Genomic DNA, 82671 nt, shown 5'->3' with positions numbered 1-82671 from the left:
TAGGTTTATTTCATCCTTATGTTTTAGTTTGGTTAGCTTTAGGGATTTCCAGCAATTCAAGTAGTATTGGATAGGTTCTATCCTAGCTCTACATATAAGTTTCCCTATATGCTGACTATTTTAGCTACTAACTCATGACTAAAGTCACAAGTGTGCGTAGCTATTTTTCAATCAATAAATTACTATTCTATTAAATTAACTTAATAACCTTTAAATTAAATTATAAAAACTGTTGTAGGTTAGCAACAACAGTTTAAAAAGATTTGTTTTATAATATAGAGATATATTAATTCGTAATGCTAGAGCTAGCCCATTCCTTACACTGAACGATTCTTTTTCCATCATCACCTTGTTCTTTATCATATGCAAATTGATTAAGCATTTCACATGGAAATGTATCACATAGACCACAATGTGTAAGATTTTTATTTTCACAACATGATTTTACAGGGCATTCTTCACCCCAAAAAGGTTTATCAATATATGTACATCCTTTGCAATTGACCTTTCCTTTGTACTCACATTCATAACATAAAATTCCACATCTTGATTCTATCATTGTTACTCACTCCTTAAATATAAATTTTATATGATTGTACATCAAAACTTATACTTTTCATTGTAAAAATCGGACAAATTTTTTATATAGGTTGTTGGATTAACCCCACAGATAGATTTAAAATCATTTATAAAATGGGATTGGTCATAATATCCAATATCTTGAGCTAAAGTTGTAAATGGCATATTATTATTTTGTACTTCTTGTAATACAAGATTTATACGAAGTAATCTAAGATAGGATTTGATACTCATGCCAAGAGAATTATTAAAAATCCTATTTATATGACGTTCACTATAACAACTGATTTGAGAAATATTTTTAACTGACATAATGGAATTCTGTTTTCTTGTATTTTCAAGGATTGGGATAGTCATATCTATTATATTTGATTTGAACAAGTATGATAAAAATAACATATCTAATTCTTCTATTAATTCTTTTAGAGTGCTCGTTTTTTCAAAAATAGAATTAATCTCTGAGCTAAATAATGTATTAAAATCTTCAAGTTTAATTTTTAAGTCAGTGGATTCTCTTTGAGAAAAACCTGTTAAATAATATACTCCACCTGGACGAAACTCAACAAATACTCGAAATAGTACACTTTCTATGTCGTTTTTTACAATTATAGTTTTCGTTGTAGCTCCCCAAAATTCACTATCCATACTCTTTTTATCAAATTCAAATATCATACATCCACTAGCATCAGGTATTAATGTAAGATTTTCTTTAGTATTTATATCGGGAATAGCTATTGTATAGTGTGCTATATATGGTCTTAACAATTTATGTGGCAAAATATATGTATACTGTTTGCAAGTATTTAAAATATTATTGATTATTTTATTCATAAGTAAATCCTCCTAATATATTAAGAACAAATATGCCAATTTATTTTAATATATAATAAACAAAATTTGATTCAACTGAAATATTTTAATAATATGTTCTTGTTAAATTCAGATACAATAATTGTAAGGTAAAATTTCAAAATATACAATTATTATAAATTATAGATGCCACTAAGTGTATATTAAATAAGAGTAAATATAAATCAAGATTAGAAAAGAATAGTATTACTTTCATAATAAACACATATAAAGATATTTTTAAGAATAAAATTTATTATTAAATAAAAAATAAAGGAGAGTGGTTTAATAGCATGGCATCAAAACAAACACCAAGAAACAATTTAGAAAAATTTTTAAGAATAAGAGTTTTATCACATACAGGCGATAAAATACATATAAAATTACCTGTAAATTTTGCAAAGAGAATGATTGAGAATAATGCTTTGGATTTATTTAATGGAAAAGATGATGTAGTTGATGGTAAAAAGGTTACTGAGATATTAGTCAAAGCATTTGACTATGACCTAACTGGAGAGGTAGTTCACTTGGAAAGAAAAAATGGAGATATTATTAAGGTCTCAATCGTGCAATAGACCTAATTTATATGAATTTTATTTTGAAAAAATATAACTAATTAAGAATTAGTAGGAAAGTTCAGCTTATTGTTAGTATATAATACACATTTATAATTTATAGATGTGTATTTTTTATATGTAAAGTTTAAATGTATATATTATTAAAATATTACCATTTTGGAAATAGATGTAAATGTATGTTGTATAGTATAATATAAATAGTATATTATTTTGTAAAGTTAGCAAATAAATCCAAGTTAAAAAATAAGTTAAAGAATACAGTGTTATTAAGTAGAATATTGGGAGTATTTTTTATAGCCAAAGGGTAAAAACTAGAAAAGGTGGAGGAGGAAAACATGTTTACAGATGGAAGAAGCAAGAAAGTAGTTTTTATAGCACATTGTTTATTAAATCAAAATGCTATTTCAGATGGGACTGCCATATATCCTGCAACATTTAAGGATGTAATTGAATTATTTGTTAATGAAGAAGTAGGTATTGTTCAATTACCATGTCCAGAACTTAGTTGTTTGGGAATTGATAGGGGAAATGAAAATGGTGCTAATCGTTCTCCAAATTGTGGAGTTGATACTACTTCAGACAATGATGAAGAAATCAATGGTAAGGGTTTGTTTATGTCAGAACTTTATGAAAAACTTGAAAAAGAGAATTTATCAATTCCAATGATAGGATTAAAGAGTACAGATGACTACATAATGAAGATAACAACATTAATTCAAAAAAATGAGTTATTACATTGATTTGGTACTTATTTTTGGAATAAGATTTATTATTATAAAGGCAGAATAATAAAAAAATGGGACGTGGCAGCCAAGTGCTGGCAAAGACGCCCTGTTTTTTTATATAACTTAGAAATATGTACTTTTTTAAATTTATTATATTCTTTTAAATTGAATTTTTTCATCTGAACACAAAGTTTCAAACCTGTATGTATCTGTCATCTCATAAAAACCAAAAAATATAAAACCATCACGAGAAGTAAATTCATATTGAATATTTTCACTTTTCAGTGTCTTTTCTACTTCACTTATTTTTTCACTATATACAATGTCCACCATATAATTTATCATTGTAGAACCCCTCCTATTAATATGACAATATTCAAATATATAATAACATATTTAGATGATACAATTGTATTAAAAATGAAATAAATCTATTATATTAAGGTATTAAATTTTTATTAAAATGCTTATGAATAATCTAAATAATAATAGTTTGATACTAAATAAGATAAGAATTTGAATCTTGAATAAAAAATAAGAAGCTATAAATAATATAAGTATCATTTATGGCTTCTTATTTTTTATTTATTAGGATTACATATAAAAGCAATCACTATATTTTTTGTTTAAGTTTTAATACTTGTTTTACGATATTTGTTGAATGGTCAGAAATTCTTTCTAAATTAGTAAGTAAGTCAAGATAAAGCACACCAGCATCTATTGTACAACTTCCATTATTTAATCTAATCATGTGTGAATTTCTAAAAGTTTTTTCTAAGTAATTTACTTCATTTTCAACTTCTAAAACCTTGTTTGCTAACTCAAAATCTTTAACATCTAAAACTATTAAAGCATCCTTGAAGTTAGTCATAGTTTTATTGTATATTTGGTATATTTCTTTTATTGCACTGTCAGAGAAGCTAATATTCATTTCTTTAACACTCATAGCTAATTCAGCTATATTTTCTGCATGGTCAGATACTCTTTCGATATCATTTACAGTGTTAAAAAGTAAATCTGTTCTAAAACGTTCATCGTCTCTAAGAGGTTCTTTAGAAAGTTTTAATAGATAGTTCAGTATATCTTTTTGTAATTTATTGACAACTTTTTCTGATTCAAAAGTTTTATTAATATCATCACTACTCTTATTTAAGAATCCTGCAATTGCATGTTCTAAAGAATTTGTAGCTTTGTGTCCCATTCTTACAACTTCTTGTACAGTATTACCAAGTGCTATAGATGGAGTACTAAACATTCTTTCATCTAAGTACTTAGTATTATTTACTACTTCTGATTCAGTTTCTTTAATAGGTATAAGTTTACTTGCTAATTTAACTATGTATTTAGAAAATGGTAATAATATTATAACATTTGTAAGGTTAAATAAAGTATGTGCATTTGCTATTTGTCTAGCCGTATCAGTTGGGTCAAAATGAGTAACTATAGCTGATATAGGCTTATTTAAAATAAGCATAAATATGATTGTACCAATTACATTAAAACTTAGATGCATTACAGCTGCACGTCTAGCATTCCTGCTTGCACCCACACTTGATAAAAGTGAAGTAACACAAGTACCAATATTATCTCCATAAAGGATAGGTAAAGCAGCTGATAGAGGTAGTATTCCTTGAGAAGCCAAGGCTATTAACATACCCATAGATGCACTTGAACTTTGTATAATACCTGTTATAGCAAATCCTGCTAATATACCTAATAGAGGATTTTTACTAAAATATAAGAGTACATCAGTAAATGCTTTATATTCAGCAAGTGGTGCCACTGCATCCTTCATAAATTCCATTCCTGTAAACAATATACCAAAGCCAATAAGTATTTCAGATAAATGTTTTGTTTTTTGATTTGATGTAAATAAATAGAATACAATACCTACACCTAGAGCAATTGGTGCTATTCCTTCAAGATTAAATGAAACTAATTGGGCAGTAACTGTAGTACCTATATTTGCCCCCATTATTACACCAATAGCTTGACTTAGATTCATTATTCCTGCATTTACAAATCCTACAACCATAACCGTAGTAGCACTTGAACTTTGTATAATACCTGTAACAACTGTACCTACCAGTACACCCATAACAACATTACTTGTTAAGAGTTCAATAATTTTTTTTAATTTGTCTCCTGCCGATTTTTGTAAACCTTCTCCCATTAAACTCATTCCATAAAGAAAAAGTCCAAGTCCACCGATAAGACTAATTGCTATATTCACGATATTTCCTCCTTTAAGAAATTAATAAATTTTTTATCTGAATTATAAACTTTATTAACTAAAATTTATCGTTTCCTTAATATAGAATAACAAATTTTGTCAATAAAAATATTAATGTTTTGTTAAGTATACGTTAAGAGAATGTTAAATCTTTAAGTTGTTGTTAATTTGAGAAAATTCACTATATATAGTAATTTAAAGACTTTAACTAAGATTTGGCTTATTTTATGTATAATTGATTTAACAAAGAATTAACCATGTTTGTAAAAATTGTGTAAAAGATATCATCTTTTTTAAAAAAGATGTAAATGTAACTTTTACATAATATACATCAATAGATGAGATAGAAAATGCTTCTAAATCAAGTTTAAATATAGTGCTTAGAAAGAAGGTATAAAAGCAGCTATTTTTATGAAGAAAGCAAAAACTGTGCTGTATTTGGAGATTATGATACTGTTTTATGTGTCAGAGACTTGTTAGAGGAATTCTTTATATAATAGAAAAAATACTAAATATATAGCATCAAGGGCACAGATAATATGTAAAAGGGCTTATTATGAATAGATTTAATATAAATTAATGTATATTTATTAAAATAATTATTAGTTATGTTAGAAATCCTAAGATATTGGATATAATATAATAAACAGGTAAATTTTGTAATTAAAAAAGTGCCTAGTTTATCTTAATTATAGGGGAAGTGGGGATATTTTATGGAAAGATTAATGGAACTTATAGAGAGAAAATTTTTAAAAGATGTAGAGCTTTTAGAATTGGAAGACATAGAAAATGTAATAGAATGTAAAATGACACAACCATATAATGCTCATTATAATGAATATTTGGTAAAAGTAAAAAATAGAGATATTATAGAAGAATATTTTGTGTATTTAAAACATAGATAAGCATAAAAGAGGTCTGTATTTATTTGTATTGTTGCAAAATAAAGACAAGCCTCTTTTATGTTAAATATAAACTATAAAATTGCTATTTATTTGATTTTTTCAACAACATTAGTTAATATTGAATCTAAATCATCGCTAATTTCTGTAACGCCATTATGAGTAATATCTATGATTTCTTTAGTCATAGGAAGTTCTCCTAAAAGTTCTAAATCTAAATCATTTAAAAATGTCTCAGTAGATTCTCCATCAAATAACTTGATTTTTTTAGAACAATCAGGACATTGGATATAACTCATGTTTTCAATAACTCCAAGAACATTTATGTCCATTTTTTTAGCCATATTAACTGCTTTTGATACAATCATAGATACTAAATCTTGAGGTACAGAAACCATAACTATTCCACTTATAGGGATAGATTGCATAACTGTTAATGCAACATCTCCAGTACCAGGAGGCATATCTATTAATAAATAGTCCAATTCCTCCCAAAGAACATCAGTATAAAATTGTTTTACAACTCCTCCAAGTAAAGGTCCTCTCCAAACAACAGGTTCATTTTCATCATCTATCATAAGGTTTATAGACATTACTTTTATGTTGTTTGCATTTTCTACAGGATAAATATAAGAGCCATCAGAATAAGCTTTTACATTTTTTACACCCATAAGTCTAGGGATACTTGGTCCAGTTATATCTGAATCTAATATACCAACCTTATATCCCATTTTATTTAGCTTATTAGCAAGTAAAGCAGTTACAGTTGATTTTCCAACCCCACCTTTTCCACTCATAACACCAATTATTTTTCCAAATTTATTGTTAGGGTTATTTTCAATAGAACAATTTGATTGACTATTACAATTTCCCTTTGATGGACATGAATTACAATCTGCCATATCTATTACCTCCAAACTTTAATATTTATTAGATTATTTGTAACCTACATATACTATTTTAGTACAATTGAATCATAAAGTCATTATTTAAAAGTAACTTAGAATATTTTCTGTTGGTTTGTTTGTAATTTATAATAAAAAAAGAAGGTAATAAAAAATTATAACCTTCTAAAAAAGTGATTATTTCAACTGACCTATAGATATTAATCATATAAATATATGGAAAATATTTCAATATATTATGCATAACTGGTCATTTTATAAGTGTAACTGGGAATTAGATGTATATTTTATAAAAATTTGATAAAAAAACAATTAAAAATAGCAAAGAAAAAAGATATAATTAGAAATGTAGTAGTAAATGTTTTATTATAGATAATAGTGTTTAAGTATTTTAAATAATATTTGGAGGAATATAGATGGAATTAAGACCAAGAAGTGCAAAATTAGAAGAATTCGATAAGGTAATAGAATTAATAAACTATGTATTTAGAATATCAAGAAATCATAAACCAACTATGATGGAGGAGTTCCCTCTCTTATTAAATAAAAATAATATAGAAAATATGATTATAATATCAGAAGATGATAAAATAGTTTCAGATGTAAATTATTTAATTCAAGATGTATATATTCAAGGAAATAGGCTGAAAGTTGCAGCTATAGGCGGGGTGTGTACTCATCCAGATTATGAAAAAAAAGGCTATTCATCTAAGGTATTGGATAAAGTAGAAGAAAAAATGTTTTATGATGGTGTAGATATTGTAATCATTTCAGGAACAAGAACTTTGTACAGTAGAAGAAATTGTAGTTTGGTAAAAAGCTTCTACAAATATACAATAAAACCTGAGAATGTGAAAATACCATATGAAATAGTTGAATTTGATGAAACTAATTTTGAAAAAGATGATGATTTAGACAAAATGATTGAACTATATAATCAAAATAGTACTAGATTTATAAGAAGTAAAGATGAGTTCAAAAAATTATTACATGCAGCAACTATTGCTTGGGGACCAATTGATTATAAGAAGGTATTTATAAAAGAAAATAATAATATTATAGGATATTTAATAATAAGAACAATAAAAAAAGAAAATTCTATTGTAGGAGAAGTGGCTGAGATAGGGTTAAACTCTGTAAATGCTGAAAATGTATTGAAATATGTAACAAATAAATTTGGTTTAGAATATTTAGATTATAAAGTACATGTAAGAAATCTTAAAGACCAATTACAAGGCAATGAAATAAAAACTTTGGATTATCAACAAGGAACTATGAAAATAATAAATTTTGTAAAATTGTGTGATAACCTAAGAAGTTATTTTAATCAATATATAGATTCTGAATTATTAAAATATATGGAGTTTAAACAAGTTGAAAATGAATATATTATTAAATATAAAGAAGAAAAACTTGTAATAGAAAGTTTGGATAAACTTAATAAACTGTTTTTTGAAAAAAACGAAGAGCAATACAATGAATTTAAACATTTAAAAAATATACATGAATTTGCAACAAAGGTGTTTCCTTTAGATTTTCCATGGACTGCAAATTTAAATTATCAATAATTGTGTGCTTTTCGACTGTATTCAATAAAAATGGATTATGTTTAAAGAGAGCTCTTATTAAATAACGTAAATTAGTTTATGTTAAAAAAGAAATTTTGTAAGATACTAGAAGGGATGAAATATTATATGGACATACTTGATGATATAGCAGAATGCATATTAAATATGGGTGTAGACAATATAGAAAATTTAGTGAAAATTGCTATAGATAAAAATATTGATGTAGAAGATATTTATGAATATGGTTTAAACAAAGGTATGATAGGAGCTTTAGATAAATTTGAGAATAAAGAATACTATCTTTCAGAAGTTATAGTATGTACAGACGCATTAAATAAAGGAATTAATCTTTTGAAAGGAACTGGAAAAATAAAGGAGAAATCAAAGGGAGTAATTCTGATGTCTGTAGTAGAAGGAGATACCCATGAGATAGGAAAAAACATTGTAAAAGTAATGGTAGAAGCTACTGGATATAAAGTTATTGATTTAGGTGTAAATAGAAAAAGTAAAGATATAATAGAAGAGGCTATAAAAAACAATGTTGATATAATAGGCTTATCTTCAATGATGACAACGACTATGGAGAACATGAAGTCAGTTATAAATGAACTTAATAGGATTAAGGTAGATAAAAAACCAAAAGTAATAATTGGTGGAGGTCCTGTAAGTATGGAGTTTGCAGAAGAAATAGGAGCAGATGGATATAGCTCAAATGCTCCAAAAGCAGTCAAATTAATAAACAAACTTATAGGAGGTGAAGTTTAAGATGTTTTCAGATATGACTTTACTTCAATATATAAATAGTGAGGATAGAGGCTTCTTTCTGCCTGATATGGGTACAAATGGATTATTTTTAATAAATAAAAAGGCATATGAAGTATATGATAGTGTAGATACTCAGTTAGAATTAGCAAAGACTATGGACAAGTATTTTGAATCAGATTTTATATATTCATTCTGTGATGGGATTACGTTTTGTGAGACTTTAGGTCTAAAGACACTAAGACCGGATTATGATTTTCCAAGTGTATTAACACATACTATAACTGATAGGGAGAAATTAAGAAAACTAGAAGTTCCAGACCCTTATACAAGTGGACGTATGCCACTTAATATAGAAAGTTTGTCACTTATATCAAAAAGTATAAAAAAACCATTGTATGAAGCTATACAAGGTCCATTTACACTTGCAGGCCAATTAGCTGGAGCTACACAACTTTTGAGATGTATAATAACTGATAAAAAATTTGTAGAAGAGTTATTGGAATTTACAACTGAGTTGGTAAGAAGATATGCTGTGGCTGCAAATAAAGCAGGAGCTAAGTATATTTCAATAGCAGAACCAACATCAGTGACTTTAAGCAAAGATAGATTTGATGAGTATATAGTAAAAAATTTAAATAAAATATACGATGAGCTTGATTGTTGGAAAGGGATGCATATATGTGGAGATACTAGGGAATTATTAGACAATATGTTAAGTTGTAATATAGATGCAGTAAGCTTAGACCAAATTTTGGACTATGAAGAAATTGCTCCAATGATTCCTAGAGATATAGTATTGATTGGTAACTTGGACCCAATAAAGCTTCTTGGTCGCTCTAACCCAGATAAGATTAGGAGAGAGACACTAAAGTTGTTAAAGAAGATGAGAGGATATGACAATTTCTTATGTAACTTTGGATGTAACTGTTTAAATACTACTCCAGTAGAAAACTTACAAGCAGCTATAAAGGCAGGAAGAATTAGTTATAAAGAATTAGATAGGATTGATATTAATGAATTATAATAGTAATAAAGATAAATCTTTTTTAGAATCTCTAAATCTAGAAGATATTTTTATAGATAAGAACATTGTGCTAAAGTTTTTGGGGTATGGAAATAGGAAGGCTCCAGATACGATTAATGAAATCGTTGAAAAAGAAATAAAAAATATAAATGATAGCTTAGATATTAAGATATATATGAGTGAGATTGATATTGATAAAATGCCTAAAAAGTGTAAAAAAGCATTTGCTATACTATACACAATAGGAGATAAGATTGATATCAAGATGAACGACTATATGGAAAATTGTAATATGATGGCAGGGTTAGCACTGGATAAAATAGGAGTAGTGTGTTTAGATTGTATTAATGAAAAAATAAAGAGGTACTTAAAAGAAGAATATAATAATCTCAATATATCATACGAAATATATCCAGGAGATAAAGATTTTGAGATTGAGAAACAGAGAGAGATTTATAACTATATAAAAAATAAATATAATAATGTAGAAATAGAAATCAATGATTATCACCAACTATCACCTATAAAGAGTGTGGCAATGCTTATTTTAATGGGAGATGAGGAAAATCTCGAATCAAGATGTAGTAAATGTCCTCAAAAATGCTTTTAGCTATTTTTAAGATTGAAACTTGTTTTATGTATAAATTGCAATAATTTTTTTAGTTGCTATATTTATAAACTAAAAAAATTATTGCAAAATAATAATATTCCACTTGATATGTTGGTAATTCACAAACTAAATAATTTTCTTCAACTCAATCAGACTACTTATTTCATAAGTTGGTGAATAGTTAGTATTATTTATACTGTTATTGAAATTTAGCCAACAAGTATCTATTCCTGAATTTATTCCTCCTAAAATATCTGATGTCAAACTATCACCAATCATTAATACAGAAGATTTATCATAACAATCAAATTTTTTAAGTGCATATTTAAATATTTCAGGATTTGGTTTTGATACTTTTAATTCCTCAGAGACAATTATTCCATCGATATACTCTTTTATTTCTGAATTTTTAAGCCTTTTGTTTTGAACTTCAGATATTCCATTTGTTATTATAATTATTGTGTATTTTTTCTTGAGATATGATAATATATTAACTGCTCCTGGAATTAAAAATGTACATTCACTTAAAAAATTTAAGTACATTTTGCTAAGAGTTTTAGGGTCAACATCTAATTTCATTTCATCTGCAAAAAGTTTAAATCTAAGCAATTTAAGTTCGTCTAAAGTTACGATATTTTTTTCAAGGTCAAGCCAAAGTTTATCACTTATATTTCTATATATTTCTATACATTTCTCATAATCAAGTCTCAAACCAAATTCAGATAGGAGTCTTTTAAAAGCATGTGATTCACTCTTCTTAAAATCAAATAAAGTATCATCTGCATCAAAAAATATAAATTTATATGTTTTCATAAGTTTTATTCCTCTATAAAATAACTGCAAAAATTACTTTACTTTCGCTATTTGAATTGTTTTGCCATTTGTGTTTTGTTCCTAGAGGAACTTTAACACTATCTCCTTTGAATAGAGTGAATTCATCATCATCCATAAAAAGTTTGACTTCTCCATCCAAAACATATGCAATCTCGTCTCCATTGTGAGTAATCCTATCTACACAAGAAGAGGTATTTGGAGCTAAATCCATAATTGCAAATTCTAAATTGCTACTAGAGTCTGGAATTAAAACTTCATATACAACGTCATTGCTTCCAGGCAAAATAACTTTTTTTCTACTATCATGTCTTACTATTAAGCTTTTTTTATCTACCTCAGATACAAAAAATGTAAATAGAGGAACATTTAGAGAAGATGCTATAGACTTTAATGAATTTACAGATGGATTAGCAAGGCCTCTTTCTATTTGGCTTAATAATGATGGTGTAACATCAGCTAGTTTTGCTAAATCTCTAATACTTAAATTTTGTTTTTTTCGAACTTCAGCTATTTTTTCTCCTAAATTTAAATCATTCATATGAATATCCCTTCTTTTTCATTTTAAAAAATATTATCCTAAAATAATCAAATAAAAAGATTATACAGTATGAAATTATTATAACATACAGAATGTATTTTTGAAAAAATAATGTTCAATCTAATTGAATAAATTAAAATATAATTGACAAGTGAATACAGAATACTTAAAATATATTTAAATAAAATTAAATTAAGTAAAAAATAATTAACCTATGATAGGAGGGAGTATTATGCAAATAACAACTTTTGGAGCTATATTTGGCTTATTAGTAGCAATTATTTTAATTATAAAAAAATTTCAAGCTGTTTATAGTTTAATGTTAGGAGCATTTATTGGAGGAATAGTTGGAGGAGCAAATATAACACAAACTGTAGATTTTATGGCAACTGGGGCTATGAACATTTCACCATCAATTCTTAGAGCTTTAGCATCAGGAGTATTAGCAGGAAGTTTAATAAAAACAGGGGCAGTAGATAAAATATCAGAACAGATTGTAAAAATATTAGGAGAAAGGAGAGCTTTGCTTTCAATTGCCGCTTCAACTATGGTACTTGCTGGAGTAGGAGTAAATCTGGATGTATCTATAATAACAGTGGCGCCTATAGGATTATACATAGGTAGAAAATTAAATTATTCCAAACTATCAATACTTTTAGCAATGTTAGGAGGAGGGAAAGCAGGTAATATCATATCGCCAAATCCGAATACTATAGCAGTGGCAGGTAACTTTTCTGTTAACCTATCTAGTGTTATGATTGCTAATATAATTCCAGCAATTGTTGGAATTGTGATTACAATTATTTTAGCAAGTATGCTAACAAACAAGGGGAATAAAGTAGAATCATATGAAATCTTAGAGCAAAGAGAAAATTTACCAAGCTTATTTAAATCATTATGTGGCCCAGTTGTAGCAATATTCTTATTGTTCCTGGGGAATATATCTCCAATAGTCATAGACCCTATGATAGCTCTTCCAATAGGGGGAATAGTAACCTTAATTGCCACAGGAAATATGAACAATTCAAGAGAGTATTTAGCCTTTGGATTATCTAAAATGCAAGGTGTTTGTATATTATTACTTGGAACAGGAACTATTGCAGGAATTATACAGGTTTCTGAATTGCAACAGAGTACAATAAGTATCCTGCAATTTTTAAATATGCCACAATTTTTATTAGCACCAATTTCAGGTATACTTATGTCATTAGCAACAGCATCATCAACAGCTGGAGCTACTATAGCATCATCAACTTTTTCTGATGCTATAATAAATGGAGGTCTGTCACCAATTTCAGGAGCATCAATTGTAAATGCAGGCTCTAGTGTGTTTGAGCAATTACCACATGGCTCATTATTCCATACTAGTGCAGGCAGTATAAATATGGATATAGGAGAAAGGTTTAAATTAATTCCATATGAAGCATTAATAGGAATAGTGATGACTATAGTTTCAACATCTATCCAATTAATTTTATAATAAATACAAATATTTAATGAAAAAGTAGGATTTTGTTATTAAATATTGAATTTAATAATAAAAAGAAGATTGGAGTTTTAAAGTGAATAAAAAAAAGATAGTTATTATGGGCATTATTTATTCTTTTTTAGTGGTATTTTCACTTACAAATATGTATGTAAATACAGAATATAATCTCAATATATTTGAATATATTAAAAAATCACTACCATTTACAAAAGAAGAAAAAGAATGGTTGGAGGAACATGATAATTTGGTGTATAGTTCTGACCAAAGTTCTCCTCCTTTGAGGTATGAAGGTAAAGAAGATGGGCAGTATAAAGGAATCATTGTCGACTTAATGAATTCTTTGTCAATTCAAATTGGTAAAGACTTTTATTTTAAACCAAATACTTGGTGGAAAGAATCTTTCATAAATTCGGTAGATAATAGTATAAAATTCTTCGATTTAATTCCATCAGAAGAAAGAGCAAAAAAATTTATATTTACAGACCCAATATATACTTTAAGTGCAAATATACTAAAAAATGAGAAATCTCAAGACATAAGTAGTTATATGGATTTAAAGGGAAAGACAATTGCGATACCAGAAGGTGACTATTCTATAAACTTTTTAAAACAAAAAGTTGAAAACATAAATATAGTATTAACTCCAGATATAAAGACTGGGGTTAATCATTTAATATCAGGGAGAGTAGATGCAGTTGTAGGTGATGAACCAGTATTACGATATTATATAAGTAATTATGGACTTTCAGATAAATATGATATTTTAACCAACCCTATTTATACTAAAAAAGCTGTTCTTGCTGTACCTAAACAATATGAAGAATTGGTCAGTATTCTAAATAAAGGGATTTTTAAACTTCAAAAAAATGGAGTATATAAAGACTTAAAGAAAAAGTGGTATTTTGCATATAATGATGTTGATGATATATTGTATGAAAGGGGAATTGTGCCAAGTATTTATCTTTTTATAGGTATAATTTTAATATCAATTTATATTTTTTATAGCTATACATATTTGTTAAAGATAGAAATAAAAAGAAAAACAAAAGAAGTATTAGAAAATAAAAAGACTTTAGAAGCTACATTTAATAGTATTACAGATATAATAATGCTTATAGATGAAAATTACAAAATAGTAGAATCGAACAAAGTTCTATCTGATTTTGTGAATGAAATAAGTTACAAAAGAGAAGATTTAATTAACCTTATGAAGGGAATTATTGAAAAAACATTTTCTGAAAGCACCCATAAAACGAATGAAATTGAATTACATAATAAGATTTTAAAGATAAGTACTTTTCCTGTAGAATATAAAAAAAATAATATTGAGTATATAGTGGTTCTAATTAAGGATATAACGAAGGATAAGATAGTAGAGGCAAAGTTACTTAGGGAGAACAAGATGATATCTATAGGTCAGCTAGCTTCTGGTGTAGCACATGAGATAAGAAATCCTCTAGGGATAATAAGAAACAATTGTTATCTTTTAAAAGATGATGTTACAATGGAAGAAGTAAATGACTGTGTAAAATCTATAGAAAGTAATGTAGATAGAGCAAGCAACATAATAACAAACCTGTTAAATTTCGCAAGAATATCGGATGATAATTTAGAAAATATAAATATAAGAAATTTTATTGAAAACATAGTGAAGCTTCAATATAAAATCTTGCAGTTAAAGAATGTTGAAATAAAAATAGAGTGTAATAAGAATTTAGTATGTTATATAAATGGAGAATCACTAAAACATGTATTTATAAATTTAATTTCTAATTCGGTAGATGCAATACATGAAGGTGGGCAAATTGTTATAGACTGTTATGTAGAAAACAATTATTTGTTTATAGATTTTAAAGATAATGGTGAAGGAATAAAAGAAAATGCTTTGAAGGATATATTTAATCCTTTCTATACTACAAAACCAATAGGTGAAGGGACTGGTTTAGGCTTATACATTACTTATAATGAAATTAAAAAGAATAATGGAGATATAAGTGTAAAAAGTAAATTAGGTATTGGAACTTGTTTTCATATAAAGATTCCACTAAATAAAGAGGTGACTATATAATGAAAATACTAGTAGTTGATGATGAGCTAGAGTATGGAACGGTAATGAAAAAAATTCTACAAAAGAATGGTTATATTGTAGATATAGCACTAAATGGGGAAGAAGCTATAAATATCATTAAAAAAGATAAGAATTATGACTTGGTTTTATCTGATGTTATGATGAAAAATATGGATGGGGTACAGCTATTAGACAGAATTAAATCTATTAATAAGAGTATAGAAGTTATATTAGTTACAGGATATGGAAGTATTGAAAATGCAGTTGATGCTATGAAAAGAGGTGCGCTATCTTATTTTATAAAGAGCAATCCTATTGAAAATTTATTAGAAGAAATTGAAAAGGTAAAAGCAGTGAAAGCATCAATTTCTACACAAAAGAATAATTTAGAGTTTACTTTAGAATCTAAAAATAGGAATTTCAATGATGTCATAAAAATTGCAGAAAAAGCTGCTTGTAAAGATGTTAATATATTAATTTTGGGAGAATCTGGTGTGGGGAAGGATATACTAGCCAGGTACATACATAGTATAAGTCCAAGAAGGAACGAGATATTTGTACCTGTAAATTGTTGTGCTTTTTCAGAAAATTTATTGGAGTCTGAGTTGTTTGGTCATGAAAAAGGTTCTTTTACAGGAGCCGTGGATAGTAGAAAAGGTAGGTTTGAGCTTTCAAATAAAGGAACTTTATTTTTAGATGAAATAGGAGATATACCTTTAAATGTTCAAGTAAAATTACTGAGAACACTTGAAGATAAATCTATAGAGAGAATAGGAAGTAATAAATCAATTAAAGTTGATTTTAGGTTAATTTGCGCAATGAATAAGGAACCAAAAGTAGAAATATCAAACGGAAATATAAGAGAAGATTTTTTTTATAGAATAAGTACAATCACAATAACTATACCACCATTAAGAAGTAGAAGAGAAGATTTAAATACACTTATAGAATTTTTCTTAAATAAGTATCAAAATGAACATGATAAAAAGGTATATTCAATTGATAAGGAAGTAATGGATTTTTTATTAAATTACAATTATCCTGGAAATATAAGAGAATTAAAAAATATAATAAATAGGCTTGTAGTCTTAAGTGAAGAAGGTAATTTATCAAAAGATAATTTAAATTTAATATCAAATAATGTGTATATAGATGAAAAAATAAGTATTAGACCTCTAAGAGAAATAAGAAAAGAATTTGAATGTGAGTATATTGAAAAGGTTTTATCTTTATGTGGAAATAATGTGTCAAACACAGCTAAAAAATTAGAAATTAGTAGAAGGCAATTAACTAATAAAATATCAGAATATAATATTAAGTGAGAAAAAAACTTCTCATTAAATGAGAAAAAAACTTCTCAAACTCTATTAAAAGATAAGTAGAAAAAACATACTTATCTTTTTTTATTATAATTTTAAAATTTAAGATTTACAATAATTATTGTTAAATTCAATACTTATAAAACTTAGAAATGAAAATCTCTATAACATTAATAAATATAATACACATCTTAAATAATTGGCATAGAAAATGCTTTATATATGAATAAACGTAATAATAAATACTTTTAATTGCGATTAAATATATTAAGGGGGATTTTCATATGAAGCTAGAGCTAGGGAATATATTTATAAAAAATGTTGAATTTGGAGAAAAGACGGAAGTAAAAAATGGAGTATTATATGTGAATAGTAAAGAAATAGAAAAAATAGCCTTGGAAGATGAAAGAATTGTAAATGTAAATGTTGAACTTGCAAGACCTGGTGAGTCAGTAAGAATAGCTCCAGTTAAAGATGTAATAGAACCTAGAGTTAAAATTGGAGATGACAGTAAAATATTTCCTGGAATTATAAACAAAGTAAAGACTGTAGGAAGTGGAAGAACACATGTACTTTTAGGAGCTTGTGTTGTAACTTGTGGAAATATAGTTGGATTTCAAGAAGGTGTAATTGATATGAGTGGCCCTACTGCTAAATATACACCTTTTTCAAAAACAAATAATATATGTATTGTTATAAAAGCAAAAGATGGTATAGGTACTCATGACTATGAGGAAGCAGCTAGAATTGTTGGATTGAAAATAGGTGCATATATAGGTGAAGCAGGAAGAGAAGTTGAGCCAGATGAAATAATTGTATATGAGACAAAACCATTATTAAAACAAGTAAAAGAATATCCAGACCTACCAACAGTAGCATATGTTCATATGTTACAATCACAAGGACTTTTACATGATACTTATTATTATGGAGTAGATGCTAAACAAATAGTTCCTACTTTTATGTATCCAACTGAAATAATGGATGGAGCTATAATCTCTGGAAACTGTGTAGCACCATGTGATAAGGTCACTACATTCCATCATTTAAATAATCCAGTTATACATGACTTATATAAAAGACATGGAAAAGATTTAAACTTTGTAGGTGTTATTTTGACCAATGAAAACGTATTCTTAGTTGATAAAGAGAGAAGTTCTGATATGGTGGCAAAATTAATAGAGTTTTTGGGTGTTGATGGAGTACTAGTTACAGAAGAAGGTTATGGAAATCCAGATACTGACTTAATGATGAATTGTAAAAAGTGTAGTGAAGTTGGAGCAAGTGTAGTTTTGATAACAGATGAATTTCCTGGGAAGGATGGAAAGAGTCAATCTATAGCAGATGCTACTAAAGAAGCAGATGCAGTTGTTTCTTGTGGTCAAGGGAACTTAGTGGTTCATTTTCCAGCAATGGAGAAAATTATAGGAACTTTGGAATATGTTGAAATGATGATTGGTGGGTATAAAGGGTGTTTAAATGATGATGGAAGCATGGATGCAGAACTACAAATAATAATAGCTTCAACTATAGCAAATGGTTATAATCATCTGACAGCAAGATATTATTAAATAAATGGTTGAATATAGAGTTTTGTTAGAGTAATCATTGTTCTAATTAATGTATAACTATAAAGTGTTTTGGAGGGTTAAGATATGAGTAAAATCAGAGTGGTTCATTATATAAATAATTTCTTTGCTGGTATAGGAGGAGAAGAAAAAGCAGACATTCCACCAGAGAAAAGAGAGGGAGCAGTAGGACCTGGAATGGCATTTCAAAGTCAATTTAATGATGATGCAGAAATAATTTCAACTGTAATTTGTGGAGATACGTATTTTGGAGAGAATATTGAAAGTGCAACTCAAGAACTTTTAAAAATGATAAAAGACGAAAAACCTGATTTATTTATTGCAGGGCCTGCGTTTAATGCAGGTAGATATGGAGTAGCTTGTGGAGCTATTTGTAAAGCAGTTGAAGATGAGCTAAATATTCCTGCAATTACAGGAATGTATAAAGAAAACCCTGGAGTAGACATGTTTAAGTTAGATTTACACATAATATCTACTGGAAATTCAGCAGCTAGTCTTAGAAAAGTAGTTCCAATAATGACAAAGCTAGGTCTTAAACTGGTTAGAGGAGAAGAAATAGGTTCTCCTGAAGAAGAAGGATATATAATGAGAGGAATAAGAAAAAATTTCTTCCATGAACTTAGAGGTTCTGAAAGAGCAATTGATATGTTGGTTAAAAAGATGCAGGGAGAAAACTTTGAAACTGAGTATCCAATGCCTGAGTTTGATAGGGTTACACCTATGAAGCCTATTAAGGATTTATCTAAAATAAAACTTGCACTAGTAACTTCTGGAGGGATAGTTCCGATTGATAATCCAGATAAAATTGAGTCTTCAAGTGCTACTAAGTATGGAATTTATGATTTAACAGATATGGATTCTATGTCAAATAAAGATTTTACAACTATACATGGAGGTTATGATAGAGCATATGTACTTGAAAATCCAAATTTAGTTGTTCCACTAGATGTAGTTAGGGAACTTGAAAAAGAAGGTATAATTGGAGAATTGGCAAATTATTTTGTTACTACTACAGGAACAGGAACAAGTGTTGGAAATTCCAAAAGGTTTGGGGAAGAGTTTTCAAAGAAACTTTTAGAAGATAATGTGGATGCTGTAATTTTAACATCTACATGAGGTACTTGTACTCGTTGTGGAGCAACGATGGTAAAGGAGATAGAAAGAGCTGGTATAGCAGTTGTTCATATTTGTACTGTAGTACCAATATCACTTACAATAGGGGCTAATAGGATTGTTCCAGCAGTGGGAATACCATACCCACTTGGAAATCCTAATCTAGGAGAAGAAGAAAGTAAAAAGATTAGAAAGAAGATAGTTTTAAAAGCTTTAAATGCCTTAAAAGAGGATATAGAAACTCAAACCGTATTTGAATAATAAAAATAATATAACACTTTAATTAAAATTGATATCATAAAATAGTTTTTTTAAATTATTTTATGATATCTTTTTTTATTATGCAAATTTAAATATAGTAAGAATTATTTATATATGTATAAATTAGGCTTATAAAATGATAAATTAATTTGACTTAATCTTGATACATAAATTTAAATTAGATATACTATGAAAAGTGAGGTTATTACATTTTGGAACATATATTCAACATGTTAGAACAGTTTAATTGAATAGAAAAAATTAACTTTATATAATAATTAGAATAATAACAAGAAAGAAGGTGTATATATTGATTTCAATTGCCATTTGTGATGATGAATCATACATGTTAAATCATATAAAAGAAAATGTACAATTATATATGAAGCAAAATAATCTACTGTGTAATATAGAACTTTTTGATAAAGCAGAAGATTTACTATGCAATCACGAAAAGTTTAGCATTATATTTTTAGATATACAAATGAAAGAGATTAATGGAATGCAGACAGCTAGAAAATTAAGAGCATATGGTAATGATTGCTTTATAGTTTTTGTTACAGTTTTAAATGAATTTGTATATGATGCTTTTGAAGTAGATGCTATAAATTATCTGATAAAACCATTATCTAATGAGAAACTATATAAAACCTTGGATAGGATAGTTATAAAACTTGAGAATAATGAAAATAATTATATCACAATACAAAGAGGTTATTCATATTGGCGATTGAAAATTGTAGATATTTTATATTGTGAAGTCATAAAAAGAAAGATTTACGTTCACTTAAAAAAAGAGACTATAGATTATTATGGAACCATTGATAATTTAGAGAGAAGTTTGCCAACAAACTTTTTTAGATGTCACCGTAGCTATATAATCAATTTGCAATCTGTATATGGGTATGAAAATGGTAATGCAGTTATGGAAAATGGAGACAAGATACCAGTTTCTAGACTACGCCAACAAATATTTTCAGAAGCTATGCTTGAATTTATGAAAAATAGGAGGAGATAGTATGATTAATTTATTTTCTTCTGATTTATTTTTAAAGTATAGTTTTTTATTTTCTTTTATCATATATAGACTTTTGATGGTAATATTGCAATACTATTTTCTAATTAGTTTTACAAATACTAATTCAAAACATTGGAGTTTTATTTTGTATTCGCTAGTTTCATTTCTGTTAATCATCATAGGTACATATTTTAATTTAAATAATTTATTTTCTTCACAGATTCTATTTCTTCTTATGACTTTTTTATTTGTGAATCACATCATAAAAAAATCTACAGTTTTATCTATAGTATCATCTCTATTAGTATATATAATTGAACAGTTAGTATATGGATTTACAGCTCCATTAAATTATATTATATTTCTTAGTAATGCAAATACAAATATTTATAAATTTTATATAAATGTTGGGATATCATCTTCAATTACTATTATAATAGCTGGATTTATATATTGCTATAGTGCTAAAAAATTTAATATTGAAGTTGTCAAATTTGATAAGTATTTAGCAATTTTAATAACTCCATTGTTATTTATAATATTATTTATGAGAGCATTTAAAAGTAGTTCATATATAAATATAGATACAAAACTTCAGACTGCAAAATTGTTGTTAAATACATCTTTGACTGAAGCAATACAAGCTTTTCTTTTTTCTATAATTGGAACTATATGTGTATTTTTTTCTCTATTCACCTTTAAGAAACTTATGCAATCTTTAGAAGTAGATAAAGAGAAGGAAATTATGAATCAACTAATTTATGCTCAAAAAAGCTATATTGAAGAAGCTAAGTCACGGTTATCACAAACTATATCATTTAGACATGATTTTAAGAATCATTTAGCTATTGTCAATGGATTATTGAAAAAAGGACAAATTTCAAAAGCACAAGATTATTTAAATAAACTTGAAAAAGTGACAAGTGACCTGTCTTTTTCTTGCAATACACAAAATGTTGTCATTGATGCTCTTTTTAATAATAAATTGAGTGTAGCAAAGCAATTAGGAATACAGGTGGATTGTGAAGTAATCATACCACAAGACACTAATATGAAGGATTTTGATCTATGTATAGTATTTGCAAATGCTATTGATAATGCAATTAAAGCCTGTAGGCTTGTAGATAAACAAAATAGGTATTTAAAGCTTTCTAGCAAGCTAGAAGGTGGATTTTTTTTGATAGAAATAAAGAATAGTTATAACCCAATAAATAATTATACAAGTGGCTCAGGTATAGGAATTTCAAATATAAAAGAAATTGCAAAGAAATATCAAGGAGCTATAAGTATAGATAACACATCAGATTATTTTCAAATAAGTATAATGTTAGTTATTTCATTACAACATATTGGTATTTGAGAACAATTCAGTTGAAAATAAACTTTGTAAGCAATACTATGTATTTAAATAAAAAAGTTTAACATATAGAGAAAATAGGAGGTTGCTAAAATGAAAATAGGAAATATAAGTGGTCAAGCACCAATTACAAATAGTTCAGATAATTGTCAGACTGAGATACAAAGTTTAGAACAAAAGAAAAAAGTATTGCAAGATGAAATAGAGAAAGTAAAAAGTAATAAGAGTATTGACAGTGAAATAGCCAAGTTAAAAATAGAAAGTTTAAAAAAAGAAATAGAAGAGATTGAAAATAAAATTCAAGAGCTAAAAGGAAATAAAGCACAAGAAGCAAATGGAGAACAAAATAATATTTCAGAAGTAAACAAGGACCTATTAGAGAAAGGAAAAGAACCTTTTACTAATGAAAATATAAAAACATTGTATGATGTTTTTGAGAGAAGTGATGAAGGAGAGCAATGGGATAATACATATAGTCTTGTTCAAGATGATAAAGATTCAAAAGTAAAATTTAATAGACCAATATAGTTTATTTATAAAAATATTTTTTATTTTGTACTATTAAGGAATAGTATCCATAGATATATTTATTTGCAATTAACATACCTATGGATATTTATATGTGGTTTTATAAGAGTATTATTTATGAGTCTGTATTAATAATTTTTATACTGATGTAGTATCAATTTAAGGTTATCTATACACATAAAAAAAGAGATTTTAAAATCTCTTTTTTATTCTTATATATTAATTATTTTTTAAATTTATATTCTTTGCATCGGATTTTCTAATAGCCAAATCAAATCCTCTAAATCTAATCACTATAGGGTCATTAAGAGGAGCTATCTTTTTAACTTCAACCTCAGTGCCATCTATTAATCCTAAAGCTAGAAGTCTTTTCATAAGTTTTTCATTCCCAGCTATATTGTCTATAACTCCCTTTTGTCCAAGTTTTAAATTGTAAACAGTCATTATTAACACCTCCTAATGAAAATCATTATCAAATTCTATATTTATAATATATAACAAAAATAGCAAATTGTCAATATATAACAAAAAAATAAACATACTAACTTAGTATGTTTATGAAAAATAATATACAAGGGATACTGATAACATCTAGCAAAAATCCACTTACTAGTGGAACTACCAAAAATGCTTTTGGAGAATCACCATATTTTTGTGTCAAAGAGCTCATATTTGCTAAAGCATTTGGAGTAGCCCCTATTCCATGTCCAATTAAACCACTTATTATGATGGCAGAATCAAAGTCTTTTCCAAGAATTCTAAAGCAGATAAATACTGAAAATAGGATTATAAAAATCACTTGGAAAGTTACTATTAGAAGAATAGGAGGTAATAATGTAGATAATTCAAATAAATCTATATTCATAAGTGATAAAGTCAAAAAAATTCCTAATGAAAGTTCTTTTAGAAAATTAATAAGTTTAAAATTTAATTTCAGTATATTTATTTTATCATTTAAATTTCTAAAAATAACGGCTGAGAACATACAAGTTACGACAGAAGGTAAAAGAATATTAAACATTATATAAAATATTCTACTTATGATTTCTCCTGTATTTATGCAAATAAATATGATAAGTACCTGTTCTAAAAATATAGTTGGTGTTATTGTTTGAGAGAAGTCATTATTTCTTATTTTATTTGTCTTTCTATTGTAATTAGAATTTAATAAATCTATATCTGTTGAGGGTTTTAGTTTATATTTGTTTATTAAAAATCTAGCTACAGGACAGCCTAATATACCACCTATAATAAGTCCTATTGTTGCAGCAGATAGGCCAACTCCAACCGCTCCATTTACACCAAGATTTTCTATTGTAAGTCCAAATGCAGCAGAATAACCATGACCACCTTCCATAGATACATTACCACACATAAGTCCTAAAAGAGGTTCAAGTTTTATAATCTTTGATATTGTAATAGCTAGTATATTTTGACAAAATGCAAGTACTCCACACAAAATCCAATATCTAAATAATACACTACCACCTTTTTTTATAAGATTTATGCTTATTTCAAGTCCTATTGTTGTAAAAAAGAAGGTTATAAAATTTGGCATTAAATTTCCACTTACAGATATATCTGCTAAATTAAAGTATTTAAGAAATAAGTTTAAAAAACAAAATAACAGACCTCCTATTACTGGAGCAGGTATACAGAAATTATTTAAAAAGTTAATTCTATTCTTTAATAAATTACCAATTAAAAAAAATAACATAGATAGTGTTAAGGTTTGTACCATATCAAAAGTTAAGGTAATCAAAATAAGTCCTCCTTTGTAATTTAAAATATTAATTGTATAATTTAAATTCTCATGTACTAGAATTTTATTATCAAATGTATATTAATAAATGTATATTAATAAAAATCAGTAGATATAATTAGATAATCATAAATTAAAATATTTTAAAGAGATATAATTTTTTTAGAATGAAAAACCTTAGTATATTGATATAATAGAAATAAGACTTAAAAATATGTTTAGAATGTTATTAGTAGGAGGATAAAATGTTTAAAAATTTACCTAAGATAGATTTACATTGCCATTTAGATGGAAGTGTTAGAGTAGAAACTATGTTTGACATAGCTATTAAAGAGAAAATAGATTTACCTTCAGATAATATTGATGAAATAAAAAAATTAGCAAAAGTTTCTTTTAATTGTACTTCACTTGATGAATATCTAGAAAAATTTGATTTGCCTTTAAAAGTAATGCAATCTAGGGAAAATTTAAAAAGAATTGCTTTTGAACTTTTGGAAGATGCAAGTAAAGAAAATGTAAAATACATTGAAATTAGATTTGCACCATTACTTCACACCCAAAAAGGTATGAGTATTAAAAGCATAATTGAAAGTATAATAGAAGGTATTAGAGAAGCTGAAAGTATTTATGATATAAAAGGAAATTTGATATTAGGTTGTATGAGAACTATGACTTCAAAAGAGGCATTATTAGTAATTGAAGAAGGAAAATCATTTGTAAATAAAGGTGTTGTTGCAGTAGATTTATGTGGGCCAGAGAAAGAAGGTTTTTGTAAGGAATATGAGGGGGCTTTTAAATTAGCAAGAGAATATGGATATAAAGTTACAGTACATGCAGGAGAAGCAGCAAGTGGAGAAAATGTTGTAGATGCGATAAATATTTTAAAAGCGGATAGAATTGGTCATGGTGTAAAAATTAACAAACATAAAAAGGCCTATAATTTAGTTAAAGATAAAAAAGTATTACTTGAATTATGTCCAACTAGCAATGTACAAACTAAAACAGTAGATTCTTATGAGACACATCCATTTTATAATTTTTATAAAGATAATTTACATGTAAGCATAAATACAGATAACAGGACTGTATCGGATATAAGCTTAAATTCAGAACTAAATGTTATATTTAGTACATTTAAATTAGGATTAAAAGATTATAAATTAATGTACAGAAATACAGTAGAAGCTAGTTTTGCAGATGAAAAAACTAAAAAGTATCTAAATAGCTTAATTTAACAGATTAAGCTATTTAAACTTTAAATCCATTTAATGAATCAACAAAAATATATTAGATTAGGAGAAAAAACGTGAAAAGTTATGAAGACATCTCTTATATTAAACTAGCTAAAAAAGAACTTGAAGAATGGAAGAAAAATATATTAAAGAAACCTTCCATATTTGATAAGGCATCAAAAGGTATACAAAATAAAGTTAATGGAGTATTGCCAGATAAATACCATGAAGTAATAACTTCTTCGATAAAGGGTATGACAAAGACTGTGTTGTTTGGGTACAAATACGCTACAAAACCACCAATAAGAAATATGACATTAGAAGAAAGAGAAAAATTAGTTTTAGAAAAAGCTAAAAATTACAAAACTACTGCAATGATTGAAGGAGCAGGAACAGGGGCTGGAGGAATTCTATTAGGACTTTCTGATTTTCCCCTACTTCTAGGGATTAAAATAAAATTTTTATATGATGTTGCTTCAATATATGGTTATGATGTTAAGGATTATAGAGAAAGAATTTATATATTAAGTATATTACAATTGGCTTTCTCTAGCCAACAGCATATAAATGAAACTTTTAAATTGATGAATAACTGGGATGAATATGTGAAGAGTTTACCAGAAGATATTAACGATTTTGATTGGAAGACATTTCAACAAGAATACAGAGATTATTTAGATTTAGCTAAATTTCTGCAACTAATGCCTGGAATAGGAGCATTTGTAGGATTTTATGTAAATGGAAAATTAATTGATAAACTGCATGAAACTGCTGTGTATGCTTATAGATTGAGAATTAGAGAACTTAATTTATAAGTATAACAAGAGATAAAATTGATTATACAATATATCTATATATACTTGGATTTGCATTGATAAAAACGATTATGGATAAAAGGTAAAGCATGATAGAATTTAATGTAAAGGCTTGTATTTTAATGGAAAAATTTAGTTCTTACTGTTAAAATACAAGCTAAACTATGAAGAAAAGTAATTGGGAGGAATATTTTCATGACAAATTTGCCAAAACAATTTGATAGCTTTAATGAAGCTAGACAAAAAGGATTTATAAATGCAAAGGAACTTAAAGAAAGTGGGAAAAAGATGGTTGGAGTTTTCTGTACCTTCACTCCAGTTGAAATTCCAATGGCAGCTGGTGCAACTGTAGTAGGTGTATGTGGAGTTAGTGAAGAGCCAATACCAGATGCAGAAAGAGTACTTCCAAGAAATCTTTGTCCTTTAATAAAATCAAGTTATGGGCATGCAATAACAGATACCTGTCCATATTTCTATTTTTCTGATTTATTAATAGGAGAAACTACTTGTGATGGTAAGAAAAAGATGTATGAAGAACTTGCAAAGGTTAAACCAACTTATGTAATGCATCTTCCAAATACATCAAAAGGTGAATTTGCCTATAAGCTTTGGAAGGATGAAATGATAAGATTAAAAGATGAGGTTGAGAAATCCTTAGGTGTGACTATAACAGAAGATGATATAAGAGCTGCTATAAAAGATAAAAATGAAGAAAGAGAACTTTTAAAAGAGTTTTATGCGCTTGGTAAATTGCAACCATCTGCACTTACAGGGCTTGAGCTACATAATGTTTTATATCAAGCAGGCTTCAAATTTGACCGTACGGAACTTAAGCAATCTTTAAGAAAAGTCATAGATGATATGAAAGAAAGATATGAAAAAGGAGAATGTCCAGTTAAAAAAGATAAGCCAAGAATATTAATAACAGGTTCTCCTATTGGTGGAATAAGCGAAAAAATAGTTAAGACTTTAGAAGATGCAGGAGCTTCAGTTGTGGCATATGAACTTTGTGGAGCTATTAGATCAAATGATTTGTTAGTTGATGAAGAAATAGAAGATGTTTATGATGCTTTAACACAAAAGTATATAAACATAGGATGTTCTTGTATGATGAATAATGATAATCGTATTGAATTATTAGATAGAATAATAGATGAATATAATGTTGATGCTGTAATAGATGTAGTTTTACAAGCATGTCATACATTTAATATAGAAAGTTATAGAATAAGAGAATTTGTTACAAAAGAAAAAAACAAGCCATTTATGTCTCTTGAGACTGATTATTCAAAATCAGATACTGAACAATTGAGAACTAGATTTGAAGCGTTTGTAGAGATGTTGTAGGAATACATAAAAGTAGGAGGAATTATGTTTAGTATAGGAGTAGACTCAGGGTCAGTGGCAACAAAAGGTGTATTATTCGATGGTGAAAAAATTATTAAGAAAATAATTATACCAACTGGATGGAGCCCTAAAAGTACATCTAAACAGGTCTATGAGTTGTTAAGTAGTGAAATTGATAAAAAAGATATAAAAAAAGTAGTAGGGACAGGTTATGGAAGAGGAGTAATGGATTTTGCTGATAAGAAAGTGACAGAAATAACTTGTCATACTAGAGGAGTTTATTTTTTAAATAGGAATATAAGGACTATTTTAGATGTAGGTGGTCAAGACAGTAAAGTTATAAACTTAGATAGAGATGGAAATGTATTTAATTTTATAATGAATGATAAGTGTGCTGCAGGAACTGGTAGATTCTTAGAAATTACTTCTAATCTTTTGGGGCGTGATATAGAAAGTATTGATACATTAGCTCAAGGACATAATCCAGTTAATATATCTAGTATGTGTACAGTTTTTGCTGAATCTGAAATTGTAAGTCTTTTAGCTCAAAATATTTCTACTGGAGAGGTAGCAGCAGGGATACTTAAATCTATTGCAAATAAATCTACTTCAATGCTGGCAAGAGGTGAGATAATAGATGAAGTTGCATTTACTGGAGGACTTGCAAAGAGTAAAGAATTAGTAAAAATGATAGAAGAAATACTGGACAGAAAAATTTTTATTGCAGAAGATACTCAAATAATGGGAGCTTTAGGGGCTGCTGTAATAGGGTTTAGATAAAATATATTAAAAATAAAACAAGAAAACTGGATTTATTTGGGATAAATCCAGTTTTTTATTTTATTTTGTTTATTTATAAAGGGAAACTTTGGTATAATTGATTTAAATGATTATATATTTGTAAATAATTTATATTTAATCATATATAACATTAAAGTTTTTAAAATTAGCTCGAAGTGAGGGGGAGAACGCGTGAAGAAATTTGCTTCAAAACAAGTAGCAAGATTTGTTGCACTATTTTTAATATCTATTTTAGTAATGTCAACAATTCCTGTATCAGCTGACAGTAGTAGTACATTGAATCAGATAAAAAAAGCAGAATACAGTGAAACTTATAAACAATATCTAAAAGATGCTAAAAATGGACGTACAGAAAAATATAATGGTATTATACCAAATCCATATCAACTGGAAGGTACTCAAATTCAGAGTAAAGGAAGAACCGCACCAGCATCTTATGACCCTAGAAAATTAGGTCTTATGACATCAGTAAAAAATCAAGAAAATCTAGGAATATGCTGGGATTTCGCTGCAATGGCAACTTTAGAGAGTTTCTTGAAATTAAATAACTATGGAGATTATGATTTATCAGAAGAACATCTAAGATGGTGGGCTTCAGAGGGTGAATATGGATGGACTGTAAATGACATGGATGGTGCTTTAAATTATGAAGCTATGGGCTATTTAACATCTTGGTCAGGTCCTAAATTGGAAAAAGACATTCCATACAATGGTAAAGTATCTAAAGCACAAGGAGCTACAAAGCCAACTAATATGAATACAGCTCCAACTGTTTTTAATGTAACAGATGCTGTATGTGTAAGTAATGATATAAATTCTACAAAAAATGCTATATTGCAGTATGGAGCAGTAACATCTGGTTATTATGAAGATATTAAATATCAAAGTGAAAATCAAAATGCATACTATTGTCCAACAAAAAGTTTTAATACTAATCATGCTATTTCAATTGTGGGCTGGGATGATAACTATTCTAAAGACAATTTTAATGCAAACATTAAACCATCAAAAAATGGTGCTTGGCTAATAAAAAATAGCTGGGGAGATTATAATTCTGAGAATGGATATTTCTGGATATCTTATGAAGATAAAACACTTATGTCTGATATAGATAACTTTTCAATCAAAGGTGGTCAAAAGCCAAATGATGACGAAAAAATGTATCAACATGACTATGCAAGTATTGTTCCTTTAATTTCAAACAAAATAACAGCTGCAAATGTATTTGATTTTAATAGAGGTGATGAGACTCTAAAATCTGTAATGTTCTTAACTGAGAGTATAGGGGCTAAATATGAAGTATATTATGCTCCAGTAGTAAATGGTATACCTCAAGAGAATAATATGAAAAAGTTAAAAGAAGGTACTGCACAATATTCAGGATACATAACAGTTCCAATTGATTCTTTTGATATACCAGCAGGAAAAGGAGCAATTGTAGTCAGTATAGAGGCAAAAAATGGAGAATCAACTATAGGCTCTGAATCAAATGTACCAGGATACGATACATTTAAAGCAAAAGCTAATTTAGGTGAAAGTTACGTTATAGATAGTACTGGAAAATTCTTTGATATAAATAGAGATAGCAACTTCTATCCATGTAATTTCACTATAAAAGCTGTTACAGAAAAGTCTTCTGGAGAGAGTATACCAAATGAGTCTTTAATTGGTAGTGATAGATATGAAACTGCTATCAAAGTTAGTCAAAATGGTTTTAATTCTTCAGAAAATGTAGTTTTAGTAAATGGAGGTTCAATAGTGGACGCATTAGCAGCAACTCCTTTTACGTCTGCTATCAATTCGCCAATACTATTAACACAAAAAGAAACTTTGAATTCAAAGACTAAGGCTGAGATACAAAGATTAGGTGTTAAGAAAGTATACTTAATAGGTGGAGAGAATTCTATAAGTAAAGAAATTGAACAACAATTAAAAAACTTAAACATATCAATAGAGAGAATATCAGGAAGTGATAGATATAAGACAAGTTTACTATTAGCTCAAAAACTAAATAGTATAAAAAGTGTTTCTCAAATAGCAGTTGTTAATGGAGTAAAGGGATTAGCTGATGCCATTAGTGTAGGAGCAGCTGCAGCAGAAAATAATATACCAATTATACTTGCAAATGAAAAAAGCGAATTGCAAGGAGCTGATGACTTTTTAAATTCACTAAATATAGATAAATCTTATATTATTGGAGGAACAGTATCTTTATCAAGTAATTTAGAGAGTAAATTGAAAAATCCAATTAGATTATCTGGTAGTAGTAGAGATGAAACTAATTCAAAGATAATAGATAATTTTTATAAAAAAGATACTTTAAAAAATGCATTTGTAGTTAAAAATGGAATTAAGAGTCAAAATGATTTGATAGATGGCTTGGCAGTTGGTACTCTAGGGGCTAAAACTGGTTCACCAGTAATTTTAGTTGGAGACAAATTAGCTGATAGCCAAAAAGAAGTTCTTAAAAACAAGACTTTAGAAAAAGTAACTCAAGTTGGTGGTGGAGCAAATCAAAATGCATTTAAAGAGTTAGTAAAATTAAAGAGTGCTAAATAAGATACTTAAATATTAATATGTATTAGTAATTTTTATTAATAAGAGCTGAAAATAATTATTTTAAATTATTGATAAATAAAATAATCAATAATTATAAAATTTTATTTTCAGCTTTTAATTTGCACATTATACATTTAAAAACACAAATAAAAAGGGTTATTTTATACAGAAAATTTTGCATTTTATATATAAATAACCCATATATAATTAACTTTTTATAGTGTTCTAATAGATATTATTGAGCTTAATGGTAAATATAATGTGTAAGTTTCGTTTAAAGTTGGATTAGAGTCATCTATATATCTTGAGCAAAGTGTAATTGATAAGCTGTCTGCTTCTATAATTTCACCATATAGAGGACAACTGCTAAAATAAGAATGCACTTCAACATATTTATTTAAGTTTTCTTGTACATAATCTTGAAAACGGTTCTTTGTAGTAGTAGTCATGAAATCAACTCCTTTATTTTTTATTAAAAATGAAATTTTTAAAAAGATGAATATGATTACTTCTATTAGAAACTAAGTTAAAAAATAAGCAAATAGATATGAAAATTAGAATAATATATTATTTATACTTATATTATAACACTATAGAATAAAAAATGCTATAAAAAATTCAGAATTTTCGAAGATTTTTAAGTATATTAATAAAGCTATTGACAGTTAATAAAAAAAGTATTATATTGACTGTATAAAATATTTTAGTCAAAATGGAGGAGAAAAAATGCCTAAATCATATTCTGATAAAGAAAGAGAGTATATAATAAAAAGGCTCAAGGAAGAAGCAAGTTTATGTATGGAGCAATATGGTATCAGAAAGACTACTGTTGATGAGCTTGTAAGAAGGGTAAAAATACCAAAAGGAACTTTTTATTTATTTTTTCAATCAAAAGAAGTACTCTTTTTTGAGGTACTTAGAGATATACATGATTCTATACAGAAACAGATTCTGTACGAAATAGGAAGGATAGATGAAAATATTACATGTGAGCAATTGACAGAGATATTTATGAAATTTTATAAACTAGTTGATAGTACTTCGATTTTAAATATTATGGTAAGTGGAGAACTTGAAATCTTAATGCGAAAGTTACCAGATTCGATAATGGAAGAACATTTCAAACATGATGATTTTGAAATTGGAGAGATTATATCTTATATACCAAATGCAAAAAATAAGGATATAGAAAGCTTTAGTGGCGCTTTTAGAGCAGTTTTTCTTACTATGTTATATAAACGAGAAGTTGGAAGTGATTGCTTTGAAGATGCTTTAAGGTTAATGATACATGGATTAGTTATACAACTTATAAAGTAGAGTTTAACTTTTGTTTGCTAATTGTTTTTATAGAGAATAGTTAACAAACAAAAAAAATTGTCTTTTATTGACTATATAATTAAAATGGTCAAAAAGTAGAAAGGATGGTATAAAATGATTAAGGTTGATAATTTATCATTTAGTTACACAGATAGAGATTTTTTACAAAATATTAATTTTAAAGTAGGGAAGGGGGAAATACTAGGATTCTTAGGTCCATCTGGGGCAGGAAAATCAACACTACAAAAGATTCTAATTGGCATGATAACCAATTACAAAGGAAGTGTAGTTGTTAATGGAATAGAAAGTAAAAAATGTTCAAATAAATTTTATGAAAATATAGGTGTTGATTTTGAATTTCCAAGTTTGTATGAAAAATTGACTGCAATAGAAAATCTAAAATATTTTGGTTCTTTATATTCCAAAAAATTGCTACCTATTGATGAACTATTAAAATCAGTAGGTTTAGAAAATGAAGGAAATAAAAAGATATCTGAATATTCAAAAGGGATGAAATCTAGACTAAATTTTATAAAAGCTTTATTACATAATCCAGATATTTTATTTTTGGATGAACCAACAAGTGGTCTTGACCCATCAAACAGCAAAGTTATGAAAGACATAATTTTATCAGAAAAATCTAAAGGTAAAACTATTATCTTAACAACTCATAATATGCTGGATGCAACAGAACTTTGTGATAAGGTAGCGTTTATTGTAAATGGAAAGATATCTGCATTAGATACACCACATAACCTTATCATGTCAAAAGGAGCTATAAAAATCAGATATACTTATTTTGATAATGGAGAAAAAACTTCTGAATGTTTTTTGAACAATACTAGTAATGACAAAAATTTGAATATGCTTATTAAAAAAAATAAACTTTTATCAATACATAGTAGCGAACCAACATTAAATGATATTTTCATTGAGATAACAGGGAGGAACTTACAATGAGACTAAAAAACCTTATAGTAGGAGATATAAAGTTTCAATTTAAATATGGTTTTTATTTTTTATATATTATTTTAAGTATTATATATATTTGTGTTATCAATGTATTTCCGACTTTTATGAGAGAAAAGATAGCCATAATTATGATTTATTCTGACCCAGCAGCGATGGGATTGTTTTTTATGGGGGCTATTGTGCTTCTTGAGAAAAGTCAACGAGTTTTAAATTCTTTAACTGTATCTCCAGTAAAAGTGTCAGAATACATTTTATCAAAGGTAATTTCACTAGGAATAATATCTAGTATTGTTGCTATATTTATTGCCAGTGCAGTAAATTTAGATAACATTGTAATAGTAATTATAGGAACTTTTTTTTCTTCTGTTATATTTTCCTTACTTGGATTGATGATTGCAAGTAGAGTATCTAGCTTAAATAAGTTTATTGTTTCAACTATTCCTATTGAGATTATATGTTTTATTCCACCAATACTCAATGTATTTATTGATACAAAATCATATATAGATTTTTATCCTTTTAATGTATGTATTTCTCTTATTAGTGGGGATAAAAGTTTTATAGTAATTAATATTTTAATTTTAATATTAATGATAATAATAACTTATTTTATAACCTATTATTTTATTTGTAGTAGTTGGAAAAAGGTAGGTGGAGTAAAATTATGATAAAGATTATAAATGCTTTTAAACAAGAGTTTGGACAAGTTAAAAGAGATGCAATCCTTTTTGCAGTATGTGTTTCTCCAATACTGTGTGGAGTATTTATAAAATTTGGAATACCATTAATACAAGATATATTGTCTGATAAGCTTTACTATCAGTTAAATTTAAAGTCATATTTCTTGATGTTTGATTTGCTTATGGCTTTTATTACACCTTTTATGTTCTCCTTTGCTTCTACAATGGTCATATTAGGAGAGATTGATGACAATATTTCAAGGTATTTAATAGTAACCCCACTTGGTAAAACTGGTTATCTTATTTCAAGACTTGGAATACCAACTATTTTAGCATTTGCTATTACAGTAGTTTTATTAATGATTTTTTCTTTAACTAAAATCACTTTCTTGTCAAACATATTAATTTCTTTAATAGCTTTGTTACAAGCAACCATTACATCAATGTTGGTGATTTCTTTATCCTCAAATAAATTGGAAGGAATGGCTATTACTAAATTATCAGGTGTTTTTATAATGGGTATTTTAGCACCATTTTTTATTTTTAATAGAGTACAATATATTCTCTTTTTCTTGCCAACATTTTGGTTGTCAAAGGCGTTTAAGGAAAGTAATTATATATATGTATTTATTTCATTTTTTATATCATTAGTATGGATTTTTTTACTATTTAAAAAATTTAGTAAAAAAATAATCAAGTAAGACAATTTATAGAATGAATGTAAGGTTAACTTGACATTGAGGTTGAAAAATGTTACATTTGAAATGTAAGGTTAACATTACATGAATGGAGTATGTATGAAAAATAAAATAAAGATATTAAGAGAAAAATTAGGTTTAACACAAGAACAACTTGGCATATTAGTTGGAACGTCTAGACAGGCGATAAATGCTATAGAAACTGGTAAAAATGAACCTTCAATATGGTTGGCATATGATATTTCAAGTGTTTTTAATGAGCCAATTGAGAGTGTATTTTTATTTGAAGAAAGTGAAAGAAAATCAAGAGCACAGATAAGTAGGGGGGAACATTATGGCTCTAAGAGAGATTAGAACTTTTGATGATGAAATTTTAAGAAAAAAGAGTAAGTATGTAGAAAATGTAGATAATAAGATAAGAGAGATATTAAATGATATGGCAGAGACTATGTATAATACACCAAATGGTGGAGGACTGGCTGGATGCCAAGTAGGAGTATTAAAACGATTAGTTGTTATAGATTTAGGAGAAGGTCTTATTAAGCTTGTTAATCCTGAAATTGTTAAAGAAGAAGGAGAACAAATTGTTGTTGAAGGTTGTCTAAGTTTTCCTGAAACATGGGGAAAATTAAAAAGACCGAAAAAAGTTACAGTACAAGCTTTAAATGAGTATGGTGAAAAAATAGAAATTAAGGGTTCAGGTTTTATGGCAAAATGTCTTTGTCATGAGATAGACCATTTAAATGGTATAGTTTTTACAGATAAAATTATTGAACATGTAAAGTTATAAGATATACTTAGGATTAAATTTAGAAAATATTTTATAGTGAGGAGTTAAATTATGAGATTATGGCATAAGGATTTAATTGATGTATTACCTAAAAATCAATTAGTGAGTCAATGGAGAGAACTACTTGCTATAAAAGGTTCTATAGATAAAAAAGGTACACCAAATCATCTATTAGTTAATAAGGTCTTGGATTATAGTATAGATGAGTTTAAGTTTTATACAAGAATTATACATGATGAAATGTTAAAGAGAAATTATAAGCCTAATGAACTCAAATATATAAGTATATTAAAGTGGGAAAATAACAATTTCTCAAATGATATATCTAAGGTGCATAGTTTAAGTTTAGAGAATCTATATAATTCTTGGCACAATAAAATATATTTGAGGCAGTGCTTATATAATTTAGAAGAAAAAGCGACCTGTGGAGGAATACCCATGGATGAATGGAATATATTACTTTATAAATATGGTGAAGATTATAAATTATGGTCTGGAAATTACCTACTCTAATTAATTATTATGATTTAATATTGTGATATTATTATGTATAAAGAGGTGATTATTTGTATACTAAGGTAAAATATATTCCAATAGATTGTGAAATAGCTTGTAATAAATTAAAAAAAAGTATGCCCTATAAATGGGATTTAAATATTTATCGTGGATGCGAGCATGGATGTAAATACTGCTATGCTATTTATTCTCATAAATATATTAATTCTAATAATTATTTTGAAGAGATTTATGTGAAAACGAATATAGTAGAAAAACTTGAGAAACAACTTAGAAGCAGTAAGTGGAACAGAGAAGTAATTAATATAGGTGGTGTTACAGATAGCTATCAACCAATAGAGGAAGATTATAAAATTATGCCAGAAATATTAAATCTATTAATAAAGTATAAGACACCGGCTATTATTTCCACAAAATCGGATTTAATCTTGAGAGATTATGATTTGATTGACAAATTATCTAGGATTACATACATAAACATAGCATCTACAATCACAACAGTAAATAAAGATATACAAAAACTTATTGAACCAAATGGTGTAGATTCAATGAGAAGGTTTAATATGTTAAAAGAGTTCAGAAAAACTAACGCATCAGTTGGATTGCATATTATGCCAATTATACCGTATATCACAGATGATTTTGAGAATATAAATTCTTTATTTACATATGCAAGAGAATGTAATGTACATTACGTTTTGCCTGGGATATTGTACTTACGAGGGCTAACTAGAGGTGTCTTTTTTGACTTTGTTAAAAAAGAGTTTCCTGAATTATTTAATAAATTATCAATACTATATAGTACAGGCTCATCTAATAGAGAGTATAAAAATCAATTGTATAAAATGGTCAATGAACTTAGAAACAAACATTATTTATCAAGTAGTTACTCTAAGGTAATGAATGAAAAATTAAAAAAAACACAAGATGTACAGTTATCTTTTTTTGATTAATTTCAGATATAAAAAATATTTTTAGAGAAATGATTGTGAAATGTTTAAATTAAATCTTATTGACAAATATAAACACTAAATATATAATTAATTCATAAAATAAAAATATGAAAGGATGATGTTGTTCGGTGATACTTGATATCATAAAATCGTTGATATAAGTATTTCTGGAAAAGAGTGAATAAAATCAAATTTAATAAGCAAACAAAGTTAAACTACAGTTTTATTGTTGTGCTTAAAAATATTTGGTTCTATTTTACTCTTATTTAAACTCATCTTTTTGAAGTTAAACCACAGAGTAAACTCTGTGGTTTTTTTATTTTAAAAATAAAAATTTTAAGGAGTGGTATGTTTTGTTAAACAAATTATGTATGTATTTAGAAAGACCAGAGCTTTACAAAAGAAGTGAAATTAATTTTTGGAATGACGAGTACATTTCAAAACAATTATTAAAAGCTCATTTAGATGTTGACTTTGAAGGAGCAAGTAGAAATTTTAACTTTATTGAGGATTCTGTAAATTGGATAGCTACAGTTGCAAGTCCAAAAGATTATCCTAAATTAATTGATTTAGGATGTGGCCCAGGATTATATGCAGAGAGATTTGCGCAAAAAGGATATAAGGTAACCGGAATTGATTTCTCAAAACGTTCTATTAAATATGCACAAAATAGAAATAAAGAAACGAATTTAAATATAAACTATTTATTTCAAAGTTATTTAAGTATGAATTACAATGAAGAATTTGATTTAGCTACTTTAATTTATTGTGATTATGGAGCTTTATCAACTGAAGACAGAAGATTGTTAATGGAAAAAATTTATAAAAGTTTAAAACCTGGAGGAAAATTGATATTAGATGTATTTACAATAAATAAATACAATGATTTTGAAGAGATTAAGAGCTGGGAAATAAATGAAGATGGAGGATTTTGGAGTAGCGAAAGATATATGTGTATACAAGATAATTGTAAATACAGTGATTATAATACACTTGAGCAAACCCTTGTGATGACAGAAAAACATGAAAATGTATTTTATATTTGGAATCACTATTTTTCAAAAGAAAGTTTCTTATTAGAAATTCAAGATATTGGATTTAAATCTGTTGAGTTTTTTAGTAATGTTAAAGGTGAGGCATATTCTGATGATAGTATGACTATGGGATTAGTTTTACAGAAATAATAAATATTTCTAAATGGATAAATAAAAACTTGAAACCGATAATAATAAAATAATATAAGAAAAACACATATATTGAAAAATGGGAATTTTTATGTTACTTTTAATACATTATAAATTTACTTATACAAAAGTAAGAGTTAATATTTAGATTGTTATTTCTATATAAAATTTATTTAGATATCTTTTAAAACAATTAATGCTATTAAAAGTAACATATATCTCAAAAGAGCTAAAAAGGATGTGATATTGATGTTAGAGGTTCAAGGAAAGTGTAATAAAGCAAAAATATTTACAGATAATGTAGATAGTACAACTATAAGTCAGATAATAGAATTATGTAATCAGGAGTTTACAGCTAAGTCTAAGATAAGAATAATGCCAGATTGCCACGCAGGTGCTGGTTGTGTAATAGGTACTGTCATGACAATACAAGATAAAATTGTTCCAAATCTTGTTGGAGTTGACATAGGTTGTGGTGTTTTATGTGCAAATCTAGGTAAAATAGATTTGGATTTTAAAAAAATAGATGATTTCATAAGAGAGAAAATACCGCATGGATTTAATATAAATAAATATAGTAAGGCAAATTACAAAAAAGAAATAGAATCATTATACTGTTTAAAAGATATAGGAAAAGCAACTGAGGAATATAACAGGGCAATTGGGAGTCTTGGAGGAGGAAATCATTTCATTGAGTTAGATGAAGATAATGAAAAAAATAAGTATTTAATAATACACTCAGGTAGTAGGAATCTTGGAAATAGAGTAGCAAAATGCTATCAAAAAAAAGCTTATGATTATTATATCAGAGCCAACAATGAATTTGAAGACGATAGTAAAAGACTTATAGAGAAGTATAAAAAGGAAAATAGAGAAGATGAGATTCAAGATGCATTGATTAGGCTTAAAAAAGAGCATAACTTTACTCCTAAAATACCAAAAGATTTATGTTATTTAGAAGGAAGACTAATGGATGATTATCTTCATGATATGGATATTATACAGAGATATGCTGAATTAAACAGAGATACAATGGCCAAAAGAATAATTGAAGAATGCATAGGTCTTAAATTTAATGATTTAGAACATTTTCAAACTATACATAATTATATAGAAATTGAAAACAAGATATTAAGAAAAGGAGCTATAGCAGCATATGAAGGTAGAAAATTACTAATTCCTATAAACATGAGAGATGGTGTTATATTGGGAGTAGGCAAAGGCAATTTAGATTGGGTTAATTCTGCCCCTCATGGTGCAGGACGCATACTTTCAAGAGGAGAAGCTAAAAGAAATATAAATATGAAAGATTATGAAGAATCTATGAAAAATATATTTACAACAAGTGTAAATATTAAGACTATTGACGAAGCACCTCAAGCATACAAACCAATTGATGAGATTGTAGAAAATATAAGAGATACGGTTGACATAATTAATATATTGAAACCTATTTATAATTTTAAATCAAATTAATAATTGTAGGAGTAAATCAATGTTAGGAATATATTTTAGTGGAACAGGTAATTCAAAATACTGTGTAGAAAAATTTTTACAAGAATACGATACAACAGCAAATTCTTATTCTATTGAAGATAGTGAACTTTTAAAATACATCCACAATCATGAGGACATTGTTTTGGGTTATCCTGTACAATATAGTAATGTACCTAAAATATTAAAAGATTTTATAATCAATAATTCATCCTTGTGGGATGGGAAACGTATTTTTATTATTGCCACTATGGCTCTGTTTAGTGGAGATGGTTCTGGTGTTTTATCTAGAATATTTAAAAAATATGGAGCTACTACTGTTGGTGGGCTACACATAAAGATGCCAGATAGTATAGGGGATGAAAAGGTATTAAAACATTCTTTGGATTACAATAGAAATTTAGTAATAAAAGCAGAAAATAAAATAAAGAAAGCTAGTAAAGATTTGAAGTATGGGATACCACCAAAAGATGGATTAGGTTTTTTGTGTCATATTGTAAGACTATTTGGACAAAGACTATATTTTATTAATAAAATGAATCGATATACAGATAAACTAAAAATAAATGATGATAAATGTATCATATGTGGTAAATGTATTGATTTATGTCCAATGAATAATTTAGTAATTAAAAATGAGATGGTTGTTTCCAATAGTCAGTGTACAATGTGTTATCGGTGTGTAAATAATTGTCCTAAGCAAGCAATCACATTATTAGGTAAAATGGTTGTTGAACAGAGTAATATTGAGAAATACATATAAGAAAATTGAAATTAGGAAGTGAGTATAAGGAATGGAATACTACATAGTTGATGCATTTACAAGTAAATTATTTAAAGGAAATCCTGCTGGAGTTTGTGTACTTGATAAGAGGTTGCCTTTGGAATTAATGCAGAAAATAGCAGAAGAAAACAATCTTCCAGAAACTGCATTTATAGTCAAAGATAAGGAAAATTATGAATTACGATGGTTTACTCCTAAAGCAGAAATTGATTTATGTGGGCATGCAACTTTGGCAGCAGCTTATATAATATCAAATTTTATTGATAGTAATATTCAAAAAATAGAGTTTGTTACTCAAAGTGGAAATCTTAAAGTTACACGAAATAGGAATCTATATGAGTTGACATTTCCAAAACTAATGCCTACTGAAATAGAATTATCACCACAACAAATTGATTTGATAGGTTGTATACCAAGTGCTATTTACTCTTCAAGGGATTTAATTTTATTACTAAATAGTGAACAAGAAGTTATAAATTATGTACCTAATTATGCAAATTTGCGTAAATTGACAGATTGGTTAGGTATAATAATTACAGCACAAGGGAGTAATACAGATTTTGTTTCAAGATATTTTTGTCCAGAATTAGATTCAGAGGACCCTGTAACTGGTTCATCTCATTGTAATTTAATTCCATATTGGGCTGAAAGATTAGGAAAAAATAAAATGGTAGCAACACAACTGTCTAATCGAGGTGGTATAATTCAGTGTGAATTATTAGAAGATAATACTGTGAGAATTTCTGGTGAAGCAGTTTTATTTATGCAGGGAACAATAAAAATCGATACTTAGAAATTAATTGATATCAACATTGACAATGATTATCAAAAAAGATAATATTTAATTTATAAAGATAAAAACACAGTCTGGTTGGTAGTCCAGACGCAGCAATTGCTGTCAGTAACCTGCCTCCTTGGTTGTCCGTTCTTTAGAAAGTAACTAAATAGGAGGAACTAGCAATGGACAAAGTTAGTGGAAAATTGACAGTTTTATTTGAAGAGCCATTTTGGATAGGTGTATTTGAAAGACAAGATGGTAAGAAATATGAAGCATGTAGAGTAGTTTTTGGAGCAGAACCTAAAGAGGTAGAAGTATATGAATTTATACTTGAAAGATTTTTCTCATTAGATTTTGGTAGTATTAAGTTAGAAAAGAATATAACAAAAGACAAAGTTGGATACAAAAGAATGCAGAGAAAAGTAAAAAAGGAACAAGAAAAAGAAACTATAGGAACTAAGGCTCAAAATGCCCTTAAGCATCAATATGAAGAAAGAAAGCAGGATAAAAAAATTCTAGCTAAAGATAGGAAAGAAGAAGAAAAAGAAAGACTTTTCAATTTGAAACAAGAAAAGAGAAAAGCCAAACATAAAGGTCATTAATTTTAATTAGATGTCTTTTTATGAATTGCTAGAAAAAGGTGTATGAAATCAAAAGTTTCATACACCTTAATTTATTGGAAAAATAAAGTTTTGTATTTCAATTACTTTAAAATATAAAAATATATTAATAATAATTGTAGGAATATTATAAATGGTATCCCAAACGTAAATTTAATATGCTTAGTTTTATGTCTAAAAGAATACATACCAGTTATAGAACCTATACTGCCTCCAATTACAGCCATAGAAATAAGAGTGGCTTCTTTTATTCTCCATTCATTTTTAATTGCTCTTTTTTTATCTATATACATTGAAAAGAAAGCAATAAAATTAATAACTATAAAATATATCAAAATAAAATTTTTCATAATCTAACCTCCATAAAAATATATTATACATTATAAAGTAAGAGTTCTGTTTTTGAAAGTTAAATTTGCAATTAGTACATATAAGATATTTGGAAAGATTAAATATAACATTAATTGGAAAATTTAAAAAACTTAAACAATTGATAAATAGGGGGTATATTTATAAGACATAAAGTGATAAAATTTACTTAGAAAATAATGTAAATAACAGGAGGATAAGACAAAATGAAATTTATAGTAGAAAAAGAAGTCTTTGATAAATTAGAAAATGTATGTTTTGGGGTAGTAGTAGCAAAAGGGATAGATAATACTAAAGAAATTGAAAGAATAAGTAATCTTTTAGATATAAGTATAGATAGAGTAGAAGATTACTTTAAAGATAAAAAAGTGAAAGAATCAGAAGAAATCATACCATATAGAGAAGCCTTTAGAAGCTTGGGAATGAACCCAAACAAATTTATGAGTTCAATAGAAGCAATGACAACAAGAGTTGCTAAGAATAAGAAACTTCCTCATATAAATCCTATTGTAGATTTAGGAAATTCTATTTCTTTAAAATATTTACTTCCAATGGGTGCGCATGATATGGATTTTAGAAATGATGATGTATATGTTAGATTTTCAAAAGAAGGGGATAAATTTGTTCCATTTGGAGAAACTGATGTTGAGTTAATGGAAGAGGGAGAATTAATCTATTCTGTTGGAGATATGGTAAAAACTAGAAGATGGATATGGAGACAAGGAGAGGAAGGAAAAATAACTAATAGTTCAAAAAATATATTTTTCCCTATAGATGGTTTCACTGATGCTAATTTGGATAAAGTAATGAGTGCAAGAGAAGAATTAGCGAAGTTATTAAAAGAAATCTTTGATTGTGAGATTAAAGTAGGTTTTGTAGATAAAGATAATCCAGAAATGGAAATATAATAAGGTAAATATTTATTAAGGCATCATATTTATATTTGCTTGATGGTATTAAAAAAGAAAGGTCGTAGTAAATTTGAAAAAAACTATAATAAATAATGTAAATCCATTGATTGAAAATAAGTTTATAGGACTTTTTGAAATTGAGTATAAGAATAAATTGAATGAAGATAAGGTTTGGATGGTAGCGTCAAGAAAAAGTCATGAAGAACTAAAACACATTTATTTGAAAAATGAAGAAGATAGTGCAGATGCAGTTGTAATAGTGGGACTTCATAAAAGTAGTGGAAAACTGATTTTGATAAAACAATTTAGAGTACCTATCAATGACTATATATATGAATTACCAGCAGGGCTTGTTGATGAAGGTGAATCTATAGAGACTTCTGTTGAAAGAGAACTTAGAGAAGAAACAGGACTTACTCTTTTAGAAATCAAAAAAGATAAAAGTAAAGATAAAGTATACTTATCTCCTGGAATGAGTGATGAATCTGTTGCATTTATCTATTGTATATGTGACGGAGAGATAACAGATGAATTTTTAGAACCTGATGAAGACATTGAAGCTTTTTTAATCTCGCAAGAAGAAGCCAAAGAGATTCTAGCAAGTAATCATAAAATAGATACAAAAGCATTTTTAATTTTACAGATGTTTGTAAGTTTAGGAACAAAATTATTTGAATAGTTATAGAAAAGAGATTATAGATATGATTAAAGTTTATTTTAGTTATAGAAATTATAATCTCTTTTTTGTGTATTAAAGTTTAAAAGTTGATATATTTTTGGGCTAAATAATAATTTATCTGTTTTTTATTATTTTAAATTAAAAAAGAGTATCTAATATAGTATATTTTATGAATAAGTATAGTTTAAAAATTCAAAAAAAAGATGGCGAAATATGTCCCAAGGGACATTGAGTAAAATAAATGACTTCAGACCTCGCATGATAAAAAGTATATACTAAATGAGGGTCAAAACAGATAAAAATGATACACTAATTCTCTTTTGATAATAAAAAAACATAGAATTTAATTATTTAATCAAGAAAAAGTATTGAACAAATGATTTGTTTAGTGTACAATAATCATGTAAAAACATAGTAATGGAGGGAGACATTTCATAATGAAAATTAAGGTAGGAATGAACGGATTTGGAAGAATAGGAAGAGCTGTATTAAGAATAGCTCAAGAAGAATTAGGAGATAATATAGAAATTGTAGCCATAAATGCAAGAGCAACAACAGAATCTTTGGCACATTTATTTACATATGATTCATGCTATGGAACTTTTAGAGGTGAAGTAGAAGCAAAAGATGAAGATACTTTAGTAGTAAATTCTAAGGAAATAAAAATATTAAGATATAATGACCCAGAAGAATTACCATGGAAGGAACTTGGAGTTGATATAGTAATAGAATCAACAGGATTGTTTACACAAAGAGAAAAGGCAGAAAAGCATATTAAAGCAGGAGCAAAAAAAGTAATCATAACAGCTCCAGGAAAAAATGAAGATATAACTATAGTTATTGGAGTTAATGAAGAACAATATGATAATGAAAAGCACAATATAATTTCAAATGCATCTTGTACTACAAATTGCCTAGCACCATTTGCTAAAGTATTGGACGAAAAATTTGGTATAGTAAAAGGCTTAATGACTACAGTACATTCATATACTAACGATCAAAGAATATTAGATAAGAGCCATAAAGACTTGAGAAGAGCAAGAGCAGCGGCTGAATCTATAATACCTACCACTACAGGAGCAGCAAAAGCTGTGTCAAGAGTATTACCACAATTAGAAGGAAAATTAAATGGTTTTTCACTTAGAGTGCCAACACCAACAGTTTCACTTGTTGATTTAGTGTGTGAACTTAAAGAAAACGTTACAGTTGAAGAAGTAAACTCTGCATTAAAAGATGCTGCTGAAGGAGAATTAAAAGGAGTTCTAGGATATTGTGACAAACCACTTGTTTCTATAGACTTTAGAGGAGATTCTAGATCATCTATTATAGATGCTCTATCCACAATGGCTATAGAAGACAATATGGTTAAAGTAGTGTCATGGTACGATAATGAATGGGGATATTCATCAAGAACAGTTGATTTAGTAAAATATATAGCTGAAAAATTACAATAATACATAACTTTTTTAAAAAAAATTTAAAAAAAATTCCATAAAATTATCAAAAAAGATTATGAAAAATATTGAAGGAAAAATTTTTTCATAATCTTTTTTGTTTACTATAAAAGATACAAGTTACAACTTATAGGTGGATATTAGGTCGTTAGAGTAACCTGTGTATAATTAGTAAGGAATCATACTTTTTCTAAAATGAAGGATAAGATGTCGAAAGCTTGCATAAATCTGAAAAATTTTTATTATTAAAATACTGATTTTCATTTTAATTATGATAAAAAAATGACAAATAAAGTTGCAAACAGTAATATTTATAAGTATAATTAAAAAAGAGAAAAGGTTTTGTTAAACTTTACAACAAAAGAAAAAGAAGGGATGATTCAAAATGGAGAAGTTAACAGACAGGAGACAGGTTAAGGCAGTAAGCATGGAAACTTTTGTTTTCTTAATATTACTAGTAGTTGGTTTTGGATATGTTGGTAGTATTATGGGAGCTGGAATGATGTTCAAAGTAATAATGAGTACAGCACATGCTTTACTATTAGAGACAGTTTTCTTAATTATGGCTATGGCAGTTCTTGCAGGCGCATTAAGCGCACTACTTTCAGAGTTTGGAGTAATAGCATTAATTAATAAAATTTTCGCTATATTTATGAAGCCTTTGTATGGATTGCCTGGTGCTAGTATAGCAGGAGCTATAACAACTTATTTATCAGATAATCCAGCTATTATACCTTTTGCTAAAGATAAAACATTCACACAGTACTTTAAAAAATATCAAGTTCCAGCATTATGTAACTTAGGAACAGCTTTTGGTATGGGACTTATCTTAACAACATTTATGATTTCACAAGGTACAGAATATGTACTTCCAGCATTAATTGGTAATTTAGGTGCTGTTATAGGTAGTATAGTAAGTGTTAGAATAATGTTGACATTTACTAAGAAATTTTATAAATACAATCCAGAGGAAGATAAAGCAACAGGGTCACTAGAGAAAAAATCTGAATTTAGAGAAGTCAGAGAAGGAAATGTGTTCCAAAGAGCTTTAGATGCAATTCTTGAGGGTGGTAAAATGGGAGTAGATATGGGAATGGCTATAATCCCAGGTGTCCTAGTAGTATGTACATTAGTCATGCTATTAACTTTTGGACCATCTACAGACCCTGTTACAGGCCAAGAGGTTTATACAGGAGCTGCATATGAAGGAATAAGATTACTTCCAGTTATTGGAGATAAACTTGGATTTATATTAGAACCATTGTTTGGATTTACATCACCAGAAGCAATAGCTTTCCCTATAACTTCACTGGGAGCTGTTGGAGCAGCAATGTCTTTAGTTCCAGAGTTTATAAAATCAGGAGCTATAACTCCTAATGATATAGCAGTGTTTACAGCTATGGGGATGTGTTGGAGTGGATATTTAAGTACACATATTGGTATGATGGATGCATTAAATGCTAGACAATTAGCAGGTAAAGCTATTCTTTCTCATACAATAGGTGGTTTATGTGCAGGAGCAGCAGCCCACTTCATATTTATGCTCGTAGGATAAGTATAGCTAATAAAATATAGTATATAAGAAATGGTTGTTAGTGTACAAGAAGAATTTGTACGCTAGCAACCATTTTTTGATGAGTGAAGATAATATATAAATATTAAGTAGATATTAGAGTTACGTTATATTTATGTAAAAAGTAACAAAAATCTGTAGAAATTTATGACAAAATTTAGTACACTAACTATATGTTCTTATTTAAAATTTAAGGTTAGGATTGGGAATTACCTAGTAGAGTAAGCTTGATTAATAAAATAATCATAAAATAAAAATATTAGTCATAAAGATTATAGAATAACTTACTTAAAATAAAGCCATAGAACTTACAAAAATTAAAAAAAGCATATAAGTATGGAGGGATACAATGGATGAATTATTTCATATAGGAATTGATGTAGGTTCTACAACGGTGAAGGTTGTGGTACTTAATAATAGTAATAATATAGTTCATAAAGAATATAGAAGACATTATTCTGATGTGAAAAAATCAGTTAAAGAAGTACTAAATGGTATATATGAAAAATTGGGAAATATAAATACTAAGATTGTAATAACTGGTTCAGGTGGAATTGGAATATCTAAAAAACTAGAAGTAAAATTTGTTCAGGAAGTTATATCTAGTACAAAAGCAATAGAATATTTCCATCCTGAAACTGATGTTGTCATAGAACTTGGAGGTGAAGATGCAAAAATAACATATCTGAGTGGAGGAATAGACCAAAGAATGAATGGGATATGTGCAGGTGGTACAGGAGCATTTATAGACCAGATGGCGTCACTTTTAAAGACAGATGCTAGTGGATTAAACGAGCTAGCAAAAGAGTACAATGTTATATATCCAATAGCTTCAAGATGTGGTGTTTTTGCTAAAACAGATATTCAACCTCTCATAAATGATGGAGCTAAGCAAACTGATATCGCCATGAGTATCTTTAATGCTGTTGTCGTACAAACTGTAAGTGTTCTTTCTTGTGGAAGAAAAATAGAAGGGAATGTAGCATTTTTAGGCGGTCCATTGTACTTTTTATCTGAGCTTAGAGAAGCATTTAAAAGAGTATTAGATTTAAAAGATGAAAATATAATTTTTCCAGAAGATGCACAACTTTATATCGCTATTGGAGCGGGATTATTATCAGTAGATGAAGATAGTATAAATTTAGAGTTTCTAATAGAAAAGCTAGATAGTATAGAGAATATCGAAGATGGAGAAGTAAATTTATTAGAACCATTATTTAGAGATAAAAACGAATATGAAGAGTTTTCAAGAAGACATGAAAAAGAAAAAATAAACTATGTAGATATAAATTCAATCAAAGGTAATTGTTATTTAGGAATTGATGCAGGTTCCACTACTACTAAAGCAGCTCTTATTGATGAAGAAGGAAGACTTGTATATTCTTATTATAATAGTAATGAAGGAAATCCATTAAAAACTACTATTAAAGTTATAAATGAAATATATGATATATTGCCAAAGGACATTAATATACTGAGCTCAACTGTAACTGGATATGGAGAAGGTCTTATTAAAAAAGCATTAAAAATTGATAATGGAGAAATAGAAACTATAGCACATTATAAAGCTGCTAAATTTTTCAATAAAGATGTAGATTTTATACTTGATATTGGTGGCCAAGACATGAAGTGCCTAAAAATAAAAGATGGAGTAATTGACAATATAATATTAAATGAAGCTTGTTCTTCAGGTTGTGGCTCATTTTTAGAAACATTTGCAACTTCTCTATCTATGACAATAGAAGAATTTGCACATGAAGGGATTTATTCTCAAAATCCTGTAGACTTAGGTTCAAGATGTACTGTGTTTATGAATTCTAGAGTAAAACAGTCTCAAAAAGAAGGAGCAAGTATTGGGGATATATCAGCAGGGTTATCTTATTCTGTAATAAAAAATGCTTTGTTTAAAGTAATAAAAATTAGAGATTTAAATGAAATTGGTAGCAATATTGTTGTACAAGGTGGAACATTTTATAATGATTTGGTGCTTAGAAGCTTTGAAAAATTAATTGAAAAAAATGTAATTAGACCTAATATTTCAGGCATTATGGGAGCTTTTGGTTCAGCACTTATAGCAAAAGAAAAGTATGAAAGTGGCTATCAAACATCTTTATTATCTAAGGAAGAATTGAATAATATAAAGCTAGAATCGAGTGTAACTAGATGTAAAGGATGCTCAAATCATTGTCTTCTTACTATAAATAAATTTTCTGATAATGAAATTTTTATTTCAGGAAATAGATGTGAGAAAGGCGAAGCTATCTATGGCGATAAAAAAATAGGACTAGAAAAGAAAAAACCAATAAATTTATTTAAGTACAAATATGATAGGATTTTTAGATATAAACCACTGGAAAAAGAAGAAGCAAAAAATGGAGAGATTGGGATACCAAGAGTATTAAATATGTATGAAGATTATCCATTTTGGTTTACTTTTTTCAATAATATGGGATTTAGAGTTGTACTTTCAGATAGGTCATCAAAACGATTATATGAAACTGGTATAACTAGTATTGCTTCTGAAACAGTTTGCTATCCAGGAAAATTAGTTCATGGACATATAGAAAACTTAATTGCAAAGGGCATAAAAAATATATTTTATCCAAGCGTAACCAATGAAAATAAAGAGGATTCAAGCGCTGATAATTATTATAATTGTCCTGTTGTAATATCATATTCTGAAGTAATAAAAAATAATGTGGAAAATATAAGAAATAAGAACATAAACTATATAAATCCATTTATAAGTCTAAATGACAAAGAAAAATTGAAAAAAAGACTTTATGAAGAATTATCAAAAAGTTTTTCAGGTATAAAGATAACTAAAGAAGAAATTAATAATGCAGTTGATAAAGCCACTGATGAACAAAATTCCTTTAAAATGGAAATACAGGCTGCAGGAGAAAGAGCGCTTAAAGAAATAAAAGAAAGAGATATGAAGGGGATTGTGTTATGTGGGAGACCATATCATATAGACCCAGAAATAAATCATGGTATGCCAGAACTTATAAACTCATTAGATATGGCAGTACTTACTGAAGATTCAATATGCCACCTAGCAAATATACAAAGACCTCTTAGAGTTGTAGACCAATGGGTATATCATTCAAGATTGTATAAAGCAGCAAGCTTTGTGAAAGATAAAAATTATTTAGAATTGGTTCAACTTAATTCATTTGGATGTGGATTGGATGCAGTAACCACAGACCAAGTTCAGGAAATACTTAATGAAAAATCAAAGATATATACTATCATAAAGATTGATGAAGGCAACAATTTAGGTGCTGCTAAAATAAGAATGAGGTCTTTAAAAGCAGCCATGTTTGAAAGAGAAAGCAAAAATATAGATGTTAAAAATATAAAGATAAATAGGATACAATATGCTAAAAATAATCAAATAACGAACAAACATACTATATTAGCTCCACAAATGTCTCCAATACATTTTCAATTTCTTGAAAAGGCTGTGAATTTAAGTGGTTATAATATAGAGGTTTTAAAAGATACAGATAGCAATGTAATTGAAGAGGGACTAAGATATGTAAATAATGATGCTTGTTATCCAGCTATAATAGTTGTGGGTCAATTAATAACAGCATTAAAATCTGGTAAATATGATTTAAATAACACCTCTGTTACTATAACTCAGACTGGTGGAGGTTGTAGAGCTACAAATTATATTGGATTCTTGAGAAAAGCTATGTATGATGCTGGATTTAAAGATGTCCCTGTAATAGCACTTAGTGTAAATGGAATAGAAGATAGCGGAATAATGGATAATATCTCACTAAAATTAATCAATAGACTTTTTATGGCAGTTGTATATGGAGATTTATTGATGAAGGTACTTTATAGGGTGAGACCATATGAAAAGGTAACTGGAAGTGCAAATGCTCTATATGAGAAATGGGTTGATTTATGTAAAACTTCTCTTGTCAAAGCAAAGATTTCTGTATTTACTAAAAATATAAAAGATATAGTAAAGGAATTTGATAACTTAGAGATACTTGATGTAAAAAAACCAAAAGTAGGTTTAGTAGGAGAAATTTTAGTGAAATTCCATCCAATCGCAAATAATAATTTAGTAGATATATTGGAGCGAGAAGGTGCCGAAGCAGTTGTTCCAGACCTTACAAATTTCTTCTTAAGTTGTGCATTTAATACTATTTATAAACATACTCATTTGGAGGGAAGTAGAAAGAGTAGAATTATAGGAGAAGCATTTATATACATAACTGGAATATACCAAAGGGTGTATAAGAAGGCACTTGATAAGAGTAAAAGATTTTATGCACCAGGGAACATAAAGACTGTTGCTAAAAATACAGAACCAGTAGTGTCATTAGGTAATCAAACTGGAGAAGGTTGGCTTTTAACTGGAGAGATGGTTGAGCTTTTAAATGAAGGTGTAGAAAATATTATTTGTATGCAACCTTTTGGATGTTTGCCTAATCATATAATTGGTAAAGGTTCTATAAAAGAATTAAAAAGATTGTATAAAAATGCAAATATAATACCTATTGATTATGACCCTTCTGCAAGTGAGGTAAATCAGCTTAACAGGATAAAACTTATGCTTTCTAAAGCTTTCAAAAATATATAAAATTGATGTTTTGATATATTAAAAGTTAATAAATTAAAAAAATATTATATATTAAGCAGTTATAAAAGAAGAGTTATCCTATTTTTTAGGGTAACTCTTTATTAGTTAAAAAATTATATGTATACTAGAGTAAAGGGGGAAAGTTATATGAATCTAGTATATGATGTTTATCAATCTAAAATAGGAAATTTGTACATATTAAGTGAAGATGGTTTTATAGTCAGCATAGATATAGGAGATGAAAAGTTTAATAAATTAAAAGATGAATATATCAAAAAAGGAATTGACATAAAAAGAAGCAAGGAAGATTTAAAAGAAGCTATAAATCAGATAGATGATTATTTTAAGGGAAAAAGAAAGGCATTTGATTTAGATATTCGTATTGAAGGGACTGAGTTTCAAAAATCAGTTTATAGGGAAATGTTAAAAATACCATATGGAGAGACCTTGTATTATTCAGAGATAGCACAAAATATAAATAATCCAAAATCGGTGAGAGCAATAGGACAAGCAAGTAAAAGTAATAAAATTCCAATAATAATACCTTGCCATAGAGTGGTTGGTAAAAATAATATTGGTGGATATATGGGAAATCATTCTGATTTGAAAGAGATACTATTAAACTTAGAAAAAAGTATATAATCTAGAAAAAAGTGTTTTTGTTGTTAAAATTTGATATAATAATGGTAAAAAGAAGTATTTTTTACAAAAATATCAAAAAAATATTTTAATTTATAAATACGAGGGGGAATTTTAATGTGTAATAAAGTTATAGCATCAAAATATCATGAAAAAGGTTTTAATTGTGCAGAATCAGTTATAAAAGCATATAATGAGGAATTTAATACAGATATACCAGTTTGTTTAGGAAGTGGACTAGGTTCAGGTTGTGGAGTTGCTAGTTTATGTGGTGCAGTAAATGCCTCAAATATAATAATTGGATATGTAAAAGGCAGAAATCATGAAGATGAAAGTACTAAAGCTAAAGTGTATGCTAAAGATTTGACTACAACAGTAAGAAAAGAGTATGGCTCAGAACTATGTATAGACTTAAAAAAAGATTTAGTTGCATGTAGAGAGATAATGGATTTTGCATATGATAGTCTAAAGGAAACTTTAAAAAAAGAATTATAAAAAAATAAGCTATCAAGTATAAATTATTTGATAGCTTATTTTTTTAGCCTATAATCAATAAGTTTATAATATTTTATGATTACTATTTGTAAATAAATAGTAAGTGATTTTAGTAGAATTTTAGAATTTTTTTTAATATAGACATTTATTTATATCCATTTGTTATACTTTGTTTAAATAGATGTTTGTTATGAGGGAGATGAGAAGATTGGAAGATATAAATTTACTTATTAACAAATTATATTCAAAAAATCACAATGAAGCATATAAAACTTTTTTGTTTTTAGAAAATGAAAGTATGAAATCAAATATTACATATTGTTTTTTTGACTCATTTTTAGAGATGCTCAATAATGAAAGCTCATATATTAGGGCAAGAGGACTTCTATTAATAGCAGCAAATGCTCAATGGGATACTGATAATAAAATTGAAATAAATATAGACTATATTTTAAGTCACATTGCAGATAAGAAACCCTCTGTTTCAAGAATGTTTATTAAATCATTACCTAAGATTACAAAGCATAAAAAAAATCTTATCCATCGTATACAAATGGAGCTAAGTAATGCAAACATAAGTATTTACAATAACAATATGAAACCATTAGTGGAAAAAGATATAAGTGAAGTTTTATCTAAGCTTGAAAATTGATGGAAGTAAAAGACTATTAATGTAATGATAAAGTTCTATACATCAAAATAGAATATTTTCAGTTTGATGGCAGTTTTGAAACAATAAATCAAAGCTGCCATTTTTGTTTAAAAAATTATTTAAAAAAAGATAAGATTATTAGTTTTTTAACTAAATAATGTACATATGAGGTCTTATGTAATATGTTATAAGATATTTGATAAATTAAATGTTTTCTTTGACAATACATATATAGTGATGATAATATCTAAATGAATAAAAACAAAGGAAATAAATATATAATATGAAATTATAAAATTGTGCTATAATTACAAGGAAGGATGTAATAAACTGTAGAAATTGCAAGTAAGTAATATAAATTTTTAAAGAATTAAATTTAAATAAATTACATAATGTATTAAATAAACGATGATACTAGAATGACACTATTTTTATAGAAAATTATTAAAGTACATAAGTAATGAAATAATACGTTAAATTATATAATAGATTGAGTTTTACTAAATAAAAAAGAACTACAATCCCTATGTTATTATACAAAAGCAAAGGTGGGAATTAAAATGAAAGCAATTGATGATGCTATAACATCAGAGTATTTAAGCTATGGTATCAATGAAGATATTAATATCTATGAAGGTCGATTTTGCATATATTTAGATAAAAAATATAGATGTAATGGAAAAATTTATTATAAAATGACACCTCCAATATCTATAAACTTTAAGGCAGATATAGGTTGTATTGAAGAAATAGATAATGATGATGATAATTTAGCTTTAGATTATGATAATGCTATTCTTGAAGTTCATGGTTATAAAATCATTTCCATAACAATAAACACTTTAAGTGATGTTACTATAGAAGGATATATCAATGATGACTGTATAAAATCCAAAAACTCTTATGTTGAACATGTAGATTTTAATATAATAAACTTAGATAAAATACCAGGCAAACTCATTAAATATAATGATAAAGTATATGCAGGTAGAATCGAATTTGATATAAATGATTATGTTGTGACTATAGATAAAAGATATGATTATAGAAAAGAACTTAAGTCAGATTTAAGGTCTAAGTCTGGAGCAATAATAACTCATATAGGTAGAGTTAGAAGAAAAGATGGTAGAATTTTTAGAACAAATAATACAATAAATCTTTTAGATAGAATATCAACAGCTTTGAGTTTTATGTGTGGAAGGTATGTTGGATTTTGTTTGGCCAAAGGATATAGAAGTGGAAATGAAGTCTATAGAATATGGAATGAAAATCAGATATCTCCATTTAGATATGTACCAACATGGTCAGATACACTTTCAAACTATCATAATATGGAGAAATATATAAGTCTTATGTGCAAAAAATTAGAAGATTTTTATTATGGCTCTGCCATAAAAAGTGTTACTGACTGGTATATAGAATCTCTTGGAAGTGTTACTATGGAAAATAACATAATATCTGTACAAATTGCACTTGAAACTCTATCATATGTAATTTTAGTAGAGCAAAATAAAATACTTACAGATGAAGCTTTTGATTGCAACTTAGCATCTAAAAATATAAAACTACTACTTGATACATGCAAAATACCATATGGAAAACATGAATTAAATATATTTGATAATACAATAAAAAACAAGTTTGATGATGGGGTGGATTTAGTGATTTATTTAAGGAATAGTATAGTTCATCCAAGCAGGAGAACTCATAGAGCTGTGTTAGAAGTTGAAGATATTTGGAATATAATCTCAATAGGAACAAGATATATTGAGCTTGTTTTACTCTTTATTTTGGGGTATAGAGGTGAGTATTCCAATAGATTAGTAGAACGATGTTATGGTGAAGTAGAAGTTGTTCCTTGGAATTAAATTTTTATATTTATTTTAAAATATATATTGACAGATATTGCCTTATGCTATAAAATCAATATCATAATAACAATTCAAAACAACATTAAATGCTAAGAAAAGAAATAGTAGAAGTAGTTAATCTTAAACAGAGAGTTTCCGATTGGTGAGAGGAGCAATAGATTTTACTTTGAACACATCTTTGAGCAGAACTCTGAAAGAGTAAAGATACTTCATTAGGAGCTTTCCGGAATCCTTGCACCCGTTATAGTGCTAGAGTATAATTATTTTATTGTACTTAAAGAGGTTAGTGTCGTGAGGCATTAATGAACAGAGGTGGAACCACGAGAGTCAACTCCCGTCCTCTAGCAGAAGCTAGAGACGGGAGTTTTTTTAATATAATTTTTTAAGCGCGCAGAGAATTATATTGCAACAGATATACTTTTTAAAAAATAATCAAAATATTTAAAAATTTAAAAGACGAGGGAGAATATTATGAAAAATATATTAAAAAAATTAGGAATATTTACAATTATGTTAGGCTTAGTAAGTGGAATGGCAGGTTGTTCAAAATCAAATGATGAAAAGGGAAAAGATGCCTCAAAAGAAGCAAAAAAAGAAGTAATTGTAGGGTTTGATAATACATTTGTTCCAATGGGATTTTTAGATGAAAAAGGAGATACTGTAGGATTTGATGTAGAGTTAGCTAAAGAGACATTTAAGAGACTTGGAATGGAAGTTAAGTTCCAACCAATAGATTGGTCAATGAAAGAAACTGAGTTAAATGACTCAAAGACTGTAGATGTATTATGGAATGGGTACTCTATAACAGATGAAAGAAAGAAAATAGTATCATATACAGAACCATATTTACAAAATAAACAAATAATAGTTACTTTAAGTGATTCAAAAGTAAATTCAAAAGCAGATTTAAAAGATAAAGAAGTTGGAACACAACAAGGTTCAACAGCACTTGATGCAGTGGAAAAGGATAAAGATTTCATGAATAGCTTAAAAGGTGGAGCACCAGTTCTTTATGATACTTATGATAAAGCACTTAGAGATTTAGAAATAGGTAGAACTAGTGCAGTTGTTGGTGATGAAGTTTTAATTAGATACTATATGGGTCAAAAAGGTGAAGATAAATACAAAGTGTTAAAAGAAGATTTTGGATTAGAAGATTATGTTGTAGCAACTTCTAAAGAAAATCCAGAACTTTGTAAGAAAATAAATGAAACATTAAAAGAAATGAAAAAAGATGGAGCTTTTGACAAAATTTATGATAAGTGGTTTAAGTAAAAGATAGATTAGCTGTTAAGAAGGGGGCACTATAGGCATGTTACAAGGTTTAGAGATAGTTATAGCAATGTTTTGTATAACATTGATAGTATCAATTCCATTGGGGATTGCAGTTGCATTTTTAAGATTATCAAAAAATAAATTAATAAGTGGTATTACACAATGTTATATATTAATAATGAGAGGGACACCTTTACTTTTACAGATGATAGTCATATTTTATGGATTACCTCTTTTAGGAATTGTATTTGACAGATTTACAGCTGGAATAGTAGCTTTCTTCTTAAATTATGCAGCATATTTTGCGGAAATATTTAGAGGTGGAATACAGTCAATCGATAGAGGACAATATGAAGCTTCAAAAGTACTAGGATTTGATAAATTTACAATGTATAAGAGAATAATCTTTCCACAGGTTTTTAAAAGAATACTAGCACCTATTTCAAATGAAGTAATCACATTAGTAAAAGATACATCTTTAGTATATATATTAGGATTAAATGATATTTTAAGAATATCTCAAATAGCAATGAACAGAGAAGCGAGCTTATTACCACTATTTGAGGCAGGGGCAATATATCTTATATTTGTAGCTATACTTACTAAGGGATTTGAATTACTTGAAAAAAAATATTCTTATTATAGATAAAGTTACAATATTATAGGAGGAGGTTTTTTACATGCTGAAAATTAAAAACTTAAATAAATCATTTAAAAAAAATAAGGTACTTAAAGATATTTCTTTTGAGTTAGAAGAAGGTCAAATTGGAGTTTTACTTGGAAAATCTGGTGCAGGAAAGACTACAATATTGAGATGTATAAATGGTCTTGAAGAATTTGATAGTGGAGAGATTATAATAGATAATGAGATAATAAAAAATAAGAAAGATATGACAAAGATACGAGGAAAAATAGGTATGGTTTTCCAAAATTTTAACTTATTTCCTCATATGACAGTTCTTGAAAACATAATTGAGTCTCCAGTTAATGTATTTAAAGTTCCTAGAAAAGAAGCTGAAGAGAGGGCTAGAGAACTTTTAAGATTAGTTGATTTAGAGGATAAATTAAATTCCTATCCATTTGAATTATCAGGAGGACAACAACAGAGAGTTGCAATAGCTAGGTCATGTGCACTAATGCCAAAGGTTCTTTGTTTTGATGAACCTACTTCTGCACTTGATATTGATACTATTCAAAGAGTAGTCAATATAATGAACAGACTTAAAGATAAAGGGATGACTATACTAATAATTACACATGATGTTGTTTTCTCAAATAATGTTGCAGATAAGATTATAAGTATAAAAGACGGTATAGTAGAAAATGTTAAAATCAAAGAAAAAATTGTTTAATATTTTATAAATGGAAGTTATAGGAACATTTATAATATAAATAGGGGCTAAGTAAAACAAATACACTATGCCCTTTTTTTATTTAAAAATTTAATCTAATATTGAGTGATTAATTAGGTTTAATATATTATAAAAGAATAATTTAAATATTTAATATAAATTAATGATTGTTTTAAAATAGAATAATTTTTTATATTGAAAGCTTAGGATGATTGTGATATAAATTGGTTATAATATGCAAATTATGGGTATAAAAATAAAAAATTAGAAAGGATTTTAATATGATGATTAAATTATATGGATATACAAAGTGTTCTACTGTTAGAAAAGCAAAAAATTGGCTTAAAGAAAATGATTTAGAATTTGAAGATATAGACATGGTTCAGAATCCTCCAAGTAAAGATGAATTAGAAGCAATCTACAAGACTAGTGGATATGATATAAAGAAATTTTTTAATACAAGTGGTATGAAATATAGGGAATTGGGTCTTAAAGATATTGTAAAGAGTGAATCTGATGATAAACTTTTAGAAATATTAGTAAGTGATGGAATGCTTATTAAAAGACCGTTGCTTTTTGATGGTGAAAATGTACTGTTGGGTTTCAAAGAAGATGTTTGGAAAAGTACTTTATTAAAAGAAGATTAGAAGTATGTAGGTGTATTGATTAAAATAATTGATACACCTATAAATTTATACATCAACTCTGATTTTTATATATAAATTAGCAAATATATCTATCTAATTATTAGATTCTATAGAATAGAAGAACTATATGAGATTATATATAAATATATTATCAAATCTAAGTTCTGATTTTAATTTATTGATTCCTGCAATTTTATATGGGATTTTAAAAGACTACATTTAGAATCTAAGTATTACAACAAGATTTATTCTTTTAAGTATATTTGCTAATATTAAAATATTATTCTTAACAGATTTAAACCCCAAAAACTTCATATCAATAAACATATTATTTCTTATACAAAGAATATCATTTATTTTACTTAAAATAGTATAATATACAACGAATTATTACAAAATCACTTATTATTAACCATGAACATGTGTTTTGTGCTATTATATTTATATAAGGGAATTGTCATAAAAAATATCTTATTTATGCAAAAAATAAAATTAACTTTTGTCTTATGTAAGTATATTTTATAAACTGCATCTATACTTATAGTTTTACAAATAATAATAGTATTTAAAAACTTGACAACAAAAAAAGAAAACTTTCAAAAGAATTAAATCTAAAAAGAATAGGAGATAAGTATGAGTATTGAAGATTTATATGGTTTTGAATGTGTTCCTGTGAACAATGATATTGATATTGATGATTTATTTGAAAAAATGAGAGAAGATGGAAAAGAAAATGGATATACGCCGATTATAATTATTGATGAAAAAGTAGGGTTATTAAGAGAAAATATAGATATGATTAATAAAGAGTATGGTTCTCTTGAAAACTATAGAAAATATTGTTTAGAGAAATGTAATGAGATTGATGTAAATGAATTCTTCAATTCTAGAAAGTGTGAGATTCCAGAATTGCTAACAGAGTTAATGGGTTCTGAGGACACTTTTTATGATTATAAAAATTTTAGTCCAATTACAAACATAGATATATTTCAAGAAAATAACAAAGTTTACATAGCCAAAGTTCCAACAATTAAACCATATGAAGTATTTGCATATATACCAATTGGTGGATTTAATGATTGTCCTAGTGATGAAGAACATATAGCTATTGCAAAATATTGGTACGAAAAATATGGAGTATTTCCAATTGCAATTGGAAGTGATACGGTTCAATATTCTGCAAAAAATCCAATTGAAGATAATAAAAAATTTGATGACTTGTGTATTGAATTAGTCCTCTACTGTGAAGACATTATTGTACAAGGATATGAAACATTAAAAGTTCTTAAAGAAGTACTACAGCGTTCTACAATATGGCTTTTTTGGTGGGATTAAGACAAATACATGTAAGCTATAAGTATTAAATTAAAAGTTTTAGAAAATTCATATGATAGTATCTTTTTTGTGATTTACAATTATAACTGATGGAAAAATAATTATCTTAAAACAAATTTGTGCATTCAGCCATGAGGATAGCTATTTCCACTTCATGGCTTTTAAACATATTACTATATTACACTATTTCATTTTTAGTATACAGTGTATTACAGTAATATGTTTAAATTATACAGGTTTAAAAATTCTTTGATATTGTAATTAACGTGTTTAAATATAATTCTATTTTATAAAATAAATACTTTATATGTTATAATCATTAAGAATGTAAAAAATAATATAGTATTTTATTGTTCATGTTTTTCTAGATATGGAGGTTGCTTTATGAATGAAGAAGAAAAATTAGAAAAATTAAAGGAAATACTACTTGAATTAGGAAGTGTTGTAGTTGCTTATTCTGGTGGAGTAGATAGTAACTTTTTACTTAAGGTAGCAAAAGATACATTAGGGGAAAATGTTATAGCTGTAACTATACATTCAATGATGCATTCAAGTAGAGAGATTGAAGAGGCTAAACAATATACTAAAAATTTTGGTGTTAAACATATCATCTTAAATATAGAAAACTTTGATTTAAAGGAGTTTAAAGAAAATGGTGCTGATAGATGTTACCATTGCAAAAAATATATATTTTCTAAAATAAAAGAGGTAGCAAAAGAACATAATATAAAGTACATAGTAGATGGAACAAATATAGATGATTTAGGAGATTATAGACCTGGACTTAAAGCATTGAGTGAGTTAGAAGTAATTAGTCCACTAAAAGAAAGTAGTTTGAAAAAAGCTGAAATTAGATTACTTTCAAAAAAATTAGGATTAAACACTTTTAACAAACCATCATTTGCATGTCTTGCAAGTAGAATTCCTTATGGAGTTCAAATAACAAATGAAAAACTAAGAATAATAGAAAAGAGTGAAGACTATTTATCTGATTTAGGTTTTTCTCAATTTAGAGTGAGAATGCATGGAGATATAGCTAGAATAGAGGTTGACCAGGAAGAATTAGGTAAATTTTTTGAAAATAACAATTTTAATAAAGTTGATACTAAATTAAAAATATTTGGCTTTAAATATGTTACACTAGATATGTCAGGGTATAAAATGGGAAGTATGAATTTAAATGTGTAGATTGTTTAAAAAATAAATAAGTTTTGTAATTAATATAGGAAACAGGAGGTTTTATGAAAAATTATACATTAATATCGCCATGTTTTTTTGGGATGGAAAAAATGCTGGCTAGAGAAATTACTAATTTAGGATATGAAATAATAAAAACAGAAGATGGAAGAATAACATATAAAACTGATGAGTTTGGAATAGCAAAATCAAATATGTGGCTAAGATGTGCTGAAAGAGTACATCTTAAAATTGCTGAATTTGAGGCAAAAAGTTTTGATGAATTATTTGAAAATACAAAAAGAATAAATTGGTCTCGATATATACCTTATGGAGCTCAATTTCCTATATCAAAGGCTTCTTCCATAAAATCAAAATTATACAGTACACCAGATGTACAAGCTATAGTAAAAAAAGCTATCGTAGAAAGCTTAAAGAAAAGTTACTTGGAAGAAGGTTTGCTTAAAGAAGATAAAGAGAAATATCCTATCTTTGTATTTATACATAAAGATAAGGTAACTATTTCTATAGATACAACTGGAGATGCTTTGCATAAGAGAGGATATAGAGAAAAAGCAAATAAAGCACCAATAAGAGAGACTTTAGCTTCTGGGCTTATTTATTTAACACCATGGAAAGCAGGTAGAATTCTAGTGGACCCTATGTGTGGTTCTGGTACTATATTGATTGAAGCCGCTATGATAGGTATAAATATGGCACCTGGTTTAAATAGAGAATTTATATCAGAAAAATGGAGAACTCTTGATAAAAAAATATGGTGGGATATAAGAAAAGATGCTTTTAATAAGATAGATAATGAAACTAAATTTAAGATTTATGGATATGATATAGATGCAGAATGTATAGATATAGCTAGAGAAAATGCTGAAATAGCAGGTGTAGATGAATATATAGAATTTAATATAGGAGATGCAACTCAATTTAAAAGTGAAGATGAGTTTGGATTTATAATTACTAATCCTCCTTATGGAGAAAGATTAGAAGATAAAGATAGTGTTAAACAATTGTATAAAGAGCTTGGTTATGCATTCAGAAGATTAAAAAATTGGTCATATTATTTAATAACATCTTATGAAGATTTTGAATATGAATTTGGACAAAAGGCAGATAAAAAAAGAAAATTGTATAATGGTATGTTAAAAACTAACTTTTTCCAATATCCAGGTCCTAAGCCTCCTAGAAACAATAAATAGCTTTCATATTATTTATGGATAAAAAATATAAAGTTTTATTAAAATAAGTAAAACATTATAACGACTTGAAACGTCTAATTATTGTGAGGAGATTTTTGTAAGCAAAATTCAAGATTGATAGGATTAGGAGGAGTTAAATGAAAGTATTAAAACTTATTACTGTAGTAGCCCTAATGATGCTATTTGTTACTGGATGTAATATTAAAACTGAATCTCCAGAACAATTAGCAAAGATACCTGATTATGATGATACAAAAAAAGTACTGTATGATGGTATTGACCAGTTACTAAAACCAGATTCATCTATGATATTGCCTTCTAATGCAAAAGAAGTAGGAAAAATAAATAAAGTGGATTTAAATGGTGATGGAGTTGATGAATTAGTAGTATTTGAACAAAAAGAAGATTTAAGTAATAATGTAACTCAGGTAGGGTTTGTAACTTTAAGTTATAATGGAGAAAAATATGTACTTGGTGACCATTTTTTAGAAAATGGTGAGTCAATAGAGTATGCTAATTTTTATGATTTGGATTCAGATGGATATAAAGAAGTGGTTTTACTGATTAAATCCAAAGATAAAACTAATATGCATATATATAAAGTAAAAGATAATGAAATAACAAAGGTGTATGATTTAGATGCGTCATGGCTTCCAAACAAAGACGATTTTAATGACATGAAAGTGAAAATTGGATATATAGATGGAGATGACAAATTGGAAATATTGATGCTTCATTTGAATAATAAAACTAATGAAATGTTTGCAAGTGTCGCGAATTTTGATGGGAATATGAAAATCAAGGATTATGTTAAGTTTGAAAATGTGAAGAATTTGAGTGAACTATATATAACTTTAGGTAATGTTGCTTCATCTATTGGAAATTCGTCTGCAGCCATAAAAGGAGCTGTGCTTGATATTCCTATATTAAAGGATAATAACTATATTACACAGATACTTTATATGAAAGATGGAAAAATTAAAAAAGCTTTTAGTGATTATGATAAAACTATTACTAAATCTTATTACATACCTGTAGATGATATTGATAAAGATAAGATTATAGAAATACCTATAGTAGCAGGAAACAATAGAAACACTTACAGTTCTAAAGCATCTGCAAATATAAGTTGGTATAGATGGAATGGAAAAGAAGATGCTAGTTCAAGCTTAATATTTACAAGTCAGATATATTATAACTATAAATATAATTTTAAATTGTTTATTCCAAACAATTTATTTGACAAAATACTTGTTGAACAAGAATTTGTTGGAGAAAAAGCAGTATTTAAATTTTATTATTTTGACTATTCAGATCGTAAGAATTTGTTTAATATAGTAGTAGAGAGTAAAAATAAACTTGAAGATAGAAAAAATCCAAATGCTCAAAATTCTATTGTACTTCAAGAGAGTGATGAATACACTTTCTTGCTAGTCATAAACAATGCAAATGAAATGGATAATCTAGATATTACTATAGACGCATTAAAAGAATATTTCTCATTAATATATGGTTAATATTATACTCAATTGGAGGTTTTATTTTATGAAGGAAAAAATACTTATACTAGAAGATGAAATTGGGATTAGAAGTTTTGTTAGTATAAACTTAAAAAGAGAAGGTTATGAGATAGTTGAGGCAGGTACTGGGAGAGAAGCTATAGAAAAAATGACAACAGAAAGTGACATTACAATAGCTCTTTTGGATGTAATGCTTCCAGATATAAGTGGAATAGAAGTATGCAAATTTATAAGGGAAAATTTTGACCAAGTAGGAATAATAATGCTCACTGCTAAAGCCCAAGAAGATGATAAAATAGAAGGATTTATTTCAGGAGCAGATGATTACATCATAAAACCATTTAGTATAAAAGAACTTTTAGTCAGGGTTTCTGCTCTTCTTAGAAGAGTAGCAAAGGATGATTCAAGTGTTAAGTCAAGTGAGATAGTTTCTCCTCCATTTATACTTGATATAGATAAGAGAAAATTATTTAAAAATGGAAAAGAAATTGAGCTTACTCCAACTGAATTTTCAATAGTGAAATATTTGATATCAAATGCTAAGCAGTCATTAAGTAGAGACCAGATACTAGATGAAGTTTGGGGAACTAATTATTTATATGATTTTAAAATAGTAGATGTAAATATAAGAAGGATAAGAAATAAAATAGAGGATGACCCATCAAAACCAAAATATATACAAACTATTTGGGGTTATGGATACTGTTTTAGAAAGGAAGAATAATAGTGTTACATTTTGAAGGTCTGAGAAAAAAAGTAATAAAAAACTACTTTATAATAATTATTATAATGGTTACTCTGTTTGAAGGATTGTTTATGTTTTATATACAAAACTATTACTATGATTCTGTCAAACAACTACTTGAATCTGAAATAAAATATGCTGATGAATATAACGCTATTACAATGGAGACTACAAGCTTTGAGAAAAAAGTAAAAAACATATTTGATAAGCAACCATTAACTAAGAATTCAGAATTTGGAATTTCAATAATAGATAAGGATAAAAATATTATATTAGACCAATATGGTTTTAAGAGTAAAGAAAAAGCAAATTATGAAGATGTTAATAATGCACTAAAAGATATAAAGACAAAAAACTTAACACCATATACCTATAGAATAGCAGATACTGGAGAACATGTTATGAGTATTTCTCTGCCACTTAAGGTAAATAATATAATAGAAGGTGTTGTTAGATATACAGTTTCATTAGATGCTATTGATAATGCAATATTAAAGCAAGCTACATGGCTTATATTAGCTGGTATATTTATACTTATTATAGCTATACTAATAAGTCTTAAATTTGCTGAGACTCTTATAAAACCATTACGAGAATTAAAGAAATTTGCAAATGAATTGGCTGTAGGAAATTATAATATAAAGTTAGAAAATATGAAAATTGTAGATGATGAGATTGGTGATTTGGCACAGACATTTGAACATATGGCACATGAGATTGATAAGAGTGAAAAATTAAAAGAAGAATTTATATCCTCTGTATCACATGAACTAAGGACCCCTCTTACATCAATAAAGGGATGGAGTGAAACTTTAGGTTATGAAAGTATAACAAGAGAAGAGTTAGACTTAGGTTTAGGTATTATACAAGATGAAACAGAAAGACTTATAAAACTTGTGGAAGAATTATTGGATTTTTCAAGACTTTCTTCAGATAGAATAAAACTTCATGTTGATATAGTTGATGTTGAAGGTTTGGTTGTAGGTGTTGTGAATCAGCTTAAAGTTAAAGCAGCTGAAAAAGATATAGCACTTTTGTTTGAATTTGAAAATGAGTTTATAGAGAATATTCAAGGAGATAAGAACAGATTAAGACAAGTTCTTATAAATTTAATACAGAATTCATTTAAATTTACTGGTCAAGGTGGTTACATAAAAGTTGTAGCTTCTCAAAATGAAGATATAACAACTATATCAGTTGAAGACAATGGCTCAGGCATAGAAAAACAAAATCTAAATAAAGTATTAGATAAGTTCTTCCAAGAAGATTACAATAAAGCTGGTAGTGGGTTAGGTCTAGCAATTAGTAATGAAATTGTAAAACTTCATGGTGGAAGAATGAAAATAGAAAGTGAAAAGAATGTTGGAACAAAAATAACTTTTAATATAAAAAATAAATTTGCTAAACAAGCATAAATTCTTAGAAAGAGGATTAAGATGAGAAACATAAAAATGATAGTAGCATATGATGGTTCAAGATATAAAGGGTACCAAAAACTAGGTGATAATAATATGACTATACAAGAAAAACTTGAAACTGTCTTAAGTAAAATGACTAATGAAACAGTTGAGATAATTGGTTCTGGAAGAACTGATATGGGAGCTCATGCTAGAGGACAAGTAATAAATTTTAGAACAAGTTGTACAGAGTCAGTAGATAAAATCCAAAAATACTTATATGAATATTTACCAGAAGATATAGTCGTAAAAACTGTTGAAGAAGTTGATGAAAGATTTCACTCAAGATATAATGTAAAGTCAAAGACTTATATGTATAAAATTGACAATAACAAATATCACAATCCTTTTATAAGAAAATATGCTACTCATGTAAGTAAAAAATTGGATTTAGATAGAATGATAAAAGCAAGTGAGTACTTAATAGGAGAACATGATTTTACTAGTTTTGCTTCTTCTAAGTCTAAGAAAAAATCGAATATAAGAGAGATTTATTCAATAAATATAAAAGAAGATGATAATGTTATAGAAATATACATTGAAGGAAATGGATTTTTATATAACATGGTAAGAATAATAGTGGGAGCTTTGATAGAAGTAGGTCTTAAAAGAAAAGCCCCACAAGATATTAAGTCTATGCTTGAATCTAAGGATAGAAGTCAAGCATCAGATACAGCACCAGCTAAAGGGTTATGTCTTTGGAAAGTGAGATATTAGTCAATAAAGTAGAAAATCTTCTTAAAACAAAAATAAAATAAATTATATAGTTGACATAAATGGAAAAATAAACTATTATATATTTTATAAGAGAGATATGAAAAACTTTATATTTAAATCCTGTGAGAAAGAGAGTAACTTCTATGCGTTTTATAGAGAGCTAAGGATGGTGGAAGCTTAGCAAATGAGTATTAGTGAAAAGAACTTTGGAGGATGCTAATTGAATTTAGTATGTTAGTAGGTAATCTCGCCTTAAGAGAAAGAGTGGATAAGTTTATCTTATCAATTAGAGTGGTAACGCGGATATATTTCGTCTCTTGGTTTTTCCAAGAGGCGTTTTTTAATATATTTAATTACTAATGTTTATTTAGTATGTCGAACGTTTACTAATTGATTAGCTAAGTTTATCAATAAGAGTGGTACCGCGGATATTTCGCCTCTTAGTATTTAAAAATACTGAGAGGCTTTTTTAGTATTAAAATGATTTTAAGTTAATTTAAATTCTTAAAATCATTCAATATTAAGAATTGCTATTAAACAAAAAATAAAAATCATAATTTAAAATTGGGAGGAATTAAAAATGAAGGAAAAAGTAGTATTAGCATATTCAGGAGGACTTGATACATCAATCATAATACCTTGGTTAAAGGAAAATTATGAAGATATAGATGTTATAGCTGTTTGTGGAAATGTAGGCCAAGAAGATAAAATGGAAGATGTTTATGAAAAGGCTTTACAAAGTGGAGCATCAAAAGCATATGTGGATGATATAAGTGAAGAATTTGTAACTGAAACTATATTCAAGGCTGTAAAAGCAGAAGCTAAATATGAAGGAAAATACTTATTAGGTACTTCTTTAGCAAGACCTATAATAGCTAAGAAACTAGTTGAAGTTGCTCATAAAGAAGGTGCAAAATATATATGTCATGGGTGCACAGGAAAAGGTAATGACCAAGTTAGATTTGAAGCTACAATTGCAGCTCTTGACCCAACTATAAAAGTTATTGCACCTTGGAGAATATGGGATATAAAATCAAGAGAAGATGCTATAGACTATGCAGAAAAGCACAATATAAAGGTAACAGCAACTAAAGCTAAAATATATTCAGTAGATGCTAACCTTTGGCATGTATCAACTGAAGGTGGAGATATAGAGCATTTACAAAATGAACATAAGAAAGATGTTTACAAACAATGTGTAGACCCAGAAGATGCATGTGATGTAGCTGAATATGTAGAAGTTTACTTTGAAAAAGGTGTTCCTAAAAAGGTAAATGGTGAAGAATTATCTCCAGTTGCATTAATTCACAAATTAAATGAATTAGGTTGTAAACATGGAATTGGTGTTATAGATATAGTTGAAAATAGACTTGTTGGTATGAAATCAAGAGGTGTATATGAGACTCCAGGAGGAACAATTCTTTATGAAGCACATAATATTTTAGAAAGTGCTACTTTAGACAAAGATACATTACATTTTAAACAAATGGTATCTTATAAATATGGAGAACTTATTTACAATGGATTATGGTATTGTAAGTTAAGAGAATCTATAGATGCATTTATGGAGCAAACTCAAGATAATGTTACTGGAACAGTAAAAGTTAAACTTTACAAGGGTAATATAAAACCTGCTGGAATATTTACTGAAAATGCTCTTTATGATGAAGGAATATCTTCTTTTGGAGACAGTGAACTTTATGACCACAAAGATGCAGAAGGATTTATTAATCTATTTACTTTACCATTAAAAATTAGAGCTATGAAGGCTGGAAAATAATATAATAAGTTGATTAAGAGTGTATAAAAACTGTTTCTAGTTTTTATATGCTCTTTTTTTATCTAGATTTATTATGTTACACAATATAATAAGATATAGTGTAATTTCAAATAATTTAGTAATAGAAAAATGTAATTCCCTTAAATATAAATTTCATAGGCATAAAAGTTATTGACTCTCTCACTGTAAGAGGGTTTATACTAAATCTAATAAAAATTTATAGTAAGGAGAACGAATATATGAGAAAAATAATTGAAATTAAACATCATTCACATGATTATGAGTGCATGTGGAATGGTATAGAAGATTTATATATGAATAAAACAGGTGAATGCCTTCCAAATGATTTTTTCTTTTTATTATCAGGTTTTGGTTCCTTCTGTTATATGAAAACAGATAAAGCAGAATTAAAAAGAATGGTAGCTTTGGGAGATGGAAGAACAAAAAAGATGTATGAATTTTTAGCACCAATTGTTGGTTTTGAATACAAACATCATGAATTTAGAAGATATGAGCGAGCATTAAAAAAAGCAAAATATGAAATTGATAATGGGTATCCAGTTATTTTAGGAGCCTTAGATATGTATCACTTACCATATTATCAGAAATTATACCATAAAGAACATATTCCTTTTCATTACATATTAATGGTAGGATATGATGATGAAAAAGAAAGAATATACCTGTATGATTGTGGAAGGACTGAGTTATTATACCTATCTTATGAGGAATTACGCCAAAGTATGAATTGTAGTTATTTAGGATTAAGTAAGGCGAATACTATTTGCACAGTTAGAATGACTGGTTTAAAGAGTAAATATGAAATTGCAAGAGAAGCACTTGCTATAAGAAGTAATTTGTTTTTAAATCCACCTAAAGGATTTTTGGGATACAAAGGTTTTGAAAAGTTTATCAAAGAATTGCCGCAATGGAAAAATGAACTGGAAAAAGATGATTATGATAAGATATTATCTAATATGGTTATGTTTTTTGGGGCAGTACCAACCGTTCCAAATGCAATTAAGGGAATTAAAGAACCAGATAGCGTCAAATTTAAAGGAGGTTTTGACAAAATGAGTAGAATGCTTAACCAACTTGGAGAAGAATATAAAAATGACACCTTCATACAAGGAGCTGAGATATTTGATAAAAGTGCTACTATGATTGAGATAATATCTAATATTATAATAGATTATTTAACTCAAAAGAGTGATGATACAGGACAACTTCCTTTACTTTTTTCTGAGATTTTGAAGAATATGAAAGAAGTATATTCGATATTAGATGTATAAAAAATATATATGTCTTTCAAAGGGTATTAATTTTACAGAAGATAGGCTAATTCATATTCTTTGTAAAATATTTTAAATAAATACAGTTGTTTATAATAAAGATATTTTTATTGACCCTGACATAACGTAATAGTGTAATATGAAAATATAGCATGGATGTATTAGTAAATATTGATAGCTATAAAATCAAGTTTTGAGGTGTTGATATGAGAACAGTAAAGCAGGTTTCAGATTTAACAGGAGTAAGCGTAAGAGCATTACACTACTATGATGAAATAGGTCTTTTAAAACCAAATAAAATTACAGATGTAGGGTATAGACTTTATGATGATGAAGCTATTAAGACTCTCCAACAAATTTTATTTTTTAAAGAGATTGACATACCTTTGAAGGAAGTTAAAGAGATAATGTCAAGCCAATACTTTGATAAAGTAGAAGCTTTAAAAAATCAAAAGAAATTACTCATTTTAAAACGAAAAAGATTAGATGAATTAATAGAGCTTATAAATAAAACTATAGAAGGAGAGAGTACTATTAATTTTAAAGAGTTTGACATGAGTGAGTATTTTAATGTACTAGAAGAATTTAAAAAAGATCATAAAAATAAGATAATTAAAATTTATGGGAATGCAGAAAGATATGATGAACTTATTGAAAAAGTTAAATCTAGTGAAGAAAAAATTGCTAAAATGGCTATAAAACAATATGGAACTATTGAGAAGTTTGCAAAAGCTATAAAAACAAACTTTAGCAGTGATATATTGAGTTTAGGAGAAAAATTTGATATATATAAAAATGATTGTTTGAAAGAAAAACATCCTAAATTAAAAGAATTATATAGAAAACTTGTAGAAGACTTAAGTAAGAATCCTTCTTCAAAAGAACTTCAAGAAATAGCGAGAGAGATAACAGATATATCTAAGAAAGATTATGAAATTTTTTACATGGATACTGGAGATGATAATTGGTACAGTATGGTACAAAATTATTTGGTAAATCCTATATGGATAAAAAATATAGATGAAAAATATGGAGATGGAGCAGGGAAGTTTATTGGACAAACCTTAGAAATTTATTTAGGAGATAAAAAGCCTAAGATAAATATCTTGCATGAAAAACTAGTATCAGATTTGAGTAGAGATTGCTCATCAAAAGAAGTTCAAAGTATTGTCGAAGAAATAGACAATGAAATGAAAAAGAGCAATGAATTTTATAAAATAGATAATGGGGAAAGATATTTTGATTACATGGCAGAACTTTATTTATCAAATTCTACATACATAAAAGTAACTGATAAGAAATATGGTGATGGTACATCCAAGTTTATTGGAGAAGCTTTTAAATTTTATTTTGATAGTAACAATTTATAAGTAAAGTCAATAACTATTACAAACTTTGAAGTAAAAATCTATACATTTTGTTAAGATATTTAGTAAAAGCATTAAAACAAGGATATAAATTATCTTACTTTTATTTATATCCTTGCTTAAGTTGTTAGAATATATAGTTTACATCAAATTTAACACTTTCAACAATATTTCCTAAATATGTTTTTATACTTTCGACTTCTTCTAAAGACCTTAATTTATTTTCAGTATAAATTGTCTTATCAAGAATATTAAACTTCAGACCTATTTCATCAAAGTACTCATGATTTAAAACTTTGTACCAATGATTTCTTTCTTTATCCCATCTTGTAGATATGGAATCAGCTTCTTTTTGAGCTTTTTCCCAATCCTCATTTTCTATATATTTTTCCAAAACAGACATATTATTTTTGTAGCCATCTGTAAAGTCGTATAGTTTATTATTGACGTAAAATCCAAATAATAAAAATAAAATAGCCCATATTATAACAAATGTTGTAGATTTCAATATTAATCACCCTTTTTATTTTGAATAAATATTTTGTCGTTTTCGTCTAAAACACAAATAAGAACATCTTTAAAAGTTTCTATGTGGTTAGATTTTAAGATACCCATTAACCAATTAGTATCTTTTTCAGCCATATCTAGATTTTCATTTATTATTCTACCATCCAATATAAGTGGAATTGGTAAATGATTAAATGCTCTTGGAGGAGTACTATTATAACTTGATGCTGGTACAACACTTAAATTACCATCAGTCTCTAAAATAGCATACTGTACATCCTTTAAATTGAAATACCCCTGAATTCTAAGTTGTTCTAATAATTCATCTATACTAACTCTTTCTTTTTTTAGTTCTTTATATACAATTTTCCCCTTATCTATAAGTATAGAAGGTTTACCTGATAAAAATGAACTTAATTTTCTACTTTTTAATGATAGGAATGAAATTAGAGTCTGCATAATTACAAGCCCAGTTATTGCTGCAACGCCATTTATAATTGGTATATTATTATTTTCCATTGGAACAGATGCAACTTCCGCAATTAAAAGTGTTATAACTAAATCAAAACAGTTCATTTCAGCTATCTCACCTTTTCCCATGACTCTAAGCGCAATTAGCACTGTTATGTATAATATAATACTTCTTATTAATACTACTGTCATATCTATCAATTACTCCTTTAAAAAATATTTGCATTTAGTTATTATGTCCCATATAAGAATTTTAATTCAAAATATAAAAAACACCTTAAGTAATTAAATTCAATTATTTAAGGTGTTCTTGATAATTTTAATATTAAATTTTTTATAGATTTTCTATTGCTCTTATTTATTTTAATGACAGATTCAGCAAAATTATTTTTGTCTCCTAATTTTAAAATAAAATCAGGATATTCTTCAAATTCGTTGAGTTTTATTAATTTAAAAGAAGAAGACAGATTTTTAAAGTTAATAATTTTAGAGTTATTTACTAGTACGCTTCTTTTTTTAAAATAGATTTCTTTTTTACTTATATTCAGTATATTTAATATTTGTTTGAGATAAATTATTATATCTTCTGGAGTTTTCTCGAATTTAAGTTCAAAATTTTCATCTTCGAAGTATGGAATATAATATAAAGGAGTTTTGATAGGAGGTAATTTATTATATAATTCTTCAAGAGTGTTAATATCTTTAGGATAGTTAAGGTAAAAGCTTTTACATACATTCATTAAATCCATAGCATCTGAAAGTGAATTATGTTTAATTTCTCCTTCTACAGAAAAAATCTTTTTCATATTAAGTAAAGATAATTGTCTAGATAAGATTCTATTATTGTATGTAATGTGTTGAGATATAAAAGGTTGAATATCAATCATCATATTAAACAACTCTAAGCATTTACCAGTATATTTACATACTCTAAATGAATTTAGAAGACCAGCAATGTCAAAATCACCCCAATTGTATATTGTAATATCATTAAATTTGCAAAACCATCTATAAAAATCATCCATAACATATAAAAGGTTAGGAGCATTATCAATATCTAATTGATTTAGTTTAGTAAGCTTTTTACATTTATTTGAAAGTATTTCATTGTATTTTGGTTTAACCAAAGAATAATAGTCGTCCATTATATTAAATTCATTATCAACTAAAACTCCACCAATTGAAATTAATTCAGCTCCATTATATTCTAATTTATTTTTATTATCATCTAGCATATTAAATTCAAAGTCTATAAATAACTTGTATTTCATAAATATAAAGCACATCCTCATGTATATTATTTAGTGTAACTAAGCATCATAAGAATCAATCGATATAATGATTCTAAACATCAAAGGCTCATTACAACTTTTATTTATTTCATAATTTAATTCAAATAAATCTTTTAGTATGTAATTTATAAGTATTCTTTCCCAACCCATTTTTAAATTCACTTTAGAGTTTAGCAATGTGTTTTCTATTTTTTTAAATATTTCTATATTTGCTGGGATTATACTAAGTTCAATACTACTTTTAAATGGATTAGACTGTAAATCAGTTATAAGTATGTCTTTTAATTCTTCTGTAAGCTCAGAGATTAAACTATCACCTATATATTTTTTAATTATTTCCTCTCTAATTTCCCTTAAGTTTAGCAATATTAGTACCTGCTACTTACATTATATTATGAAAAGTGTAGTAAAATTCAAGTAAATTTTTTATTACACTTAAAATAGTAGCTTTTCCTTTCATTTTAGTTTTTAAGATTATTTTGTATAATTAACACATAAAAAACTATCAATATTAATGTATAAGAATAATAGGTTGTTAAATGTTTGAAATAAATTATATTTAGAATCCAGAGAAAAAGTATATAAAATAACATCTTATAGATTTAATTTATATACTTTTTCTCTGGATTCCTTTAACATCGAGAGATTAGTTATTATTTACCAATTCCTCTTTCTGATAATTTTTCTAACATATCTTTAGTCATTTTATCTAAATTATAATTAAATTTAAAGTTCCATTCTTCTACTGCGCTACTGCTATCTAGAGAATCAGGCCAAGAATCAGCTATACTTTGTCTTACTGGGTCTACATCATACTCCATTACAAAGTCAGGGATATATTTTTTTATAGAAGCAGCTATTTCCTCAGGAGCAAAACTCATAGCAGTAATATTGAAAGCATTTCTATGAATAAGTTTATCAGCTGGAGCTTCAATTAAATCCACTATTGCCTGAAGTGCATCAGGCATATACATCATATCCATTTTAGTGCCTTTTGCTATATAAGATTTATATTTCTTATTTTTTAATGCTTCATAATATATATCAACTGCATAATCTGTAGTTCCTCCACCAGGAGGAGTAACATAAGAAATAAGACCTGGAAATCTAACACCTCTAGTGTCTACTCCAAACTTTGAGTGATAATAATCACATAGTAACTCACCAGAAACTTTAGTTACACCATACATAGTATTAGGTCTTTGTAGTGTATCTTGAGGAGTCATATTTTTTGGAGAATTTTCACCAAATGCGGCAATTGAACTAGGTGTGAAAAATTTACAATCTAGTTCTCTAGCTATTTCAAGTCCATTTATTAATCCATTCATATTTAAATTCCATGCCTCTAAAGGCTTGCTTTCAGCAACTGCAGAAAGTAGAGAAGCTAGATGAATTATAGTGTCCACATCGTATTTTTTAGCAATTTCAAAGAAGCGGTCTTTATCTGTAACATCTAATATTTCAAATATACCAGATTCACACACAGTGTTTTCATCTTTTATTCTTCTTGAACTAGCAATTACATTTTTATCTCCATATTCATTTCTAAGTTTTATAGTTAATTCTGAACCTATTTGTCCTAATGCACCTGTTATAAGTATTTTTTTCAATTTGACAACCTCCTTGGGGTTTGATTTATGTAGTATTGCTTATTTTTATTTTAGCAAATCTTTTGTTTAAATACAAAGGATTAAACTCAATAATATATTGTTTAATTTAATAGAGTTCAATTACTGTTTAAAAAAGTAATATTCAAAGACGTATTACATAATACTGGTAAATTAGATTAAATTATTATAAATAGATATAGATTGTGTGACTAAGTCACAGAAATTAAAATAAATTTAAGATATAATAAAATCATATCATTTGAAATATTTAGTAGAGGCAATTCCATAAATAAAAAGCAATTTAAATTTAGAAAGCTATAAACTTAGATACTGTAAGCATAAGTTAGAGTTTATAGTTGTAGAAATGTTATATAACAATATTGATATTATTATAATATTAAACAGTAATAAAATATATAAAATAAAATCTGAAAGGAAGTATAAAAATGACAAGACCATCAATATATCATAGCCAAGGATACACTTGTGCAGAAGCGTTAATAAAGTCTTATAATGAAGAACATAACACAGATATACCCATTTCAATAGGAAGTGGTATGGGGGTTGGAATTACTGTTGGAAGTGTCTGTGGAGCTGTAAATGCAGCTATTGTCATAATCGGTTATCTAAATGGAAGAAAGAGTAATTTGGATGAAAATATGGCAAGAAAGTATTCAAGAGAATTAATGAATAGAGTAAGAGATAGATACAGCACAGAAATATGTGCATCCTTGAAGAAAAATAAAGTAAGCTGTGAAGAAATAATAAATTTCACATATGATGCTTTAAATGAAATGCTAGAAAGTCAAAAATAATCATAGAGAACAAGTATTTTATATTTAATAAAATACTTGTTTTTTTTATTATTTTCAATATATTATAATTTAAAAATCCAATTTTATTATATTTTAATCGAAATAATTTACTTAAAACGATAATAATTGATAAAAAAATATAAATACTGTAATTAAGAAAATGTAAATGATTTAATATTAAGTGAGTTGTTATATTTATTGATATAAAGTGAAATAAACTAATGAGTAAATTTATAAATTATAAAGAAATATATAAGAAAATAAAAGAGATAATTAATGTAATATAAAGTAAAAAAGCGAAAAAGTATATAATTTATTTATAAAATAAAGAAAAAATAGAATTTTAAGATAAAATGCAAAGATTATATCATAATATGGTATAATTAGTAAAAATATAGAGATTGGAGGAATTGATTTGTTTATAGAGGAAGAATTAGAAGGATATATATTAAAATGTAAAATATCTGAAGACTTTAAAGATAAGCCCGGATATAGTGATGAAGAGTTTTACGTTACAGTCTATAAAGATGAAAGTTCTGACTCTGGGTATTATGCTTTACTAGAAAATAAAGAAGAAAAAGTAGTATGGGATGGAGAAGTCGTTGCCAATAATATTTTTAATAAACTTTGGGTTGTAGTAGACAAAGTTAAAGCTGGATAATAATGTAATTATATAGTAATTATAATACTTTAAATGGATTTTTATATATATGAGATGAGTAAATAACAAAGATTATTCGATACTGGAGGGGTAGTTCAATGGAATATAGTTATAGCAAGATGAATCTAAAAAAAGGGGATATTGTAGAAGTAAATTTAGAGAAACAAGCTAATGTAATATTGCTAGATCATATAAATTATGTGAAATTTAAAAATCAAAAAAATTATGATTACTATGGCGGGTTTGCCAAGAAAAATCTATGTAGAATGAGAGTACCTAATACAGGAACATGGTATTTGGTTGTAAATCAAGATGGAAATAGTGGAATAGTTGGTTTTTCAATTAATACAATTCAAAATTAATTTGATTAAAAAATAGCTACACACTCTCGTGATTTTAGTCGTGAGTTAGTAGCCAAAGAGTAGTCAGCATATAGGGAAACTTATATGTAGAGATAGGATATAATCTATCCAATACTACTTGAAAATATCAGAGATTATTACTTATTGTGTATTTTATATAATTAACATAAAATTAATAAATAGTTGTTATAAAATAATAATTTGTAAAGATATATTTGTATATACCTTTACAAATTATTTATAATACTTAATTTTTTATTGTTCTTAACTAAATTATACATATTAGTAAAATTTATACTATTAAAATATTTATTGTTAACATAAAGCTCCACCTTTAAGGTGTAGAGGAGCATCAAGTATGTCTTCTTTTCTTTCCAAAACATCATCTGATAAAAGCATATCTATAAATTTATCAACACCAATCCTGTCAATTGTTATTCCAAAGCGTTCTCCTGTTTTACCTTGTTCTCTAAATAAAAGAATTGCTTTTTCAATTAAAGTCATAAGTTCTTGTTTTGAAAACAATCTATCGATTTGTGTTCCAGGACGAACAGATTTTCCCCATTTTCCTCCTATATATACTTTATAACCAGATTCTTTTTCTTCAATACTGTCAAAATTGCAACTTTCTATGCATTTTCCACAGTTATTACATAAATTACTATCTATTTCAAGTTTACCTTTATCTGTTAATTTAGCTGCTTTGACAGGACAGACTTCCATAACAGCACATTTTTTACAACCAACACAAAGCTCAGAGTCGTAATCAGGTACACGTTGACCAACAATTCCAAGGTCATTTAAGTCAGGTTTAATACAATTATTAGGGCATCCTCCGACACCAATTTTAAATTTATGAGGTAGCTTTACATCATACCAACCTTTGTAAAATTCTTGATGTATTTCAGCAGCTAGTGCCTGTGTATCAGTTAAACCATGAACACAAACAGTACCCTTACAAGCTACAACAGGACGAACTCTTGAACCAGTTCCACCTGTGATTAGATTTTCACTAGCAATAAATTCACTTAAAGCTTCAATGTCTTCAAATTTTACACCAGGTAACTCTACTGTTAATCTAGTAGTAAATGCTAACTGACCATTTCCGAATTTTTCAGCAGCTTCTGCAATCTTTTTTGCTTGAGATGTATTTATTACGCCATTTACAGTTATTATACGTGCTGCAAAATGTTCTCCATCTCTGCTTGGTAAAAAACCTCTACCTTTTAATTCTTTTTTTTGTTCTGCTGTAATATTACTCATAATTACTCCTCCATTACCTTAAGATTTGGATAAAATAGTATTCCACCTTCAAGAACTTTAGTATTTGTATAGCCAAAGCGTCTTAAACGATTTTGAGCCATATAACTATTTTTACCTTTTGCACATATAAGAAGGATTTTTTCATCCTTAGAAAGACCTTCAATTTCTCCATTAATCTCCCCAACAGGAAGATAACGTAAGCTAGGAATAGAAGGAGCTTTTGAAACATCTATTTTAGTCCAACTATCAAAGTCTTCTATTTCATCAAGTAAAACACTATCAAGTTCTCCATTAAGTTTGTTTTGTAAAACATTTACTGCTACTACAAATGGATGAATAGCAGTTGAAAAAGGCGGTGCATATGCAAGGTCCATACTTTCTAATGAATAAAGGTCAGCTCCTAAAGTTATTGCAGTGGCAGATATATCTACTATTTTATCGACAGCTCCAGGTCCCATAACTTGAACACCCAATAATTTTCTAGTATCCTTTTCAGCAACCATTCTTATAATAAAATTAGATGCACCTGGATAATAGTGAGCTTTGTCATCAGTAGCTATAGTTACAGAACAAACATTATAACCTTCTTTTTCAGCAGTTTCTTTACTTAGTCCTGTTTTTCCTGCATTGAGTTCAGGTAATTTTACTACTGTTGTTCCAAGGACACCATTGTAGGTTTTAGATTTACCAGATATATTTTGTGCACAAATTCTACCTTCATGATTTGCAGATGAACCCATAGGTGACCATGTAGGTTTATTTGTTAAAGCATTTTTTACAAATGCACAATCTCCAACTACATATATATCTTTATCGTTTGTAAGCATATATTCATCTGCAATAAGTGTTTTATTTGGAGCAAATTCTAGACCTGTATCTTTTAGAAAGTTTGTGTTAGGGCGAATCCCAACTGACATAACTACTAAATCTGTTTTAATGACTCTATTTTTAGTACGAAGTTTTTCGACCTTATTTTGACCTTCAATGCCTACAACTTGGTCACCTGTAAAAATCATTATACCTTTATCAGCCATATGATTTTCAACATATTCAGCAAAGTCGGTATCAAATCCAGGCATAACATGTTCAGCCATATCAATAACACTTACATGTATGCCCATTGCAGAAAGGTTTTCAGCGATTTCAAGACCAATAAAACCTCCACCAATAACAACCGCTCTCTTAACACCATCTCCAATAGAATCTCTTAGTGTTATAGCATCATTTGGAGTGCGCATAAAGAATACTCCAGATAAGTCAATGCCAGGTATTGGTGGTTTTATTGGGTCTGCTCCTGTAGCAATTACAAGTTTGTCATAGCTTAAATTTTCTTCTTTTCCTGTTGAAATCGTTTTCAAAATTACTTGTTTTGTAGCTCTATCAATAGAGGTAACTTCAACACCACAACGAACTTCTGTTCCTGTTAGTTTCGAAAAACTTTCAGGTGTATTGACAATTAAAGATGATTTATCTTTAATTATATTGCCAACATAGTATGGTAGACCACAACCAGCATAAGAAATATCTTCACCTTTATTTAGAATTGTAACAGAGCAGTTATTACCCATTTCACGTTTTATTTTTGCAGCAGTCTTTGTTCCAGCGGCAACTCCACCTATAATCAATACTTTCACAATATATCACACTCCAATCTCTTTTATAACTCTATGCTAAAATTATAGTTCTTGACAATACATTTGTAAAATACTAAAATATTAATAAAATCATAAGTATTTACTAATGTTTGCTAAGGTTGTGATAATATGACTATTCGCAGTCTTGAGATATTTGTTAAGGTTGCCGAGTGTGGTAAAATGAGTGAAGTAGCAAGAAATATGTATATTACACAGTCATCAGTTAGTCAAGTCATTTCAGAAATAGAAAAAGAGTATGGAGTTAAGTTATTTGAAAGAATTTCAAAAAAATTATATTTGACAGAAGCAGGAAAAAAACTTCTTGGATATGGGAGGCATCTTTTATCTATAAATGAAGAAATGAATGATTGCATGAAACACTGTGCAAAAAATATTCGTATAAAAGTTGGAGCTACAGTAACTGTTGGAACATGTGTAATAAGCCCAATAATACTAGAGTTATATAAAGTAAATCCTTTGATAGAACCAGAAGTATTTGTAGAAGATACAAGGTTGATTGCAAAGAAACTACTTAATAGTGAATTAGATATTGCCATTGTAGAGGGCAAAATAAAGCATCCAGATATTGTTACAAAAAGCATTATTAATGACCATTTAGTACTTATATGTTCTAATAAGCATGAGTTTTACAAAAGAGATTACATAAACGTTTCAGAACTTTCAAATCAACCATTAATTATGCGTGAGTTGGGAAGCGGCACAAGAGCACAGTTAGAAAATCAGTTAAAAGAATTGAAAATTCCAATGAATATTAGATGGTCATGTTATAATTCTGAAGCTATATTGAGAGCAGTTGTAGATAATTTTGGTATTGCAGTTATATCTGAATTACTTGTTGAAGATTATTTAAAAAAACATCTTTTATGGTGTTGTGATATTGAAGGTATTAATTTACAGAGGACATTCGACATTGCATATCATAAAAATAAATTTTTTACGGAAAATATCTCATCATTTTTTGATATTTCAGTAGAGTTTGGAAAAAAGCAAATGAGAAAAAAGAATAAAAAAGTGAATGTTTTGTAACGTACTAAAAATAAAATAGGAAATACAAAAAGAGTATATTAATATACTCTTTTTGTATTCGCCTATGCTATTAAATAGATTTAGTTTAAAAAATATCTTTACTATTTTAAATTAATATTAACCTAAATTAACACCAAAGTTTCCACATAGTCCTGCAAGACCATCTTCGAAACCAGAACCTAAAGCATTGAATTTCCATTCTTCATTATGTCTATACAATTCTGCAACTACTATTGCTGTTTCTATGCTAAAATCTTCACCTAATTCATATTTAATAAGTTCTTCGTTAGTTTCTTCATTGTAGATTCTTATATATGAATTTTCAACCTGTCCAAAATTTTGTCTTCTTGTTACAGCTTCATTTATAGTAACTGTAAATGATATTTTAGCAATGTCTTGTGGTATTTTAGATAAGTCTACATTTATTTGTTCATCATCACCATCACCAACACCTGTTCTATTATCACCCATATATTCAACTGCTCCAGAAGCATGTTTTAAATTATTGTAGAATATAAAGTCTCCATCATTTGTAACTTTACCATTAGCACCAGTTAAAAATGCAGAAGCATCTAAATCAAAATCAAAGCCACCATCATACTTATTAGTATCCCATCCTAATCCTACTACTACTTTTTTAAGACCAGGGTTAGTTTTTGTTAAACTTACTTTTTGTCCTTTTGCCAAAGTTATACCCATTTAAAACAACTCCTTGTTATAAATTTTTTATTGTAATTATTATTAACTATATAAATTAGTTAATTCACGAAGTTCTTCATTTTGACCAATACCTAAAGCATTAAATTTCCATTCTCCATTTCTTTGATAAATTTCACCTGCCAAAACTGTGACTTTACCAGAAAAATCTTCTTGAAGGTTATACTTAAATAGTTCTTGTTTAGAATTTGCATCAATTAATCTTATAAAAGAATTATTCATTTGACCAAAATCTTGATTTCTTTTGTTAGCTTTGTATATAGAGACTCCAAAAATTATCTTATGTACATATTCTGGAATACCATCTAAATTGACCATTATCTGTTCATCATCACCTTCACCTCTTCCAGTTAAGTTATCTCCAGTGTGTATAATAGCTTTAGAAGGATGCTTAAGATTCCCAAAATAAACTAAATCACTCTTAGAACTCATTTTATCTTGGCTAGTCAATGCTATTGCAAAAGCATCTAGGTCATAATTTTTTTTACCTAGTTTGTTCATGTCCCATCCTAATCCTACAGTTACATTTTTTACAGGATTATTGTCTTTTACTAAACTTACTCTTTGTCCTTTTTGTAAACTAACACTCATTTTTAGTTCTCCTTTTTGTATTTTAAGTTTTATTGGTAGTTATAAGTGTAAGAATCATATTAGCTCTATTATATACATACTTAGACTAATTTGGCTATATCTACAAACTATTTAATTGTATAATTACGTAAATATTTTAGAATGTTATATTTAAGTTCAAGTATAGCTAGAAAAATTTATATAAAGTCTGGAGGTAGTTATGATGGAAGTGTTTTGGATTATTGATTGAAAAATAGCTACGCACACTTGTTACTTTAGTCATGAGTTAGTAGCTAAAATAGTCAGCATATAGGGAAACTTATATGTAGAGATAGGATAGAACCTATCCAATACTACTTGAATTGCTAGAAATCCCTAAAGCTAACCGAACTAAAACATAAGGATGAAATAAACCTAAGTGTGAAAGTTACGAAAGTAGAAAAAA

At 27.4% G+C, this 82671-nt stretch carries 80 protein-coding genes and 2 other annotated features; of the genes, 60 read left to right on the top strand and 20 right to left on the bottom strand.

Annotation, left to right across the window (positions count from 1 at the left end):
• Positions 1-286 precede the first annotated feature (286 nt).
• Together Q3287_RS13000 and Q3287_RS12995 are read right to left on the bottom strand one after the other, a co-directional pair.
• A complete protein-coding gene (locus Q3287_RS13000; protein ID WP_054270204.1) occupies positions 287-559 on the bottom strand; it encodes a DUF3795 domain-containing protein in 273 nt (90 codons plus the stop codon).
• A 41-nt stretch (positions 560-600) separates the two neighbouring features.
• Positions 601-1410, bottom strand: a complete 810-nt coding sequence (locus tag Q3287_RS12995; RefSeq protein ID WP_054270205.1) for a response regulator transcription factor — start codon at positions 1408-1410, stop codon at positions 601-603.
• Between the two features lie 311 nt (positions 1411-1721).
• Here Q3287_RS12995 and Q3287_RS12990 point away from each other — a divergent pair, with 311 nt between their 5' ends.
• Both Q3287_RS12990 and Q3287_RS12985 read left to right on the top strand, forming a co-directional pair.
• Positions 1722-2003 carry a hypothetical protein gene (locus Q3287_RS12990; RefSeq protein WP_003420428.1) on the top strand — a complete coding sequence of 94 codons (282 nt, stop codon included), beginning with the start codon at positions 1722-1724 and terminating at the stop codon, positions 2001-2003.
• A gap of 338 nt (positions 2004-2341) precedes the next feature.
• Positions 2342-2746 (top strand): hypothetical protein, encoded by a 405-nt coding sequence (locus Q3287_RS12985; RefSeq protein WP_054276637.1) that lies wholly within the window; start codon positions 2342-2344, stop codon positions 2744-2746.
• A gap of 135 nt (positions 2747-2881) precedes the next feature.
• Here the strand turns inward: Q3287_RS12985 and Q3287_RS12980 are convergent, their stop codons facing one another.
• Positions 2882-3076: a peptide ABC transporter substrate-binding protein gene (locus Q3287_RS12980; RefSeq protein ID WP_074179404.1), complete on the bottom strand. Its 195-nt coding sequence runs from the start codon at positions 3074-3076 to the stop codon at positions 2882-2884.
• Between the two features lie 268 nt (positions 3077-3344).
• Positions 3345-4964, bottom strand: a complete 1620-nt coding sequence (locus Q3287_RS12975; protein WP_054270208.1) for a Na/Pi cotransporter family protein — start codon at positions 4962-4964, stop codon at positions 3345-3347.
• 713 nt (positions 4965-5677) lie between these two features.
• Between Q3287_RS12975 and Q3287_RS12970 the strand changes: the two genes are divergently transcribed.
• Entirely contained in the window at positions 5678-5869 is a 192-nt protein-coding gene (locus tag Q3287_RS12970) for a hypothetical protein (protein WP_054270209.1), read from the top strand.
• 86 nt (positions 5870-5955) lie between these two features.
• On the opposite strand, the gene Q3287_RS12965 is transcribed toward Q3287_RS12970, so the two are convergent.
• Positions 5956-6768 carry an Mrp/NBP35 family ATP-binding protein gene (locus Q3287_RS12965; protein WP_407964177.1) on the bottom strand — a complete coding sequence of 271 codons (813 nt, stop codon included), beginning with the start codon at positions 6766-6768 and terminating at the stop codon, positions 5956-5958.
• A 419-nt stretch (positions 6769-7187) separates the two neighbouring features.
• On the opposite strand from Q3287_RS12965, the gene Q3287_RS12960 reads away from it, so the two are divergent.
• From Q3287_RS12960 to Q3287_RS12945, 4 genes are all read left to right on the top strand, one after another.
• On the top strand, positions 7188-8339 hold the full coding sequence (locus Q3287_RS12960) for a GNAT family N-acetyltransferase (protein ID WP_054276640.1): 1152 nt from the start codon (positions 7188-7190) through the stop codon (positions 8337-8339).
• Between the two features lie 78 nt (positions 8340-8417).
• A complete protein-coding gene (locus Q3287_RS12955; RefSeq protein WP_236730073.1) occupies positions 8418-9104 on the top strand; it encodes a cobalamin-dependent protein in 687 nt (228 codons plus the stop codon).
• A gap of 1 nt (position 9105) precedes the next feature.
• On the top strand, positions 9106-10128 hold the full coding sequence (locus Q3287_RS12950) for a uroporphyrinogen decarboxylase family protein (protein WP_407964176.1): 1023 nt from the start codon (positions 9106-9108) through the stop codon (positions 10126-10128).
• Complete coding sequence (locus Q3287_RS12945; RefSeq protein ID WP_167640208.1) at positions 10118-10738, top strand: hypothetical protein; 621 nt, start codon at positions 10118-10120, stop codon at positions 10736-10738. Before Q3287_RS12950 ends, Q3287_RS12945 begins: the two co-directional genes overlap by 11 nt.
• Before the next feature lie 126 nt (positions 10739-10864).
• On the opposite strand, the gene Q3287_RS12940 is transcribed toward Q3287_RS12945, so the two are convergent.
• Positions 10865-11551 carry a YjjG family noncanonical pyrimidine nucleotidase gene (locus Q3287_RS12940; RefSeq protein WP_231300902.1) on the bottom strand — a complete coding sequence of 229 codons (687 nt, stop codon included), beginning with the start codon at positions 11549-11551 and terminating at the stop codon, positions 10865-10867.
• Between the two features lie 13 nt (positions 11552-11564).
• On the bottom strand, positions 11565-12110 hold the full coding sequence (locus Q3287_RS12935; protein ID WP_054270216.1) for a helix-turn-helix domain-containing protein: 546 nt from the start codon (positions 12108-12110) through the stop codon (positions 11565-11567).
• Between the two features lie 232 nt (positions 12111-12342).
• Here Q3287_RS12935 and Q3287_RS12930 point away from each other — a divergent pair, with 232 nt between their 5' ends.
• The 8 genes from Q3287_RS12930 (at position 12343) to Q3287_RS12895 (ending at position 22852) form a co-directional block, all read left to right on the top strand.
• Positions 12343-13590: a GntP family permease gene (locus tag Q3287_RS12930; protein ID WP_054270217.1), complete on the top strand. Its 1248-nt coding sequence runs from the start codon at positions 12343-12345 to the stop codon at positions 13588-13590.
• Between the two features lie 82 nt (positions 13591-13672).
• The gene (locus Q3287_RS12925; protein ID WP_243193731.1) at positions 13673-15667 is read left to right on the top strand and encodes an ATP-binding protein; all 1995 of its coding nucleotides are present in this window, start codon (positions 13673-13675) and stop codon (positions 15665-15667) included.
• A complete protein-coding gene (locus Q3287_RS12920; protein WP_407964175.1) occupies positions 15667-16989 on the top strand; it encodes a sigma-54-dependent transcriptional regulator in 1323 nt (440 codons plus the stop codon). The genes Q3287_RS12925 and Q3287_RS12920 overlap by 1 nt, the downstream gene beginning before the upstream one ends.
• 281 nt (positions 16990-17270) lie before the next feature.
• Entirely contained in the window at positions 17271-18557 is a 1287-nt protein-coding gene (grdG, locus tag Q3287_RS12915; RefSeq protein WP_054270220.1) for a sarcosine reductase complex component B subunit alpha, read from the top strand.
• An 84-nt stretch (positions 18558-18641) separates the two neighbouring features.
• Positions 18642-19949, top strand: a complete 1308-nt coding sequence (gene grdF / locus Q3287_RS12910; RefSeq protein WP_407964174.1) for a sarcosine reductase complex component B subunit beta — start codon at positions 18642-18644, stop codon at positions 19947-19949.
• A gap of 301 nt (positions 19950-20250) precedes the next feature.
• Positions 20251-20967, top strand: a complete 717-nt coding sequence (locus Q3287_RS12905; protein WP_236730074.1) for a LytTR family DNA-binding domain-containing protein — start codon at positions 20251-20253, stop codon at positions 20965-20967.
• A gap of 1 nt (position 20968) precedes the next feature.
• The gene (locus Q3287_RS12900; protein ID WP_407964173.1) at positions 20969-22327 is read left to right on the top strand and encodes a sensor histidine kinase; all 1359 of its coding nucleotides are present in this window, start codon (positions 20969-20971) and stop codon (positions 22325-22327) included.
• A gap of 90 nt (positions 22328-22417) precedes the next feature.
• Entirely contained in the window at positions 22418-22852 is a 435-nt protein-coding gene (locus Q3287_RS12895) for a hypothetical protein (RefSeq protein ID WP_407964172.1), read from the top strand.
• A 219-nt stretch (positions 22853-23071) separates the two neighbouring features.
• On the opposite strand, the gene Q3287_RS12890 is transcribed toward Q3287_RS12895, so the two are convergent.
• Together Q3287_RS12890 and Q3287_RS12885 are read right to left on the bottom strand one after the other, a co-directional pair.
• A complete protein-coding gene (locus Q3287_RS12890; protein ID WP_021384566.1) occupies positions 23072-23296 on the bottom strand; it encodes a ferrous iron transport protein A in 225 nt (74 codons plus the stop codon).
• A gap of 97 nt (positions 23297-23393) precedes the next feature.
• Entirely contained in the window at positions 23394-24614 is a 1221-nt protein-coding gene (locus tag Q3287_RS12885; protein ID WP_054276651.1) for a sodium/glutamate symporter, read from the bottom strand.
• Positions 24615-24859: 245 nt separating this feature from the next.
• Here Q3287_RS12885 and add point away from each other — a divergent pair, with 245 nt between their 5' ends.
• From add to Q3287_RS12860, 5 genes are all read left to right on the top strand, one after another.
• Positions 24860-25849 (top strand): adenosine deaminase, encoded by a 990-nt coding sequence (gene add / locus Q3287_RS12880; RefSeq protein ID WP_407964171.1) that lies wholly within the window; start codon positions 24860-24862, stop codon positions 25847-25849.
• A gap of 71 nt (positions 25850-25920) precedes the next feature.
• Positions 25921-26661 carry an EcsC family protein gene (locus Q3287_RS12875; protein WP_407964170.1) on the top strand — a complete coding sequence of 247 codons (741 nt, stop codon included), beginning with the start codon at positions 25921-25923 and terminating at the stop codon, positions 26659-26661.
• A 195-nt stretch (positions 26662-26856) separates the two neighbouring features.
• A complete protein-coding gene (locus Q3287_RS12870) occupies positions 26857-28008 on the top strand; it encodes a double-cubane-cluster-containing anaerobic reductase (RefSeq protein ID WP_054270229.1) in 1152 nt (383 codons plus the stop codon).
• Positions 28009-28032: 24 nt separating this feature from the next.
• On the top strand, positions 28033-28788 hold the full coding sequence (locus Q3287_RS12865; RefSeq protein WP_407964169.1) for an acyl-CoA dehydratase activase: 756 nt from the start codon (positions 28033-28035) through the stop codon (positions 28786-28788).
• A gap of 192 nt (positions 28789-28980) precedes the next feature.
• Positions 28981-31368 carry a cell wall-binding cysteine protease Cwp13 gene (locus Q3287_RS12860; protein WP_407964168.1) on the top strand — a complete coding sequence of 796 codons (2388 nt, stop codon included), beginning with the start codon at positions 28981-28983 and terminating at the stop codon, positions 31366-31368.
• 215 nt (positions 31369-31583) lie between these two features.
• Here the strand turns inward: Q3287_RS12860 and Q3287_RS12855 are convergent, their stop codons facing one another.
• Positions 31584-31817, bottom strand: a complete 234-nt coding sequence (locus Q3287_RS12855; RefSeq protein ID WP_054270232.1) for a hypothetical protein — start codon at positions 31815-31817, stop codon at positions 31584-31586.
• Between the two features lie 277 nt (positions 31818-32094).
• On the opposite strand from Q3287_RS12855, the gene Q3287_RS12850 reads away from it, so the two are divergent.
• The 13 genes from Q3287_RS12850 to Q3287_RS12790 all read left to right on the top strand — a co-directional run bounded on the left by Q3287_RS12850 (position 32095) and on the right by Q3287_RS12790 (position 42136).
• Positions 32095-32685, top strand: coding sequence for a TetR/AcrR family transcriptional regulator (locus Q3287_RS12850; RefSeq protein WP_054276654.1), 591 nt, complete (start codon positions 32095-32097; stop codon positions 32683-32685).
• A 114-nt stretch (positions 32686-32799) separates the two neighbouring features.
• Positions 32800-33645, top strand: a complete 846-nt coding sequence (locus Q3287_RS12845) for an ABC transporter ATP-binding protein (RefSeq protein ID WP_407964167.1) — start codon at positions 32800-32802, stop codon at positions 33643-33645.
• The gene (locus tag Q3287_RS12840; protein ID WP_231300894.1) at positions 33642-34325 is read left to right on the top strand and encodes an ABC transporter permease; all 684 of its coding nucleotides are present in this window, start codon (positions 33642-33644) and stop codon (positions 34323-34325) included. The genes Q3287_RS12845 and Q3287_RS12840 overlap by 4 nt, the downstream gene beginning before the upstream one ends.
• Complete coding sequence (locus Q3287_RS12835; RefSeq protein ID WP_407964166.1) at positions 34322-35038, top strand: ABC transporter permease; 717 nt, start codon at positions 34322-34324, stop codon at positions 35036-35038. Before Q3287_RS12840 ends, Q3287_RS12835 begins: the two co-directional genes overlap by 4 nt.
• 96 nt (positions 35039-35134) lie before the next feature.
• Positions 35135-35389 carry a helix-turn-helix transcriptional regulator gene (locus tag Q3287_RS12830; RefSeq protein WP_054276657.1) on the top strand — a complete coding sequence of 85 codons (255 nt, stop codon included), beginning with the start codon at positions 35135-35137 and terminating at the stop codon, positions 35387-35389.
• Positions 35370-35825, top strand: a complete 456-nt coding sequence (def, locus tag Q3287_RS12825) for a peptide deformylase (protein WP_054276658.1) — start codon at positions 35370-35372, stop codon at positions 35823-35825. Before Q3287_RS12830 ends, def begins: the two co-directional genes overlap by 20 nt.
• A 51-nt stretch (positions 35826-35876) precedes the next feature.
• Positions 35877-36338 carry a pyrimidine dimer DNA glycosylase/endonuclease V gene (locus tag Q3287_RS12820; RefSeq protein ID WP_167640196.1) on the top strand — a complete coding sequence of 154 codons (462 nt, stop codon included), beginning with the start codon at positions 35877-35879 and terminating at the stop codon, positions 36336-36338.
• 53 nt (positions 36339-36391) lie between these two features.
• Positions 36392-37294, top strand: a complete 903-nt coding sequence (locus tag Q3287_RS12815; protein WP_407964165.1) for a radical SAM protein — start codon at positions 36392-36394, stop codon at positions 37292-37294.
• A gap of 353 nt (positions 37295-37647) precedes the next feature.
• Positions 37648-38478 (top strand): class I SAM-dependent methyltransferase, encoded by an 831-nt coding sequence (locus tag Q3287_RS12810; protein WP_054270241.1) that lies wholly within the window; start codon positions 37648-37650, stop codon positions 38476-38478.
• A gap of 249 nt (positions 38479-38727) precedes the next feature.
• Positions 38728-39954: an RtcB family protein gene (locus Q3287_RS12805; RefSeq protein ID WP_407964164.1), complete on the top strand. Its 1227-nt coding sequence runs from the start codon at positions 38728-38730 to the stop codon at positions 39952-39954.
• A 19-nt stretch (positions 39955-39973) separates the two neighbouring features.
• Entirely contained in the window at positions 39974-40735 is a 762-nt protein-coding gene (locus Q3287_RS12800; RefSeq protein ID WP_407964163.1) for an EFR1 family ferrodoxin, read from the top strand.
• Positions 40736-40766: 31 nt separating this feature from the next.
• A complete protein-coding gene (locus Q3287_RS12795) occupies positions 40767-41549 on the top strand; it encodes a PhzF family phenazine biosynthesis protein (RefSeq protein ID WP_407964162.1) in 783 nt (260 codons plus the stop codon).
• A 167-nt stretch (positions 41550-41716) separates the two neighbouring features.
• On the top strand, positions 41717-42136 hold the full coding sequence (locus Q3287_RS12790) for a YjdF family protein (RefSeq protein WP_054270245.1): 420 nt from the start codon (positions 41717-41719) through the stop codon (positions 42134-42136).
• Positions 42137-42237: 101 nt separating this feature from the next.
• On the opposite strand, the gene Q3287_RS12785 is transcribed toward Q3287_RS12790, so the two are convergent.
• Positions 42238-42504 (bottom strand): DUF1294 domain-containing protein, encoded by a 267-nt coding sequence (locus Q3287_RS12785; protein ID WP_054276665.1) that lies wholly within the window; start codon positions 42502-42504, stop codon positions 42238-42240.
• A 225-nt stretch (positions 42505-42729) separates the two neighbouring features.
• Between Q3287_RS12785 and Q3287_RS12780 the strand changes: the two genes are divergently transcribed.
• From Q3287_RS12780 to Q3287_RS12670, 23 genes are all read left to right on the top strand, one after another.
• Positions 42730-43431 carry a B3/4 domain-containing protein gene (locus Q3287_RS12780; protein ID WP_054270247.1) on the top strand — a complete coding sequence of 234 codons (702 nt, stop codon included), beginning with the start codon at positions 42730-42732 and terminating at the stop codon, positions 43429-43431.
• A 73-nt stretch (positions 43432-43504) separates the two neighbouring features.
• Positions 43505-44113, top strand: a complete 609-nt coding sequence (locus Q3287_RS12775; RefSeq protein ID WP_407964161.1) for an NUDIX hydrolase — start codon at positions 43505-43507, stop codon at positions 44111-44113.
• Between the two features lie 437 nt (positions 44114-44550).
• Positions 44551-45567 carry a type I glyceraldehyde-3-phosphate dehydrogenase gene (gene gap, locus Q3287_RS12770; RefSeq protein ID WP_021384519.1) on the top strand — a complete coding sequence of 339 codons (1017 nt, stop codon included), beginning with the start codon at positions 44551-44553 and terminating at the stop codon, positions 45565-45567.
• A 385-nt stretch (positions 45568-45952) separates the two neighbouring features.
• On the top strand, positions 45953-47122 hold the full coding sequence (locus tag Q3287_RS12765) for a hypothetical protein (protein WP_219674039.1): 1170 nt from the start codon (positions 45953-45955) through the stop codon (positions 47120-47122).
• Positions 47123-47489: 367 nt separating this feature from the next.
• On the top strand, positions 47490-51743 hold the full coding sequence (locus tag Q3287_RS12760) for an acyl-CoA dehydratase activase-related protein (RefSeq protein WP_407964160.1): 4254 nt from the start codon (positions 47490-47492) through the stop codon (positions 51741-51743).
• 147 nt (positions 51744-51890) lie between these two features.
• Positions 51891-52385 (top strand): methylated-DNA--[protein]-cysteine S-methyltransferase, encoded by a 495-nt coding sequence (locus Q3287_RS12755; protein ID WP_407964159.1) that lies wholly within the window; start codon positions 51891-51893, stop codon positions 52383-52385.
• A 114-nt stretch (positions 52386-52499) separates the two neighbouring features.
• The gene (locus Q3287_RS12750) at positions 52500-52877 is read left to right on the top strand and encodes a C-GCAxxG-C-C family (seleno)protein (protein ID WP_054270252.1); all 378 of its coding nucleotides are present in this window, start codon (positions 52500-52502) and stop codon (positions 52875-52877) included.
• A 208-nt stretch (positions 52878-53085) separates the two neighbouring features.
• A complete protein-coding gene (locus Q3287_RS12745; RefSeq protein WP_054276670.1) occupies positions 53086-53529 on the top strand; it encodes a hypothetical protein in 444 nt (147 codons plus the stop codon).
• 560 nt (positions 53530-54089) lie between these two features.
• Positions 54090-55397, top strand: coding sequence for a hypothetical protein (locus Q3287_RS12740; RefSeq protein WP_407964158.1), 1308 nt, complete (start codon positions 54090-54092; stop codon positions 55395-55397).
• A gap of 85 nt (positions 55398-55482) precedes the next feature.
• Positions 55483-55745 (top strand) — a binding site (T-box leader).
• Between the two features lie 126 nt (positions 55746-55871).
• Positions 55872-56675: an amino acid ABC transporter substrate-binding protein gene (locus tag Q3287_RS12735; RefSeq protein ID WP_054270255.1), complete on the top strand. Its 804-nt coding sequence runs from the start codon at positions 55872-55874 to the stop codon at positions 56673-56675.
• A gap of 37 nt (positions 56676-56712) precedes the next feature.
• Complete coding sequence (locus Q3287_RS12730) at positions 56713-57324, top strand: amino acid ABC transporter permease (RefSeq protein ID WP_021384590.1); 612 nt, start codon at positions 56713-56715, stop codon at positions 57322-57324.
• Positions 57325-57355: 31 nt separating this feature from the next.
• Positions 57356-58027: an amino acid ABC transporter ATP-binding protein gene (locus Q3287_RS12725; RefSeq protein WP_407964157.1), complete on the top strand. Its 672-nt coding sequence runs from the start codon at positions 57356-57358 to the stop codon at positions 58025-58027.
• Positions 58028-58311: 284 nt separating this feature from the next.
• Positions 58312-58674 carry an arsenate reductase family protein gene (locus Q3287_RS12720; RefSeq protein WP_074179406.1) on the top strand — a complete coding sequence of 121 codons (363 nt, stop codon included), beginning with the start codon at positions 58312-58314 and terminating at the stop codon, positions 58672-58674.
• Between the two features lie 633 nt (positions 58675-59307).
• A complete protein-coding gene (locus Q3287_RS12715; RefSeq protein WP_054276671.1) occupies positions 59308-60009 on the top strand; it encodes a DUF4253 domain-containing protein in 702 nt (233 codons plus the stop codon).
• A gap of 384 nt (positions 60010-60393) precedes the next feature.
• Positions 60394-61197, top strand: a complete 804-nt coding sequence (larE, locus tag Q3287_RS12710; protein WP_167640720.1) for an ATP-dependent sacrificial sulfur transferase LarE — start codon at positions 60394-60396, stop codon at positions 61195-61197.
• 53 nt (positions 61198-61250) lie between these two features.
• On the top strand, positions 61251-62399 hold the full coding sequence (locus Q3287_RS12705; protein ID WP_054270260.1) for a class I SAM-dependent RNA methyltransferase: 1149 nt from the start codon (positions 61251-61253) through the stop codon (positions 62397-62399).
• 137 nt (positions 62400-62536) lie between these two features.
• Positions 62537-63916 (top strand): hypothetical protein, encoded by a 1380-nt coding sequence (locus tag Q3287_RS12700; protein WP_054276673.1) that lies wholly within the window; start codon positions 62537-62539, stop codon positions 63914-63916.
• Positions 63917-63944: 28 nt separating this feature from the next.
• Entirely contained in the window at positions 63945-64643 is a 699-nt protein-coding gene (gene walR, locus Q3287_RS12695; protein WP_054270262.1) for a cell wall metabolism DNA-binding response regulator WalR, read from the top strand.
• A gap of 2 nt (positions 64644-64645) precedes the next feature.
• The gene (gene walK, locus Q3287_RS12690; protein ID WP_074179386.1) at positions 64646-66079 is read left to right on the top strand and encodes a cell wall metabolism sensor histidine kinase WalK; all 1434 of its coding nucleotides are present in this window, start codon (positions 64646-64648) and stop codon (positions 66077-66079) included.
• Between the two features lie 21 nt (positions 66080-66100).
• On the top strand, positions 66101-66838 hold the full coding sequence (gene truA / locus Q3287_RS12685; protein ID WP_054270264.1) for a tRNA pseudouridine(38-40) synthase TruA: 738 nt from the start codon (positions 66101-66103) through the stop codon (positions 66836-66838).
• A gap of 113 nt (positions 66839-66951) precedes the next feature.
• Positions 66952-67159 (top strand) — a binding site (T-box leader).
• 259 nt (positions 67160-67418) lie between these two features.
• Positions 67419-68618 carry an argininosuccinate synthase gene (locus tag Q3287_RS12680; RefSeq protein ID WP_054270265.1) on the top strand — a complete coding sequence of 400 codons (1200 nt, stop codon included), beginning with the start codon at positions 67419-67421 and terminating at the stop codon, positions 68616-68618.
• Positions 68619-68857: 239 nt separating this feature from the next.
• Positions 68858-69910, top strand: coding sequence for a BtrH N-terminal domain-containing protein (locus Q3287_RS12675; RefSeq protein ID WP_407964156.1), 1053 nt, complete (start codon positions 68858-68860; stop codon positions 69908-69910).
• A 206-nt stretch (positions 69911-70116) separates the two neighbouring features.
• Positions 70117-71280 carry a TipAS antibiotic-recognition domain-containing protein gene (locus Q3287_RS12670; RefSeq protein WP_407964155.1) on the top strand — a complete coding sequence of 388 codons (1164 nt, stop codon included), beginning with the start codon at positions 70117-70119 and terminating at the stop codon, positions 71278-71280.
• 124 nt (positions 71281-71404) lie between these two features.
• Here Q3287_RS12670 and Q3287_RS12665 read toward each other — a convergent pair whose 3' ends face one another.
• The 5 genes from Q3287_RS12665 to Q3287_RS12645 form a co-directional block, all read right to left on the bottom strand.
• Positions 71405-71785, bottom strand: a complete 381-nt coding sequence (locus tag Q3287_RS12665; protein WP_054276676.1) for a DUF4363 family protein — start codon at positions 71783-71785, stop codon at positions 71405-71407.
• Positions 71786-71787: 2 nt separating this feature from the next.
• Positions 71788-72447 carry a DUF421 domain-containing protein gene (locus tag Q3287_RS12660; RefSeq protein ID WP_054276677.1) on the bottom strand — a complete coding sequence of 220 codons (660 nt, stop codon included), beginning with the start codon at positions 72445-72447 and terminating at the stop codon, positions 71788-71790.
• A gap of 107 nt (positions 72448-72554) precedes the next feature.
• Complete coding sequence (locus Q3287_RS12655) at positions 72555-73526, bottom strand: 3'-5' exonuclease (RefSeq protein WP_054270270.1); 972 nt, start codon at positions 73524-73526, stop codon at positions 72555-72557.
• A 39-nt stretch (positions 73527-73565) separates the two neighbouring features.
• Positions 73566-73913 (bottom strand): hypothetical protein, encoded by a 348-nt coding sequence (locus tag Q3287_RS12650; RefSeq protein ID WP_054276678.1) that lies wholly within the window; start codon positions 73911-73913, stop codon positions 73566-73568.
• 287 nt (positions 73914-74200) lie between these two features.
• Positions 74201-75157 (bottom strand): L-threonine 3-dehydrogenase, encoded by a 957-nt coding sequence (locus tag Q3287_RS12645; protein ID WP_407964154.1) that lies wholly within the window; start codon positions 75155-75157, stop codon positions 74201-74203.
• Between the two features lie 446 nt (positions 75158-75603).
• Between Q3287_RS12645 and Q3287_RS12640 the strand changes: the two genes are divergently transcribed.
• The 3 genes from Q3287_RS12640 (at position 75604) to Q3287_RS12630 (ending at position 76995) form a co-directional block, all read left to right on the top strand.
• Positions 75604-75972 carry a C-GCAxxG-C-C family (seleno)protein gene (locus Q3287_RS12640; protein ID WP_054270273.1) on the top strand — a complete coding sequence of 123 codons (369 nt, stop codon included), beginning with the start codon at positions 75604-75606 and terminating at the stop codon, positions 75970-75972.
• A 415-nt stretch (positions 75973-76387) separates the two neighbouring features.
• Entirely contained in the window at positions 76388-76633 is a 246-nt protein-coding gene (locus tag Q3287_RS12635) for a hypothetical protein (protein ID WP_054270274.1), read from the top strand.
• A gap of 98 nt (positions 76634-76731) precedes the next feature.
• A complete protein-coding gene (locus Q3287_RS12630) occupies positions 76732-76995 on the top strand; it encodes a DUF1883 domain-containing protein (protein WP_054270275.1) in 264 nt (87 codons plus the stop codon).
• A gap of 315 nt (positions 76996-77310) precedes the next feature.
• Here Q3287_RS12630 and Q3287_RS12625 read toward each other — a convergent pair whose 3' ends face one another.
• Both Q3287_RS12625 and Q3287_RS12620 read right to left on the bottom strand, forming a co-directional pair.
• Positions 77311-78258, bottom strand: coding sequence for a 4Fe-4S dicluster domain-containing protein (locus Q3287_RS12625; protein ID WP_074179382.1), 948 nt, complete (start codon positions 78256-78258; stop codon positions 77311-77313).
• A gap of 2 nt (positions 78259-78260) precedes the next feature.
• Positions 78261-79892, bottom strand: a complete 1632-nt coding sequence (locus Q3287_RS12620) for an FAD-dependent oxidoreductase (RefSeq protein ID WP_407964153.1) — start codon at positions 79890-79892, stop codon at positions 78261-78263.
• Between the two features lie 129 nt (positions 79893-80021).
• Between Q3287_RS12620 and Q3287_RS12615 the strand changes: the two genes are divergently transcribed.
• Entirely contained in the window at positions 80022-80939 is a 918-nt protein-coding gene (locus Q3287_RS12615; RefSeq protein ID WP_054276682.1) for a LysR family transcriptional regulator, read from the top strand.
• A gap of 117 nt (positions 80940-81056) precedes the next feature.
• Here the strand turns inward: Q3287_RS12615 and Q3287_RS12610 are convergent, their stop codons facing one another.
• Both Q3287_RS12610 and Q3287_RS12605 read right to left on the bottom strand, forming a co-directional pair.
• The gene (locus Q3287_RS12610) at positions 81057-81638 is read right to left on the bottom strand and encodes a TerD family protein (protein WP_054270279.1); all 582 of its coding nucleotides are present in this window, start codon (positions 81636-81638) and stop codon (positions 81057-81059) included.
• A gap of 42 nt (positions 81639-81680) precedes the next feature.
• The gene (locus tag Q3287_RS12605; RefSeq protein ID WP_054276683.1) at positions 81681-82247 is read right to left on the bottom strand and encodes a TerD family protein; all 567 of its coding nucleotides are present in this window, start codon (positions 82245-82247) and stop codon (positions 81681-81683) included.
• Between the last annotated feature and the right edge of the window lie 424 nt (positions 82248-82671).

Origin of the sequence: Clostridioides sp. GD02404 (assembly GCF_045898275.1) — a bacterium.
Classification (GTDB): Bacteria; Bacillota; Clostridia; order Peptostreptococcales; family Peptostreptococcaceae; genus Clostridioides; species Clostridioides difficile_A.
This window is presented reverse-complemented; position numbering and strand designations above follow the sequence as displayed.

Excerpts from the sequence above, each read along its gene's own strand:
- Q3287_RS12730 (WP_021384590.1), top strand. The coding sequence starts at position 56,713 with ATGTTACAAGGTTTAGAGATAGTTATAGCAATGTTTTGTATAACATTG.
- Q3287_RS12735 (WP_054270255.1), top strand. The coding sequence starts at position 55,872 with ATGAAAAATATATTAAAAAAATTAGGAATATTTACAATTATGTTAGGC.
- Q3287_RS12675 (WP_407964156.1), top strand. The coding sequence starts at position 68,858 with ATGAGAAAAATAATTGAAATTAAACATCATTCACATGATTATGAGTGC.
- Q3287_RS12835 (WP_407964166.1), top strand. The coding sequence starts at position 34,322 with ATGATAAAGATTATAAATGCTTTTAAACAAGAGTTTGGACAAGTTAAA.
- Q3287_RS12995 (WP_054270205.1), bottom strand. The coding sequence starts at position 1,410 with ATGAATAAAATAATCAATAATATTTTAAATACTTGCAAACAGTATACA.
- Q3287_RS12935 (WP_054270216.1), bottom strand. The coding sequence starts at position 12,110 with ATGAATGATTTAAATTTAGGAGAAAAAATAGCTGAAGTTCGAAAAAAA.
- Q3287_RS12680 (WP_054270265.1), top strand. The coding sequence starts at position 67,419 with ATGAAGGAAAAAGTAGTATTAGCATATTCAGGAGGACTTGATACATCA.
- Q3287_RS12820 (WP_167640196.1), top strand. The coding sequence starts at position 35,877 with ATGAGATTATGGCATAAGGATTTAATTGATGTATTACCTAAAAATCAA.
- Q3287_RS12670 (WP_407964155.1), top strand. The coding sequence starts at position 70,117 with ATGAGAACAGTAAAGCAGGTTTCAGATTTAACAGGAGTAAGCGTAAGA.
- Q3287_RS12795 (WP_407964162.1), top strand. The coding sequence starts at position 40,767 with ATGGAATACTACATAGTTGATGCATTTACAAGTAAATTATTTAAAGGA.
- Q3287_RS12800 (WP_407964163.1), top strand. The coding sequence starts at position 39,974 with ATGTTAGGAATATATTTTAGTGGAACAGGTAATTCAAAATACTGTGTA.
- Q3287_RS12940 (WP_231300902.1), bottom strand. The coding sequence starts at position 11,551 with ATGAAAACATATAAATTTATATTTTTTGATGCAGATGATACTTTATTT.
- Q3287_RS12970 (WP_054270209.1), top strand. The coding sequence starts at position 5,678 with ATGGAAAGATTAATGGAACTTATAGAGAGAAAATTTTTAAAAGATGTA.
- Q3287_RS12840 (WP_231300894.1), top strand. The coding sequence starts at position 33,642 with ATGAGACTAAAAAACCTTATAGTAGGAGATATAAAGTTTCAATTTAAA.
- truA (WP_054270264.1), top strand. The coding sequence starts at position 66,101 with ATGAGAAACATAAAAATGATAGTAGCATATGATGGTTCAAGATATAAA.
- Q3287_RS12660 (WP_054276677.1), bottom strand. The coding sequence starts at position 72,447 with ATGACAGTAGTATTAATAAGAAGTATTATATTATACATAACAGTGCTA.
- Q3287_RS12760 (WP_407964160.1), top strand. The coding sequence starts at position 47,490 with ATGGATGAATTATTTCATATAGGAATTGATGTAGGTTCTACAACGGTG.
- Q3287_RS12965 (WP_407964177.1), bottom strand. The coding sequence starts at position 6,768 with ATGGCAGATTGTAATTCATGTCCATCAAAGGGAAATTGTAATAGTCAA.
- Q3287_RS12955 (WP_236730073.1), top strand. The coding sequence starts at position 8,418 with ATGTTAAAAAAGAAATTTTGTAAGATACTAGAAGGGATGAAATATTAT.
- Q3287_RS12725 (WP_407964157.1), top strand. The coding sequence starts at position 57,356 with ATGCTGAAAATTAAAAACTTAAATAAATCATTTAAAAAAAATAAGGTA.
- Q3287_RS12625 (WP_074179382.1), bottom strand. The coding sequence starts at position 78,258 with ATGAGTAATATTACAGCAGAACAAAAAAAAGAATTAAAAGGTAGAGGT.
- Q3287_RS12985 (WP_054276637.1), top strand. The coding sequence starts at position 2,342 with ATGTTTACAGATGGAAGAAGCAAGAAAGTAGTTTTTATAGCACATTGT.
- Q3287_RS12755 (WP_407964159.1), top strand. The coding sequence starts at position 51,891 with ATGAATCTAGTATATGATGTTTATCAATCTAAAATAGGAAATTTGTAC.
- Q3287_RS12900 (WP_407964173.1), top strand. The coding sequence starts at position 20,969 with ATGATTAATTTATTTTCTTCTGATTTATTTTTAAAGTATAGTTTTTTA.
- Q3287_RS12765 (WP_219674039.1), top strand. The coding sequence starts at position 45,953 with ATGGAGAAGTTAACAGACAGGAGACAGGTTAAGGCAGTAAGCATGGAA.
- Q3287_RS12870 (WP_054270229.1), top strand. The coding sequence starts at position 26,857 with ATGACAAATTTGCCAAAACAATTTGATAGCTTTAATGAAGCTAGACAA.
- Q3287_RS12945 (WP_167640208.1), top strand. The coding sequence starts at position 10,118 with ATGAATTATAATAGTAATAAAGATAAATCTTTTTTAGAATCTCTAAAT.
- Q3287_RS12895 (WP_407964172.1), top strand. The coding sequence starts at position 22,418 with ATGAAAATAGGAAATATAAGTGGTCAAGCACCAATTACAAATAGTTCA.
- Q3287_RS12950 (WP_407964176.1), top strand. The coding sequence starts at position 9,106 with ATGTTTTCAGATATGACTTTACTTCAATATATAAATAGTGAGGATAGA.
- add (WP_407964171.1), top strand. The coding sequence starts at position 24,860 with ATGTTTAAAAATTTACCTAAGATAGATTTACATTGCCATTTAGATGGA.
- Q3287_RS12630 (WP_054270275.1), top strand. The coding sequence starts at position 76,732 with ATGGAATATAGTTATAGCAAGATGAATCTAAAAAAAGGGGATATTGTA.
- grdG (WP_054270220.1), top strand. The coding sequence starts at position 17,271 with ATGAAGCTAGAGCTAGGGAATATATTTATAAAAAATGTTGAATTTGGA.
- Q3287_RS12615 (WP_054276682.1), top strand. The coding sequence starts at position 80,022 with ATGACTATTCGCAGTCTTGAGATATTTGTTAAGGTTGCCGAGTGTGGT.
- Q3287_RS12655 (WP_054270270.1), bottom strand. The coding sequence starts at position 73,526 with ATGAAATACAAGTTATTTATAGACTTTGAATTTAATATGCTAGATGAT.
- Q3287_RS12785 (WP_054276665.1), bottom strand. The coding sequence starts at position 42,504 with ATGAAAAATTTTATTTTGATATATTTTATAGTTATTAATTTTATTGCT.
- Q3287_RS12720 (WP_074179406.1), top strand. The coding sequence starts at position 58,312 with ATGATTAAATTATATGGATATACAAAGTGTTCTACTGTTAGAAAAGCA.
- Q3287_RS12715 (WP_054276671.1), top strand. The coding sequence starts at position 59,308 with ATGAGTATTGAAGATTTATATGGTTTTGAATGTGTTCCTGTGAACAAT.
- Q3287_RS12740 (WP_407964158.1), top strand. The coding sequence starts at position 54,090 with ATGAAAGCAATTGATGATGCTATAACATCAGAGTATTTAAGCTATGGT.
- Q3287_RS12610 (WP_054270279.1), bottom strand. The coding sequence starts at position 81,638 with ATGGGTATAACTTTGGCAAAAGGACAAAAAGTAAGTTTAACAAAAACT.
- Q3287_RS12980 (WP_074179404.1), bottom strand. The coding sequence starts at position 3,076 with ATGATAAATTATATGGTGGACATTGTATATAGTGAAAAAATAAGTGAA.
- Q3287_RS12845 (WP_407964167.1), top strand. The coding sequence starts at position 32,800 with ATGATTAAGGTTGATAATTTATCATTTAGTTACACAGATAGAGATTTT.
- walR (WP_054270262.1), top strand. The coding sequence starts at position 63,945 with ATGAAGGAAAAAATACTTATACTAGAAGATGAAATTGGGATTAGAAGT.
- def (WP_054276658.1), top strand. The coding sequence starts at position 35,370 with ATGGCTCTAAGAGAGATTAGAACTTTTGATGATGAAATTTTAAGAAAA.
- Q3287_RS12920 (WP_407964175.1), top strand. The coding sequence starts at position 15,667 with ATGAAAATACTAGTAGTTGATGATGAGCTAGAGTATGGAACGGTAATG.
- Q3287_RS12705 (WP_054270260.1), top strand. The coding sequence starts at position 61,251 with ATGAAAAATTATACATTAATATCGCCATGTTTTTTTGGGATGGAAAAA.
- Q3287_RS12605 (WP_054276683.1), bottom strand. The coding sequence starts at position 82,247 with ATGAGTGTTAGTTTACAAAAAGGACAAAGAGTAAGTTTAGTAAAAGAC.
- Q3287_RS12930 (WP_054270217.1), top strand. The coding sequence starts at position 12,343 with ATGCAAATAACAACTTTTGGAGCTATATTTGGCTTATTAGTAGCAATT.
- Q3287_RS12780 (WP_054270247.1), top strand. The coding sequence starts at position 42,730 with ATGAAATTTATAGTAGAAAAAGAAGTCTTTGATAAATTAGAAAATGTA.
- gap (WP_021384519.1), top strand. The coding sequence starts at position 44,551 with ATGAAAATTAAGGTAGGAATGAACGGATTTGGAAGAATAGGAAGAGCT.
- Q3287_RS12890 (WP_021384566.1), bottom strand. The coding sequence starts at position 23,296 with ATGACTGTTTACAATTTAAAACTTGGACAAAAGGGAGTTATAGACAAT.
- Q3287_RS12850 (WP_054276654.1), top strand. The coding sequence starts at position 32,095 with ATGCCTAAATCATATTCTGATAAAGAAAGAGAGTATATAATAAAAAGG.
- Q3287_RS13000 (WP_054270204.1), bottom strand. The coding sequence starts at position 559 with ATGATAGAATCAAGATGTGGAATTTTATGTTATGAATGTGAGTACAAA.
- larE (WP_167640720.1), top strand. The coding sequence starts at position 60,394 with ATGAATGAAGAAGAAAAATTAGAAAAATTAAAGGAAATACTACTTGAA.
- Q3287_RS12865 (WP_407964169.1), top strand. The coding sequence starts at position 28,033 with ATGTTTAGTATAGGAGTAGACTCAGGGTCAGTGGCAACAAAAGGTGTA.
- Q3287_RS12790 (WP_054270245.1), top strand. The coding sequence starts at position 41,717 with ATGGACAAAGTTAGTGGAAAATTGACAGTTTTATTTGAAGAGCCATTT.
- Q3287_RS12960 (WP_054276640.1), top strand. The coding sequence starts at position 7,188 with ATGGAATTAAGACCAAGAAGTGCAAAATTAGAAGAATTCGATAAGGTA.
- Q3287_RS12830 (WP_054276657.1), top strand. The coding sequence starts at position 35,135 with ATGAAAAATAAAATAAAGATATTAAGAGAAAAATTAGGTTTAACACAA.
- Q3287_RS12990 (WP_003420428.1), top strand. The coding sequence starts at position 1,722 with ATGGCATCAAAACAAACACCAAGAAACAATTTAGAAAAATTTTTAAGA.
- Q3287_RS12640 (WP_054270273.1), top strand. The coding sequence starts at position 75,604 with ATGACAAGACCATCAATATATCATAGCCAAGGATACACTTGTGCAGAA.
- Q3287_RS12750 (WP_054270252.1), top strand. The coding sequence starts at position 52,500 with ATGTGTAATAAAGTTATAGCATCAAAATATCATGAAAAAGGTTTTAAT.
- Q3287_RS12805 (WP_407964164.1), top strand. The coding sequence starts at position 38,728 with ATGTTAGAGGTTCAAGGAAAGTGTAATAAAGCAAAAATATTTACAGAT.
- Q3287_RS12855 (WP_054270232.1), bottom strand. The coding sequence starts at position 31,817 with ATGACTACTACTACAAAGAACCGTTTTCAAGATTATGTACAAGAAAAC.
- Q3287_RS12700 (WP_054276673.1), top strand. The coding sequence starts at position 62,537 with ATGAAAGTATTAAAACTTATTACTGTAGTAGCCCTAATGATGCTATTT.